Source organism: Streptomyces sp. CBMA152 (assembly GCF_014596475.1).
GTDB lineage: Bacteria > Actinomycetota > Actinomycetes > Streptomycetales > Streptomycetaceae > Streptomyces.
On record NZ_MECJ01000002.1, the window covers coordinates 631095 to 744460 of the forward strand.

General features: G+C 68.8%; 103 protein-coding genes and 7 pseudogenes (2 of these 110 cut by a window edge). 58 read left to right on the forward strand and 52 right to left on the reverse strand.

All coding sequences use genetic code 11. From position 1 onward, the window contains the following. Both BG418_RS03795 and BG418_RS03800 read right to left on the reverse strand, forming a co-directional pair. Positions 1-253 carry the 5' end (the start) of a Fic family protein gene (locus BG418_RS03795; RefSeq protein WP_317453484.1) on the reverse strand. It extends 971 nt beyond the left edge of the window, so 253 of the gene's 1224 nt are visible here — the first part of the coding sequence; the start codon lies at positions 251-253; the stop codon falls past the left edge of the window. 229 nt (positions 254-482) lie between these two features. Further along, on the reverse strand, positions 483-1925 hold the full coding sequence (locus BG418_RS03800) for a M48 family metallopeptidase (protein ID WP_188272189.1): 1443 nt from the start codon (positions 1923-1925) through the stop codon (positions 483-485). Positions 1926-2188: 263 nt separating this feature from the next. Here BG418_RS03800 and BG418_RS03805 point away from each other — a divergent pair, with 263 nt between their 5' ends. From BG418_RS03805 to BG418_RS03815, 3 genes are all read left to right on the forward strand, one after another. Then, entirely contained in the window at positions 2189-2593 is a 405-nt protein-coding gene (locus BG418_RS03805) for a hypothetical protein (protein ID WP_188272190.1), read from the forward strand. 24 nt (positions 2594-2617) lie between these two features. Then, entirely contained in the window at positions 2618-3448 is an 831-nt protein-coding gene (locus BG418_RS03810) for a hypothetical protein (protein WP_188272191.1), read from the forward strand. A gap of 170 nt (positions 3449-3618) precedes the next feature. Next, positions 3619-3990 (forward strand): peptidoglycan-binding protein, encoded by a 372-nt coding sequence (locus BG418_RS03815; RefSeq protein WP_223184241.1) that lies wholly within the window; start codon positions 3619-3621, stop codon positions 3988-3990. Between the two features lie 104 nt (positions 3991-4094). On the opposite strand, the gene BG418_RS03820 is transcribed toward BG418_RS03815, so the two are convergent. Continuing rightward, on the reverse strand, positions 4095-4751 hold the full coding sequence (locus BG418_RS03820) for a DUF6629 family protein (RefSeq protein ID WP_188272193.1): 657 nt from the start codon (positions 4749-4751) through the stop codon (positions 4095-4097). A gap of 319 nt (positions 4752-5070) precedes the next feature. Here BG418_RS03820 and BG418_RS03825 point away from each other — a divergent pair, with 319 nt between their 5' ends. Further along, positions 5071-5697 carry a hypothetical protein gene (locus BG418_RS03825; RefSeq protein WP_223184242.1) on the forward strand — a complete coding sequence of 209 codons (627 nt, stop codon included), beginning with the start codon at positions 5071-5073 and terminating at the stop codon, positions 5695-5697. Positions 5698-5761: 64 nt separating this feature from the next. Here BG418_RS03825 and BG418_RS03830 read toward each other — a convergent pair whose 3' ends face one another. Continuing rightward, on the reverse strand, positions 5762-6436 hold the full coding sequence (locus BG418_RS03830; RefSeq protein ID WP_188272194.1) for a DUF4232 domain-containing protein: 675 nt from the start codon (positions 6434-6436) through the stop codon (positions 5762-5764). Between the two features lie 300 nt (positions 6437-6736). Here BG418_RS03830 and BG418_RS03835 point away from each other — a divergent pair, with 300 nt between their 5' ends. The 4 genes from BG418_RS03835 to BG418_RS03850 all read left to right on the forward strand — a co-directional run bounded on the left by BG418_RS03835 (position 6737) and on the right by BG418_RS03850 (position 10821). Next, positions 6737-7384, forward strand: coding sequence for a hypothetical protein (locus tag BG418_RS03835; protein WP_188272195.1), 648 nt, complete (start codon positions 6737-6739; stop codon positions 7382-7384). A 213-nt stretch (positions 7385-7597) separates the two neighbouring features. Next, positions 7598-8590, forward strand: a complete 993-nt coding sequence (locus BG418_RS03840) for a phospholipase (protein WP_223184243.1) — start codon at positions 7598-7600, stop codon at positions 8588-8590. Positions 8591-8680: 90 nt separating this feature from the next. Continuing rightward, a complete protein-coding gene (locus BG418_RS03845) occupies positions 8681-10168 on the forward strand; it encodes a hypothetical protein (protein ID WP_188272196.1) in 1488 nt (495 codons plus the stop codon). Beyond that, positions 10165-10821, forward strand: a complete 657-nt coding sequence (locus BG418_RS03850) for a hypothetical protein (RefSeq protein ID WP_188272197.1) — start codon at positions 10165-10167, stop codon at positions 10819-10821. The genes BG418_RS03845 and BG418_RS03850 overlap by 4 nt, the downstream gene beginning before the upstream one ends. A gap of 29 nt (positions 10822-10850) precedes the next feature. Here BG418_RS03850 and BG418_RS03855 read toward each other — a convergent pair whose 3' ends face one another. Continuing rightward, complete coding sequence (locus BG418_RS03855) at positions 10851-11363, reverse strand: NUDIX domain-containing protein (RefSeq protein ID WP_188272198.1); 513 nt, start codon at positions 11361-11363, stop codon at positions 10851-10853. Positions 11364-11469: 106 nt separating this feature from the next. On the opposite strand from BG418_RS03855, the gene BG418_RS03860 reads away from it, so the two are divergent. The 4 genes from BG418_RS03860 to BG418_RS03875 all read left to right on the forward strand — a co-directional run bounded on the left by BG418_RS03860 (position 11470) and on the right by BG418_RS03875 (position 14920). Next, positions 11470-12297 carry a helix-turn-helix transcriptional regulator gene (locus tag BG418_RS03860; RefSeq protein WP_188272199.1) on the forward strand — a complete coding sequence of 276 codons (828 nt, stop codon included), beginning with the start codon at positions 11470-11472 and terminating at the stop codon, positions 12295-12297. Then, a complete protein-coding gene (locus BG418_RS03865) occupies positions 12294-12503 on the forward strand; it encodes a DUF397 domain-containing protein (protein ID WP_188272200.1) in 210 nt (69 codons plus the stop codon). The genes BG418_RS03860 and BG418_RS03865 overlap by 4 nt, the downstream gene beginning before the upstream one ends. 136 nt (positions 12504-12639) lie before the next feature. Then, positions 12640-14244 (forward strand): amidase, encoded by a 1605-nt coding sequence (locus BG418_RS03870; protein WP_188272201.1) that lies wholly within the window; start codon positions 12640-12642, stop codon positions 14242-14244. A gap of 106 nt (positions 14245-14350) precedes the next feature. Next, positions 14351-14920, forward strand: coding sequence for a HutD family protein (locus tag BG418_RS03875; protein WP_188272202.1), 570 nt, complete (start codon positions 14351-14353; stop codon positions 14918-14920). Between the two features lie 7 nt (positions 14921-14927). On the opposite strand, the gene BG418_RS03880 is transcribed toward BG418_RS03875, so the two are convergent. The 7 genes from BG418_RS03880 to BG418_RS03910 form a co-directional block, all read right to left on the reverse strand. Beyond that, positions 14928-16373, reverse strand: a complete 1446-nt coding sequence (locus BG418_RS03880; RefSeq protein WP_188272203.1) for a cytosine permease — start codon at positions 16371-16373, stop codon at positions 14928-14930. 202 nt (positions 16374-16575) lie between these two features. Beyond that, positions 16576-17487: a metallophosphoesterase gene (locus BG418_RS03885; protein WP_188272204.1), complete on the reverse strand. Its 912-nt coding sequence runs from the start codon at positions 17485-17487 to the stop codon at positions 16576-16578. A 20-nt stretch (positions 17488-17507) separates the two neighbouring features. Continuing rightward, positions 17508-17978 (reverse strand): cupredoxin family copper-binding protein, encoded by a 471-nt coding sequence (locus BG418_RS03890; protein ID WP_188272205.1) that lies wholly within the window; start codon positions 17976-17978, stop codon positions 17508-17510. A gap of 91 nt (positions 17979-18069) precedes the next feature. Next, a complete protein-coding gene (locus BG418_RS40715) occupies positions 18070-18768 on the reverse strand; it encodes a Rieske (2Fe-2S) protein (RefSeq protein ID WP_188272206.1) in 699 nt (232 codons plus the stop codon). Between the two features lie 2 nt (positions 18769-18770). Then, a complete protein-coding gene (locus BG418_RS03900; RefSeq protein ID WP_188272207.1) occupies positions 18771-19358 on the reverse strand; it encodes an RNA polymerase sigma factor in 588 nt (195 codons plus the stop codon). A 118-nt stretch (positions 19359-19476) separates the two neighbouring features. After that, positions 19477-19917 carry a DUF2752 domain-containing protein gene (locus tag BG418_RS03905; protein ID WP_317453485.1) on the reverse strand — a complete coding sequence of 147 codons (441 nt, stop codon included), beginning with the start codon at positions 19915-19917 and terminating at the stop codon, positions 19477-19479. Beyond that, a complete protein-coding gene (locus BG418_RS03910) occupies positions 19910-20215 on the reverse strand; it encodes a TM2 domain-containing protein (protein WP_398997456.1) in 306 nt (101 codons plus the stop codon). Before BG418_RS03910 ends, BG418_RS03905 begins: the two co-directional genes overlap by 8 nt. 634 nt (positions 20216-20849) lie before the next feature. Between BG418_RS03910 and BG418_RS03915 the strand changes: the two genes are divergently transcribed. Then, positions 20850-21272 carry a hypothetical protein gene (locus BG418_RS03915; RefSeq protein ID WP_188272209.1) on the forward strand — a complete coding sequence of 141 codons (423 nt, stop codon included), beginning with the start codon at positions 20850-20852 and terminating at the stop codon, positions 21270-21272. 4 nt (positions 21273-21276) lie between these two features. Further along, positions 21277-21750, forward strand: coding sequence for a hypothetical protein (locus tag BG418_RS03920; protein WP_188272210.1), 474 nt, complete (start codon positions 21277-21279; stop codon positions 21748-21750). Between the two features lie 105 nt (positions 21751-21855). Here the strand turns inward: BG418_RS03920 and BG418_RS03925 are convergent, their stop codons facing one another. Next, on the reverse strand, positions 21856-22662 hold the full coding sequence (locus BG418_RS03925; protein ID WP_188272211.1) for a 2-phosphosulfolactate phosphatase: 807 nt from the start codon (positions 22660-22662) through the stop codon (positions 21856-21858). 166 nt (positions 22663-22828) lie between these two features. Between BG418_RS03925 and BG418_RS03930 the strand changes: the two genes are divergently transcribed. Then, entirely contained in the window at positions 22829-23923 is a 1095-nt protein-coding gene (locus BG418_RS03930) for a serine hydrolase (RefSeq protein WP_188272212.1), read from the forward strand. After that, positions 23923-24690 carry a MerR family transcriptional regulator gene (locus BG418_RS03935; RefSeq protein WP_188272213.1) on the forward strand — a complete coding sequence of 256 codons (768 nt, stop codon included), beginning with the start codon at positions 23923-23925 and terminating at the stop codon, positions 24688-24690. The genes BG418_RS03930 and BG418_RS03935 overlap by 1 nt, the downstream gene beginning before the upstream one ends. A gap of 37 nt (positions 24691-24727) precedes the next feature. Here BG418_RS03935 and BG418_RS03940 read toward each other — a convergent pair whose 3' ends face one another. The 3 genes from BG418_RS03940 to BG418_RS03950 all read right to left on the reverse strand — a co-directional run bounded on the left by BG418_RS03940 (position 24728) and on the right by BG418_RS03950 (position 28068). After that, the gene (locus BG418_RS03940; RefSeq protein ID WP_223184244.1) at positions 24728-26797 is read right to left on the reverse strand and encodes a trehalose-6-phosphate synthase; all 2070 of its coding nucleotides are present in this window, start codon (positions 26795-26797) and stop codon (positions 24728-24730) included. A 95-nt stretch (positions 26798-26892) separates the two neighbouring features. Next, entirely contained in the window at positions 26893-27111 is a 219-nt protein-coding gene (locus tag BG418_RS03945) for a hypothetical protein (protein ID WP_188272215.1), read from the reverse strand. 156 nt (positions 27112-27267) lie between these two features. Next, positions 27268-28068 (reverse strand): helix-turn-helix transcriptional regulator, encoded by an 801-nt coding sequence (locus tag BG418_RS03950; protein WP_262928540.1) that lies wholly within the window; start codon positions 28066-28068, stop codon positions 27268-27270. A 151-nt stretch (positions 28069-28219) separates the two neighbouring features. Between BG418_RS03950 and BG418_RS03955 the strand changes: the two genes are divergently transcribed. Continuing rightward, positions 28220-29323, forward strand: coding sequence for an aldo/keto reductase (locus tag BG418_RS03955; RefSeq protein ID WP_188272217.1), 1104 nt, complete (start codon positions 28220-28222; stop codon positions 29321-29323). A gap of 60 nt (positions 29324-29383) precedes the next feature. On the opposite strand, the gene BG418_RS03960 is transcribed toward BG418_RS03955, so the two are convergent. Then, the gene (locus tag BG418_RS03960) at positions 29384-32401 is read right to left on the reverse strand and encodes a VCBS repeat-containing protein (protein ID WP_223184246.1); all 3018 of its coding nucleotides are present in this window, start codon (positions 32399-32401) and stop codon (positions 29384-29386) included. Between the two features lie 315 nt (positions 32402-32716). On the opposite strand from BG418_RS03960, the gene BG418_RS03965 reads away from it, so the two are divergent. The 3 genes from BG418_RS03965 (at position 32717) to BG418_RS03975 (ending at position 39807) form a co-directional block, all read left to right on the forward strand. After that, positions 32717-39055, forward strand: coding sequence for an RHS repeat-associated core domain-containing protein (locus BG418_RS03965; RefSeq protein ID WP_317453486.1), 6339 nt, complete (start codon positions 32717-32719; stop codon positions 39053-39055). A 108-nt stretch (positions 39056-39163) separates the two neighbouring features. Next, positions 39164-39619: a hypothetical protein gene (locus tag BG418_RS03970; protein WP_188272218.1), complete on the forward strand. Its 456-nt coding sequence runs from the start codon at positions 39164-39166 to the stop codon at positions 39617-39619. Further along, a complete protein-coding gene (locus BG418_RS03975) occupies positions 39616-39807 on the forward strand; it encodes a hypothetical protein (RefSeq protein WP_188272219.1) in 192 nt (63 codons plus the stop codon). Before BG418_RS03970 ends, BG418_RS03975 begins: the two co-directional genes overlap by 4 nt. Before the next feature lie 111 nt (positions 39808-39918). Here the strand turns inward: BG418_RS03975 and BG418_RS03980 are convergent, their stop codons facing one another. Beyond that, positions 39919-41103: an acyltransferase gene (locus BG418_RS03980; protein ID WP_188272220.1), complete on the reverse strand. Its 1185-nt coding sequence runs from the start codon at positions 41101-41103 to the stop codon at positions 39919-39921. A 479-nt stretch (positions 41104-41582) separates the two neighbouring features. On the opposite strand from BG418_RS03980, the gene BG418_RS03985 reads away from it, so the two are divergent. Beyond that, positions 41583-42587 (forward strand): helix-turn-helix domain-containing protein, encoded by a 1005-nt coding sequence (locus BG418_RS03985; protein WP_188272221.1) that lies wholly within the window; start codon positions 41583-41585, stop codon positions 42585-42587. A gap of 42 nt (positions 42588-42629) precedes the next feature. Here BG418_RS03985 and BG418_RS03990 read toward each other — a convergent pair whose 3' ends face one another. The 3 genes from BG418_RS03990 to BG418_RS04000 form a co-directional block, all read right to left on the reverse strand. Then, positions 42630-43490 (reverse strand): oxidoreductase, encoded by an 861-nt coding sequence (locus BG418_RS03990; RefSeq protein ID WP_188272222.1) that lies wholly within the window; start codon positions 43488-43490, stop codon positions 42630-42632. After that, positions 43477-44334 (reverse strand): helix-turn-helix domain-containing protein, encoded by an 858-nt coding sequence (locus BG418_RS03995; RefSeq protein ID WP_188272223.1) that lies wholly within the window; start codon positions 44332-44334, stop codon positions 43477-43479. Before BG418_RS03995 ends, BG418_RS03990 begins: the two co-directional genes overlap by 14 nt. A gap of 99 nt (positions 44335-44433) precedes the next feature. After that, positions 44434-44913 carry a MarR family winged helix-turn-helix transcriptional regulator gene (locus tag BG418_RS04000; protein ID WP_188272224.1) on the reverse strand — a complete coding sequence of 160 codons (480 nt, stop codon included), beginning with the start codon at positions 44911-44913 and terminating at the stop codon, positions 44434-44436. 114 nt (positions 44914-45027) lie between these two features. Here BG418_RS04000 and BG418_RS04005 point away from each other — a divergent pair, with 114 nt between their 5' ends. Beyond that, on the forward strand, positions 45028-45585 hold the full coding sequence (locus tag BG418_RS04005; RefSeq protein ID WP_188272225.1) for an NADPH-dependent FMN reductase: 558 nt from the start codon (positions 45028-45030) through the stop codon (positions 45583-45585). A 109-nt stretch (positions 45586-45694) separates the two neighbouring features. Here the strand turns inward: BG418_RS04005 and BG418_RS04010 are convergent, their stop codons facing one another. Further along, positions 45695-46264, reverse strand: a complete 570-nt coding sequence (locus BG418_RS04010) for a hypothetical protein (protein WP_188272226.1) — start codon at positions 46262-46264, stop codon at positions 45695-45697. A gap of 479 nt (positions 46265-46743) precedes the next feature. On the opposite strand from BG418_RS04010, the gene BG418_RS04015 reads away from it, so the two are divergent. The 4 genes from BG418_RS04015 (at position 46744) to BG418_RS04030 (ending at position 52440) form a co-directional block, all read left to right on the forward strand. Then, positions 46744-46980, forward strand: coding sequence for a hypothetical protein (locus BG418_RS04015; protein ID WP_223184247.1), 237 nt, complete (start codon positions 46744-46746; stop codon positions 46978-46980). A 325-nt stretch (positions 46981-47305) separates the two neighbouring features. Beyond that, positions 47306-47839 carry a hypothetical protein gene (locus BG418_RS04020; protein WP_188272228.1) on the forward strand — a complete coding sequence of 178 codons (534 nt, stop codon included), beginning with the start codon at positions 47306-47308 and terminating at the stop codon, positions 47837-47839. A 1057-nt stretch (positions 47840-48896) separates the two neighbouring features. Further along, complete coding sequence (locus BG418_RS04025) at positions 48897-49355, forward strand: hypothetical protein (RefSeq protein ID WP_188272229.1); 459 nt, start codon at positions 48897-48899, stop codon at positions 49353-49355. 163 nt (positions 49356-49518) lie between these two features. After that, the gene (locus BG418_RS04030) at positions 49519-52440 is read left to right on the forward strand and encodes a BTAD domain-containing putative transcriptional regulator (RefSeq protein WP_188272230.1); all 2922 of its coding nucleotides are present in this window, start codon (positions 49519-49521) and stop codon (positions 52438-52440) included. A gap of 911 nt (positions 52441-53351) precedes the next feature. Here the strand turns inward: BG418_RS04030 and BG418_RS39500 are convergent. Then, a pseudogene (locus BG418_RS39500) lies at positions 53352-53525 on the reverse strand (alpha/beta hydrolase); the annotation flags it as partial. Here BG418_RS39500 and BG418_RS39505 point away from each other — a divergent pair. Next, a pseudogene (locus BG418_RS39505) lies at positions 53523-53753 on the forward strand (hypothetical protein); the annotation flags it as partial. The pseudogenes BG418_RS39500 and BG418_RS39505 sit on opposite strands and share 3 nt — an antisense overlap. 11 nt (positions 53754-53764) lie before the next feature. On the opposite strand, the gene BG418_RS04040 reads toward BG418_RS39505, so the two are convergent. Continuing rightward, entirely contained in the window at positions 53765-54370 is a 606-nt protein-coding gene (locus BG418_RS04040) for an HD domain-containing protein (RefSeq protein WP_188272232.1), read from the reverse strand. Positions 54371-54488: 118 nt separating this feature from the next. Beyond that, positions 54489-54839: a hypothetical protein gene (locus BG418_RS41075; protein ID WP_188272233.1), complete on the reverse strand. Its 351-nt coding sequence runs from the start codon at positions 54837-54839 to the stop codon at positions 54489-54491. 135 nt (positions 54840-54974) lie between these two features. On the opposite strand from BG418_RS41075, the gene BG418_RS04050 reads away from it, so the two are divergent. After that, entirely contained in the window at positions 54975-56051 is a 1077-nt protein-coding gene (locus BG418_RS04050; RefSeq protein WP_188272336.1) for a protein kinase family protein, read from the forward strand. Positions 56052-56376: 325 nt separating this feature from the next. Here BG418_RS04050 and BG418_RS04055 read toward each other — a convergent pair whose 3' ends face one another. After that, positions 56377-57945: a PQQ-binding-like beta-propeller repeat protein gene (locus BG418_RS04055; RefSeq protein WP_188272234.1), complete on the reverse strand. Its 1569-nt coding sequence runs from the start codon at positions 57943-57945 to the stop codon at positions 56377-56379. 918 nt (positions 57946-58863) lie between these two features. Here BG418_RS04055 and BG418_RS04060 point away from each other — a divergent pair. Beyond that, positions 58864-60894, forward strand: coding sequence for a phosphocholine-specific phospholipase C (locus BG418_RS04060; RefSeq protein WP_188272235.1), 2031 nt, complete (start codon positions 58864-58866; stop codon positions 60892-60894). Between the two features lie 155 nt (positions 60895-61049). Here the strand turns inward: BG418_RS04060 and BG418_RS04065 are convergent, their stop codons facing one another. The 4 genes from BG418_RS04065 to BG418_RS40720 all read right to left on the reverse strand — a co-directional run bounded on the left by BG418_RS04065 (position 61050) and on the right by BG418_RS40720 (position 63521). Next, a complete protein-coding gene (locus BG418_RS04065; protein ID WP_188272236.1) occupies positions 61050-61217 on the reverse strand; it encodes a hypothetical protein in 168 nt (55 codons plus the stop codon). 106 nt (positions 61218-61323) lie between these two features. Then, positions 61324-61866 carry a hypothetical protein gene (locus BG418_RS04070; RefSeq protein WP_188272237.1) on the reverse strand — a complete coding sequence of 181 codons (543 nt, stop codon included), beginning with the start codon at positions 61864-61866 and terminating at the stop codon, positions 61324-61326. Positions 61867-62153: 287 nt separating this feature from the next. Next, entirely contained in the window at positions 62154-62495 is a 342-nt protein-coding gene (locus BG418_RS04075; RefSeq protein ID WP_188272238.1) for an iron chaperone, read from the reverse strand. A 417-nt stretch (positions 62496-62912) separates the two neighbouring features. Beyond that, entirely contained in the window at positions 62913-63521 is a 609-nt protein-coding gene (locus BG418_RS40720; RefSeq protein WP_317453487.1) for a TetR/AcrR family transcriptional regulator, read from the reverse strand. A gap of 73 nt (positions 63522-63594) precedes the next feature. On the opposite strand from BG418_RS40720, the gene BG418_RS04085 reads away from it, so the two are divergent. Beyond that, entirely contained in the window at positions 63595-64176 is a 582-nt protein-coding gene (locus BG418_RS04085) for an alpha/beta fold hydrolase (RefSeq protein ID WP_188272239.1), read from the forward strand. Positions 64177-64395: 219 nt separating this feature from the next. Here BG418_RS04085 and BG418_RS04090 read toward each other — a convergent pair whose 3' ends face one another. After that, on the reverse strand, positions 64396-64947 hold the full coding sequence (locus BG418_RS04090) for a YciI family protein (protein WP_188272240.1): 552 nt from the start codon (positions 64945-64947) through the stop codon (positions 64396-64398). A 143-nt stretch (positions 64948-65090) separates the two neighbouring features. Then, complete coding sequence (locus BG418_RS40405; protein ID WP_188272241.1) at positions 65091-67793, reverse strand: PKD domain-containing protein; 2703 nt, start codon at positions 67791-67793, stop codon at positions 65091-65093. Between the two features lie 366 nt (positions 67794-68159). On the opposite strand from BG418_RS40405, the pseudogene BG418_RS41080 reads away from it, so the two are divergent. The 6 genes and pseudogenes from BG418_RS41080 to BG418_RS04120 form a co-directional block, all read left to right on the forward strand. After that, positions 68160-68802: pseudogene (locus BG418_RS41080) on the forward strand (alcohol dehydrogenase catalytic domain-containing protein); the annotation flags it as partial. Positions 68803-68861: 59 nt separating this feature from the next. After that, on the forward strand, positions 68862-69377 hold the full coding sequence (locus BG418_RS04105; RefSeq protein ID WP_317453488.1) for a winged helix-turn-helix domain-containing protein: 516 nt from the start codon (positions 68862-68864) through the stop codon (positions 69375-69377). Next, a pseudogene (locus BG418_RS41085) lies at positions 69350-69936 on the forward strand (transposase). The gene BG418_RS04105 and the pseudogene BG418_RS41085 overlap by 28 nt, the downstream one beginning before the upstream one ends. 335 nt (positions 69937-70271) lie before the next feature. After that, positions 70272-70403, forward strand: a complete 132-nt coding sequence (locus BG418_RS40730; protein ID WP_317453501.1) for a hypothetical protein — start codon at positions 70272-70274, stop codon at positions 70401-70403. Between the two features lies 1 nt (position 70404). Then, positions 70405-70903: pseudogene (locus tag BG418_RS04115) on the forward strand (transposase); the annotation flags it as partial. A 309-nt stretch (positions 70904-71212) separates the two neighbouring features. After that, a complete protein-coding gene (locus BG418_RS04120; protein WP_188272243.1) occupies positions 71213-71518 on the forward strand; it encodes a hypothetical protein in 306 nt (101 codons plus the stop codon). Between the two features lie 901 nt (positions 71519-72419). Here the strand turns inward: BG418_RS04120 and BG418_RS39530 are convergent. Beyond that, a complete protein-coding gene (locus tag BG418_RS39530; RefSeq protein ID WP_223184357.1) occupies positions 72420-72677 on the reverse strand; it encodes a hypothetical protein in 258 nt (85 codons plus the stop codon). On the opposite strand from BG418_RS39530, the gene BG418_RS39535 reads away from it, so the two are divergent. The 6 genes from BG418_RS39535 to BG418_RS04140 all read left to right on the forward strand — a co-directional run bounded on the left by BG418_RS39535 (position 72666) and on the right by BG418_RS04140 (position 77731). Continuing rightward, entirely contained in the window at positions 72666-72863 is a 198-nt protein-coding gene (locus BG418_RS39535; RefSeq protein WP_262928542.1) for a glycosyltransferase family 4 protein, read from the forward strand. The genes BG418_RS39530 and BG418_RS39535 overlap by 12 nt on opposite strands. Then, complete coding sequence (locus BG418_RS39540) at positions 72863-73102, forward strand: hypothetical protein (RefSeq protein WP_223184249.1); 240 nt, start codon at positions 72863-72865, stop codon at positions 73100-73102. Before BG418_RS39535 ends, BG418_RS39540 begins: the two co-directional genes overlap by 1 nt. Positions 73103-73636: 534 nt before the next feature. After that, positions 73637-74215 (forward strand): GNAT family N-acetyltransferase, encoded by a 579-nt coding sequence (locus tag BG418_RS04130; RefSeq protein WP_188272244.1) that lies wholly within the window; start codon positions 73637-73639, stop codon positions 74213-74215. A gap of 238 nt (positions 74216-74453) precedes the next feature. Next, positions 74454-74783: a deoxyxylulose-5-phosphate synthase gene (locus BG418_RS39545; RefSeq protein ID WP_223184250.1), complete on the forward strand. Its 330-nt coding sequence runs from the start codon at positions 74454-74456 to the stop codon at positions 74781-74783. Between the two features lie 868 nt (positions 74784-75651). Continuing rightward, entirely contained in the window at positions 75652-77178 is a 1527-nt protein-coding gene (locus BG418_RS04135) for an MFS transporter (RefSeq protein ID WP_188272245.1), read from the forward strand. After that, on the forward strand, positions 77129-77731 hold the full coding sequence (locus BG418_RS04140) for a TetR family transcriptional regulator (protein ID WP_188272345.1): 603 nt from the start codon (positions 77129-77131) through the stop codon (positions 77729-77731). Before BG418_RS04135 ends, BG418_RS04140 begins: the two co-directional genes overlap by 50 nt. A gap of 408 nt (positions 77732-78139) precedes the next feature. Here the strand turns inward: BG418_RS04140 and BG418_RS04145 are convergent, their stop codons facing one another. The 4 genes from BG418_RS04145 to BG418_RS04160 form a co-directional block, all read right to left on the reverse strand. Next, positions 78140-79456: a cytochrome P450 gene (locus BG418_RS04145; protein ID WP_188272246.1), complete on the reverse strand. Its 1317-nt coding sequence runs from the start codon at positions 79454-79456 to the stop codon at positions 78140-78142. 965 nt (positions 79457-80421) lie between these two features. Further along, positions 80422-81336: a hypothetical protein gene (locus BG418_RS04150; protein ID WP_188272247.1), complete on the reverse strand. Its 915-nt coding sequence runs from the start codon at positions 81334-81336 to the stop codon at positions 80422-80424. Between the two features lie 92 nt (positions 81337-81428). Continuing rightward, positions 81429-82094, reverse strand: a complete 666-nt coding sequence (locus BG418_RS04155; RefSeq protein ID WP_188272248.1) for a DUF4328 domain-containing protein — start codon at positions 82092-82094, stop codon at positions 81429-81431. 130 nt (positions 82095-82224) lie between these two features. After that, positions 82225-82464 carry a hypothetical protein gene (locus tag BG418_RS04160; RefSeq protein ID WP_188272249.1) on the reverse strand — a complete coding sequence of 80 codons (240 nt, stop codon included), beginning with the start codon at positions 82462-82464 and terminating at the stop codon, positions 82225-82227. 252 nt (positions 82465-82716) lie between these two features. Here BG418_RS04160 and BG418_RS40420 point away from each other — a divergent pair, with 252 nt between their 5' ends. The 3 genes from BG418_RS40420 (at position 82717) to BG418_RS04170 (ending at position 84744) form a co-directional block, all read left to right on the forward strand. Next, the gene (locus tag BG418_RS40420) at positions 82717-82845 is read left to right on the forward strand and encodes a hypothetical protein (protein ID WP_262928543.1); all 129 of its coding nucleotides are present in this window, start codon (positions 82717-82719) and stop codon (positions 82843-82845) included. A 1113-nt stretch (positions 82846-83958) separates the two neighbouring features. Then, positions 83959-84297, forward strand: a complete 339-nt coding sequence (locus BG418_RS04165) for a MerR family transcriptional regulator (RefSeq protein WP_188272250.1) — start codon at positions 83959-83961, stop codon at positions 84295-84297. A 243-nt stretch (positions 84298-84540) separates the two neighbouring features. Continuing rightward, on the forward strand, positions 84541-84744 hold the full coding sequence (locus BG418_RS04170; protein WP_093471494.1) for a cold-shock protein: 204 nt from the start codon (positions 84541-84543) through the stop codon (positions 84742-84744). Between the two features lie 208 nt (positions 84745-84952). Here the strand turns inward: BG418_RS04170 and BG418_RS39550 are convergent. Both BG418_RS39550 and BG418_RS04175 read right to left on the reverse strand, forming a co-directional pair. Then, positions 84953-85441 (reverse strand): annotated as a pseudogene (locus BG418_RS39550) (hypothetical protein); the annotation flags it as partial. Next, a complete protein-coding gene (locus BG418_RS04175) occupies positions 85438-87111 on the reverse strand; it encodes a hypothetical protein (RefSeq protein WP_188272251.1) in 1674 nt (557 codons plus the stop codon). The pseudogene BG418_RS39550 and the gene BG418_RS04175, both read right to left, overlap by 4 nt. Positions 87112-87398: 287 nt before the next feature. Here BG418_RS04175 and BG418_RS04180 point away from each other — a divergent pair, with 287 nt between their 5' ends. Continuing rightward, entirely contained in the window at positions 87399-88100 is a 702-nt protein-coding gene (locus BG418_RS04180) for a DUF2993 domain-containing protein (protein WP_188272252.1), read from the forward strand. Between the two features lie 39 nt (positions 88101-88139). Here the strand turns inward: BG418_RS04180 and BG418_RS04185 are convergent, their stop codons facing one another. Next, positions 88140-88544, reverse strand: coding sequence for a hypothetical protein (locus tag BG418_RS04185; protein WP_317453491.1), 405 nt, complete (start codon positions 88542-88544; stop codon positions 88140-88142). Positions 88545-88704: 160 nt separating this feature from the next. Then, positions 88705-89073, reverse strand: coding sequence for a hypothetical protein (locus BG418_RS39555; protein WP_223184253.1), 369 nt, complete (start codon positions 89071-89073; stop codon positions 88705-88707). 1408 nt (positions 89074-90481) lie between these two features. On the opposite strand from BG418_RS39555, the gene BG418_RS04195 reads away from it, so the two are divergent. The 4 genes from BG418_RS04195 to BG418_RS04210 all read left to right on the forward strand — a co-directional run bounded on the left by BG418_RS04195 (position 90482) and on the right by BG418_RS04210 (position 95367). Continuing rightward, positions 90482-90865 carry a hypothetical protein gene (locus BG418_RS04195; RefSeq protein WP_188272253.1) on the forward strand — a complete coding sequence of 128 codons (384 nt, stop codon included), beginning with the start codon at positions 90482-90484 and terminating at the stop codon, positions 90863-90865. A 549-nt stretch (positions 90866-91414) separates the two neighbouring features. Then, positions 91415-93367, forward strand: coding sequence for a hemopexin repeat-containing protein (locus BG418_RS40735; protein ID WP_188272254.1), 1953 nt, complete (start codon positions 91415-91417; stop codon positions 93365-93367). Between the two features lie 430 nt (positions 93368-93797). Beyond that, complete coding sequence (locus tag BG418_RS04205) at positions 93798-95060, forward strand: hypothetical protein (protein ID WP_188272255.1); 1263 nt, start codon at positions 93798-93800, stop codon at positions 95058-95060. 154 nt (positions 95061-95214) lie between these two features. After that, the gene (locus BG418_RS04210; RefSeq protein WP_188272256.1) at positions 95215-95367 is read left to right on the forward strand and encodes a hypothetical protein; all 153 of its coding nucleotides are present in this window, start codon (positions 95215-95217) and stop codon (positions 95365-95367) included. Positions 95368-95430: 63 nt separating this feature from the next. Here the strand turns inward: BG418_RS04210 and BG418_RS04215 are convergent, their stop codons facing one another. After that, on the reverse strand, positions 95431-95988 hold the full coding sequence (locus BG418_RS04215; protein WP_188272257.1) for a dienelactone hydrolase family protein: 558 nt from the start codon (positions 95986-95988) through the stop codon (positions 95431-95433). Positions 95989-96034: 46 nt separating this feature from the next. On the opposite strand from BG418_RS04215, the gene BG418_RS41090 reads away from it, so the two are divergent. From BG418_RS41090 to BG418_RS04225, 3 genes and pseudogenes are all read left to right on the forward strand, one after another. Further along, positions 96035-96109 carry a putative leader peptide gene (locus tag BG418_RS41090; protein ID WP_398997527.1) on the forward strand — a complete coding sequence of 25 codons (75 nt, stop codon included), beginning with the start codon at positions 96035-96037 and terminating at the stop codon, positions 96107-96109. Positions 96110-96179: 70 nt separating this feature from the next. Then, a pseudogene (locus tag BG418_RS04220) lies at positions 96180-97609 on the forward strand (sulfatase). Between the two features lie 331 nt (positions 97610-97940). After that, the gene (locus BG418_RS04225; RefSeq protein WP_317453492.1) at positions 97941-98249 is read left to right on the forward strand and encodes a DUF6000 family protein; all 309 of its coding nucleotides are present in this window, start codon (positions 97941-97943) and stop codon (positions 98247-98249) included. A 114-nt stretch (positions 98250-98363) separates the two neighbouring features. Here BG418_RS04225 and BG418_RS04230 read toward each other — a convergent pair whose 3' ends face one another. Both BG418_RS04230 and BG418_RS04235 read right to left on the reverse strand, forming a co-directional pair. Then, a complete protein-coding gene (locus BG418_RS04230; RefSeq protein ID WP_188272258.1) occupies positions 98364-100031 on the reverse strand; it encodes a M4 family metallopeptidase in 1668 nt (555 codons plus the stop codon). 480 nt (positions 100032-100511) lie between these two features. Further along, on the reverse strand, positions 100512-101300 hold the full coding sequence (locus BG418_RS04235; protein ID WP_188272259.1) for a DUF4239 domain-containing protein: 789 nt from the start codon (positions 101298-101300) through the stop codon (positions 100512-100514). A 44-nt stretch (positions 101301-101344) separates the two neighbouring features. Between BG418_RS04235 and BG418_RS39565 the strand changes: the two genes are divergently transcribed. Together BG418_RS39565 and BG418_RS04245 are read left to right on the forward strand one after the other, a co-directional pair. Then, positions 101345-101959, forward strand: coding sequence for a hypothetical protein (locus tag BG418_RS39565; protein ID WP_223184254.1), 615 nt, complete (start codon positions 101345-101347; stop codon positions 101957-101959). A 202-nt stretch (positions 101960-102161) separates the two neighbouring features. Continuing rightward, positions 102162-103226 (forward strand): cobalamin-independent methionine synthase II family protein, encoded by a 1065-nt coding sequence (locus tag BG418_RS04245; RefSeq protein ID WP_188272260.1) that lies wholly within the window; start codon positions 102162-102164, stop codon positions 103224-103226. A gap of 55 nt (positions 103227-103281) precedes the next feature. Here the strand turns inward: BG418_RS04245 and BG418_RS04250 are convergent, their stop codons facing one another. From BG418_RS04250 to BG418_RS04270, 5 genes are all read right to left on the reverse strand, one after another. Continuing rightward, entirely contained in the window at positions 103282-104379 is a 1098-nt protein-coding gene (locus tag BG418_RS04250) for a MerR family DNA-binding transcriptional regulator (RefSeq protein ID WP_188272338.1), read from the reverse strand. Between the two features lie 433 nt (positions 104380-104812). Further along, positions 104813-105976 carry an oxygenase MpaB family protein gene (locus BG418_RS04255; protein WP_188272261.1) on the reverse strand — a complete coding sequence of 388 codons (1164 nt, stop codon included), beginning with the start codon at positions 105974-105976 and terminating at the stop codon, positions 104813-104815. Between the two features lie 87 nt (positions 105977-106063). Then, the gene (locus BG418_RS04260) at positions 106064-107119 is read right to left on the reverse strand and encodes a polyprenyl synthetase family protein (protein ID WP_188272262.1); all 1056 of its coding nucleotides are present in this window, start codon (positions 107117-107119) and stop codon (positions 106064-106066) included. Next, complete coding sequence (locus tag BG418_RS04265; RefSeq protein ID WP_188272263.1) at positions 107109-107387, reverse strand: polyprenyl synthetase; 279 nt, start codon at positions 107385-107387, stop codon at positions 107109-107111. Before BG418_RS04265 ends, BG418_RS04260 begins: the two co-directional genes overlap by 11 nt. Positions 107388-107924: 537 nt before the next feature. Then, the gene (locus tag BG418_RS04270; RefSeq protein ID WP_188272264.1) at positions 107925-109268 is read right to left on the reverse strand and encodes a lipase family protein; all 1344 of its coding nucleotides are present in this window, start codon (positions 109266-109268) and stop codon (positions 107925-107927) included. Between the two features lie 243 nt (positions 109269-109511). Between BG418_RS04270 and BG418_RS40740 the strand changes: the two genes are divergently transcribed. Then, positions 109512-110792, forward strand: coding sequence for a helix-turn-helix domain-containing protein (locus BG418_RS40740; RefSeq protein WP_317453493.1), 1281 nt, complete (start codon positions 109512-109514; stop codon positions 110790-110792). 772 nt (positions 110793-111564) lie between these two features. On the opposite strand, the gene BG418_RS04280 is transcribed toward BG418_RS40740, so the two are convergent. From BG418_RS04280 to BG418_RS04290, 3 genes are read right to left on the reverse strand one after another with little or no spacing between them, the layout of a single operon-like run. After that, positions 111565-111726 carry a DUF5670 family protein gene (locus BG418_RS04280; RefSeq protein WP_114037515.1) on the reverse strand — a complete coding sequence of 54 codons (162 nt, stop codon included), beginning with the start codon at positions 111724-111726 and terminating at the stop codon, positions 111565-111567. A 45-nt stretch (positions 111727-111771) separates the two neighbouring features. Beyond that, a complete protein-coding gene (locus tag BG418_RS04285; RefSeq protein ID WP_188272265.1) occupies positions 111772-112134 on the reverse strand; it encodes an ANTAR domain-containing protein in 363 nt (120 codons plus the stop codon). Beyond that, positions 112131-112547: an STAS domain-containing protein gene (locus BG418_RS04290; protein WP_188272266.1), complete on the reverse strand. Its 417-nt coding sequence runs from the start codon at positions 112545-112547 to the stop codon at positions 112131-112133. Before BG418_RS04290 ends, BG418_RS04285 begins: the two co-directional genes overlap by 4 nt. Before the next feature lie 133 nt (positions 112548-112680). On the opposite strand from BG418_RS04290, the gene BG418_RS04295 reads away from it, so the two are divergent. Further along, a complete protein-coding gene (locus BG418_RS04295; RefSeq protein ID WP_188272267.1) occupies positions 112681-112992 on the forward strand; it encodes a helix-turn-helix domain-containing protein in 312 nt (103 codons plus the stop codon). Between the two features lie 81 nt (positions 112993-113073). Beyond that, on the forward strand, positions 113074-113366 hold the 5' portion of the coding sequence (locus BG418_RS04300) for a nuclear transport factor 2 family protein (RefSeq protein WP_188272268.1). 85 nt of this gene lie beyond the right edge of the window; 293 of the gene's 378 nt are visible here — the first part of the coding sequence; the start codon lies at positions 113074-113076; its stop codon lies off the right edge, out of view.

Genomic DNA, 113366 nt, shown 5'->3' on the forward strand with positions numbered 1-113366 from the left:
CCTCGAACCACCCGGCAAGGCTCTCCAGCCACCCGCGCCACTCGCACAGCGCCGCCACGACACGGTCGAGCGTCTCCTTCGGCGTGGTGATCGAGTGCCGTGGGCAGCACCAGTTCCCGACCGGGCCGCCGTCGAAATCCCCCTCGTCGTGCGACCAGCGCCAGCCGACCACCCAGCGGCCGTAGTGCTGGACAAGGGCGTGTGACATGGCGTCGGCCCAGAGCGCGGCCTCACGGTGGCTCCAGGCACTCATCGCTGAGTCCCCGAAGGGGACGTGGGGGCGGTGGGGCACACGCAGGGCCGGCCCGAGCGAGTACACCACCTGCGCTGCCGACGCGCTGTCGAACGGATGGCGCGCGGGGTCCACCTCGTCCCAGCTCAGAGAGTGCGGAGCCAATTCAACGATCACCGCGCAAGCCTGCCATGCCCACCCGGCGCCCATTCAAGTGGATTTCCCCAGATCAGCAGCGTGAGGCAGTGGTTCAGACGTCGTTGGCGGGGCTTCCCTGGTGGAGCACTGCCTCCCGTACTTGTCGGGCCAGTTCTGCCGCAGCGCCCTGTCCCTGGCCCGCGTCGGGTGACAGGACAGTGCCGATGCTGCCCTTGTCGCCCCAGGTGCAGGCGATGAACTGCCCGCCAACCAGCGCCCGGTAGGCCGCGCACCGCATGGTGCCGCCGAGGCGGCCGGGGTCGGCTTTCCAGGTGTTGACCGTGGTCAGCCCGGTCGCGTCGAGGCTGCCTTGGATCGACTCAAGATCCTTGGACGTCATCTCGTGGAAGTCACCGACCGCCCCGAACAGGGCGGCCCCGAGCACCGGTTGCCTCTTCGGCCCACTGTTCCCGTAGACGAAAGTGAAGGTGGTGGCACCGCTCCCCGCCATGGTCTCGCGCAGGTTGTTCTCCAGCAGCCGCTGGATCGGTGTGTCCTCCAGCCGCTCATAGCCCCGCAGGCGGTCCGGTGCCGCGACGGTGTAGCGCGGATACGCGACGTACTGCCGATAGCTCCAGATACCTGAGCCCGCCGAAGCCGTCAGGACTGCCGCGAGCACCAGCCCGGCCGCCGTCACCTCGCGACGCGAGTACGCCGGGACCGGCGGCAGGACGGGAAAGCCGGGTACGTCGATGGACTCCGTAGCAACGGCGAGTGGCTGCGGATCAGTTCGGCGGCGGGCTCGGCGCAGCAGGATGTCGCGTAGACCGGTCGGAACGGCGGCGACGAACGCCAGTGCCCGTAGCCAGCCGTCCCAGTGGAATGCCGGGACCGCCAGGAGCAGCCCGATGCACCAAACGGCATGGATCAGGAGTGTGCGCAGAGGGAAGCGCACCATCCACCGAATTGGCGCCCGGCCGGGGCGGGCGAGCGCGTCCAGAGTCTCGGCGAGCGTCGCCAGGCGGTCGTCGTCGGGCCGGGTCTGCGCGTGCGCGCGGGCCTGCGCGGCCGCGGCGGCAGGATCGCCCACGGCGGCGAGCACCAGACGTACGTCGTGCGCCTGTGTACGACCTGGCGACGGCAGCCGGACACTGCTCCTCCCCTTACCCGCGGCGACCTGCTCGATCCGCAGCGCTTGCCGGGAACCTGGGGCCAACTCCCGCAGCTGTGCGGCGAGTTCGGGCCCGCGCCGATGCCTGGCCGGGCGCTCGATGTAGTCACTGCGCAGACACAGCTCCGCGTAGGCCGCGAGCAGGTCCAGGTCGTCCGGGAAGGCCTTCAAGCCCTCACGGTAGGCGGCTTCGGCACGATCGTCGTGATCATCGTCGTCCTCGGCCACGTGCGCTTGCCCCAGCACCAGAAACAGAGGAGCGGCGGGCCCGTCTGCCTCCAGCGCCTCCTCGGCCGTGCGCCGCGCCTGGGCGAGCCGCCCCGCCCGCAACTGGGTCTGCGCCGCCGCATACGCGGATACGGCTTCTTGGTTCTCGCCCTGCATGTCTTCCCACCCCTGGTGCACATGCCGAACCAACGTTTCAGTTCGGCACGCAACTATCACCCCCGCTCGGGGAGCCGTCAAACGGCATTTACGCACGTCAGCGGCGGCACGACGGACGTGGCCCGCGAGGCGGTCCGCTGAGTGGAACCGGAGTGGCGCGAGGCGGGAGCGGTCGGTCAGGGTGGGCGCACGCTCAACGGCTGCCGGTGAGGGAGTCCGGCAGATCCGTACATCCGACAACTCTGCGAAGTGGGAGACATCGCATGAGGAAGACATGGATCGCGCTGACGCTGGCAGGTCTGACAGCCGGCGCACTCGGCGCCCCGGGGACGACGGCGAGTGCTGCTCCTCAGGAGTGCGTCACCACAACCATCAGTCCGGGGGACGGCACGTACGGCACCATCGGCATCAAGTCGTCCTCCAGCACCTGCCACGGCCTCAGCCTCACCCATGCTTACAACCCCGGGCGCCTCCGCGACAACGAGTACGCCGGCATGTACCAGACCTCGTCGGGCTGGAAGTTCGGATCTGCGGGATATTTCCTTGTCCGTAACGGCAGCTACCCAGTAGGCCAGTACGTCCTCGTGCCCGAGCTGGAAGCCGGTACCCCTTTCAGCGTCGCCTCCGGGGACGACGACGGGGTGCCCACCGTGGAGATCACCCACTGACGCCCGTCCGCGCAGGAGAGGACCGTGTCGCCGCCCCGCAGTCTGTACGCCGTGATCGTGCTCCTGTGCGCGGTCACCCTGGCCGCCTGCTCCAGCGATCGAAGCGCCCCGGCGCCGATGAGCACACACCCGGTCCGCTTCACGTACGGCGTACCGCAGGACATCACCCCGCTCGTGCTGCCCGCGACCGGCGCCGAGACCCGCTGGTCGCAGGGCCTGGACGCGTTTGCCCAGAGTATCGGTGAGGCGACGAGTCGCGCTTGCGCCCGCTCCCACGGCACGGCGCTGCCGGACCACCCGCCGCCCGCCTACATCCGCCGCGCGGAACTGCCGGATCTTGAGTTCATCCGGCAGCACGGCTTCGGTGCTGTCCCCGTCGCCCTGCCCGGCCCGAGCCCTGCGGACGCATCAACCGGTGTCTCACCGGCGGGGCAACGTTGTCTCCGGCAGGGCGCGGAAGCCATGCGCGGCTTCCGGGATCTGTATGCCACGACGCAGTCGGCCTGGATGACGGAGGTGGCGGGCCTGCGCGCCGTCCCGGCCGTACGCGAGGCGTTCCGGGGCCTTGGCCCCTGCCTCGCCGCGAGGGGCATCGAGGCGGCGGACGAGGAAGGCCTCTTCGCCGTCGCCGACCGACGTCTCGCCGCCGACCGGACGGATGCGGACCTGGCCGTCGCGTACACGGCCTGTATGGCCCCCGTCGAAGCGATCCGGTCCCCGCTGCGGGAGCAACTGAGGAGGCGATTCCTCGCGACTCACAGCGCCCAACTACGGGAACTCAACCGCGCCCTCCCCGCCCGGATCGGCCAACTTCAGGCACACCACGGCATATGGCTCTCGTTCCCCGTCCCCTGACTTCCGGCCATGTGACTGCAGGGGAGTGGCCCCTTTCGTACGGGCCCCACCCCCGCCCACCGCGCTCCCTTCGACCGTCTCTCATGCGAGCTCGTGTTGGTGACCTGTTAGTGGGCCACGGCAGACTCCAGGGACTGACGATCAGTTCTCTCCCACCTTCTGGAGTTACCTTGAGCCGCAACATCAAGCGTCGTGGTGCTTTCCTCTTCGCGACCGCCGCCCTTGCCGCCGTCGGCGCCATGGGCACCGCTCAGGCCGTCCCCAACTCCGGGTCCCTGTGGGTCGGTTACGGCAAGGCAAACGCGTACCACAGCGTTCTGTGCGTCCAGGAGATCTCCAACTCGCTTCACTACCAGACCGGCTACCACGTCGTCGACGAGGACGGCTCCTTCGGTCCGGACACCAATGGGGCGATCCACGCCCTCCAGCACTGGGCGGGCCTGCAGGAGGATGGCGTTGTCGGTCCGAAGACCGGCGACACCCTTCTTGAGGCCACCAAGGACCTGGCCGGCTGCTACGCCTACCTGCCCAGCATTCACTGATCCCCCCGCGGGTAAGAGTGGGACAAGCCGTTCCGAGAGCGGACCGGACCGCATCCCACAAGCCAGGGCGGCACCCCCACGGGTGCCGCCCTGGCCGGCTGAATTCACGCTGCTCGAAAGCCTCGACCTGACGGCCGTGGAGGAAGTGGTGGACGACGCCGTTTGACCCAGAGTGTCAGGGCCACCGAACACACCGCGGCGAACGCGCACCACGTCGAGATGTACTCCTGTCGCCACAGCACGGCGGACACCGCGGCTCCGATGGCGACCAGGACACCGAACAGGACGAGGCCCCGGTCGCCGGACAGGAGCAGGGAGCCGATGGTGGCGAAGAGGTAGCCGACGACGATCAGTTGCGGGTGCGGCAGCCCCAGCAAGTACCCGACGGTGTGCCCACGGATCTCGGCCGTCACGGTGCGGGTCGCCAGTGCGTAGGCGAGCGCCGTCGCCGTCGCGACTCCTGCCGCCAGGGGGATGAGCAGACGGCGACGGGCGCGCGGCGGCGCGGCGCACAACACGGCCGCCGGTACCCACAACGCCAGCAGCGGGAGCGCGATGACGGCCCAGGCCACCGTGGCGGGCCCGGTGCCGCCGTCGTGGTGCCAGACCGCGGCCTCGATGATCTGATGGCTCCCGAGGAGCAGCGGCAGCGCGGCCAGCGGCAGGTCACGGGGGTGTCGGGCCGCCAGGGTCACCGAGGCGACTCCCACGGCCGCGATGCCCGTACCCGCAACGAGGTCGGCCGTCGCGCTCCAGCACATGGCAGCAACGCTACGGCCCCCTGGCGCGAGAGCGCACCCGCCGCGCAGACAGCCCCGTATTCCACCTGCCGTAGGCGTGCGCCGCACCGGTGCGGCTGGGATCCCTCACCCGTGCCCAGGTCGCCGCGAAGCTTGAGCAGGAGCACTTTCCCCACGACTTGATCCAGGACGGCGTCGACCTGTACCGGTTGCTGTACCGCACCATCGACCCGTCGGGACGGCCGACGACCGCCAGTGGCCTGCTCGTTCTGCCGCAGACGACGGCGCGGCATCGGTGCTGGTCACCGGGTTCTCCCAGGGGGCGTCGGCTGCTCTCGGCGTGGCCAGAGCACTGCAGGAGGGAGCGGATCCGCACTTCCGACTCGGTGCGCTCGCGCCGATCAGCGGCGGCTACGACTTCCAGCACGCCGAGATCCCCGCACTCCTGACGGGTAACCGCGTCCCACCGAAGCTCGCGGTCACGTACGCCACGTACCTGTTGGTCTCCTGGAACCGACTGCACCATCTGTACGACTCGCCCACCGACGTCTTCCAAACGCCGTACGCGGCCGAGGTGGACAGGTTGTTCAACGGTGACACCCCAGGGCAGCAGATGCTCGCGGCGCTGCCGGACACACTCGACCAGCTGCTCACACACCGCGGGTTCGACCTGCTCCGCCACCCCAACGCGCCCTTCGCCAAGGCCCTCGCCACCGCCGATTCCGTGTGTGCTGGCTGGCTCCCCGCCGCCCCGACGCGCCTCTACTACGCCACCGGCGACGAACAGGCGGTGACCGCCAACACCGACCATTGCCAGGCACAGTTCCGGGCCGGCGGGCTCGACCTCACCCCCATCGACCTCGGCCCCCACGACTACCAAGGTTCACGCCATCTCGGCACGGAGGTCACCGGCACCACCGCGGTCATCCAGTGGTTCACGACCCTCAACCGCCAACCGCGTAACTGACCGATCCACAACGAGGTCACCGTCTCGTGGACGGCGTTCTGAAACGATCAGCAATACGCGCGGGTCAGCCGCCCTGACCGGCGTTTCCGATCGCGCCGACCTTCACCGCGGAGCCGCCGCCTTCCGTAACGGGCAGCGAGCCGCCGCCCGGCCAGCGGAGGGAGACCGTCTTCGTCTCGTTCGGCGGGGTCACCAGCAGCCCTGTGATGCGGACGCCCGAGCCGCCCGAGTTGTTGATCGGGTAGTAGATACCGAAGTCCGTGGACTGCCCGCTCTTGAGGACGATCGAGTTGGTCTTCTCGCCGTTGCGCTTCGCGGACAGCGGCCCCGCGGTGGTCTTCAAGTCGACGCCCGCGTACCCGGATATCGCACAGCTGTGGCCGCCGGTGTTCTTCAGGTGCACCGTGACCGTACCGTCGGTGTCGCCGGTGATCGTGGTGTCCGACGCCGTGATCTTCAGTTCGTCGGTGCGGCACTTGCCGACCTTGCCGCCCGTGCCGGAGCCGGTCCCGGCGGCCGAGCCCTGCCCGCCGGAGCTCTTCCCGCCGGAGGCCTGCCCGCCGCCCTGATTGCCGCCCGTGGTCGACGAGCCGGGAGGGGTGGCCGTCTTGTCGGCCGGAGTGGCGGACGAAGAGCCCTGCGCGGAGCCCGAGTCCGAGTCCTGACACGCCGTCATCAGCAGGGCGCCGCCGACGAGGGCTGCGGAGACGAGTAAGGCGTTGCGGCGGTTGCCGGACATGAAGGACCCCTTGGTATGCGGTGGTTGAAGCTGAAGCGGTTACGGCTTCTCGGTACTTGCTTGATCACTATGAGGGGGCTGTGAACGGAACGGCTACCGGCGTCGTCGTTCCACGACACCGTTGTCACAGACCGGTGACATGGTCACGACGTACAAGGAAGAAGGGTTGGACATCTCCAGCAGAACCTCCCCGGCGGCCATGCAGTCGCTGAGTACCCGTGAGCACCCGTGAGTACCTGAGTACGGAACTGAGTACGACCGCTCAGGTCCGCGCCCGGTCGGGAACCGGAAGCTGGGGCCATGACAACACCGCTCTCGGTCAGCCCGCCGCCCCTTCCGCCGATGCCTCCGCTTCAGTCCGGGCGGCCGCGCACCCGGAGCGCCTGGATCGTCGGCGCCGTCGGCGCGCTGGTCCTGGTGCTTCTCGCCGGGGCGGCAGTGTGGTGGTCGACCCGGGACGAGGACAGCTCCCCGCTGGCCGGGCGGCCGCGCGTGACGGACAGCGCGGCCGGCCTCTCGTACGCTGTACCCGAGGGCTGGAAGCGCAACGACGGCAAGGGCCTGATCCAGGCCTTCACTTCCTCGATCACCACGAAGGGGCCCGACGGCCAGGGCGGAGCTGCCGTGCTCGCCGGGCGGGGCAGGCCGGTAGACGAGTCCGCCCTGCAGCGGAACACAGAGGCAGCGGCGCGGTCCAACGCGGAGTTCTTCTACCCGGACGGCAAGTCGACGCTGGAGGAGTCCCGGGCCACGACGGTGAGCGGCCGCCCCGCGTACACGGTGGCGCTGAGCGTGCACGACGAGAGCGGCAGGTCAGGCCGGATACGTCTCACCATCGTCGCGCAGAGCGGTGACCAGTCGGCCTTCCTCCTCGGCGTCACCGAGTCGCCCGAACCGACCGACAGCCGTGAGGTCGACGCGGTCCTGGCCAGCGCTGCGGTGCGGTAGCGGCCTGGCCGGTACGTTCCGGTGGGGTCTGGAAAAGGCTCAGTTTCCGTGTGCGTGCAGGCACGCGCAATGCCCATTTGTGCGCGTCAACTCGGCCTAAACCATGGCCATTTGATGACGCAGGCAGGCCGAGAACATGCCAGGAAAATTTCCCCGGGCACGCTAATTTTGCGAGAGATGGACGGCCTGTTGTCTTCATTTTAAGGAGTACGTATGTTGACCAGTTACCTGAAACATGGCACCAGACTGCGGATGTTATGGGCGCTGGTGGCGGCACTGTGCGGGATCGTCGGTGCCACCGCGCTCAGTACGGCCCCGGCGGCGGCAGCCGATCAGCGTCACGCGATCTACGCCATCGCGCACCGGGTCGACACCCTGGACGGTGTGGACGCCGCGCTCAACCACGGCGCCAACGGCATCGAGATCGACGTGTGCGCCTGGTACAACCCGAACGAATGGCGCGCCTATCACGACTGTTCCTCGGCCGGTGAGAACCGGTACGGCCCCAGTTTCGACAGCATGATCGACCGTATTGTCTCCAACGCCAAGGCCGGACGCCGGCTGGCGTTGGTCTGGTTGGACATCAAGGACCCGAACTACTGCGGAGAAGCGCCCAACCGCGCATGCAGCGTCGCCGGACTGCGGGACAAGGCGCAGCGGCTGACGGGTGCCGGAATTCAGGTGCTCTACGGTTTCTACGAGTACCACGGCGGCAGCACCCCGGACGTCGGGGGCAGGGGCTGGCAGAGCCTGGAGAACCGCCTCGGCCCCCTGGAGGGCATCACGACGACCGGCACCCGTGACCAGGCCGAAGGCGCCTTCAACCGGTCCGGTTCCGGATTCCCGACCGGTCACCGGGCGATGGACTACGGGGACTCCGACATCACCAAGGGGTTCGGCAACTGCACGGAACCCACCTACAACACATGCGCGGAACTGAAGAAGGGCGCCCAGGACCGCGCCGCCGGAAAGCTCGCGGCAACACTGTCCTGGACGACCACGTACAACGACCCGTGGTACGTCGACAAACTGCTCGGCGATGCGCGCGTGGACGGCATCATCGCGGGCTACGGCGCCTTCACCGGAGTGCGCGAGTACGACAACAGCTGGCAGTGCGCCAACGCCATCAATCTCGTACGTGACTGGGTGAACCACCACAGTTCCACCCACCGCATGGCCACCAGCGCCGACCGTCTGTTCAGGTAGCGGACGGCCCCGGGCACCGCCGGCCCGCCCTCCTCGGAGAGCGGGCCGGCGGAAGCCGGAGGAGAATTGGGGAACAGCTCACGGAGGGTTATGTTCCCCCTAGCCCGATTGGTCGGCCGCTCGCTGACCGCGGTGCTCCTGAGCACGGCGGTCGCGTGGGGTACGCCTGTTGCCACTGCCGGTGCTGTCGGCCCGGTTGCCGCTGTTGCCTCCACCTCGCCGGTCAAGGCCGTGGCCAGCACGTACATCACGCTCGATCCGACCCAAGGGGCGGCCGGCAGCCGGGTGGGCGTCCACGGCTATGGATTCGACAATTGTCATACGTATCCGTCGTATCCGTCGTATCCGTCGCCGAGTGTCGTCGGGCCGAGCTCCAGCGCCAGTCCCAGTCCCAGCGCCGAGCCGACCCCCGGCCCGATCGACGTGACCTGGGGCAACGGCGGCAACCCCAGCGTCGTCACGGCCGATGCCCAGGGCGCGTTCGAGACCGACGTCACCGCTCCGTCCGATGCGACTCCGGGCACGTATGACGAGACCGCCCGCTGTACGGTCGACTCGAAACTGAAGGCGACCGCACAGTTCACGGTGACGGCCAAGTCCGGACCGGCGACCCTGGCATTGGACCCGGGCGAGGGACCCGTGCAGACGTCGGTGACCGTCACCGGCTCCGGGTTCGAAAACTGTCCGGCGAACGGCGCCAGCGGCGGGGGCCAGCCCGGTACGGTCACGCTGACCTGGGACGGAAGCCCGCTCGCGGTCGATCCGCCCACAGAACTGACCGTGGCGGACGGCTCGTTCACAGCCAAAGCGAGCGTTCCGTCCGACGCGGACCCGACGGCGGATCACACGGTCAGGGCGGTCTGCGCCGGGTACCCGGAGCTCGCTGCCGAGGCGCATTTCAAAGTGACCAGCCCCAGCCCCCAGCCGTCCCCGCCCACGCCCCCGCCCACGCCCCTAGGCCCGTCCCCGACCTCGAACCCTCACCTGACGCTCGATCCCACGTCACTGTCGACCAGCGGCGGGTCTGTCGAGGCGTCCGGTTCAGGGTTCAACTGTCCGCAAGTGGAACTGTCGGGGGACGGGCAGGCGGTGGAGACGGTCGATACCGCGGCCGACGGGACCTTTGACGCTCAGCTCTCCGTACAAGCGGATTCCGCCGAAGGCCGGCACACGGTGAGAGCCCAGTGTGCGACCCAGACGGACGTGGCCGACGAGGCCGTGTTCACCGTGACGGGCGACGGTCCGGTACCGTCGCCGCCCACGCCGAACCCGACCACCATCGTCCCCAACCCGACCCCGAACCCCAGCCCCGGCCTCGACAACGCGGTCCCCGTCGGCATGGTCGTCGGGTCGAGCCTGTTCGGCGTGGCTCTGTTGGCCGCCGTCGGGTCCGCGTTCTTCATCCGGCACCACCGCAGTAGGGGCTGGGCTCAGGGCCACATCCGCTGCCGCCTGCGCCCGACCACCGCCCCCACCACTGAGGTGGCCGAGCCGCCGGACTCCGGTCCGCCGACCCACTCCGTACGGCTGGAACCCCATGCGGACCCGGGCGACCAGACCGTGGAGGAGGACCCATGACCACGGCTCCCGTTGTCGAGCCCCTCACCGTCCGGGCTCTGCTGCTCGGCCCCGAGGAGGAGGCCGCTGAAGTACTCGCCGAGGCCCTGCACGACCATCGCGCGGCGGCAGGCGTGCTCCCGGGCGGGCACGGCCTGACCTCACCGGCCTCACGGGCCGTCGAGGGGGAACTGGCCACTGTCCTGAACGGCTTCCTCGACCTCGATCTCGTCTCCCTGCTCGCTATGGGGTGGAACAGGTACCAGGCCCTCAGAGAGGCCGCTCGCCGGACGCGCCGGTACCCCGCCAGCGAGGAGGTCGTCGCGCTGGCCACCCACCGCATCACCTCCAGGCACCACCCCTCGGTGGACCTCCTCGTGGACGGCGCACCTGCCGCCACCGTGGGTGTGGACCTCATCGTGGTCTTCAAGATCTCGGGGCTGATCGCGGTCGTCCGTGACGGGCTGCTGGTCGCCGTACGCAGCGGGCAGTGCGCCGTCGAAGTGAAACTCGCCGTACGCGACATCGAGGTCGCGTCGCGGAAGGGGCAGCTGGACCTTCCCGCCACGCTGCGCCTGCGCGAACCGATCGACCTGCTACCGCCCCAGGCGACTCCACCGCCCCCGACCCCTCCGCCACCGCCGGTCCCACCGGGTGGCTGGGCGCCGAGGTAGACCCCAGTTGCAGAGCTTGAGGGTCGGGCCTACGCGTTGGCGATCTCGCCGAGCAGGAACATGGGCTGTCTCATGCCGTAGGCGAACGCGCGCGCGGCTGCGCGAATCCGGGCAGCCTGATGGGGGAGGGCGAGTTCGTCCAGTTGCCCGGGCGGGACCCACTCAACGGCGGACAGTTTGCCGTGCGCGCTCTCGGGGAGCGTCACCGCGGCTGCTTCGTCGTTGTCGAGTGTCCCGCCGTCGAGGACGAAGCTGATGCCGTCGGCGCTCGTTTCGCCCTCGCTCGCGGGCACTTGGTCGACCATGAGCAAGTACGAGAGCTTGCGCTTGAGGCCGGTCTCGGCCAGCAGCTCGCGGGCCGCAGCGACGGTGATGGGCTCGCCCTCGTGCGCTCGGCCGCCCGGAAGCTGCCACCCCTGCTTCTGGTCGGCGTGCCTGCACCTGGGCTTCACCATCAGGATGTCGCCGTAGCTGTTGCGGACAAGTACGACCGCACCGATACCACGACCGGGTGGGTTGGCGGGGGCATTCTCGCCGGACATGATGACTCCTCTCCGTAGTGCTATGACTACTCAGGAGGTTCAGCGTGGTCCCGTATCGGGAACGCTTCAACTTGTCAGACCGGCACGAAAGATTGGTGAACGCCCCTTGAACCGCAAGGAGTTAGATCCGGACAGCTCGCCTCAAGCGGCTTTCGGCGCACGTCTGCGCAGCTCACGGGAGGAACGGGGCTGGACCCAGGAAGAGTTGGCCGAGCGTATGGGCTATTCCAGTACGCATATCTCGGCGGTGGAAACTGGTCGCAAACTGCCGACTCTTCGCTTCGCGCGTAGTGCGGACAAGGTGTTCGGGACACGCGACGCGTTCGAGCGCGCGTTCCGAAAAGTGCGCAACACCGGTCTGCTGGAAGGTTTCCCGCAGTTCGTCGAGCATGAGGCACAGGCGGCAGAGATCCGGCTCTACGAAGTGGGCGTGATCCCTGGCCTGCTTCAGACTCCGGAGTACGCGGCTGTGCTCGCCCAGAGCGCGGTCAAGCGGGGGGCGATCTCCAACGAGCAGGCGGAGGAACGGGTAGCCCTCATCGTCGAACGGCAGGCCGCCCTCAAGCGCACGCCCCCGCCGTTGGTTCATGCGGTGCTCGATGAGAGCTGTCTCCGTCGCCCCATCGGCGGCTCATCCGTCATGGAGGGGCAGTTGGCGCGCTTGCTGGAGTTCGCCGACCTGCCGACCACGCTCCTACAGGTGGCCCCCTTCGACATGGGCGCTCGCCGTCCGTTCGATCTCCCGGTCACGATCTTGACCCTGCCGGACCGCTCGCTCATGTCGTACGCCGAGTCCGCCCAGCGGGGCCATCTCGAACGCGAATCCACGTTCGTACTGCCGATGCTGACGGCCTACCATCAACTGCAAGGTGAATCCCCCTCCCAGGCGGAGGCGGTGGCCATGATCGGCAAGTTAGGAAAGGGCACTCCGTGACGACCGAACACTTGCAATGGTTCACGTCCTCGTACAGCAACAATGGCGGCCAGTGCGTTCAGGTCGCCCACAACATCGTCGCCGCGCGCGGCGTGGTCCCCGTCCGTGACTCCAAGCGCCTGGACGGTCCCGTTCTGGACATCCAGGCCGATGCGTACTCTTCCTTCGTGTCAGGCGTCAAGGCAGGTTCGTTCGACAACACCTGAGCACCCGGCCAGGCGCGCACCGGAACCAAAGCCCTGCCACTCCAACCCCTATGGAGCGGCGGGGCTTCCTGCTGTTCGGCCGTCCGGCCGGGGGTGCCCTTGCGTCGGACGGTAGGCGTATAGTGCGCTGACTCCCATGAGAATGATGAGAGTTGGTGCACTGATCGCCGCTTTGGTCGCCGGGTCGATGCTGGCGGGCGCGCCGGGGTCGAACGCGCAAGGCGTCGGCCCCTTTGACACGCCGTCGCCGGGAACGTCGTCTCTTGGGGGAATCGACTTGGACACGGTGACGATCCCGGAGTTACAGGCGCGCAGGGACAGGGGGACTCTGACGTCGTCGGCGCTGACCCGTGCCTACCTGCGGCGGATCGAGGCCGTCGACCCGAAGATCAACGCGGTGCTGTACACCGATCCGTCGGCGCTGCGGCAGGCCGAGGCCAGCGACGCCCGGCAGCGCAGCGGCCAGCTGCGCGGGCCGCTCGACGGCATCCCCGTGCTGCTCAAGGACAACGTCGGCACCCGGGACCTGCCGACCACGGCCGGGTCGCTCGCGCTGGCCGGTAAACCACCGGCCCACGACGCCGTGGCGGTGACCCGGCTGCGGCAGGCGGGGGCGGTGATCCTGGGCAAGACCAATCTGTCGGAGTGGGCGAACTTCCGGGCGGCGAAGCCGACATCGGGGTGGTCGGCCGTGGGCGGGCAGACCCACAACCCGTACGTCCTCGACCGTAATCCATGTGGATCCTCCGCCGGTTCGGCCGCCGCGCTCGCCGCGTCGTTGTCGCAGGTGGCGATCGGCACCGAGACCGATGGATCCATCGTCTGTCCGGCGGGGATGAACGGCGTGGTCGGCCTCAAGCCGAGCCTCGGCCTGGTGAGCCAGCGGGGAGTGGTGCCGATCTCCGCCGAGCAGGACACCGCCGGGCCCATGGCGCGCAACGTCATCGACACCGCGCTCACGCTGTCCGTGCTCACCGGTGATCGCTCGATGGGCCTCACCGGCCGGTCGGCCCTCGGCGCGCTGGACGAACAGGAAGCACGCCAGGACGGTCTGCGGGGCAAGCGCATCGGGCTGTGGCGACTGCCCTCGCTCGGCGCCGACGTGGATGCCGTGATGACCCGTACGGCGGCGAAACTGCGCGACGCCGGTGCCGAGGTCGTCGAGGTGACGCTCCCGTACCAGGACCGGCTGGCCCAGCTCGAATTCCCGGCGCTGCTCAGCGAGTTCCACCGGGACATCGACGCCTACCTCGCCACGCGCAACGGGCCTCGCGACCTGGCCGCGCTGATCGCCTTCATCCGCGCTCACCCGCAGGAGCAGACCTGCTTCGCCGGGCAGGAACTGTTCGAGCAGGCCCTCGCCGCGCCGCCCACCACCGACCCGACGTACCGCGCCATGCGTGCGGAGCTGACGGACCTGTCCCGGCGCTCGATCGACGAGACGCTGGCGACCTACCGCCTGGACGCCATCGCCGCGCCGACGAACCCGCCTGCTTGGACGACCGACTGCGCCCGCGGGGACAACGACGTGATCCCGTCCTCCACCCCCGCAGCCGTCGCCGGATACCCCTCGCTGTCGGTGCCCGCCGGATCCGTTGGGGAACTCCCCGTGGGCCTGCTGCTGATGGCGGGCAATCGCGAGGACGTCGGCCTGTTGTCGCTGGGTGCCGCCGTGGAGCAGCGGCTGGGGGCCTGGCGCGCACCGCGTTATCTGCCGTCGGTGGGTCCCGTCGTGGGCTGAGCGGACCGGGGTCGGGCGTGGGCTTCACGGATCGCGATCTTGCTCCGTACGCTGGTGGCGACGGTGTGATCCGTACCCGAACTTCACGCAGCTCAGGAGCCCATCCATGCACCACTTCGATGTAGAGACGCTGTCTGCGGGCCGGTGGCGCAACGGCGGCGGTACGACCAGGGAGATCACCTCGCGGCCGGCGGGCGCCGACGAGTTCGGGTGGCGCGCGAGTGTCGCCGACATCAGTCGGGGTGGGCCGTTCTCGGCGTTCGAGGGCGTGGATCGTACGCTCACTCTGCTGACCGGAGACGGTGTGCGGCTGACGTGCCCGGGGGTGTTCGACCGGCTGCTGGTGCGTGCGGGGGAGCCGTTCGCATTCTCCGGCGACCTTGCGCTGGTCGCCGAACTGCCGGGCGGGCCGTGCCGGGTGCTCAACCTCATGGTGCGGCGCGGCAGTTGGACAGCTTGGTTGGACCGGGTCGACGGCCCGGTCGTACCGCGCCCGGGACACTCCGGGGTGCTCTATGTGCTGCGTGGCCGCTGGCAGACCGCCACACCCGGACTTGTCCTGACAACTGGTCAGGGCGTGTGGTGGGACGGCGACGACGAGGCGTCGGTCGGAGCGATCGCACCGCTCTCGGCCGACGCCGCCGCCCTGTGGGCGAATGTGACGCCTGCGACATGACGCAGGGTCAGTCGGTCGGCGCCGCCGCCCGGTCGCTGCTCTCGATCGCGGCCGGGTGGACGGTCTCGGAGGGCGGGTTGACGGTGCGCCGCGCCCAGAGCCAGTACAGCGCCGAGGTGAACGCCAGCCCGACGATCCACGAGATGTCCGCGCCGTCGAGCTTCTTGGTGAGCGCGCCGGTGTACAGCTTGGTGGCCAGGAACGGGATCTGCACGGCGACGCCGACGACGTAGCAGGTCAGCGCCGTGACGTTCCAGCGCCCGTAGCGGCCGTCCGGGTCGTACAGGGCGGGGATGTCGACGCGTTCGCGGGAGAGCAGGTAGTAGTCGACCAGGTTGATCGCGCTCCACGGGGTGAACACGGTCAGGAGCAGCAGGACGAAGTTCTTGAAGTTGGTCAGGAAGTCGTCGCTGGCGGCGAGCGCGATGACCATGGACACCGCGATGAAGCCGACGATGTAGGCGGCGCGTACGGCGGCCGAGATGCGTGAGCGGCGGTCGAAGGCGGTGACGGTGGTCAGGATCGACATGAACCCGCCGTACGCGTTGAGGCAGTTGACGGTCAGCTTGCCGACCACGATCACCAGGTAGATGAGGAAGGCGAGGAACGCCGGGCCCGCCAGATCGCCGAGGAAGCCGACCTGGTCGGGCAGGAACGCGTCGCCGGCGACGGCCGCGGTGAGTGCGCCCAGCGTCATGGACCACTGGGATCCGATGACGGAACCGGCGAAGGTGGACCAGAAGGTCGCGCGGGTGCTGGTGTCGCGGGGCAGATAGCGCGAGTAGTCGGCGACGTAGGGGCCGAAGGTCAGCTGCCAGCCGGCCCCGAGTCCCACGGCGAGCAGGAACGTCGACGCCTCGAATCCCTTGTTGCCGATGTGCGCGCCGACGTCGTACTGCGTGAACAGCCGTATCAGCAGATAGCCGAGGCCGAGCGCGCCGACGACGGTCGCGATGCGGCCCGCGATGTGGATGAGGCGGTAGCCGGTGACGGCGACCACGGTGGTCAGCGCCCCGAAGACAAGGATCCCGGCGTCCGTGCCGATGTGCAGCAGCTTGGACATGGCCTGCCCGGCCAGCACGCTGCCGGTCGCGGCGAATCCGAGATACATGAGGATCACCAACAGCAGTGGCAGGACCGCGCCGTAGACGCCGAACTGCGCGCGGCTGGAGATCATCTGCGGTACGCCGAGCCGTGGGCCCTGCGCGGAGTGCAGGGCCATCACGGCGCCGCCGAGCATGTTGCCGATCAGCAGCGCGGGTATCGCCCAGAGCGCGTCGGCGCCGAAGACGACCGACAGGGCGCCGTCGACGATGGCGGTGATCTGCATGTTGGCGCCGAACCACAGCGTGAACTGGCTGAGCGGCGTGCCGTGCCGCTCGGTCTCCGGGACGGCCTCGATGGTCCGCCGCTCCATCGCGAGGCGGTCCCCGGGGGTGTGTTGAACAGGCATGGTGGTGACCTCTCCCCGCAGCTGTTCCGGCGCGTCAGGACGGACTCCGCCGTTGACCCAGGTTGGGTTGCGCCGAATCTGGCATGGGGATGAACAAACATCAAGATCTTGAATGGCAAATTTCATAACGGGGAGCCGTGCGCAGCGATCGGGTCACCGAAATGCCCCGTTCGGCCTCGTGGTCGAGGCCGAACGGGGTTCGTCAGGCCAGGGAGTGGTCCGTCACGGCCAGCGTCTTGTCGCCCCGCTGGTGTCGCACCTCTCGGATGCCGAGCGCCTGGCGCAGTTTGCCCGCGGGCAGCGTCACCGGAGCCGGGGCCGGCCCGTCGCCGGGATGGGGGAGCGGGTAGGCGGTGGTGGTGGCGCTGTGGAAGGTCACATTGCCCTCGACCTTGCTGAAGAGCTGGTGCACATGGCCGTTGAGGCAGGTCACGGACGAGAAGCGACGCAGATACGCGAGCGCCTGCACGGCGTCGTCGGTGCCCCAGCCCCAGTTGGGGTACATCGCGAACAGCGGGATGTGGCTGAAGACCACGATCGGGGTGTCGGCGGACAGACCGGCCACGTCCTTGCGGACGAAGTCCAGCTGATCGGTGCCCAGATGGCCGAGCTTCTTGAGATTGAGAGCGTTGACCAGGGCGATGACGTGCACGCCTTTGATGTCGAAGCTGTACCAGCCGTCCCCGCGGCTGCCCGCGCCGAACGCGGCGCGGTACTTCTGGCCGGCGTCGTCGATGGCGTCGTGCTCACCGGGGACGGTGTGGGTGGAGCCGCCGTGCAGTCCCTTCATCATCTGCTTGACCTGATCGAACTGGCCGGGTGTGGCCAGATGGGTCAGATCACCGGTGTGCATCACGAAGTCGGGGCGTGCGGGCAGGGCGTTGACCTGGTCCACGGCGCGTGCGAACGAGTCGGTGACATCGGGGTTGGCCGTGCCGTGGAAACCGAGGTGGCTGTCGCTGAGCTGCGCGAACGTCAGGGTGTCCGGGCCGTTGGTCTTCTGCTCGTGTCCGCTGGATCCGGCCACGTGACTGTAGACCTCGCCCCCGGCCACGGTGAGGACGACGGCCGAGCCGAACCAGGCCGAGTGGCGCAGAAGTTGACGACGTGTCATACGGTGTGGAGAGTCGGCGTTCACGGTCGCACCACCACGCTGGCGTGCATGAAGGGGTGGATGGTGCAGAAATACGTATAGGTGCCGGCCTTGGTGAAGGTGTACCGGTAGACCCCGCCCGTGTCGAGCGGCGGGGAGTGGAGCGGGCCACCGTGGTCGGCGGTGACCGTGTGCGGCTCGTCGTCGGCGTTGGTCCAGGTGACCGTGGTACCCACCGAGACGGTGAGGGTCGCCGGGGCGAACGCGAAGCTCTTCACGGCGACGGCGGTGACCGTGGAGGACGGCGCGGAGGCGGCGGGCGTTCCACCGCCGCCTCCGGCCGTCGCGGAGCCCCGCTGGGTCGTCGACGCGGGCATGCCGGACATCTTCATTCCCCCGTTCCCGGCATTCGTCGACGTCCCGCAGGAGGCCAGCAGCCCCAGCGCTGCGGCTGTGGCAGCGAACACCGCGCCCCGCTGGGCGACTCGGCGCCGGATCACAGCTGTTCGCATTGGATTCCCCCGTCCGGCCCGTCCAGAAGACGGGGCCTTTGTTCCGGCCCCTCTGATACGGACCGTGTGCCGGCCCCGCCGCTCGCGGGGCTCACCCTTGGATAGGCGACGGGGTTACGCCGCCGCCCACGGGCACGTACACCTGCACCGCGCCCTGCGCCTCCCGTACGGCGATCCGGGGGAGCGCGGGCAACGGCCGGTCGAACTGGTGGTGGACCACCTCGCCGGTGAGCGCGAACACCGAGTTGTGGCACGGGCAGGCGAGCCGTTCGGCCGCCCGGTCGAGCACCAGGCGGCAGCCCTGGTGCGTACAGACCCCCGACACCGCGCGCAGCCGCCCGTCGAGGCGGGCGACGAACCCGGTGACGGCGCCGGTGTCGAAGGCGCGCACAGTGCCGTGCGGCAGCTCGTCACTGGTGGCCACGGTGTGCCAACTACCCACGTTTGGCTGGAGAGTTGACACCTCGGGAGCGCTCTCCTCGGGGTTCTGGAGCAGGGTGCGATCGACGAGGACCGCGGCGCCGGCGGCCGCTGCGGCGAGCGAGGCGCCCCGGACGAACCTTCTGCGGGTGCCTCCCTTCGGGACGTGGCCATCCTCGTCCAGCTGGGCCGCCAGGCGCTCGTGCAGAGCGGCCACGAACTCCTCGCTCGGGGCACCGGCACCGGGGCGCGCGGCGCGCAGGGTGATCGCCGTGGCGATTTCCGCGGCGTCCTCGGGACGCGCCCGGAACGGTTTGGGGCGGCGCGAGCGCAGCAGAGCCTCGATGTACTTCTCGGCCTCGTCGTCCACCGTCACCCCTCCGTCTCTTCCAGCCGGGTCGCCACCAGCGCGGCGTGCCGCAGCGCCCGGTACTGGAGCACCTTCGCGTTGCCGACGGTCACACCGAGCTCCGCGGCCGCCTCCTTCAGCGAACTGGCGTCCAGGAAACGCAGTTCGAGGATGCGACGGTAGCGGTCGGGCAGCGCGTCCAGGATGCTCCGGGCACGGCGCGGCACGTCGGAGGGGGCCTCCTCGGGATCCGGCTCCTGCTGGGGGTGCTCCTCGGGCAGGTGGGTGACCTCGATGCCGAGGACGCGCCGCCAGTGCGAGGCGAGCACGGTACGCGCGGTCGCCAGCAGATACGCGCGGACCTCGGGGACGGTGGCCGACGTCCGCAACGGGCGCAGCGCCGCGAGGAAGACCTCGGTGGTGAGGTCCTCGGCGTCGGCGCGGTTGCCGACCTTCGAGAACATCACCCGGTAGATCCGGTCCACGTTGTCCCGGTAGATCGCCTCCCAGTCGGCGTACGTCTCACCGCCGACAAGGCTGAGCCGGGACGCACCGGGCCTCCCGCGCGCCCCCGGCCCACGCCCGGGCTCCTTCGACCGGCGTACCGCCATGTCCCACCGCTTCGGCTCGCTCGCTCGGGGGCCAGCCCCGCTTCACCTACAAGTAGCGCCCCGGGTTACGGAGTTGAAAACCCGCCGGGCGTCCAAAGACGGCGTGAGGAGCGTGGTGTCAGCGGCCCTGGATGTTGCGGACGACCGTCCAGGCCAGCGCCGTGGTGAGGATGAGCGCGGCTCCACGGGGGCCGATCGGCAACCGGTAGCGCCGGCCTCGCAGACCGGCCGCTGCCCAGCGGCCGTACGCGACGACGGCGAAGGGGAGAGCGACGAAGACGACGGGATTGGCGCGGAATGCGGCGCCCCACTCGCCGTGGAGTATCTCGTACGTCATCCGAGTGCCGCCGCAGGCCGGGCAGTTGAGCCCCGTCAACCAGTGGAACGGGCACCGGGGCAGCGCCTGCCCCGGGTCGTAGGGGCTGTGGCCGTGGAGGTAGAGCAGGCCGGCCGCACCGGCGAGGGTGACGGCGGCGGGCAGCACGGCCGGGTGCACACGGAAGCGGTGCCGGGGGAGGGAGTCCCCCGGCACCGCTTCCGGAACGGCGTGGTCAGCCACGCAGCACGAGCCCCTGCGCGTCGGTCTTGTTGTTGCTGACCAGGAACACGATCCCGTCGATCAGCGCCCAGATGCCGAGCCCACCGCAGGTGAACAGCTGGGCGAGGGCCATGCCGACGTGGCCGGTGTAGAAACGGCCGATGCCGAAGGTGCCGAGGAAGAGCTGGAGCACGCCCGCGACGATCTTCGACTTCTCCGAGTACGGGCGGCCGTAGGGGTCGTAGCCGTACGGAGTCGGGGCGGGCGGCAGCGAGCCGGGCTGCGGGGGGCCGTACGGGTGGGGGTACTGGTCGCTCATGAAGTGTTCGCTCTCGGGGACGGGGTGACGGGCCGGGTCCCGGGCAGGGCCAGTGGGCCGGACCGTCTTGATCAAACACCCCATCATCTGTTCGCCCCGCTTGGCCCTTTGTGCGGCGAAGGTCCCGAAAGGCCGGGACTTTGGTCCCCAATGGGCAGCGGGCCGGGGAAGAGGTCGTTCGGCCGAGGGTGGTGGGGACAGCTGGTCCGGTCTGGTGTGCCTGACTGGTTGTCAGTGTCGGTGGCTCTCGCGGGCGTACCCCTCAGCGCGGCCTCGCCCCCACCCGCGCAGCCGCGTGACCACCGGCGCGGCTTGTCATGAGCCCATCCCTCACCAGCGGGTAGGCTGCTCAGCGCACGTGCACCACACTGGGGATTCCGTATGAGCGACGACAAAGCCCCGAACCGTCCCAGCTACCGCTGTCGCCGGACGAGCTGAAGCGGCACCACTCCGAATGGCTCGCCGGTATCACCAAGGCCCCACCCGCCGACAGTTACGTGGACCCCCTCACCCCGGTCCCTCTGCGTCCGAGCCCGCCGCTCACCGGCTCGCCCTTCCTCAAGCCGCCGCTCCAGGGCCCGTCCCTCCAGGGCTCGCCACTCGCGGCGAACGCGAATACCACGACGGCGACCGGATGACCGAGCTGATCAAGTCCAGCGTGAGCATGAAGCAGCTGCGGGCGGACACCCTCGCCAACTGGCGTGCGGACGGGAACGACGAGGGCACCGTCAGCTACTCCATCTCCAAGGGCGGAAAGGTCGGCGCCCTCGAAAAGCTCGTCCTCACCGACATACCGGCGATCGCCACCGGCGACCCGGACCACCTGGGCGAGGCGTTCGTCGGCTCGTACTCCCTCGACTACTCGGTGAAGGGCCAGGACCCCGACGGCTCCCTCGTCGTCGAGTACACGCTCAACAACAAGACCAGCAACGAATCCTTCCTCCACTTCGTCGGCTACTACGACTGGCTGAAGAAGACGAACCGGGAGCACGGCGTCTTCTCCACCATCGGACAGCAGATGACCTGGACCGAACGCATCCCGGCAGCAGGGAAGTAGCACCGTGCACCACCATTCCCGACGCGCTCTCGGGGCCGTCGCCGCCCTCGTGGTCCTCGCCGCCACGCTCACCGCCTGCGGTTCCGACGCCCTGAAGCGCTGCGTCCCGGTCCCCGTGAAGTCCGCTGCGCCCGGCGACCTGGTCGGACGTTACGAGGGTGCGCACGAGGCCGACGGAGTGCGCCTCACGCTGTCCTCGGGCGGCGCCATGCGGGCGGAGAAGTGGCCCACCGGCGACTACCACCGTGCCGAGCTGGGCAACACGTTCAACGGCTCCGGCACCTGGGAGATCGAGCCGGCCACGGCGTCGAACGACCGCGCGCTGCTGCGTCTGCACTTCACCAAGCCCGCCCTGTTCCTCAAGGGCGACACCCTCGACAAACTCACCATCGGCATCGACAGCACCCGCACGGACCTCTACCAGGACTTCGACCCCGACGTCTGCCCCGACTTCCGCCTCCAGCTCCAAAAGCCCTGACCGATGGCTGTGTGCAACCTTCGGGGCGGATCACCGGTCCGGACCGGCGTGAGAAGAGGCTTGGGCAGCCGGCTACGGTCCGGCCGGGTCCAGCAGGCCAGGTGATCAGCCGACGCCGACGAAGGCGCCGTCGGTGAGCACCGGCACCACATGACTGACGTTCAACTCCGTGGCAACAGCGACGTCATCGGCGAACCCACCCTCACCGAGCTCGCGCCCGGACGAACTGGAGGTGACAGCGGCGGCGGGATCCGGGGTCCCGGTGAAGGCCACCGCGGCCATGGCCGCCTCTGGCGAAGGCAACTCACCGCCGAGCGCAAGCAACTCGGCGATCACCGCTCCGGCGCCGAGCAGGTCCTCAAGCGCCGGCCGGAGACTGCCGTCGGGCCAGCGTTCACCCGCGGCAATCACTCCGACAGGATGTTCTACGGTCCCGTAACCGTGAGCGCTCAGCCACTGTCCGACAGCGGTCGCGTTCCGCAACGAGGCGGCGACCACGGTGACGTCGTCACCGGCCGCGGCGGCGATCGCCGACCCGTTGGGCGACGGCAGCACCAGCCGCGGAGTGAACGGGGCACGTCGCAGCGCGGCCGGAGACAGCGACCACGGTGAAACCTCGCTCACCGCACGCCGTCCCACCGCCAAAGCGGCGCCCACCTGCTCGGCGAATACCGCAGCGGACTCGTCCCGCCAGCGATAGGGGAACACCCGGGTCCCCGCCTCGACCGCGACGGTCACCGACGTGGTGAACGACAGCACGTCGACAACCACCAGACAGGCGACCTCACCCGCCAGCCGCTCCGCCCCCACCGGGCCCCACTCGACGCGTACACCATGACCAGCCTGCGCAAAGACGCGTGCTGGTCCCGTTTCGGACGGAACAGCGGGCGGGACGGGCGACGGTTGATCCATCCGCCCATCCTGCCGTGACACGACACCGGCCGCACACGGATATTCGTGCCCGTGCCGCGAGCCCCTTCCCTTGTGGGTCAGATCACAGTTGAGGTTGACCTCGGGTCAGGGTGGAGGCTCATCGCATCGGCACGGCGCCGACAACGATGCGAAGGAGTCAACCATCATGTCCACCACTGTTTCCGGCCAGGGGCAGGATCGTCCGGAGCTGCAGAAGGCGATCGAGGAGTTGGTCGCGTCCGGTTTCGTCGGGGTCCAGTTGCGGGTGAACGACGAGCGGGGCGAGTGGGTTGGCAGCGCCGGGGCGCGTGAGCTGGGCCGGAGCGACGAGCCGGTGACCGACGGGCACTTCCGTATCGGCAGCACCACCAAGAACTTCGTGGCGACCTCGGTGCTCATGCTGGTGGCCGAGGGCAGGATCGGCCTGGACGTTCCGGCCGATGACTACCTGCCCGGGTTCGGGCTCGATCGGCGGATCACCGTGCGGATGCTGTTGCAGCACACCAGTGGGATCTTCAACCACACCGGTGAGCTCTACGAGGACGGGAGGATCGAGTGGGGGATCCCCTGGCGCGGCAAGGAGTGGGTGGACAACCGGTTCAAGACCTACCTGCCCGAAGAGCTGGTCCGACTGTCGCTGTCCAAGCCGGGGCGGTTTGCGCCGGGTACCGGTTGGAGCTACGCCAATACCAATTACGTGCTGGCCCGGCTGGTGGTCGAGGAGGTCACCGGCCGTTCGTTCGCCGAGGAGTTGCAGCGGCTGATCCTGGGGCCGCTGGGAATGACCGGCACCGTGGCGCCGGGCACCTCGCCGGAGATCCCCGAGCCGTACAACCACGGCTACTACCGTTACGATGACGCCGGGCAGGAGCGGACGGTCGATGTCACCCGGCAGAACCCGTCCTGGGTCGGCGCCGGCGGTGACATGATCTCGACCACCAAGGATCTGCATACGTATTTCTCCGCGCTGATGGGCGGCAGGCTCGTGCCGGCCGAGCTGCTGGCCGAGATGCGTACGCCGGAGGCGACGGTCGGCTACGGCCTGGGGGTGTTCGCGCAGGAGACGGACAGCGGCACCGTCTTCCACCACAACGGCGCCACCATGGGCTCGGCGGCGCTGATGTACGCCACACCCGACGGCGCCAGGACTTTGACCGCAGGGCTGACCTGGGTGGACGACGCCGACCTGGCGATAGCGCCGGCATTCCTGGCCGCCCAACAGCGTTTTGTCGACGCGGTGTTCTGCGGCAAGCTGGGCTGATGAGGAACGGAGTCACGATCGGGCAGGCGGCGGCGTTCGTCGGCGTCACGGTGAAGACGGTGCGGCACTACCACAAGCTCGGCCTGGTCGAGGAGCCGGAACGCGACAGCTCCGGCTATCGGCGGTACGGATCCGGCGAGTTGCTGCAGCTGGTGCAGGTACGGACGCTGGCCGCCGCAGGCGTGCCGCTGGCCGAGATCGGGCCCATGCTCGACGCCGACGCCGCACAGTTCGGCGCCGCGCTCGCCGATGTCGAGCATCAACTCACCGAACGTATCGATGAGTTGGTATCCCGCCGCGACACGCTGCACCGACTCGCCGACGGCGATCGGGCCCTGCTGCCCGACCGCGCCTGCGCGACTCTGGACCGGATGTCGGGCCTCGGCTTCGGCCCCGACTATGTGGCCGCGCAACGCGAGGCCCTGGTGTTGGCCCGGGCGCTGGTGCCGCAGGGCTTCGACGGCTTCCTGGCCCAGCTGGAGCAGGGGCTCGACGACCCCGAGTACGTCGACCTCACCCGGCGCGGCCTGGAGGCGGAGAGCTGGGAGCTCGACGACCCGAGGATCGAGGAACTCGCGACCGCCATGGCCGACCGCTACCTCGCGTCGCAGGTGGATCACGCCAACCTGCAGACCTGGGCCAGGTCTTCGGCCCAGTACAAGCTGATCAACAACCACCGCGAGGACCAGGCTCCGGTCGCGGCCCGGCTGACTGCGCTCACCGAGGCCAAGCTCCGTGCCGCGGGCGTACGTATGCCCCACCGTTGAGGGGCTCTCCGCCCGACGCTTGGGTGCTATGCGCGCACTACACCGCACTCGCTCGGATCGCGGCGATCACCTGGCGTGCCCATGCGGCAGGGGCCGGGAAGCGCATCAGGGCCGACAGGTGGGTGATGTGTCTGCGGCGTTGTTCGGTGGTCATGGTCAGGGCCGTGCGCAGGGCGCGCACGAGGTCGGCCGGGCTGTGGGGGTCGGTGAGGACCGCTGCTCCTGCCAGGTGTTGGGCGATTCCCGCGTGGCGGGAGAGGACAAGAACGCCGGGGCGTGCGGTGGCGGCGCGTGCGGTGACGTACTCCTGGGCGGTGAGGTTCATGCCGTCGGCGAGCGAGGCCACCCAGAAGATGTCCGCGGCGAGGTAGTGGTCGATGATCTCGGTGAAGTCCAGGTTGTGGGGGATGTAGTCGACGGGTTGCCAGGCGGTCGTGCTCCAGCGGTCGTTGACCGCGGTGATGGCCTGCTCCAGTTCCGCGCGGGTCGCGTCGTACGCGCGGATGCCGGTCGCCGGTGGTGGGCAGATCAGCCGGAACCGCAGGCGCTCGCGCAGGCCGGGGTTCTGCTGGAGCAGGGTGGCCAGCGCGTGAATCTTGTGAACGGGCGCTTTGGCGTAGTCGAGCCGTTCCACGGACAGGACCAACTGGGCGTCTGCGTCCTCGCGCTGTGGTCTACGGGTGCGGGCGAGGGCGGCGACGGCCTGGTGGTCGATGCCGAGCGGGTGGACCCCGGTGCGCGGTGGGGAAGCTGTGGTGTCTGCCAGGAGCCGGCGGAAGTGGTCCGCGCAGTCCTGGGTGTGAAACCCGGCCCAGTCCAACATCGCGAGTGACTCGCGCAGCCGCTCGGCCGCGGGGATACGACGGAAGACGTCGGGAGGGGGGAAAGGGGTGTGGTGGAACAGCCCGATGGTCACATCCGGGCGTTGCATTTTCAGGATGCCCGGTACCAGCCACAGGTTGTAGTCATGCAGCCATACCGTGGCTCCGTGACGGGCGAGGGAGCTGATGTGGTCGGCGAACGCGGCGTTGACCTTCTCGTATTCCGGCCAGTCTCCGGTCCTGTCCTGGATGAGATGCGGCTGGGCCACCAGCGCCGGCCAGAGCGTCTCCTTGCAGACGCGGTGGAAGTAACCGGCCCACCGGTCCTCGCTCACCGGTAGGAGCGACAGTCTCAGGCCACCGGTGGCCGAGGAAGGGGGACGCGGTGCCCGCGTCTCGCCGACGTGGGCCGCTGCCCACACGGCGTCCAGGGCCTCATCGGCGAGCGACGCCCGAAGCGTGGGCAGGACCCCGTTGGGGCTGGAGGGTGCCAGCCACCGGCCGTCCCGCCAGTGCACCGGCGGCCGGTGATAGCCGACCACCACCGACCGCCGATCGAGCCAGCCCCGGCGCTCCATCGCCTGCGTGATGGCGGCCGCGCCGGGCAGATCGGACGCGTCGACCAACGCGCTTGCGGGCACGCGCGCGGCCAGTGCCGGCTCCGCGTTCGCCACCACCACGCCATGCGTGCCCAGGCGGAACAGCGAAAGGTCGTTGAGGGAATCCCCGGCGACGAGCATCGCCTCCCGGGGCCACCCCAACATGCTGGCCAGCAACCGCACTGCCTGCCCCTTGCCCGCCCGGCAGGGAAGCACGTCGAAGTAGCGCCCCGAGGCGTACGACCAGGAGCACCCCAGCTCCTTCACCGCCGTCTTCACCTCGTCGGTGAGGCCGTCGGGAGCCAGATAGAAGGAGCACCGGCCGTCCTGGGGCACATCCTGGTACACCAACTGCGGGAACCGTCGCAGAGCCCCGCGGACGATTTCGGCACCCGGCCAGCCCGCCCGTAGCCGCTCCTCCAGGCCTTCGAGCCGCGTCATGCGCGTGGCGTCGACGACGCTCGCCCCGACATCACCGATGATCCAGCGAGGAAACGGCACGAGGGCGTCATCACGTAACAGAGCCTGGACCGATTCCAGGCTCCGCCCGGTCGCGAAGACGACGACGATCTCGGGATGCCGCTCCAGAGTCTCGCGGAGACGACGCCGGTCGTGCGGCCGGCCGCCCAGCAAGGTTCCGTCCAGGTCGGTGACGAGTACCCTCGCCCCGGCTGCCTCCGCGTTCAAGGACTCTCCGTTCAGCTTCTGATCACCTGCTTTAGGCGGCAGCATGGTGCCAGGCCCCGCACGCGTCGACAGAGCGCCGGTCGGGCGCCGAGGGTCTACCAGGCCGGATCGTGGGTCACCGGGTCGATGACACTCGCCCCGTCCAACATCGTGTTGTCCGCACGCGGCAGGTTGTCGCGCCGCAGATCCCTGATCGCCCGACCCAGCCTGGCCACGCGAGGATCACCGCTCTCGACCAGTGAGGTGACGGCCTCCTCGGCAAGGTCATGTGCGGCGACAACGAGCCTCTCGACAGCAGGGTCGACGGGCGACATGGCACCTCCCAATCAGCGGTCGTGGCGACCTGAAGCCCCGAATCGACATGGTCGATGTTCGGCCGCACAGAAGTCCACTGGTACAGCGCGGGGACGTCAAGTACATCTATCCGGCCGCGACCGCTCACCGCGCGCGTTCGAAGGGACAGTTCGAGATCAGCGTGCGCGCAACCGGTCCAGTGCCGACCAGCTCTCGTCGTCCGCGGCGCGGTAGATCACCAACTGCTGGTCCGGATCCTGAAGCGGCATGAGCACTTCGAATTGCACGGCGATCACACCGATGTCAGGATGCCGCATCACCTTGCGTCCACGGCCGTTGACCTTGATATCCCGCTCGGACCACAACCGGGCGAAGTCCTCGTCATGCGTGGTGAATTCAGTGATGAGGTCCGTCAGCGCCCGATCCTCCGGATGTGCGGCCCACGCGGTGCGCAAGTGGGCGATCCCCTCCCGCACGACGCGTTCGCGGTCGACGTATACCTCACGCATCTCGGGACGCATCAGGCACAGCCACATCGCATTGCGCTGTGCGGGCGGCAGGGTGTCGAAATCCAGGAGCAGCCGCGCCATTTCGCCGTTCCAGGCCAGGATGTCGTAGCGGTGGTTCATCAGCATGGCGGGCAGCGGTGACAGGTCGGCGACCAGCCGGGCCAGCGGCGGCGCCGCGACGGTGGCGGGTTCGTCGGCGTCGCGGGGGCGCTGCCGGGCCAGGTTGAAGAGGTAGGCGCGTTCGTCGGGGGTCAGGCGAAGCGCCCGGGCCAGTGCTTCCACCACGTTCGCCGAGGGTCGCAGTCCGCGGCCCTGTTCCAGCCGTACGACGTAGTCGACGCTGACCCCGGCCAGTTCGGCGACCTCTTCGCGGCGCAGTCCCGAAGTGCGCCGGGCCTGTCGACGCGACGGCAGCCCGAAATCACGCGGGTCCAGACGTTCGCGCCGGGCCCGCAGGAACGCGGCCAACTCCTGTGTCGTGTCCACGGTGCGGATCGTCATGCCCGGTCCAACAGCCATGGGTAGGACTGCTGTTCCCAGGAAGTTCCTTCCCTTATCCCCGGCTCGCAGCGGTCACAGACTCGATTTCGGCAACGGACCACAAGCACAGGAGGACGCGATGTCCCTCACCCTCGACACCTACCGGCTGCTGGGTCGCTCCGGGCTGCGGGTCTCACCACTGGCCCTGGGCGCGGCTACCTTCGGCACCGACTGGGGCTGGGGCGCCGAACGGGACGAGGCACGCAAGCTGTTCGACCTCTACGTCGAGCGCGGCGGCAACTTCATCGACACCGCCGTCACCTACACCAACGGCAGTTCCGAGCGCCTGCTGGGCGAATTCGCCCGCGACAACCGGGAGAGCCTGGTGCTGGCGACGAAATACACGACGCTGCGCCGGCCCGGCGATCCCAATTCCGGGGGCAGTCACCGCAAGAACCTGTTCGCGTCGGTGGAAGCCAGTCTGCGACAGCTGAATACGGACTACATCGATCTGCTCTATCTGCACGTGTGGGATTTCACGACGCCGGTCGAGGAGATCCTGCGCGGCATGGACGATCTGGTCCGGCAGGGCAAGGTCTTGTACGTGGCGATCTCCAACGCCCCGGCCTGGCAGGTGTCGCGCATGCAGGCGATCGCCGACCTGCGCGGCTGGTCGCCGCTGGTCGCGCTGCAGATCGAATACAGCCTGATCGAGCGCGGTGCGGAACGTGACCTGATCCCCATGGCACGCGAGATGGGGCTGGGGGTGATGCCGTACTCGCCGTTGGCCGGCGGGGTGCTCACCGGCAAGTACAGCCGTGACGACCTGACCGCGACGAACATCGCATCGAAGGACGGCACGCGCAGAAGCGTGACCATCGCCAACGGCGCGCTGACCGATCGCAACTTCGCCATCGTGGACGTCGTGAAGGAGGTCGCCACGGAGCTGGGCCGCACACCCGCCCAGGTCGCGCTGGCCTGGACCCTGCAGAACCCGGGCGTGACGGCACCGCTCATCGGTGCCCGCACCCCCGCGCAACTGGAGGACAACCTGGGCGCCCTGGAGGTCGACTTCACCGCCGCCCAACTGGCCCGCCTCGACGAGGCCGGCGCGATCGGACTCGGCGTCCCGCACGACCTGCTCGCGGGCGACTTCGGCCGCACACTGACCCGCGGCGACCTGAAGATCGACAGGGGGCCCGACCAGCGGAGGGTCCAGGGCGCAGCGGCTCAGGCGCAGTGAATCGGTGTGGCCCCAACTGCTCCACAGTTGGGGCCACACTCGCTGCTTTCGCCAGGTGCCTCAGCCCAGTGCCAAGTACCCCTTCAAGCCCGGGCCCGCCGGGATGCCCGCGCCCTGGGCGCCGGGGTGGAAGTGCAGTTCGCCGTCCGCGTTGGTGGCCCAGACGCCCGACTTGCCGTTGCCCGTGACGTCCGGGACGGACGTGATCAGCGGGCGGTTCGCGGGGGTCCAGCCGTTGCCGATCACCTGGTGGGCGGTGCCCAGGCCCTGGCCATCGGGGCCCGTGCCCTCGTACAGGTGCAGGTCGCCGTTGGAATTGGCGCGGGCCAGCAGGTCGACCCGGCCGTTGCCGGTGTGGTCGCCCGGCGCCATCAGGTCGTAGTTCGACCAGCCGCCGTCGCCGAGCAGGACCGGCGGCTGCTCCAGATACTCGTCCAGGTAGCCGGAGGACGATCCGAAGTACAGCCAGAGGTGGTCGCCCTTCTTGACGATCAGGTCTGGGTACGCCTGGCGGTCATCGGGGCCGATGACCCCGTCGCCGTCCAGGTCCAGCGGGCCGTCCACGTCACCGATCGCCAGGATCTGCTCCGCGCCCCGGAAGTGGGCGTTCTCCTCGTCCCAGACGTTCAGTTCGCGCCGCTCGGAGACGTCGGGCGCGCCCGTCCCGTCGTTCGGGTGGATCCAGAGGCGGTCGCGCTTCTCGGTGGCGTCCGGGATCAGGGCCAGCAGGTCCTCGAAGTGGTCGTCCGTCCAGTCGCCGCGCGCCGTGATCCGCGCGTTCTTGTAGGCGCCGGGCGCGGAGGCCGGGTCCGCGGTTTTCGTGGCCTTGCCGGTGCCGTCGCCGAAGAAGCGCTGGAGGGTGCCCGCGCCGTCGACCGCCCACAGGTCGGGGTGGCCGTCTCCGTTGATGTCGCCCGCCTTGTCGGGGGTGGCGGGGCCGTTGGCGTAGAAGAGGTAGCCGCGCGCGTCGGAGCGGTTGCCCGCCCGGTCCAGGCTGCGCACGTTCAGGGTGTGCGGGCCGGCCTTGGCCGGGGTCAGTCTGATCGTGACGTCACCGCCGATCGCGGCGGCCTGCACGGTCCGTATGTTGGCGTCGATCGTCGACCAGTACTCGTACGAAGCGATGTCCTTGCCGCCGCCGTTGGTGACGGTGAAGACGCCCTCCGTGCGGACCGGCGAGGTGTTCGCGGGCCAGCCCTCGGCGCCGTCGGGGAACTGCGGCGAGCTCACACCGGGCTGGTGGCTCGGGCGGTCCTTGTAGACGGTGAAGCGGCAGACGTCCGTCCAGCCGGACGCCGTGCGGTCGTCGGCGGCGCGCACCTGCCAGGAGTAGGAGGTGCGGTCGGCGAACTTGGCCTTGGGCACGGTCACCCGGGCGACCGTGCCGCTGGTCACGGAGACGGTCTGCTCGAAGATGTTGCCGGTGGTCGCGCCGGTCGGCCAGACCCGGAAGTGGCCCTTGACGGTGCCACCGTCGGCGTCCACGACCTTCGCGTACAGTTGTACGTCGGTGTTGCCGACCGCCGCGTACGGGCTGGCGTTGCACTGGGTGGCCGGGCTGGTGCCGATGCCCGTGGGGACGGTCGGCGGGGTGCTGTACTCGGTGGAGACGACGGCGGTCTTGGCGTCGAACTTCTTCCAGCCGAGGGTGTCGGACTCACTGGCCCGCAGGCCCAGCGTCATCGTCGGCCACTTGTTGTTCTGCGCCTTCTTGGCGTTGGCGGTGTTGTCGAACTCCAGGTTGCCCGCCGGGCAGCCGGTGCCCCAGCCCCTGGCGTCCGTGACCGTGGCGAGCTTGTTCGACCAACCGGGCTGCTTGTTCCAGGTGGTGGCGGAGCTGATGGTGCCGGTGTCCCACAGCTCGACCGGCTTCTTGGTGCAGGACCAGGAGTGGGTGTTCTTGATGCGGAACGTCGACTTGACGATCTGCTTGTCGGCGTCGTGCAGGTTGCGCGCGTCCATCGTGAAGAACGAGCGCCAGGTGCCGCGGGTCTCGCTCTCGTAGCCGACGCGGGCGACGTTGTCGCTCTTGTTCCAGTACGACGTCGTGGGGTAACTCTTCGAGACGGCCGTCCAGTTGTTGCGGGCGCCCGAGACGTACGGGTCGATGTGGACGGGGAAGACCGTGTCGGGCGCGGTCAGCAGCTTCTGGTCGGGGGCTATCTCCAGGGAGCCGCCCGCCAGCTTCGCGGGCATCGTGGTCTCCTTGGCGCCCACCGCCGGAGTGAAGCCCTGCGCCTCTTCGGCGGGCTTGGTCTGCGGCGCGGCGAGCGCGGCGTCCAGCGAGCGCGCCTTGCGTGGCGGGGCCTGGCCCTCGGCGACGCCTGAGCTGTCCCACATGGACGGGGTGGGCGCGGTGAAGACCTCCTGGCCCGCCGGGTTGACGGCGGTGAGATTGCCGGCCGCGTCGGTCTTGGCGGTGACGCCGTGCGTGTCCAGCGCGAAGCGCAGCTTCTTCAGCTCCGGACTTGCCGCCGCCTCCCGGCTTTTGACGACCAGCAGCTGCTGGTAGCCGGTGACGGACGCCCGCAGCTTCAGGTCCGTGCCGGGCAGTACCTCGGCGTACGTGGCGGTGTCCCCGGAGAGTTTCGGTTCGGGCAGCTCACCCGCCCAGTCGAGGGTCATGGAGCGGCCGTCGCGGGTGATGGTCGCCATCGGGGCGTCGCCGCCGCCGGAGAACTCCATGGCGACCGTCGTCGCCTTGGGGCGTACGGTCCCGTCCGCCGTCTTCACCAGCGTCGGATCGGCGTCCACCAGCTTGCCCGCCTGACGGACCCGGATCGGCACGGCGTGCGTCTCGCGGGTGAAAGTGCCCGACGGGTTGGCGTACGTGGTGGAGAGCTCGGTGCGCTCCGCGATCACCTCGACCGGCTTGCCCGTGTCGGCGGCCCGCTCCGAGGCGCGCTGAGCCCCGGGGGACGGCACGGTGTCGGCGGCCGGGGAAGCGGCGGCGGGCGCGGGCACGGCGAACACGGGGCCCGCCGAGGCTGCGACGGTGAGACCGGCGGCGACGGCACAGGCGACCAGGGAGCGCCAGGGGAGGAGCGCTCTACCGCTAGGCGATGGGGGAGTGGGCAAGGCTGGCCCTTTCCGACGGTCCACGAGGGGTGTCAATTGGCGCGATGCTGCGTCGATATGGGAAATGAATGAGTCAAGGGAAGGTAATGGATGCGTTTTCGCAGCGCGTGACCGGGGGTGTCGGTTTCCCGATTCGGGACCTATGGGCCCGGGGAATTGCAGCACTCCAGGACTTTGGTCCTGATCGTTTCGGGACCTTCGGTGGGCAGACTGAAGGTAAAGGGTGCGTAATGTCGCTGCGGTTACATTCCTCAACATGGGGGCGGCGTGCGCGCTTTCACTCAACGGTCCGGCAGTTCGGGAAGACGGGGATACGTGGGGCGGTGGTCGGGCCGGAAGGCCCGGGTCACGGCGGCGTCGTCCATCCTGTTCGTGATCGGCGGCTTCCTGACCGCCGAGACGGCCGCGGCCACCAGCCGCCTGGCCCTTCCCGCGCTGGAGAAGGACAAGCCCGTACCGGTCTCCAAGGTGAAGTCCGTCTTCGCCGGTGACGGCCGGGTGGACGAGGCGGGGCGCGACGCCCGGCGCCATGCGTCAAACACCGAGTGGCCCGAGGCGGACACGGCCGAGGTCAACATCCCCCGTGCCAAGGGCGCTTTGGCCGAGGCCAAGGGGCTGCCGGTCGAGATCGGTCCGGCGGGCGACGCCAAGGCCGCGCCCGAGCGCGCGCAGGTGCAGGTGCTGGACCGCGCGGCGGGCGACAAGCTCGGCGTGGACGGCGTTCTGATCGCCGTACGCGGCATCGAGGGCACCAAGGACGCTTCCGGCAAGGTCAGACTGACCCTGGACTACTCCGAGTTCGCGGACGTCTTCGGCGCGGGCTGGGCCTCCCGGCTCTCCCTCGCCCAGCTCCCCGGCTGCGCCCTTCAGGACCCGGGTAAGGCGGGCTGCGGCAGCGGTACGGCGCTGAAGACGGCGAACGACACCGACGAGCAGACGGTGACCGCCGAGGTCGCGCTCCCCGCGTCCGGCACCGGCGGCGGCGAGCCCGTCTCCCGCGCCAAGCGTTCCCTCACCGGGCTCGCCGCGGCCCCCGGCGTCACCCTCCTCGCCGCGACCGCCGCACCCCAGGGCGGCGGGGGCGACTTCAAGGCCACGCCTCTGACCCCCTCGGGCAACTGGGCCGCCGGCACCTCGTCGGGCGGATTCACCTGGGCCTACGAGCTCCAGACCCCCCAGGTCCCCGGCGGCCTGGAGCCCGAGCTGGCGCTCGGCTACAGCTCGCAGTCGCTGGACGGCCGCACCGCCGCCACCAACAACCAGGCCAACTGGGTGGGCGACGGCTGGTCCCTGACCGAGAACTTCGTCGAGCGCCGCAACGCCTCGTGCAACGACGACATGAAGTTCGACGGCAAGACCGGCAACAACAAGGCCAAGAACGGCGAGCAGTGCTGGCGCAGCGACAATGCCACCATGTCGCTGGGCGGCCAGTCCCACGAGCTGGTGAAGGACGACACGTCCGGCACCTGGAAGCTCAAGGACGACGACGGGACCCGTATCGAGCGGCTGAACGACACCGCTCGCGGCAACGGTGACGCCGACGGCGAATACTGGCGCGTCACCACCACCGACGGCACCCAGTACCACTTCGGCTACAACCGCCTCCCGGGCTGGGAGAAGGGCAGGACCGAGACCAACTCCACCTGGAACGTGCCGGTCTACGGCAACCACGCGGGCGAGCCGGGACACAAGACGGCCTTCGCGGACTCCTGGCAGAACCAGGCGTGGCGGTGGAACCTCGACTACGTCGTCGACCCCAACGCCAACGCCACGGCCTACTACTACGCGGCCGAGACCAACCGCTACGCCCGCGACGTCAACACGACGACCGGCAAGGGCACGCCCACCGAGTACGCGCGCGGCGGCCACCTGGTCCGCATCGACTACGGCCTGCGCGCCGACAACGTCTTCGGGGCCAATGCGGCAGCCGCCAAGGTCGAGTTCGACGTGTCCGAACGCTGCCTGGCGGACTCCTCCTTCGACTGCGCGCCCGCCAAGATGACGGCCGCCAACGCCAAGCACTGGCCCGACGTCCCCGTGGACCAGCACTGCACCACGGGCGACTGCAAGAACAACGTGGCGCCCACGTTCTGGACGACCAAACGCCTGACGAAGATCACGACGAAGTCCCTGGTCGGCTCCGGCTACCAGAGTGTCGACATCTGGGACCTGCGCCATCAGTTCCCCGATCCCGGCGACGGCTCGACCCCGGCGCTGTGGCTGGCCGGCATCACCCGCACCGGCCACACCGGCGACAAGCCCGAGAAGCTGCCCGAGATCACCTTCAAGGGACAACAGCTCGCCAACCGCGTCGACACCACCGGCGACGGCATCCCGCCGCTCGTCCGCTACCGCGTGTACCAGGTCGACACCGAGACCGGCGGCTCTATCGGCGTCACCTATTCCGGCGCCGACTGCAAGCCCGGCGATCTGCCGGACGAGGCGACGAACACCCGCCGCTGCTATCCGGTCTACTGGTCCTCCACCGACTCACCGGCCGCCGATTACAAGCCCAAAAAGGACTGGTTCCACAAGTACGTGGTGACCGAGATCCTGGAGAACGACCACGTCGCCGGGGCCCCGGCCCAGCGGACCGCCTACTCCTACCTCGGGGGCGCGGCCTGGGCCAGGAGCGAGGACGAGTTCACCCAGCCCGAATACCGCACCCGCAGCGACTACCGGGGTTACGGCGAGGTCCGCACCCTGGTCGGCAGCGGCTCCGACGGCCGCCAGATCGACACCCGAACCCGCTACTTCCGCGGCATCGAAGGCGCCGAAGTCGCCGACTACGAAGGCGTCAAGAGCACCGATCACCCGGCCTTCGCGGGCATGGAGCGCGCCGAGGTCGCCTACAACGGCGCCGAGACCGTCTCCGAGGAGGCGTCCATCCCGTGGCGCCGGGGTCCGACCGCGACCCGGGCCCGGCCCGGACTTCCCGCGCTGGCCGCCGAGCAGACCGGCGTCCAGAGCGAGAGCGGCCGCACCCCGGCCGCCGGCGGCACCTGGCAGCGCACCAAGGCCGAGCGCACCTTCGACGCGTACGGCATGGTGGCCACCGTCACCGACCACGGCGACCTCGACAAGAGCGGCGACGAGTCGTGCACCACGACGAGTTACGCGCGTTCCGCCGCCAACATCGCGGCCAACATGGTGGACCTGGAGTCCGCCGAGAAGACGGTCACCGGGACCTGTGCCGCTCCCGGCAGCGAACTGATCGCCGAGAAGCGCAGCACGTACGACGCCAAGGGCAACACGGTCACGGAAGAGGAGAACGACGGCAAGGGCACCGGTTTCCTCACTGTCGCCCGCACCACCTACGACGTGCACGGCCGTCCGCTGACGGTCACCGACGCGGCGAACGCCGAGATGACCACGGCGTACACCCCGGCGATGGGGGCGGCGCCCACCAGGACGGTCGTCACCAACCCGCTGGGCCATGCGCTCGCCACCGAACTGGACCCGCGCCGCGGACACCCGCTCGCGGAGAGCGACGCCAACGGCAAGCGCACCGACGTCGCCTACGACGGCCTCGGCCGACTGACCTCGGTCTGGGAGCCGGGCCGCCCCAAGGCGGACTACCTGACCTCGCCGAGCGCCGCGTACACGTACACCGTCTCGCGCTCCGCGCCGCCGGTCGTCACACAGACCACGCTCAGGAGCGACGGCGACACCGAGACCACGTACACGATCTACGACGGTCTGCTGCGCGAGCGCCAGACCCAGCAGCCCGCGGCGTCCGGTGAGGGGCGGGTCGTGGAGGAGAAGCAGTACGACTCGCGCGGCCTGGAGTGGAAGACCTTCGACTCGTACTACGCCACCGGCAGTGCCGACGGGAAGCTGGTCGCGGCCGACGACACCAAGGCGCCGGCCGTGCTGCGCACCGTCTTCGACGGCGCGGGCCGTCCCACCGACGTGATCGCGATGAAGTACGGCGACGAGACGCGCCGCACGGTCACCCAGTACGACGGCAACCGCACCACCGTGTTCCCGCCGAAGGGCGGCACGGCGCGCACCACCGTCACTGACGCGGTCGGCCGCACCACCGAGGTCGTGGAGTACACCAGCCAGGACCGCACCACCTCGCAGTCGATCAAGTACGCCTACGACAAGCGGGGTTCGCTCACCCGCGTTACCGACCCGGCGGGCAACGTCCGCACCTACGGCTTCGACGCGCGCGGCCGCGAGGTCCGCACGGAGGATCCCGACCAGGGGGTCAGCACCACGACGTACGACGACATGGACCGACCGGTCGCCACGACGGACGGCCGGGGCGTGACGCTCACCTCGGCCTACGACGTGCTGGGCCGCAAGACGGCGCTGAAGGAGGGCGCCAGGACGCTCGCCGAGTGGACGTACGACAGCGCCGCCAAGGGCGAGATGAGCGAGGCCCGCAGGCTGATCGGCGATCAGGTCTACACCCAGCGGATCACCGGCTACACGGACGACTACCAGCCCAAGGGCATGGACGTGGTCATCCCCGCGTCCGAGGGCGGCCTGGCCGGAACGTACAAGTGGGGCTTCGCCTACAACCAGTACACCGGACTGCTCACCCAGATCGCGCAGCCCGCGATCGGTGACCTGCCCGCCGAGCGGGTGGTGACCCGCTACGACGCCAGGGACGAGGCCCAGGGCCTCACCGCCGGCGGCCGGATCCTGGTCAACTCCTCGACGTACGACGCCTTCGGGCGGGTGATGCGCACCGAGTACAACGACAGTGCGCGCCGCCTCTACCGCAGTTGGGCCTACGACGAGCACACCGGCGAACTGCTGCGGGCCACCACGGACCGCACCATGGCGCCGCAGCGTGTCGACGACACCCACTACAGCTACGACCCGGCGGGCAACGTCACCCGGATCACCACCGAGACGGGGCAGGACCAGGCCAAGGTCAGCGACACCCAGTGCTTCGCCACCGACGCCCTGCAACGCCTCACCCAGGCCTGGACGTCCAAGAGCGACTGCGCTGGGGCCCCGGCCAAGGACAAGGTCGGAGGTCCGCAGCCGTACTGGCTCTCCTACAGCTACGACGCGCTCGGCAACCGCACCCAGGAGACCCGGCACGACACGGGCGGCGACACCGCGCGCGACACGGTCCGCTCCTACGGTTACGCCAAGCCGGGCGGCGCCAAGCCGACCGCGCTGACGTCGGTCGAGTCGAAGACGGGCACGACGGCGGGGCCGACGGAGTCCTTCGGCTACGACGCCGCGGGCAACACCGTCACGCGCAAGACCGACGGCCGTGACCAAAAACTGAGTTGGGACGCGGAGAACCAGCTCGCCTCGGTCGAGGAGAAGGGCGGGGCCACCACCTCGTACACCTACGACGCCGACGGAAATCGCCTGATCCGCAAGGACGGCCAGGGCTCCACGCTCTACCTTCCCGGCGGGAACGAGCTGACGCTCGGTGCCGACGGCAAGAAGGCCGGTACCCGCTACTACGAGATCGACGGCGAGCCGGTCGCGGCCCGCACGGGCGGCGAGGTGCAGTTCCTGTTCGCCGATCACCACGGCACTGCCACCACCGCCGTGGACGCCACCACCCAGGACATCACGCACCGCGCTCTCGCCCCGTTCGGCGAGGACCGGGCGGCGGTGTCGGCGGGTGCGGGTGCGGCGGCCGCGGGAGCGCTGACGGCGGCGGCCCGGGGTTGGCCGGGCGACCGGGGCTTCGTCAACGGCACCAAGGACAGCACGGGCCTGACCCAGTTGGGCGCGCGTGCCTACGACCCGAGGCTGGGCCGTTTCCTCAGCGTCGACCCGATGGTCGACCGGGGCGAGTCGCAGCGCATGAACGCGTACGCCTACGCCAACAACAACCCGGTCACCTTCTCCGACCCCGACGGTCTCTTCTTCGGAAAGATCAAGAACTGGGTGAAGAAGACGACCAAAAAGGCCGTCAAGACGGTGACGAAGGCCGCCAAGAAGGTGGTCAAGGCCACCAAGAAGGTGGTGGCCACGGTCAAGAAGGTCGTCAAAAGGGTGGTGAAGAAGGTGAAGCGGGTCGTCAAGAAGGTGGCCCGGGTCGCCAAGAAGGTGATCAAGCGGACCATCAAGGTGGTCAAGAAATACGCGAAGAAAAAGGTCCAGTACTTCAGCAAGAAGGTGAAGAAGACCTCCAACTACATCAAGCAGAAGTCCTCGCGGGGCTGGTCCAAGGCCAAATCGGCCGGGGCGGTCATAGGCGGTGGCATGAAGAGGGGCTGGAACGCGGCGATATCGACCGGAATGGCCGATGTGCTGGGCAAGGTGAGTACCGTGACGGGTGCGGCCGCCGGAATCCTGGCCGCCACCGGGTTCCTGTTGCCAGTGGCTGGAGCGCTGGGAGCGGTATCCCTGGGAACCGGAGTGGCCAGCGCGGGAATCTATGCGGGCCGTGAAGGGTTCGGCAGCCAGAACTTCAAGAATGCGGCTGTCGGGGTCGGGCTCGGAGTCGCGGGCGGCGGGTTGGGTAAACTTGCCGGACGTGGCGCCCAGGCCATCGGAATACGCGGATCCCGATTTATCGGCGGCGGCCTCAAGCAGATCCTTCCCACCGGTGCCAGGGGCAACGTCATCGGCTATGGCAGGTATATGTCGGCGAAGTACGACGCGATGCCTGCTGCAGTAGGGGCGACCACGACGGACTGGAACGACTGGTCAATCGGTAACCGGTAGCGACGTATCCATGTTCCGACCAGACGGGTGGGTGCGATCCCACATGGTCGCACCCACCCGACGTATGACGCGAAAGGCTATGACATGGAACCCAGGGTGTTCCGTCCGATGGAATCCAGGAGCGGGTTCGTCTTCGGCGGCCTGTTCACCATCGGCGGCATCGTCGCCGCAGTGCGCCTCGGGCTCGGCCACTTCTCCGGTTTCTGGGATGCACTGGGCGTGGCCTGGCTCGTCATTCTCCCGTTCGCCCTGAACGTGGCGCTGGGCAAGATCATCGTGGATGAGCACGGCATCCTGTCCTGGCGGCCCCTGTGGCGCAAGGCATACCGCTGGCAGGACATCTCCGAGGTCACCGTGGAGAAGAAGACGGGCAGGGGCAACGGCGCGTTCCGGATCCGGGTCTACCGTCACGGAGGCAGGCCGATCTGGCTGCCCGCGCCCTATGTCGACATCCGGGCCTCGGACAAGTGGCAGAAGGAGTTCACCGACCAGGCGGAGGACATCAAGGCGCGATGGCGCGAGGCGACGGGCGACGGCCCCGGGAAAGAGGGGACCGCGCGATGACCGGACGCACTCGTATGACGCCCCGTCGCCAGCCGTTGTGGGCGGGCCTGGTGCTCGCCCTGTGGGGCACCGCGTTCCTGGCGCGCTGGCTCATCGGCGACTGGCCCTGGCCGCTGGGCGCGCTCGGCGCGGCGTCGCTCGTGACGGCCCCGTTCCTGCTGCGCGCGGCGCTGCGGCCGGGCACATGAGTCGACGCGTCGGGTGTCGGCCGGGTCCGCAGGTTCGACCTTCGACGGACCCGGCCACCCCGGTGATCGTTTCCGGTCGCAGCATCAGAGGAGCGGAGCTGGCTCTCCCGCTCAGGACGTCGCGGCCTTGGCCCGCCGCGGTGTCGACCAGCGGCGGGTGAGCGGTCGCTCGACGAGTGCGTAGAGGGCCCAGGACGTCAGGATGCACACCGCGAGCAGCGCGGCTACCAGGCCGATGGCCACGGGTGTCGAGTAGAGGTCGTGTCCGAGGACCTTGCGGCCGTAGACGAGCACGATGGAGTGCAACAGGTAGAAGGCGAACGATATTTCGCCGAGCCAGACCATCGCGCGGTTGCGGAAGAGGGTGAACTCGCCCTTCGCGTCGGCCATGGCGGCCGCCGCGATGAGGAGGGTGATCGGGATGATCGAGGTGGCGCGCTGGGCGTAGAGCATGTCCGACTTCAGGGCGAGCCAGTAGCTGCCCGCCAGGAGCACGCTGGACCACATGATGCCGATGTTGCGCCAGCGCCCGTTGAGTACCGCGTGCGCCACGAGCATGCCGAGCGCGAAATCGAGCAGGCGCACCGGCGGGAAGTCGTACGCGAACCACAACTGCTTCACCGAGGCGTCCGCCGATGTCGAGGTGCTGAGTTGGATCGCCGGCGAGTCGGGCAGCACGTGGTAGGCGAACCAGGGTGTGAGGATGATCCCCGCGAGGACCCCGCCGATCCAGTACTTCAGGCGTGCCGGGTCGATGCGTAAGAACAGGCGGTGCAGCAGCGGGAACGCGGCGTAGAAGACGAGTTCGCAGCCCAGCGACCAGCTCGCCATGTCCACGCTCAGGAGGTACTGGAGGTCCGGTACCCACACGTGGACCATGAAGAGGTTGGCGAGTGCCACCCGGGTCGGGGTGTAGGCGGAGGCGAAGAGGACCATGGCCAGGCCCCAGGTGATCGCGTAGTTCGGGTAGATCTTGGCGAACCGGCGGCGCCAGAAGGCCCGCGCCGTGTCCTTCGGGCGGGCGGACCACGTCAGGACGAAGCCGCTGAGCACGAAGAAGAAGGCAACGCCCAGCCCACCGGCCTTCTCCGTGGCCTTGTTGAGGTCCATGGCCACCCTGTCGTCCCCGAACAGGCGTACCTGGGGCACCGGCAGTGCGGCATGGCTGATGAAGACCATGAACGCGGCGGGAAACCGCAGTCCGGTCAGCGAGGGCAGCCGGGAGGAACGGCCAGCGGGCAGCCGGTCGCGCTCGGGCGGCGCCTCACTGGACGCCCGCAGCATGCTGCTTGTCATGGACAACCTTCCTGAACGCGTGGGGGAGTCGGCCCTTGGGGACTGAGGGCCGACGGGGCTGGACAGCGCCCCGCCGCAGTGGGGCCGGGCGCCGCGCCCGGGTTGCGGTGGCGGGCCCGCTGCGCGCCGGGCTGTGGGTTTCCGTGTCGTTGTGGGCAGGCATGGCGCCGGGTATTTCCCAGGCCTTCGCGGTCGATCGCCTCACCGCCGAGCAGGCCAACCCGGCCAGGCTCGCGGAACCAGTCCGCAGGTACTGACGGGTGAAAGCCCTGCTCCCGGTGCGACAAGATCTTTTCGAGGACGCCTCAGTCTGTCCGAGGGGGGTGGAATGCGTCGTTGGCGCCTAGCGCATGGTTGTTGGCGTGGAACGCACTGCCCGGGCGCGCGACCGTGCAGGGAACGCACTGCCGTTTCTCAAGGTCACTGCACTTTGCTGGCTGTTTTGGATCACTGTTGCCAGGATGTGTGTGGGAGTGGGGATGCGTTCAACAGTCGTCGACACCGCCGAGTTTCCCATCAGTGAGCGGCCGGAGGCGTGGGCCGAGGCCATGGCTGTGGCGCAAGTGCCCCAGCGCGTCACGGCCCTTGAGACGGGAACTTTCGGAGCGCGGATCGAGATGATGCCCCTGGGCGCCGGGCAGGTCTCCGTCCTCTCCTCGTACGCCTCTGTTGCCACCCAGCGCACACCCCGGCACGTCCGGCAGTCCGATCCGGAGATGTACCGGGTCGTCCTCGTCGCGGACGGAGCGGTAGGCATCGAGCAGTGTCGGCAGCGGTTCCTGCTCAGGCGCGGAGAGATGGGCTTCGGCGACAGCTCTCAGCCCATCGACATCTCCGCCGGTGACACCCCGGGCAGGCATCTCGTCTTCCAGTTCCCGAAGAAGCTCCTGCGGCTTCCGCACGAGCAGTTCACCCGGCTGTGCGGTCTGTCCCTGCCGTGGACACAGGGCGTCGGCCGGCTGTTCGGCCAGTTCCTGGCGGGACTTGCCGACGAGTACGCCCAGTGCACACCGCAGGACGCCACCCGCCTCGAAGACACCGCGCTCGACCTGCTGTCGGCCGTACTGGCGCACCATCTCGACGACGACGCTTCGCGCGGTGGCTCCGCTGTGTCCGATGCGTCCGGCCAGAAGGCGCTGTTCCTGCGGATCAGCGCCTTCATCACCGAGCATCTGGCGGACCCCGCCCTCGTGCCGGAAGCCATCGCCTCGGCCCACCACATCTCCCTGCGGTACCTGCACCGCGTCTTCCAGCACAACGGCACCACACCCCGGGCCTTCATCCGCCAGCACCGGCTCGACCGCTGCCGCCGGGACCTGGCCGACCCGGCCCTGCAACACCTCACCATCCACACCATCGCCGCCCGCTGGGGCTACCCCCAGCCCGACAGTTTCTCCCGCGCCTTCCGCACGGCCACCGGAATGTCCCCCAGCGAATACCGCGCCGCCAAGCGCTACGCCATGCTTCCCAGCCTCGCCTCATGACGGGCGCGACGCGCCGGCCCCTGTGGTGGGTGGTGTCCGTGGTCAGCTTGCCGTCTGCTTTTGGGGGAAGTCGGCGCTGAGAGTTACTTCCCGCCAATCGTTGAAGGTGGTTTTGAGGGAGTCGAGCTTGCCGGTGGCGATGTCGTACGCCGCTTTGCCCAGGAGCAGGCGCAGCGGGGGATTCTCGGCCGTGACGGCGTCGATGACGGCCTGGGCGGCGCGTGCCGGATCCCCGGGCTGGTGGCCGTAGGTGGCCAGGGTGCTGGCGCGTCGTGTGCCCGCGGTGGGGGCGTAGTCGTCGATGGTCGCGGCGGACTGGCGCATGGAGGGTCCGGACCAGTTGGTGCGGAACGCGGCGGGTTCGACGATCGTCACGTTGATGCCGAGTGGGGCGATCTCGGCGGCGAGGGACTCGGAGAGGCCTTCCACGGCGAACTTGGTGGCGTGGTAGTAACCGGTGGCGCCGAAGCCGACGAGGCCGCCGAGGGAGGACATGTTCACGATGTGGCCGCGGCGACGGGCTCGCATGCCGGGCAGGACGGCCTTGGTGGTGTTGACCAGGCCGAAGACGTTGGTGTCGAACAAGTCCCGAACCTCGTCGTCCTCGCCCTCCTCGACGGCGGCGAGGTAGCCGTAGCCGGCGTTGTTGACCAGTACGTCGATCCGTCCGAACGCTGCCTGTGCCTGGGCGACCGCCTTGGCGATCTGCTCGGCGTCGGTGACGTCCAACGTGAGGGGGAGGGCGCGTTCCTCGTGCCCGGCGACTATGTCGGCGACCTTGCCGCCGTCCCGGGCGGTGACCACGGCACGCCACCCCTGTGCCAGCACGGCTTGGGCCAGTGCCCGGCCCAGCCCGGAGGAGCAGCCGGTGATGAACCATACGGGGGAGTCAGGGGAGTTCATGCGGGAAGTGTCCTTCGTCTTGCATGTCGTGGAAATCGGTGAGGGCGAGGCTGCCCAGCAGGGCCAGAGACTGTTCGGCCGCGCTGCCGGGTTCGGCTCGGTAGACCACCAGGTGCTGGCCGGGGGCGCTGTGGACGGAGAAGGTCTCGAAGGCCAGAGTGAGGTCGCCGACCAGCGGGTGCCGGAAACGTTTGGCTGAGGCCGTCTTGGCCCGCACGTCGTGGCGCGCCCACATACGTGCGAAGTCGGGGCTGCGCACCGACAGTTCGCCGACGAGTTCCTGCAGCCGCTGATCGTCCGGGGCGGGATTGGCGGCCCGTAGCGCGGCCACGCATCCCTGCGCCACGACGGCCCAGTCGCGGTAGAAGCCCTGGGCGGCCGGGTTGAGGAACATGGCGGTGATCAGGCTGGTCTCGTTGCCGAGCCAGGAGAACAGCGCCTCGCCCAGGGAGTTGACGGCCAACAGGTCGAGGTAGCGTCCGTAGACCAGAGCCGGGGTGTCCGCCCACGCGTCCAGCAAGGACACCAGTTGTGGGCCGGCGTACTCCCGAGCGGGCCGGGCCCGCGGGCGCTGGGGCGGATCGACCATGGCGCGCAGGTAGGCGGCTTCCTCGTCCTGAAGCAGGAGCGCGGCCGCCAGGGCCCGCAGGACCTGGGACGAGGGATTGCGTTCGCGTCCCTGTTCCAACCGTACGTAGTAGTCGGTACTCACCCCGGCGAGGACGGCAACCTCCTCCCGGCGCAGACCAGGTGTACGGCGCGCCCCCGCGGGCATCCCGTGGTCCTCGGGGCGCACCAGTGCGCGGCGGGCCCGCAGGAACTCACTCAGCCGGTTGTTGTCCATGCCGACCAACGTACGGGCCGGCACCGCGAAGAGGGTGGCCCTGCCGCACCCACCCGGAGAAGCGGATCGCAGGGACCACGGCCAACCTGCGCGAGGTCGTCAGGCGTCGTTCTTGCGCGCGATGCCCATCCGCTCGCGGAGCAGCTCGCCGACCTCGGCGAGAGTGTGCAGTTGCTCCGGGGTGAGGATGTCGATGAGGTGGCGGCGTACGGACTCCACGTGGAGCGGGGCCGCCGTCGTGATCGTGGTGACGCCGAGGTCGGTGAGGACCACTTCGGCACCGCGGCCGTCGGTGGCCACCTCCTCGCGGCGGACGATACCGCGCTGTTCCATACGGGTGAGTTGGTGGGACAGCCGGCTGCGGGACCACTGCATCAGGACGGCCAGGGCGCTGATCCGCATGCGGTGGCCCTCGGTCGAGCCGAGTACCGACAGGACGTCGTAGTCGGCCTCGGAGAGCCCGCTGTCGTGGGTCAGGTCGCGTGCGATGCCCGCGTTGACCAGCGGGAACATCCGCCTCCACGCGTACCAGGCGTCCTGCTCGGAGTCGGTGAGCCAGCGCGGCTGGGGTTCGGTCATGCGTTCACTCTAGCCAGGTTGATGATGCGTCACCTACCTAGTTGACACATCACTCACGCGAGGGTTTCTATAGGTGACACATCAACAACCGGCTGTCTGTCAGGAGTGCCCCTCATGTCCCGTCTCCACGTCATCTCCGCCTCCGTGCGCCCCACCTCCGCGGCCCGGCCCCTCGCCCGCTGGGTCGCCGAACAGGCCCGCGAGCGGGGCGGCTTCGACGTCACGCCGGTCGACCTCGGCGAGATCGCGCTGCCGTTCCTGGACGAGCCCGAGTGCGCGTCCAGCGGGATCTACACCCACCAGCACACCCGCGACTGGAGCGCCCTCATCGACTCCGCCGACGCTTTCCTGTTCGTACTGCCGATGTACAACAGTGGCTTCACCGCCCCGTTCAAGAACGCCATCGACTTCCTCTACCGCGAGTGGCAGGGCAAGCCGGTCGGCCTGGTCAGCTACAGCGCGGGCCCGACCGGGGGAGCGCCGGCCGCGGAAATGCTCCAGCCGGTGCTCAAGAGGGTCGGCATGGTGCCCGCCGAACGGTCCGTGGCGATCGCGGGGATCAACGACTTGGTGGACGGGTCCGACACCTTCCGGGCGCCGGAGGGCCTGGCGGGCGAGCTCGCCGGGGTGCTGGACGAAGTCGCCGCGCTGGCGGGACTGGTCACCGCCTGAAGACGGCCATGGCTGAGCCAGGACGAGTCGGCCGGCCAGCCCATGGCCGCGCCCGAACGTACGGGGATCTCTTTTCCCCGTACATTCGGCGCTGTTGTGTCCGCGTGGCCTATTCCTCGAAGTAGGCGTTGAGCACTTCTTCGAGCTGCTCGGACCACTGGGCCAGGCTCGGCCGGTCCGGGGCCTGGACATCGGTACGGAACCAACGGGTCCGCGGCCCGGTCAGGTGCAACGTGATCGTGAACCGGCGGGTCCAACGCGCGGTCGCGTACTCGACGGCGCTGAGTTCGTCCCAACCGAACTCGGCCTCTTCGCCGTCCAGTTGCAGCCGGATCCCCGAGCGGTCGGCGGTGATGGACCCTCGCCGGTCGGACAGGAGGAGAGTGGGCCCCTCCTCGCCTTCGCCGGGATCGGCGGCGTCGGATTCGGCTTCGGTCTGCGACTCCGCCTCCGACTCCGCATCGACTTTCGCTTCGGTTTCGGCGTCGGCCGCCGGCGCGGCGGTGCCGGGTTCGTCGGCCGCCGCGTCCCCCGCATCGGGTTCCGGCCCGGCCGCACCCTGCCGAGACTTCGCCGCTTCGGGCGCGGCGGCAAGGGAGGGCATGAGCCCGGGGACGTACGCCGGGTTCAGTGCGGCGGTGTTCAAGGGCGTGTGCTGATCGTCTGCTCGCTGGTCCACGGCGCGAAGTATGTCGAACGGAGCTGTGTGAGAGCCATAAGGGGACCCGCCATCTCTGACATCGGAGCGGAACCGGAAAGCCCGGCGGCCGCCGGGGAGGCTGCGACTAAGGGTCCCTTCGTGGCGTGGAGTCCGTGATGTCAGGGGAAGTTGAGTGCCTTGGGGTCCAAGAAACAGTAGTGCAACACCGAGTCTTGTGAGGATCCTGTGAGCATCGTGATCGAGACGAGCAAGCCGATCCCGGAGGTCGCCCAGTGCTTTGACCGGGATGGTTCGCCGGGTTGCTGGTCGCGGTGGTGGGTGCCGGACCGGTTGGATGTGAGCCGACAGGCCGTGCGACAGGTGGAGGCGCATGGTGGCAGAGCCCGTTCGAGTCCGCAGGCTGACCGATCAGGAGGGGCGGCGGCTTCTCCCCCGACAACCTCGCCGGAGCCCGTGAGTCCGACCTCCTCGCGGTCGACAAGTCCGGGGTGCTGTGGATGTACCTCGGCTACGCCGACGGCCGCGTCACCGCCCGCACCAAGGTCGGCGGCGGCTGGGGCCAGTACACCGAGATCGCCGGCCAAAGCGACCTCAACGGCGACGGACGCACCGACATCGTCGCCCGCGACAAGGTCGGTGTGCTGTGGCTCTACTCCGGCAACGGCAACGCCACCGACCCCTTCGACAACCGCGTCAAGATCGGCTGGGGCTACAACTCGCTCAACCTGATCTGATCACCGGGTGCGCCGGGCCGTGGGAACGGGACCCGGCGCACCTGGCCCCACCTAAAGGGCGGCCTCGCCGGGGAGGGCCGCCCTTCGTCGTGGTGCGCCAACGGCAAAGGGTGAGCGCGGGACCGGACGAAGGACTCGAACTCTCTGCTACGGCACCCAGGGCGGTGATCTGGGCATGTAGCGGCCCCGGCACCCCGAACCTCATGTACCCCCCCCGGCTGACCGCGCATTAGGACGAATCTAGGACAGTCGACGGACCCGTTTCCATAGCGTCACCGTGCGGCATCCAGCCGTTCCCGCCCAACGAAAAGGAAACGGGGATCAGATGACGAGCAAGTTCAAGTCGAAGAACTGGGCGTTGACCGCGGTGACGGCGATGACGGCCGCCATGGCCCTGGTGGGGACGGTCGGTGCGACCGGAGCCACGGCTGCCGACGCGGCGAGCGCCAGCAGCATGACGCCGAGTCACTCCGCGGCTGCTCCTGCGGGTTCGGTGCTGGTCAAGAAGGTCAAGACGGCGCAGGGCACGATCGACATCTACCGGAACTCCGCTGCGGGGGTCCGGCCCTTCTCCGCGTCCGGCTGCGCGGGTGGCAGCTTCGAGGTCTGCATCGACATCAACGGGGGCGGGACGTTCGTCTACTACATCCAGAACTCGACGCACTTCCCCAGCGCCGGCACGGTGAACATGCAGATCAACGGCCCCTCGGGGGTGATCGCTCAGACGGGTAACTTCTACGAGAGCGGCGGCTGGTACAGCTTCCTCGTGAACTTCGACTACAACGTGACGCCCGGGTACTACTGCGCCACGTCCTTCACCTACACCTCCCGCCAGGGCGCCTGCGAGACCGTAAGCTGACGCTTCGGCACTTCGGCGACGGGGCAGCCGTGCTCTCCGGCGGCTGCCCTCTCCGGGGCGGGGGCTATGCGGACTCAAGTTCGTGCAGTCGACACGGTTCTTTCCGCCTCCTGAGCTATGCGGCGGCCTCGTGTCCGCCCTACTCAGACGAGTTGACACAAGCCGCCCAGCTGCTGACACGAGAGCGGACCACAGCCGCACAGCGACTCCGCCGGGTCGCCCAGCGGGACCACCCGTGCCCCTGGCGCCGCGGGAGGCGAAGACCCGGTGGACGGCTTTGCCCGAGTACGACAGGCGGAGCGAGAACACGTAGCCGGTCACCAGTCGCGGTCACGTCACCGAAGTCGACCTCCGGGTGATCGTACGGCGCTGCTTGCGCGGCGCGTCGAGGTCTCTCCGCAGCATCTCGTCGATCACCGGCTTGTACGGATCCAGCGCAAGTCCGGCGCCGCGGCGGCTTCTTCCGGGACGCTGGCCAGACCGAGTCCACGGCCTTCCTGACCGTTCGCCACGACACGTTGTCCTTGCGCTCAAGCCCGCGCATCTTCATGTCGGCACGGCGAACACGCCGGATCGCCTCGTACGGCTCGACCTTGGACATCTGCGGTGAGCGTGCCGAGGACGTCTCCGGGCGCCTGATCTCTCGGCGCTACCCAAATCCATCGACAAACCGTGAAGCGTCCGGTTCGTTTCGACGGGTGTAGGTGACGGTGTCCCTGCTGGAGGAACTGGAGCGCCGCGAGATCGCGATCCGTGAACGGGTTTCCGACCTTCGGTTATAGGTGGCCGAGTTGAGTGATCGGCTGGAAGCATTCGAGGAGATGCTGTCGGCGGATGGAGGCTGCCCGGGCGGTAGTGCGGGAGATCCAGGTGGAGTCGGTGAGGGTGAAGCTGAAGCGCCTGGCGAGTCGGGGCCGGCTCACCGGGACAGCCCGGGTCTGTTCGCCCTGGCCGAGCACATAGCGGGCACCGTCTCGCCCGGTCCGCTCTCTGACGGGTGAGAACCCTTCTTCCTACGGTCGGAAGTGACGAGCAACCCCCGTACGAAGAAGAGCCGGTGGAACCGTACGAGACGCCGCCGAGTGCCGACCTCTTTGAGGCAGCGACGAAATCGTTCGCCGCGTTCGTGACCGGTCTTGGGTCCGAGACCGCGGCCCGCCAGACCCACGATGAACTGGAGGACCTCCTCGATACACGCGGGCGTGAGGTGCTGCGGAAGCTCTTCCAGGACCATCTGGACCTGCGCACGCCGCGCGAGCAACAAACGCGTCTGGAAGCACCGAATGCGCACCCGGCCGACGCGATGTGCCGCCCTCGATCTCTCGACGGCGCACGTGTGGTGGGAATGGCGCGCGCATGTGCTCTTCCCACAGTCGTGAGAGCAGGTTCAGTCCCGGTTCGCTCATGTTCGCGATCACGCCCGACATCCAGGCTCTGCGGAAAGGAGCGCCCGCAGAGCCGTCGAATGACCGCTCGACCTGTTGCCTCGGCCGTGAACGCCTGCCTGCTGGTCTGAGGACCACCTCACTCAGAACGAGCCGCGCCCAAACCGGAATGACCGGGCACCCACGGTGACGCTATGGACACGAGTCCGTCGTCCGCCCTAGATTCGTACTAATGCACGACCAACCGGGGAACGGCGTCACTTTTCACGTGCCGGGGGGTACATGAGATTCGGGGTGCTGGGGCCGTTACACGTCCAGATCACCGGGCGCGAGGTCCGGCTCGACGGGCCGCGGCAGGCCAAGATGCTGGCAGCACTTCTGATCGACGCCAACACCAGCGTCGCCATGGAACGGCTCGTCGCCGTGATGTGGGACGGGAACGCGCCCGCCACCGCGGTCCGTCAGGTCCAGGACGCTCTCTCAGGGCTGCGCCGCAACCTCGCCGCCTGCGGAGCACCCGGCTCCCTGATCAGCACCCGGCGCGGCGGCTACGAGATCCACCTGGCCCCGGATCAGCTCGACCTGCTGGAGTTCGGCCATGAGCGGTACCTTGCCGAACGGCACACGGCCCCGTTCGAGACGGCTGCCGCGCTGCGCCGGGCGCTGACCTGCTGGCGCGGGAACGCCCTGACCGACATCTCCAGCCGGGTCCTGGAGATCGATGCGGCACGGCTGAACATGAAACGCGCGGCCACGCACAAGCAGTGCCTGGCCATCGAACTCGACCTGGGGCGGCATCGTGAGGTCATCGAGGAGCTGACCGCTCTGCTGCGCGAGCACCCCTATGACGAGCAGGTCGCCGAACACTTGATAGTCGCTCTATACCGATGTCGGCGACAGGGCGAGGCGCTGCAGGTGTACGAACGGCTGCGCCGGACACTGGCCGACGAACTCGGCGTCGACCCCAGCCGGCCGCTCCAGGCACTGCACCAGCGCATCCTCACCGCGGATCCCGCCCTGACGGCTCCGGTCCCGGCAAGCAGGCCCTTGGACATACCACCGGTGAGCCCTGACGAGGCAGCCGCCAGGCCGGCCATGGCGATGCCTGTACGTCAACTGCCTCTCGACGTATCCGACTTCGTGGGCCGGGCCGAGGAGCTGGCCGAGATCGCCCGATTACTCGACAGGTCGGCGTCGAACCGGGCCCCGGTGGCCGTCATCGTGGGCGGTCCCGGTGTCGGCAAGTCCTCCCTGGTGACGCACGCCGCGCGGCTGGCGAGCGCCGACTTCCCCGACGGGCAGCTCTACCTCAACCTCGCCGGGACATCAAACGAGCCGCGGGACGCGGGACTGATGCTGGCCGAGGCGCTGCGTGCGCTCTCGATCGCCGGCAGCGCGATCCCGAACGGCCTGTCCGAGCGGGCCGCGCTCTACCGGTCGTTGCTGGCCGACCGTCGCATGCTGGTGGTGCTGGACGATGCCGGCCACGCCGATCAGGTACTGCCCTTGCTGCCCGCGGCCGACGGCTGTGCCGTGTTGATCACCAGCCGCACTCTGCTGACGCAACTTCCCGGCGCTCGGCACATCAACCTGGAGGTGCTGAGCCCGGCAGAGGCCAGGGAGTTGTTCACCGAAATCGTGGGGCGGCGGCGGGTCGAGCGGGAGCCGGCGGAGGCCGACGCGATCCTCGACTGCTGCGGCAACCTGCCGCTGGCGATCCGGATCGCCAGCGGCAAGCTGACGGGCCGCCCGGCCTGGTCGCTGCGGGTTCTGCGGGAACGCATCGAGGACGAGTCACGGCGGCTGGCCGAGCTGAGGATCGGGGATCTGAGCGTGCGAGCCAGCGTCGAGCTGAGCCTGCGGCTGCTGCCGGCCGACGTGGTGCGCGCGCTGAGTCTGCTGGGTCTGCTCGGCGCCTACACCCTGCCCGGCTGGGTGGTCGGCCCTCTGCTGGACCGCTCGGACGGCGAGGAGGTGCTGGACACCCTCGTCGACGCCAGCCTGGTTCGGCTGACCGCCACCGACGCCCTCGGCGAGCCTCGCTACCGGCTGCACGACCTGATCAGGACCTGTGCCGTGGAGATCGCCGCCCCGCTGCCGACGGCGGACAAGCGGGACGCGATCTCCCGCGTGCTGTCCGTCTGGCTTGAGCTGATCGGGCGCGGCACAGACCGGCTGCCGGGCGGGCTGCTGGCCCCCACTCCCGGTTCAGCACCCCGCCGGTCACTGCCCGATACGGTCATGGACCGGCTGCTCGCCGACCCGGTCGGCTGGTTCGACGCGGAACGCGACAACCTGCTCGGCACGGTGAAACTGGCCGTGCACTGGGGCCTGGACGAGCTGGCCTGGGAGCTGGCGGCCGGCACGACGACCTACTACGACCACCGGTGTCTCTACCAGGACTGGCAGCACGGGCACCGGCTCGCGCTGGACGCCGCCGAGGCCGCCGGCAACATGCGCGGCGTATCAGTACTGCTGCGCGGTCTTGGGCAACTGCACATCTACCAAGACGAGTTCGACCGGGCCACCCGCGCCCTGGAGTCCTCCCTCAGGTTGTGCCAGGAAAGTGGGGACAAACACGGCGAGGCCCTTTCGGTGGCCATGCTGGGTACGGTCAGCCGGGTACAGGGCCGTGACGACGAAGCACTCGAACGTATCGAGCACGCGCTGGCCATCGCGGCCGGGGAAGGCGACCGGCACATCGAAGCGCAGCTGTCCTGCTCCATGGCCGTGATGAAGCTCATGCAGGGCAAACTCGACGAGGCGGAGTTCTGGTTCGACGGAGCCCTGAGCCAGGCCAGGGCGCTGGGCGACGGGCATCGCATGGCCGTGGTGCTGCGGCGGTTCAGCCGGCTGCACGATCGGCGCGGTGATCCGGATGAGGCGCTGCGCTGTCTGAGGCAGGCGTTGGCCACCTTCGAGGAACTGGCCGACGAGCGGTGCGCCGCGTACACGCTGCTGGAAGTCGGCCGCGTGCACGCCGGTCAACACGACCGGGACCGGGCGAGCCCGGCGCTGCAGCGCGCGGCGGGTATCTTCCACCGGCACGGCGACCACCAGGACGAGGCCACATGCTGGCAACTGATCGGCGACCTGGACGCCGCCGCCGGCCTCCACCACCTGGCGCGCCAACACCGAGAACGGGCGCTGCGGCTGTGGCAGACGATCGGCGACATGAACCAGACGAGCGCTCCAGCGCGACCATCGTCACCATGAGGCGGTTATGCCCTTATGCCCTTGATCGGTCCTGGACTTGCTCGCCTTCGTTCCCACCAGTGCCCAGGCCCACCGCGCCGAGAGGGCGCAGAGGCGATACCGTCACCTCATCAGGGCCGAGCCTCGTCGGGGGAGGGAAACCCCCCGGGGAAGACAGGGCTGAGCAGGCAGGGTGCGCGGCCTGGTGTCGCCCGGTTGGCCAGCCGGGTACTCAGCGCCGCGCAACTGAACTGTCACCTCGGTGAGTTCGTGCGAGCTGAACCAGAGCGTGCCCTGGCGGTGGGTGACCGCATCGCCCGCCGGGCCGGCGTCGTCGCGGTGGAGGTAGACGTTGGCCTCCGCGATGAGTTACGGCCATGGCGGCGGCGAAGCCCCGGCGGTGGTCATCCAGTGTCATCGCGGCGGCGGCGTCGGCATCGACGACCGGGCGGTCCTGGCGTAGCCGGTAGTGCCGCTCGACGGTGCCGCGCACCCGCTGCTGGGCCACCTCCAAGAAGCCCGCCCCTGCCAGCAGGGCGAGGCGCCGGTACATGCTGCTGTCCGCTCAGCAATAGCTTCTGGAGAACATCCTCGGCCTGGAGGCGGCCAGCCCCGACGAACAACCCGTCAGAACACCTACACGCGACGACAAATGGGGCGCCAATCCCTCCGCCGCGCGCCAGTTCCACACCCGGAAGGGACATCTGAACGCACCCTGCACGCACGTCGAACGACTCGACCGACCGACTGGCGCCCTCGACGTGCCGGAATTCCACGGTGTGAAGCCAGGCGCGGGACCTCCTCGTGCCGGAGCCCTGCCTGGTGCACGGCAGGCTCGACACCGACAACCCCCTGTGGGATGGGCGGGGGCGGCTGGTCAGTGTGCTGGGCGGGGACCCGGCCCAGCTCTTCGACCCCGCGCTCGACATCGAATTCAGCCACGCAGGCCCCGAGCCGGAGGGGAACCGGCCGCGGAGCGTCCCGCCGGAGCCGACGAAGTGCGGGTCGGGCGCGCCTGATGTCGGCATGGTGTCCCCCGAGAAGGCGGCGTAGAACCCTGCGAGCCAGCCGCGCACGTCGGGCTCGATCTCGGCCTCGGCCCGCCCATCGAGGCCCACTTCGGGCCACTGCGGCAGTTCACCCTTGCCAACTCCCACCATCCGAACCACACCGTCCAGACCCGCGAGCTGCATGCCTACCTGCGCTGGCGCAACGCCAACGCCCGCCACCCCGACATCCCGGCCGCCCAGCGCAAAGAGCGCGCCCGCATCCGCAGCGAGAAAGGCATCCGCTGGGGCGGACCCCCTCACCGAAGCCGCATGACAACCCGTTGAACCCGCCGGCCTCAGCCCTGATCGAGCGGATTGGACACGGTCCGCTCCGCCCACTCTCCCGCTACCAACTCCGCCGCTGCGCACCCTGGCTTACGCTCCGCCTGGTCCTGAAACAGGCGCACAAAGGACTTGGCAAAGCCCAGCCGGGGGTACGCCACAACGAGCGCATCCGTGAAAGACGGGTCGAAGGCTTCCAGACCCGCCCCGGATACATCCGCGCTGGTCCCCACCTGCAACAGTCGACTCTCCACATCTCTTTCCGGCGCAACGTCGTCCCGCATATGGAGCACGATCAGCTCCGCCGCCCGGTCGCGTCGCTCAGTCGGCCAGCCGAGACCGGCCGTGAAGACCCGGGCCAGATGGCCACCAGCCTCTTCAAACGAGAGCGTGTGACTGTCGAAGGGCGCAACGAGACCCAAGTCGTGCAGCAACGCCGAGACGAACAACAGCTCACGGTCGAAGCCGAGGCCACGCGCCTCCGCCCAGGCCGCGCCGAAGAAGTACGACCGCACGGAGTGGTGGTACAGCGCCTCGTCGGCGTATTCCTCACAGACCAGCCGCGCCGCCTCTGCCGCCCGCCCCGCAGGCACGCGCACCCCTGCAACCTCGATCAGCATCCGCCCGCCCCCCTCACAACCGAACATCATTCCGCTACGCGCAGCTTAGCCAGGACTGGACTCCCCACCCCCCGTGAACGTTCCCGGCCACAGCACCAGACGAGTAGTTCCGATGTGATCAGTGGTCATAGGCAATCAGCGAGGGGGTGACTGCCGCGTCGGTCAGATGTTGTGCCATCGGCTCTCCGTGGTGCTGCTTCTCCCGCTTGAGCAGCGGCAGTGCAGCCTTCAACCGCCAGTGGTAGTCGGGGTGTTGGGGCAGGTACGAGAACATGCCGGTCAGGTGCGTGTTCGCGTAGCGCAGCCACCGGGCCTCCGAGTGGTCCCCGAGCAGAGTTTGAGCCACAGCAAGACAGACGAGTTCGGAGTCCCTGCGTAGCGGCGCTCTGCCGAGGCACCGGGTTCCTCTGATTTCGTCGTCGGTCTTCACGTAGAGTGCGGTCAGAAGGGTGTTCAGGTCTGTCGTCACGCACGGATCTTGGACGCCTCTGCCCGCTCCGGAGGCCAAACCGGAGAGCCACGCGCCGTTGCGCTCGGCGGGACTGCGTAGCCATTGCGGAATCGGGGTCGGCAGCCAGATGGAGGCGCAGTGAAGTGCCCTGACATGTCGCGCGGCGCGCGTCTGACCACCCATGGTGCCGTCTCCACCTCCCTGGCCCTGTGCAGTGATCGCGCCCTGCGCGAGCTCGTGGACACGGCCGTGCCGATCGGATCCGGCATCGGTGGGAAGTCGGCCCTGCTGGAGGTCGCCGGAACCCCGGTCTTCGTGAAGCGGGTGCCCCTGACCGACTTGGAGATGCAACCCGAGCACGTCCGGTCCACGGCGAATCTGTTCGAGCTGCCCGTCTTCTGCCAGTACGGCATCGGCACCATCGGCGGTCCGGGCTTTGGGGCCTGGAGGGAACTCGCCGTGCACACCATGACGACGAACTGGGTGCTCGCGGCGGAACACGAGGGCTTTCCCCTGATGTACCACTGGCGGGTGCTACCGGACTCAACGCCCCTGCCCGAAGAACTGGCCGACATCGACGGGGCCGTCGCCTACTGGGGCGGTGGATCGCAGGTGCGCCGCCGGATCGAGGCTCTCCAACAGTCCTCGGCGAGCGTCGCGCTGTTCCTGGAGTACATCCCGCAGAACCTGCACCAGTGGCTCGGCACCCAGGTCGAAGCAGGCGACGAGACCGCCAACCGAGCCTGCGCCATGGTGGAGAAGAACCTGGAAGCTGGAACCTCGTTCATGAACGCGCGGGGGCTCCTGCACTTCGACGCGCACTTCGAGAACATCCTGACCGACGGCCAGCGCCTCTACTTCACGGATTACGGCCTCGCGCTCTCCTCCGGGTTCGAGCTGTCACAGGGCGAAGCCGATTTCTTCGACCGGCATCAGACCTACGACCGTTGTTACACCGCCACGTATCTGGTGAACTGGCTGGTCACCGCTCTGTACGGATACCACAGGGGTGACCGGGAGGGCCGCTATGCGTTGGTGCGCGCCTACGCAGAGGGCAAGCGCCCCACAGGAATCCCCGAGGGGGCCGCGGCGATCCTTGCCCGGCACGCGCCGATCGCCGCAGTGATGTCCGACTTCAACCGCAACTTCCAGCGCCAGAGCAGGCAGAGCCCATACCCCCTGGAGGAGATCCGCCGGCTTGGCGGGATGTACAGCTCCTCCCTTTGCTGACGGACGCCTGGAGCCCAGCACGCGAAATGGATCAGTCACCCTCCGTCGGCCTCCAGCAGCACCCCAGGAACTGGGCTGGCCCGACCACAAGCGCATTGCAAGGCCGAGCAGAAACTCCGCACACCGTGTCCTGCCGCGTGCTTGACGTGGCTGAAGATCGCGACCTGGATCACTGGGTTCTGCAACACCCATCGGCTGCACAGCGTGTGCGGGTTCCGCAGCCCGATCGACTACGAACACGGCCACCGGGCCAACTTCCGTCACGGCCTGGCCGTGCGCGGGAGGCGGACCCATGGACCCGGTCTCCCGCGCACGGCGTGTGGTGTCACAGGAGCGGTCGGTACGCGATGATGCGGCTCCCGGCGGCGACGTACACGGTGTGGTGGGCGACGGACACACCGTTGCTCGCCAGCGCGGCCACGGCGTCGGGCGCACCGTCGATCGCCAGTGACCGGTGCAGGACCGGGATCCCGGTCGCCGCGTCGTAGGCGTCGAGGAAACCGGCCGAGTCCGCCGTGTACGCGACCCCGTCCGCGACGGCGACCGGCTGGTAGTGGATGCCGTCCCCGACGGGCGAGACCCAGCTCGCGAGGCTCGCGTCCGGTTTGAAGGCGACCATCAGCGTGCCCGGGAAGACGTCGGCGTACACCTGGCCGGTCGAGGGGTCACGGGCGGTGGAGGCGGCGTTGCAGACCAGACAGCCGACGCCGAGCAGGATCCGGCGCTCGACCTGCATCGAATCCGCCCGTACGACGTGGTAGAAGCCCGATTTCTGCAGTTCGCCGACGAGCAGTTGGCCGGTCGGGCCGCGGAACAGGTTCGGTGCCGCGCCGAAGTCCAGATCCTGCTGCAGACAGGCGATGCTGTCGCGCGCTTCCTGGAGCGGGGGCAGGAACGGCGGGAACGGCGGGAAGGTCGGGTTCTCCGGCAGCAGCATGCACGTCGGCCGCGACAGACCACGCACGATCGGGTCGTACTGGTCGATGAGCCCCTTGTAGGAGGCGACGATGGTGCCGAACGTCGGGCTGCCCGGGGTCAGATCGATCTTCAGGATCGCGTTGGTCCGCGGGTGTTCCTTCTGCTTGCTGAACGGATTGCCGGTCCCCACGTAGGCGTATCCGGTCGCCGTGTCCACGGCGGGCGTACTCCATACCCCGCCACCCGCGAAACCGGTCGCCTGGTCGGGTTCCGGAACCGTGTAGGTGTGTTTGAGGATTTGGCCGTCGGACTCCCGCAGGACCGTGAACCCTCCCTGGCCGGTGGGCACTCCCTCCGGGCCGGAGAAGCCCACGATGACGGCCCCGCGGTACACGATCGGGCTGGCGTTGGTGTAGCCGCCGGGTTGCGAGTCCAGCGGCGGGCTCTGCCACAACCGGGCCCCGGTCGCCGCGTTCAGCGCCAGCACATACGGCCCGCCCTTCTTGTTCACCGCCACGAACACCTGCTGCCCGTCGACGGCGACCGTCGAGACGACCACTCCCGACCGGGTGCCCGTCTGGTCGACGGTCAGATCGATGTGCGTCTTCCACACCCGGCGGCCGGTGTCCGCGTCCAGAGCGGCCACGTCGCCGCCCGCGTCGCCGAAGAAGACGCATCCCCGCGCGACGACCGGCGTGCTCGCGATGTCCTCGTAACCCACCACCTGCTCCCGGTTGCCGGTGTCGTAGACCCAGTGTGGCGTGAGCGTGGCGGCCCGCGCCGACGGTAGGTCTCTCTCGTCCTGCTGTGTACGTGTGTTGGTGTAGTCCCTCCCGTACATCGGCCAGTCGCCGCCGGGTGCCGTCGAGCTCGAACACCCCTGGGAGTGCGGCGCGTTCGGCACCGAGGAGGCCGGCACGCCGCTGAAGACCACGGCTGCGGCCACTGTGATGACCATCGTGACGAAATGTCGCATGGAGGCGCCCTCCTGATCAGGCGGAGTGGTGGGTGGTGGTGTGACGAAGTGGCGTGCCCTGTCCGGGCCTTGCCCCGCGATGTCGGCGGTTGTGTCGCCCGCAGCCGGGCCACTTCTGCGGCCCGTCCGAGCCGGTGCCGTCGCGACCGGTGCGATTACCTCGCGACAGTCAGGGCCACGGTGATCGGCGTTGTCGTGGAGCCCAACGGTGCACAGGGCTTCACTGGTGACTCCTCTCCCGTAGCGCCCTTGCCGCCGCCGGATGCCGCGTGCACGGCATGTACCGCGTGGCCGGCGGCTGATTAGACGGGTCGGATGGATCTGCTGAGGTGCCGTCGAATTCCCGGTAGTGTCCTCTGCTGTTGCGGCAGTTGCAGATTCGGGCGCGGATTCGGGCCTGTTCTGAGCGCGCCGCGTGGTGGGAGTGTCCGCCGAGTGGCCGGATTTGGCCATACGATCGACGTAGCGCATTGTGGCGCGAGGCGGAGCGCATCTTCGGCGGAGCGCCGAACGACGGGGCGTACGCCTGGCGGAAAAGGTCGGTCCGAGCCGTACGGCGGCTTCGTCGACCGTGCGCTCACCATCGCCCTCACACATCTCTGACCGGGGTCGGGCTCGGGCAACCCGGAGCTGACGACCTCTCAGGTACTTGGATCGACGTCCGCTGCCGATGGGTACCGGCACCCCGACATGTCCGCAACATATCATTTCGATAACGGGACTAGCCCAATTGTCGAAGCCTGTTCGGGCAATGGACAGGCAACTCGCGCCCCACGGCCACCGGTCGGCAGCAGGCTCATGCCCGGACGGACGGCCTGCGGCCGCGCGCTCTCGCCGCCCCGCCGCCCGCCAAGGTCCCCTTCCCGCACGCCGGTTCCGCCGGGCGGCGCTCCGCCGCCCCCACCTCAAGGAGTGCCCATGAGTCCCGTATCGCGACGCAGATTCATCAGCATGGCGGCCGGTGCCACCGGCACCGCCGCGGCACTGTCCGCCCTGCCGGACTCCCTCCAGCAGGCGCTGGCCGCGCCCGCCACCGGCGGCAGCCTCCAGGACATCCGGCACGTGGTCGTCTTCATGCAGGAGAACCGGGCGTTCGACCACTACTACGGGACGATGCAGGGCGTGAGGGGCTTCGGCGACCGCAACGCCATCAAGTTGCCGAGCGGCAGATCCGCGTACTACCAGCCGTACTCCAACACCGACGGCTACATCCTGCCCTTCCACATGGACACCGCCACGACCAGCGCGATCTGTGCCGACGCGCCCGCGATGAGCTACCCGGTGGACACGGCCATCTGGCACGGCGGCAAGTACGACGCCTGGAACACCGCCCGCACCCCCGGCCTCGGCATGGGCTACTTCCAGCGCGCGGACCTGCCCTTCTACTACGCGCTCGCCGACGCGTTCACCGTCTGCGACCAGTACTTCTGCTCGACACTGACCCAGACCAACCCGAACCGGCTGCATCTGTTCACCGGCTCCAACGGCCTGTCGGTGGGACGCGGCGCCGTCCTCGACAACACCGAGCTGGCGGGCGGATTCGCCTGGACCACGTACGCGGAGCGTCTGGAAGCGGCCGGGGTCAGCTGGAAGGTCTACCAGCAGAGCGACAACTTCGACGACAACGCACTCGCCTGGTTCGCGAACTTCAAGAAGGCCAAGCCCGGTTCGGCCCTGTACGACAAGGGCATGGCGACCGTCCCGGACCTGGTGACCGCCTTCAAGAACGACATCGACGCGGGCATCCTGCCCCAGGTGTCGTGGATCATCGCGCCGGCCGCGCAGTCCGAGCACGCCAACTACAAGCCCGCCTGGGGCGAGGACCTGACGGCCCGGCTCCTCTCGGTCCTGGCCGCCGACCAGAGCACCTGGTCGCAGACCGCCTTCTTCCTCAACTACGACGAGAACGGCGGTTTCTTCGACCACGTCCCGCCGCCCGTCCCGCCCGCCTCTTCAAGCCAGGGCATCAGCTCCGTCGGCACGGCGGGCGAGATATCCGCCGGCAAGGCGATCGGCATGGGACCACGCGTCCCCATGATCGTCATCTCCCCCTGGACCAGGGGCGGTTACGTCTGCTCCCAGGTTTTCGACCACACCTCGGTGATCCGCTTCCTGGAGCAGCGGTTCGGTGTGCACGAACCCAACATCAGCGCCTGGCGCCGCGCCGTGAGCGGCGACCTCACCTCCGCGTTCGGCTTCGACACATCGGATACGTCCTGGCCGTCGCTCCCGGACACGAGCGGCTATGTCTCCGGTGCCGACACGCAGTGTTCCACCCTGCCCGCACCCAAGGTCCCCGCCCGGCAGTCCGTACCCGGCCAGGAGGCCGGGACCAAGCCGGCGCGGGCGCTGCCCTGGCAGCCGAACGCGAGCGGCAGGACCGACTGCGCGGGTGGCAGGTTCTGGATCGACATGACCAACACGGCCACCGCGGGCGTGAGTTCCTCCGTCTACCCCAATGCCCACCGCACCGACGGGCCCTGGCTGTACACGGTCGACGGCGGGGCCACCGTGTCGGACTACTGGGTGGCCGGCACTCCCACCGGAGCGTACGACTTGTCGTTGTACGGGCCCAACGGCTTCCACCGCCGCTTCGCCGGCAACCGCGTCACGGCGTGCGCCGGATCGGCCGCGTCGGTCGAGGTCGCCTCCACCTATGACACTGCCCGCGGTGAACTGCGGCTGGCCTTCACCAACACCGGCGCGAGCGCGGCCACGGTGACGGTCACCGACACCGCGTACGCCACCGGCGGCCCCTGGACGTACACCGTCGCGCCTGGCACCACCGCCACCGCCCCGGTCACCGCGGCCTTCGCGACCACCAGCGGCTGGTACGACCTGACGGTCACCGCCGACACCTCCGACGGCTTCCTGCGCCGCCTCGCCGGCCACATCGAGACGGGCGCACCGAGCATCAGCGACCCGGCCATGACCACGTCGGCCCGGTAACGAAAGCCGCCGCGACTCTGGGGACCGCCTCGCTTGCAAGGAGTCGGCCGCTGTGCCGACTCCGAGCATCCGAGGCGGTTCCGGGACGCGCCTCTGGTGCCCACCGGGACGCGGCCCACCCGCCCGCCGCCTGAGCTGCATTGCGGCGGCTGCGCTCATGAACGCTTCAGGAACCTCCAATAGAACGCCGTGAACACGAGGACGATTCCGACGTTCACCATCAGCCGCTCCCAGAGCTGATGCCTGAAGAACAGGACGTCCACCCCGACCACGACGGCTACCAGCGCGAGCACGTAGAGCACGACGACTGTCTGTCTTCCCATTCTTTCTTTCTGCTCGACGTACACCCGCTCATACACATCGGCGAAATCAGATCACCCAGATGCCCGCTTGTCACCGAGTCCAGCCGCTCACCGCGAGACCGGCCCCTCAGTCGGACGAGGCCTGGCGCTGTGCGTCGCGATGACGGCGGAAGTAGGAGATGGTGACGGCTGCGGTCAGCGGTCCCCAGAGAATCAACGGCTGGTAGAGGACGCCGACGACAAGGTGACCGGTGTGGGTCATGTCCTCGTGTGGATACGTCCACCACCAGGGGACGTTGGCCCAGATCAGTGTCAGTGCCGCTGCGCCGAGAGCGGCGGTGACGACGACGGCCTTGGGGCGGACAGGCCGCCCTCCGATCAGGGGTATCCAGCGCGGCACGACCTCACCCCACGGCCGTACCAGGCCGATCGTCAGGAAGGCGGCCAACTCGCTGAGCACACTCAGTGTCAGCATCCACACCTTGGCGCCGACCGTGTCGAAGGGCACGAAGCCCGCCGTGGTGTATCCGGCGGGGTACCCGAGCACCATCAGGATGCGCCACAGCCCGCTCGGAAGCACCACCAGCGTGGCCGCGTGCGCGGCCCACACCGCCCAACGAGGCGGAGCCGCTGCGGATATGACAGGCGAGTGGGTTGAACGAAATCTCATGTGACTCATCATCAACGGCCTCGCCGCGCGTTCCGTCAGCCTGCACGGCTGACTTGGAAGGCCGCCGGTAGGAGATGTGCGCGTGGAGTGATCAGCCGCGCGACGGAACCGTCGTCATCCTCCGAGACGATGTCCCTTGATACGCATAGAGCCGGGCGGGGGCAGGGGTGGTGCCAGCCCTGGCCTGCGTCCCTGGTCCCCTGCACCGGGGCCTGGAGAATGACCGGAGCCGAGCGCCTGCTCAAATCCGTAGCCTGAGCGTCCCGGGCGTACGGCTTGGCGTGGGGTCAGGCTGTCAGTGAGGCGCGGATGAGTTCGTTCAACTCGTCGTCGGTGATGTGTGTCGCGTCTTGAGGGCGTAGCTGGATGGTGCCTTTTCCGCTGATGAGGTCCGGATGGCGGGAAGTGAAGCCTGCGGCTCGGTCCTTGTCCCATCCGTAGATCGAGATTCCGTGCTGCCAGACTCCGACGTGGAGTTTGCGGTTGCCCGTCCGGTGGGTCGGCATCCCGTAGGACAGTGCCAGGCTGGCGTCGGGGAATGCCTCCAGGATCAGCCTGTGCATGCGGTCGAACAGTGGCCGGTGCTCGGGTGTGATGTCGTCAAGGTAGGTCTGCATTTCGGTGTCCATGCGTCACCTTCTTATCGAGTCACCTGGTGAATCTACTCGGTACACCACGGGGTATCACGAAAGCTTGTAGGGCGGGCCCGGGCGGAACAGTGCTCCGGCGAGGCGGTCCACGGTGAACGTTGATACGCATAGCGCGGCCCCTCCCACCGGGCTTGCCCCACGTGGCCTGGACGCAATGGCATCCTCGAAGTCGAAGTCGAACGAGAACTACCGTTACTCGACAGACCTCCAGGTCGTCGTCGCCTGGCGGCAGGGTCTCCTGGAGCCCTCGTCATCGGGCGGCTGCGGCTACCCGGCGCCAGCACTCGCCCGGGGCGTCGTCGGTGGCGGCGAGGCTGCGGATGTCGTTCTTGCCGTCGACCTCGATGTGGCAGTTCTGCCCGAGTGTGCAGTCGCTGGCGAGCGGTCGCTGACGAGCTATTCCACGTCTGGCGTGCGGAGTCCGTGCAGCAGTTGGTCGATGTGGTCTGCGGCCTGGGTGGGTTCGAGGGGCTTGTGGCCGACGAGGAGGCGGTACCAGAACAGGCCGAAGAGCTGGTCGGTGGCGGCGTCCAGGTCGGCGGAGGTGGGGAGTTCGCCGCGCTGTACGCCCCTGGTGAGCAGGGTGAGCACGACGGCCCGCCGACTTTGCACCCACTCGCGGAAGGGTTCGGCGAAGGCGGGGTCGAGCTGTGCCTCCGCCATCAGCCCGCGCAGTGTTCGGACTCGAAGCGGGTGTGCGGAGACGCCGTACAGGGCGGTGACGAAGGCGGTCAGGTCGCCGGTGAGCGAGCCGGTGTCGGGTTCGGGCATGCGCTGCTCGACGGCCGTGCGGTAGGCGTCCATGACGAGGGCCGGCTTCGACTTCCACCAGCGGTAGATGGTGCTCTTGGCGACGTCGGAGCGGGCCGCGACACGTTCGATGGTGACGGCCTGGTAGCCGAGTTCCTCGATGAGTTCGATCGCGGCGGTGAGGACGGCGTCGTGGGCGTCCTGGCTGCGGATCCTGCCGCCGGTTCGGCGGCTTGGTGTCTGTCCACTGGGCACGCTGTCACCGTAGCAGCGTGCTACGGTGAATCAAAACGCGACGGATCGTTTTGATTAGGGGAGTGGATCGATCATGAGCGAAATCGTGGTGTCGCACGGCTACGGCGCGAGCGACGACAGTGTCTGGTTCCCGTACCTGGCCGAGCAGTTGGCGGCCGACGGGCACCGGGTCACCGTGCCCCGGCTGCCGCAGAGCGCTGCCCCGCGGCTGGAGCCCTGGCGCAAGGCCTACGGTGAGGCTGTCCTGGCCGTCGGCCCCGCCGAGTCGACCGTGCTGGTCGGGCACAGCATCGGCGGCGTGAACGTCCTGCGCTTCCTGGAGCAGCACGACCCGCAGACCGCCGGGGTGTTCGCGGGGGTGCTGCTGGTGGCGACCTCGGCGCACGAGGTCGGGTACGACGAGCTCGCCGGGTTCTTCGAGGGTGGCTTCGACTGGGAGCGGATCCGCCGCTCGGCACGGCACTTCCGCGTACTCCAGGCCATGGACGACCCGGTCAACCAGCCGGACCCGACGGAGCACGTCAAGCTGCTGGTCGACGGCCTCCACGCGACCGCGGTGGTGACGCCCACCGGTGCGCACTTCGGGGCCGCTCCCGACGACCACGTCGAGGTACCGGAGGCCGTCCGGCTGGTCACCGAGCTGTTGGCGCTCTGACCAACCCAGGCACATCCTCTGCTCCAGGGCGACGAGCCCTCGCCTTCCTCCCGGACGACGGCCCGTTGGGGCCTATCGTCCGGGAGGTCCGCATTTCGGTGGCCATCGGATGCCGCCCTCCGTCGTGGAGTGCTGCTTTCAGCGCAGCCCAGCCCCGAACGCTACGCAGGGCCACACGCCATCTGACCCCTCGGTGGCGGAGTCGGTGGACGTCGTCGGTTATGACGGGCGTCCGCCGAACTGCCAGTTGTGCACCTCGATGTCGGCGTACCGGTCCGGGGTCAGGATGGCGCGTGCCGTGTCCGGGTCCGGTGCTTGGAGCAGTGCTGCTGTGCCGAGCCAGGTGTTGCCGTTGTCGGAGAGCAGCGGTCCGTAGGCGATCAGCTCGTCCCGCTCGGGCGGTACCGCGAGGTCGGCGGCCTGTCCCGTGCCGAGGCCGAGCACCAGGTACCGGTTGCCGCCGGTCGGGCCGCCGGGGAAGTCCCACATGGTGCGCCCCAGCGTGTTGCGCCACCGTCGCAGCAGTACGTCCCGGTAGGCCCCGGCCTGGTAGTTCGGCTCGTCAAAGGCGAACGCGCGGGCAGTAGCGGGATCGGGCAGGTCGACGATGTGCACGCTTCCGGTGGGTGTGTCACCGTCGTCGGCGAGAGTCGGGCCCCGGGCGATCATCTCCTTCGCGTACTGGTCCATGTAGGACCAATGTTCTTCTTGCAGCTCGTCGCGCAGTGGCAGCGAGGCGGGCCGGTCACGGTGGTAGCAGAGGAACTCCATGCCTAAAGATCTCCTCAAGGAGGCCACCAGGTCGAGTGGGTTTCCCTGCGACGTCTTCGACTTGGGCGATTGCAACGACCAGTAGCCTTCGCCGCCGCTGACGGCCGACCGGGGTTGTCACCCGGCCGACCGTCGCTGCGGGGTCAGTTGGTGTTGATGGCGGTGTCGTCGATCACGAACGAGGTCTGCTTGGTGTAGTCCTCGTGCCCGGTGAACTTCAGCGTCACCGTCTGGCCTGCGTAGGCCGACAGGTCGAAGGTGTGCTGGGCGTAGCCGGTGAGGCGGTCGAGGTTGGAGTACGTGTGGAGGGTCGACAGTACGGTGCCGGAGCTGTTGAGGATCTGCACCTTGAGGGTGTCGTAGGCGCTGGTCGTGGAGGTCTCCGCCGTGTCGACGTGCAGCCAGAAGCTCAACTGCTCTGAGGAGCAGCCGGTCGGCAGGGTCACCGTCTGCGCCAGGGTGTCGGTGTGGGTGGTGCCGTAGCCGTCCAGCCAGGCGTCCCAGCTGCCGGAGTGCGGTGGCTCGGTGGAGGAGTTGTCGACCACGCCGGTGGTCGTGGACCAGGGCGAGGCGGTGCCGGTTTCGAAGCCCGGATTGCCGAGGACCTGCTGCGCGGTGCAGCCGCCGGGCGTGGCGCTCGCCTCGTTGCTCCGGGCGCTCTCGCCGATCGGGTTCACGGCGGTGACCTTGTAGTAGTAGGCCTGTCCGTTGGTGAGTCCGGTGTCCGTGCAGGAGAGCACAACGGCCAGGTTGCTGCAGCCGCCCGAGGTGAGGAGGGTCTCCGAGCCGCTGGCAGTGCCGCGGTAGACCTTGTAGGAGGTGATGTTGACGCCGCCGTTGCTCGAGGGGGCCTGCCAGTTCAGCGTGACCTGCCCGCTGGCGGGCGCGGCGGTGAGACCTGTCGGGGCGCCCGGGGGCGCGCCGGCGATGGGCGAGGCCGTGATGGTCACGGTCGACGTGGCACTCTTGGCGGGAGTGGAGCTGTCGGTGACCGTGAGCGTTGCCGTGTAGGTGCCGGCGGTGCTGTAGGTGTGGGTCGGGTTCTGCGCGGTGTTGGCCGCGGAGCCGTCGCCGAAGTCCCAGCTGTACGAGTACGACGGTGTCCCGCCCGTGGCCGTACCGGTGAAGGACACGTTCAGCGGCACCTGCCCGGAGGTCGGCGCGGCCGAGGCGCTGGCCGCCAGCGGATTGCCGACCGCGCTCACGTTCAGCGCGACCGTCGAGGTGGCCGTATGAGCCGGGGAGGCGCTGTCGGTGACCGTGAGCGTTGCCGTGTAGGTGCCGGCGGTGCTGTAGGTGTGGGTCGGGTTCTGCGCGGTGTTGGCCGCGGAGCCGTCGCCGAAGTCCCAGCTGTAGTGGTAGGGCGCGGTCCCGCCCGAGGCCGAGCCGGTGAAGTTGACCGCCAGCGGCGCGTTGCCCGTGGTCGGCGAGGCGCCTGCGGAGGCGGACAAGGGAGTGGCGCCCTGGATCCACAGGTCTTCCAGCGGGTCGCCCAGGCCTGCCTGATCGTTGGTGGTCATCGGGAAGGTACTCAGCCCGAGGTTGCCGTTCGGGTCGATGACGCCCGAGTGGACGTTCTCCATGACGCGTTCCATCGCCGCCAGCACGTTGTTCGTGGAGTAGGCGATATGGCTGAGGTAGGCCTGCTTCATGTACTTGGGCGAGGCGATGACGACGGTCGGCACCCGGTAGGTGTTGCTGACGTGGTCCGGGCCGTTGCTGCCGTTCTGGGTGTCGTCCTCGGTCACCACGATGACCGTGTTGTCTTTGTAGGACGCGTTGTTCATGACGGAGTCGACGATCTGCTTGGTGACCGAGTCGTTCTTTTGGATGTCCTGGTAGGTGCCGGGGTGGTCGTTGAACAGCTCGACGTAGGAGTACGCGGGCAGGCCGTTGGCCGCCACGAAGTTCATGTAGTTGTTCCCGATGACCTGGTCGTCATCGTTCTGCGCCTTGCAGGTGTAGTTGTTGTAGTCGAGCTCCTCCGGGATCGTCGTGCCCGGCCGGTTGACCGGCAGTATCTCAAGGGCGTTGGTGGCGGGGTTGCGCCAGTAGCCGCTGCCGGTGCTGAGCATCCAGTAGAAGTCGCCCTCGGTCACCATCGACAGCTGGGCGGTTCCGGACCCGATGCCCGTCTGCGCCACGCAGGGGTTGGTTCCCTCGCCCGACGGGCCCGAAGCACCCTTGAGGAAGCGGTCGAACTGGGTGCCGGTGGCGGCGGGGTAGGACTGCTGCTGCGAGCTGGAGGACGACTGCCCGGAGAACAGCCACCAGTGGTTGGGTCCGCTCGGGGGCTGCGTGCCGGTGCTGTAGGAGTCCAGCAGCGAGTAGGTCTTGGCGAGCGTGTGCAGGTTCGGCACCGAGCTGATGTGGTTCGTGCCCTGCACGGCGCCGTTGCACCCGGACTGCACCGTGGTGGCGCAGTCGCCGAGGTAGTCGTCGAAGGTGTGGTTCTCCCGGGTCAGCATCACGAAGTGCGTGAACGGCGGGAAGTAGGGAGCGAGCGGGTTCGTCGCCGCGGTGGTCTTCCCGCCCCCGGTGGTCGCCTTGGCCGAGTAGCTGTGCGGCTGCGGGAACTTGGCGAACTCAACGCCCGGCGCGGCGAAGTGGGCGCCTGTGCAGTTGTAGTCGTCGGGCTTGTAGGACTGGGGACGCTGCCCCTCGGGGAGGTTCTTGGCGTCCTCCGGGTCCTGGTCGGCGTCCCAGTTCTTCAGCGTGCACGAGCCCACGCCGGTGGCGGGGTGTGTGGCACTGCCCGTTGCCGCCACTTGCGCCGAGCTCTGGATCCCACTGAGCAGAAGGGCCAGGCCGGCCACGCCCGCCAGCCATAATCTGGACTTCTTCATCGGCACTCCCGTATCGAGTCGCGATCTACGCGCGATGAATCTCAGCCACTACGGGATTGTGACGATGGGTCATGGACCCGACAAGGGGGCTCGTTTGATCCACTCTGCTCTTGTCGAGGCAGTCGTCCCGCGTTCGTCCACCGTTGTCGCCGCCGCCACCGGTGCCGCGTGCCAGGGGCAGCGCGTTGCACGGTGCGAGGCAGCAACAAGTGAGTCCTGGGCGCGGACGGCATCGCCGTCGGTGGTGCTCCTGGGAATACGGATCCGCGCTTGATTCTTGAACGCGAGGGAACGGTCGCGGTGTTGGCGCCTCTGGCGCGCGGCCGTCCGAGCCTTGTCCGAACGACAAAGTGCGGTGATCACGCGATGCGGTTCCACGAGTACGGCGGGGTCGATGTGCTGCGGGTGGAGGAGGTGGAGCGGCCAGTGCCCGGGTCTGGTCAGGTGCTGGTCGAGGTCCGCGCTGCCGGGATACAGCCCGGCGAGGCGCACATCCGCACGGGCGCGCTGCATGAACGCTGGCCGGCGGCATTTCCCTCCGGGCAGGGCAGTGATCTGGCCGGCGTCGTGGTGGAGGCCGGCCCGCACGTCCGGGGCTTCGCGGTGGGCGATGAGGTTCTGGGCTTCACTCACCGGCGGGCCAGCCATGCGCAGTTCGTCGTGGTCGATGACGTGAATCTGGTCTCCCGTCCGGCAGGCGTCCGGCGGCAGGATCGACGCGTTCATCGACACCTTCGGCGACGGCTACGTGGCACTGGCGGTGCAGCTGGGCGTGCGACCCGAGAGAATCAACACGATCAGCGACTGGCAGGCCGCGGCCGAGGTCGGCGCGCGGACCCACGGAGAAGGTGCGGCGGCGTGTGCAGTCGTGCTCGGCGAGCTGGCCCGGCTTGCTGCGCGGGGGCAGTTGGAAGTGCCGATCGCCCGCACCTACCCGCTGGAACACGCACAAGACGCCCTCCACGAGCTGGAACAGCAGCACACCCACGGCAAGATCGCGCTCCGGCCCTATGAGTCTTTCGTTAGTCCGGTGGGTGCAGGGGGCGTCGGTGGTGTGAGGATGTCAGCGTGCCTTCCGATCCTGCATCTGTTGTGTCCGAATCCTCTGTTCTGCCGCTGGCGCGGCCGCAGTTGGCCGAGGCCCGGCGTATGCGTGCGGTCGAGTTGTTCGAGCAGAGACGTCCTGATGCCGAGGTCACGCGGATGGTGGGGATCCACCCTGGGAGCGTGCGCCGGTGGAAACGCCTGTGGGAGCAAGGCGGGGCCCAAGCGCTGCGGCGACGGCCGGCCACCGGTCGACCACCCAAGCTCGATGACACCCAAGTCGAAGCGGTGCGGGCCGCGTTGGAACAGGGCGCCCAGACCCACGGGTTCGAAGCCGACCTGTGGACCCTGGAGCGGGCCGGCATCGTGATTGAACGCCTGACCGGGGTGAAGCTCGCGCGGGCATCGGTGTGGCGACTGCTCACCGGGCGGCTGGGGTGGAGTCTGCAGCGGCCCAGACGCCAGGCAGTGGAGCGGGACGAGGCGGAGATCGCCCGGTGGGTGGCTCAGGAATGGCCGCGCATCAAGAAGGGCCGGTGACGAAACGTGCGTGGATCGTGTTCTTCGACGAATCCGGTGTCTCGCTGCTGCCCGAGGTCCGCCGCACCTACGCGCCCCGCGGCCGCACGCCCACGCTGCACCACCGGCTGAACTGGAAGCGCGCCGGAATGGCCGCCGCGCTGGGCTACCACGCCACCGATCCCGGGCGTGGTCCGCGGCTGTGCTTCCACCTCAAGCCGGGCAGCTACGACACCACGACCCTGATCGAGGTTTTGGAACAGGTCAAAACGTTCTATACCGGTGAGTCGGTGGTGCTGGTGTGGGACGGGCTGTCCGCGCACTGGAGCCGGGGCATGCGGACCAGGACTGGCTGACCCTGGAGCGGCTGCCCGCCTACGCACCCGAACTCAACCCCGTGGAATTACTGTGGTCGGCCATCAAGACCCGCGAGCTAGCCAACCTCGCCGGCGACCACCTGGCCGATGTCGCCGACGCTGCTGAACGCGGCATCCACCGCGTCTGCTCCAACGACCAACTCCCGTGGTCCTTCCTCACCCACACCGGACTCACCATCCACCCCAAACGCCCACCGAACTAACGAAAAACTCAGTAGAGGTCTTCTCGTAACCGTGCCGCACGGCCTCCGCTGGCCTAGCCATCACCTCCAACGGCCGGTGGCGCCCCACCGGGGGGCTTCCCGAACGCACGGGGGAATCGATACTGCCAGTCCCATACGAGGGACGTGACGAGTGGCGTCCCGCCAGCCAGGGAAGCACGAGACCGTCAAGTGTGGTCTATGAAAGGTGAGTTCATGATTCTCCCGATCGCCGGTCCACTCCTCGGCGCGCTGGTTTCTTCCTTGGCAGGTCTCGTCGGTCTCGTCGTCTGAGTTTTTCTCGTGTCCGCGCTGGGCGGCCTGGAGCTGGTCTGGTCGTGCAGGTGGTATCCGCTCAGCGTCGTGAGTTCGTCGAGGTGTTCACCGGGCTGCGCCCGCGCCAGTTTCAGCTCTTGGTGCGGGCCGTCCACCGCGAGGGCGGGAGGGCGCTCGATCCCGGACGGCTGTGACGTACTCGTCGTGGATGGCATGCTGGTGCCCACCCGGGACCGGTCGGTCGCCGCCTCGTCGAAGAACTACAGGTACTCGGCGAACATGCAGGTCCTCATCAAGGCCGAGACCCGGCTGGTCCTCGCAGTGGGCCGCCCACTGCCCGGCAACCACACCGACTGCACCGCGTTCGGTGACTCCGGCATCGATGCGGCCTGCGGGGACGCGACCGTCACCGCCGATGGTGGCTACCAAGGCACCGGGCTGCTCATCCCGCACTGACGCCAGGCCGGGCAGGAACGGCTGCCGCAGTGGAAGGAGGAACACAATGCCTCGCCTCGCCGGGTGCGGGCCCGCGTCGAGCACGTCTTCGCTCCGCATGAAGAACTGGAGAATCCTCCGGGACTGCCGGCTCAAGGGCGACGGCGTCTACTGGGCCACCAGCGGCGTCGCCCACATGCACAACCTCGCCTCACCGGCTGACCAGAACATGCAACCGGCGACACCAGCGCCCCCATAGCGCAGTTTCGGAGTTACGAGAAGATCTCTAGCCGCGGTTGCTGGGGCGACCATCGGGCCGCATCCCCGAGGTTCACGGAAGGCGCGACCACCGTGTTTCCGGGCCAGATTGACCGTCGGTGCCTCAGTCTCGCGTCCGAAGGCCGGTATTGCGCGCGATGGATGACCCATCACTGCATACCGCCATGGTTTACCCGCTAACGCGCTGGGTGGAACGGAAGGTCAACCGGCCGCGGGATGTGGTTCGCCTTACTCTGCCCCTAGCTTCTTGTGTTGACCGCACCACTCGCAATGACACAGGGGGAACACCATGGCAAGGTTCAAGATCGCATCGTTGGCGGCATCTGCCGTGCTGATCGGAACAGGCGTGGCCACCATCGCACCTGCCGCCCAGGCGGAAGCGTCGCCCAAGTGCCACGTGTGGGAGAAGAACACCACCCGGTTTTCCGGCTGGTGTGACGGCCGGGGGCCGGCGAGCTACCGCGCGACCATCACCTGCAGGCACGGCGGCGAGCACCAGGGACAGTGGCACTGGCTGGGGGACCGCCGGGGCTCGACCGCATGGTGTGAGAAGAACGACCGTGTTGCCAGCAAGTGGCAGTTCATCAGTGGTTGATCGTTCTGTGACGGTCCCGTCGGCTGTGGACCGTTCCAGGTGACCGCAAGTACGCCTTGGGGCATGGTCATTGCTGAGAGCGGACTGACCACCGCAGATCGGGCGGACCGTCGGACATCGCGGGGCGGACGTCGCCGCGGTTGGCGGTGATGGGTTCACGATGTGCTGGGCGCCGACGACGCAGTCCAGCTGCAGTCGTGTCTTGCCTGGTCCTGCCACTCCTTGGTGGCAGGACCAGGCCGGGCATCCCCTACGTCCAGCCGCACCGCCGGGCAGTGCGCGCACCCGGCGGCGCTGACCAGGACGAGTTTGTTTCTGCTGGTCAGTAGCCAGATGTCGGATGTTTCGGGTACCGGCTGGCGACGCTGCTGGCCCTGGGGGCGTGCGCGATGAGCGCGGCCGGGCACGACTGGGTCGCGGCGATCGCGCAGTGGGGCCGCGGCTGCGGCGAGGTCCTGGCGCGGCTCGGGGCGCCGTTCGACAGATCTACCGGACGGTTCGTTCCCCGCGAGCCCTGATCCCGCATCGAGCAAGGCCACATCGGCCGCAGCCATGACCGTCTACTGCGGCGTGCTTGCACGCCTGGCCGACCTGAGAGTCGACGATGCGGCCGTCGACGGTTCAGCAGACCGCGGCGGAGACATCGCGCCGAGCGTAGCCGTGTCCGAAACGCAGGCGGAAGTCTTCATTTCCAGATCCGTCAATCGCGCCGATGATGGTCCGCAGCGCCATGCCTCTGTGGTTCGTTCCGGCATGGTCGAGGCAAGGCCGCGCATGCTGCCGGCCGAGTCGTGGTCCACCTGGTTCTCTCGTCTCAGCAGGCCATTGGCGCTGGCAATCGTGGATATGTCTCCTCGGCGCCGACCAGGGCGACGGGGCCGCCGTCCTTCCGGCGAGCCGGTCATCGGCTCGACCGGCTCTGACTCGGCACGTCGGCCGTGGCCGCGGTGGAGTTGATCTCGGGTGGGCGTTGGCGGACGAGAGCGGTGGCGGTCAGGGCGGTGACCGCCATCGCGGCGATGCCGACCAGCGCTGCGGTGGTGTAGGCGTGGTCGTTCGGGATGAGATGACCGGTGCCGGTGCCGGTGCCGGTGGCCAGAACCAGGCCGCCTACTGCGAAGTCCTCGACGGCGTACCCGGAAAGGAAATGCGCGAACACGTCTACAGCCGCTCGCGCGTCATCCTGATGCCCAGCCTGTACGAATCCTGGGGGCGGGTGGCGGTGGAGGCGTTCGCGTCCGGTATCCCGGTCATCGCCCACACCACCCCCGGGCTCGTCGAATCCATGGGAGAAGCCGGGTCTTCGCCTACCGTGACGACGCGAACGCCTGGATCCACGCCCTGATGTCGCTCAAGGACCCCAGGAACTGGGCCCGCGCCTCCCACCGTGCCAAGGCCCGCTCCAGAGAGCTGAGCGCCGTCCCGGACCTCGACATCTGCTGCGAAGCGGTGGAATCGCTGTGGGAGATAAGCCGACGCACCTCCTTCCGCGTGCGCGGCCTCGGCACCCTCGCCGACGCCCGTGAGAGAGGACGCGCCCTCAGAGACGACGACACGGACCTGGGTATCGAACGCCATGCGTGACTGCGGCACCGGGCAGCCACCACCTCCAGCAGGGTGTATGGGCACTCGGCTCTGCACGCCGCGTCAAGGAGGGCCGCCGTAACAACCGATGCCCCAGAACCCGTCGAGAGGCCGAGCATCCACCGAAGACGAAGAGGCTGCCCAGGCCGACCCAGCAGGCGAGACCCACCTACGTGTTGCGCTCACGTCGATGTGCCCGTCTTTGACCGTCCCGCCGAACCCTCGCAAGACACTTTGGAGCCGCCCGAACAAAGTCTGTTTGAAGCTCAAGTGGCTCGCCGAGCGGGGGATTCCGGCCGAGACCGGGCAGGGGCTGTTCACTCAGCCACCGCAGCCCTACCAGCGGGCCGCAACAACCACCTGCTCGGTCCAGCCGAAAGGCCAAACCGGATATCACCTCAGGTGCCGTCTTCTGGGGGCGCTCGGTGGCGCCGATGAACGCACACGTCGTTCTGCCCGCCCGCTGCGAAAACCCGTTGCGAGTGACCCGTATCGGATGTCTGATTGATCGGCCACCGATCCGGGGGAGGGAACATGACGACGTCGCTGCCTACGCCCTCGTTGCACACCGCTCGCCTTCGACTGCGTGCCTTCGAAGACGCGGATGCGAACGACCTCTTCGCACTGCACAGCAGCGCCCACGTGCTGCGCTACTGGGACTCGCCACCGTGGAGCGAACCCGTGCGTGCCGAGAAGTTCATCATGGCTTGTCGGCAGATGGCACAGGAGGGCACCGGGGCGCGGTTGGCCGTAGATCGTGTCTCCGACGGGGCGTTCATCGGCTGGTGCAGCCTGAGCAGGTGGAATCCGGACTACCGCAGCGCATCGCTCGGCTACTGCTTCGGCGAGGCAGCGTGGGGCCACGGCTATGCGACCGAGGCCGCGCGCGCTCTGCTGCGGTGGGCATTCGACACGCTGGACCTCAACCGCGTCCAAGCTGAGGCCGATACGCGCAACGTGGGTTCCGCCCGCGTGCTGGAGAAGCTCGGCTTCGTGCGTGAAGGGACGTTGCGGGAAGACTGCGTCGTCAACGGCGACGTCTCTGACTCGTGGGTCTACGGGCTGCTCAGGCGGGAGTGGCAGCCGTCGTCCGAGCCGGTTCCCGCCCACTGAGTCCGTCGCTCGGCACCCGGTATCGGCTAATCCTGAGCAACTGATCACTGGGCCTCATCCACACACAACGGCGAACCGGAAGAAGAGTTATATACCGCCCTCTCGGGGTTGGCCGTGCTGCGCCGACGACTCACGCGCATTCAGCCACGCGTCCGTTACGACGCTGACCCGCGACGACCGTAGTCACGGACCTGTAATCGTGTCGATCTCAGCGCAGGGTGGTGGCTACGCTGCTGGCATGGCTCATGCGAAGACTTCATACGTTTGCCTTCCTTGCCGGGCCTCGTACAAACAGTCCTACGGCGGGGATCGGCGACGAATCTGCCCGCGGTGTGCGGAACCTCTGATCCATGTGGGTTCGGCTTTCGCCGCGCCCCGGAGGCGGGATGCTGAGGCGTGGCGCACGCTGTCCGTGCTGCTGAACGCGGGCGTGCGTTTTCACAAGAGTTGCTGCGGCGGGCCCGGCTATCGGCCACGCACCCTGCGCGAGATACGTGAGCGGATGGCGTACGCGCGGCGATCCGGCAGGCCCTTCGCCGAGGCGCTTGTCCTGCATGATCTGCCGTGACCGGCCACGACAGGCCGGCGGGGGCACGCCTTGCGGGGTGTGCTCGCAGAGGGCAGGCACCCAGGCGCGGTACGCGTGGTTGTGGACAGGGTTTCTGACTGACCGCTGACCGAAGTGTTCAATCCCGGGCCTGGCCCCCGACCGGCCGCTCGGCGTCCTGGTGGGAGAGACCGCCCAGAGAGAAGCCGAGTAGGGATCTGAGGTAGATGGGGTCGAGCTCTGAGGGAGAGCCGCTCACGCGATATCTCACGGTGGGGATGTGCCCTCACGTCCACGTTCTCCTTCCGTAGCTTCTGCTCGGTACTTCGCGGATCGCTTGGCCAGCGGTCTACCTTCGATTTCGCGTCGTGACTTGTCGCAGTGCACAGTCATCCGCCGGGCCGAGCCGAGTGGCGGGGTGCCTGGGGGAAAGAGCTCCTGCGCGTCTCGATGGGCCGCCACTCAGGCGACCTGGTGCACAGCCGGGGAGTCTCTGCGACCGGCGGCCGTGGCGCGCGGACATGAACCCGGCGGCCTCCGGCGGCGACGTGCCCGACGGCACCGCCGCCGACGACAACGACTACCGCTCATCAGCTCCCTCCCCGCCTCCGACTGCGGCGACGGACGCGCCGTCAGCCGCCACGACACACGAACGAACTGGTCAGCGGGCCACAGCACCCTGGGAGAAACGGCCACAGCCGTGTCGGCCGACGGTCAACGCGGCGCCTTCACGTCCTCGTTACAGGCGGCGTCCACGAAACTTCATTGCGAGGTGAATGGCGTTCACCTACAGTGGTGAACGCCATTCACCTTCAAGGGGGGTTTCGCAGTGCCCACCGATTCGCCGTCACCATCCCCGTCACCAACCCCATCCGCCGATCGCCGCGTCATGGCGGTTCTGGCGGCAGGGGGCATCGTCACCACGCTGGTGCAGACCGCGGTCGTGCCGCTGCTGCCGCAGTTGCCTCGGCTGACCGGCGCGGCGCCGGTCGATGTCGGGTGGGTGGTCACGCTCACGTTGCTGACCGGGGCGGTCGCGACGCCGTTGCTGGGGCGGGCCGGGGACATGTACGGCAAGCGGCGGATGCTGTTGGTCGCGCTCGGTGCGCTCGCCGTCGGGTCGCTGGTGTGCTCGTTCGCCTCCACGCTCCCATGGCTTCTCGTGGGGCGTGGGCTGCAGGGGGTGGGGGCGGCGGTGGTGCCGTTGTCGATCAGTTTCCTGCGGGGGGTGCTGCCGGCGCATCGGACGGGTTCGTCGGTGGCGCTGATGAGTTCGACGGTGGGGATCGGTGCTGCTCTCGGTCTGCCGCTGGCCGCGCTGCTGGTGCAGTTCGCGGACTGGCATGCGATGTTCTGGGCGATGACCGCGCTCTCGACGGCGGTGCTCGCGCTGGCGTGGCGGGTGCTGCGGGAGGAGCCGGTTCGGTCGCCGGGGCGGTTCGACCTGGTCGGGGCGTGCGGGCTGAGTGCCGGGCTGGTGCTTCTGCTGCTGGCGTTGTCCAAGGCGGGTGAGTGGGGGTGGGGCAGTCGGCGGGTTCTGGGTCTGTCGGGGGCGGCGCTGCTGATCCTGGCGGGCTGGACCGTCCACCAGCGCCGGGTGTCGCGGCCGCTGGTGGACGTGCGGCTCGCGATGCGTCCGGCGGTTCTACTGCCGCATGTGGCCGCGTTGTTGGCCGGGTTCGCCTTCTATGCCAACTCCCTTGTCACCGCGCAGCTGATCCAGACGCCCCGGGTCACCGGGTACGGTCTGGGTCTCTCGGTGGTGGCGGCGGGTGCGTGCCTGCTGCCCAGTGGTGTGATCATGGTGCTGTGCGCTTCCTTGTCCGCCCGACTGTCCGCCGCCCGTGGGGCCAAGGCCACGCTGACCCTGGGCACGATGGTCATCGCGGCCGGGTATGGGCTGCGCGTCGCCGACAGCCGGCAGTTGTGGGCGGTCATCGCGGGTGCGGCCGTGGTGTCGGTCGGTACGGCGCTCGCCTACTCCGCGCTGCCCATGCTGATCATGCGGGCGGTGCCGCTGGAGCAGACCGCTGCGGCGAACGGCCTCAACGTCCTCATGCGCACCATCGGGCAGGCCCTGTGCAGTGCGGTGGTCGCCACCGTGCTGGCGCAGCACACCCGTGTGTTCGCCGGTGTGTCGGGCGTGGCCGTGGCGGCGCCTACTCTGGACGGGTACCGCGTGGCGTTCGCCGCGGCGGGGGCGGTCGCGCTGCTGGCCTGTGCGGCCGCCCGCCTCATCCCGCGCCAGCCGCGACCCGCGCCGTCCCCCCTTCAGGAGGCTGAACACGATGCCCGGCCCGAGCTCCGCCTCCCCCCGCAGCGGCCGCCCGCGAACGACGTCCACGAGCCAGCCGGCACCGGCACCGGTGTCGCCGACACCCGATCCGGCACCGGACCGGGCGGCACGACCGCGTGACGCCGACGCCCGGCGCGCGGAGATCCTCGCCGCCGCCCGGCGCGCGTTCGCGCGCCATGCCTACGCTGACACGACCATCGCCGCCATCGCCGATGACGCGGGCGTCAGTCCGGCGCTCGTGATGAAGTACTACGGCACCAAGGAACGCCTCTTCAACCAGGTGTTCACCTTCGACGCCGACGCCACCGCCCTGTTCGACGCCCCCTTGGACGGCCTCGCCCGGCACATGGTCCTGCACCTGCTCGCCACCCAGCGCGGCCAGATCCGCGACCCGATCCTGCGCATCGCCTTCTCCCGTCACCACCTGGAACTCGGCGGACAGGCCCGGGCCAACTTCCGCACGCAGGTCATCGACGCCCTCGCCGCCCGCCTCCCCGGGCCGGACGCCGCGCTGCGTGCGGAGCTGGCCATCGGCGTACTGCTCGGCCTCGGGGCCCTGTACGCAACCGTCCAAGCCGACCAGCTCACCAGACTGGCCCCCGACGAAGTCGCCGACCTGTACATCCCGCTTCTGCAACCCCTGCTCAGCGGCGAGGCTCCGACGGGTCGCTGACCAGTACGTTCTCTGAATCATCCCGGCGATCAGCCCACGCCAGTGAGGCTTGTCAGCAGGCGCTGCTCGTCCTGTCCGACGGCGTCGAGCGCGACTTCCGCATCATCGAAGGCATCCTTTGAGGGTGTCGAAGACCGTCTCGATCCATTGGCGCATCCGCCTGACTGTCGGTCACCGCCGTGGCGCCCAGGGACCGAGACTCCGGATCGATGGCATCGCTGCTGTCGGCTGCTTCGAGCGCAGCCTGGACGTGCAGCGCGGGTCCGCGCCCGGCACTGCGGGCGCTCACGGTCAGGGCCCAGCCGCTTCCATCGCCACGGTATGTGTCGTATCCGCGGTCGCCGAGGACGGTGGTCCGGACGGTGCCGCAGGCGGCGATCCGCTTGCTACGGCGGGAAGTTCAGCGGCCTAGCCCCGTGGCCGCACCGTCATCCGGATCCCGTCCCGTGCCCACAGCACGAATCGTTCCACCGGTATCACTTGGTGCCCCGGCGTGGGCTGGAAGCGCAGGCGTTTGAGGAGAACGGCCAGGACGAGCTGGGCCTCGATGGTGGCCAGGGCGGCGCCCTCGCAGCTGCGCGGTCCGATCCCGAAGGGGATGTACGCGTACCGCGGCCGCTTGGCCACCTCCTGCGCGGTGAACCGCTCGGGGTCGAACCGCTGAGGCTCGGGCCAGTACTCGGGGTTCAGGTGCACCGCCCAGAACGGATAGAACACCGTTGTCCCGGCGGGGATCTCGTACGGGCCCAGGATCAGGTCCTCGGTCGTCTCGCGCGCACCGTACGGGCCGGGCGGGAACAGTCGCATCGACTCCTTGAGCACCATGTCCAGATACGTGAGCCGCCGCAGATCACCGTAGTCGGGCGCGGCGCGCTCGCCGAGCACCTGGTCCAGTTCGGCGGCGACGCGGTCGGCCGCGTCGGGGTGGCGGCCCAGCAGGTGCAGCGTCCACGAGACGGCGACGCCGGTGGTGTGGTGGGCGGCGAGCAGCGTCATCATCACGGTGTCCCGGATCCGCGCCGGACTCTCCCCGGCCTCGACGAGCGCCCCGATCAGGTCGCTGCGGTCGGTGCGGTGGTCCGAGCGGTGTGCCGCCACCACGCGGTCGACCGTCGCCCGCAGATACGCGAGGGCCTCGTCGGCCCGGTCGGCTGAGCGCGGGTCGGCCCGCGGCACCTGGTAGAGCCGCCCGAGGTGCTCGGTGAGCACCTCCTCGAACGCGGCGACGACACGGTCCATGTCCGTCTCGGCGTCCGCGCCGCTGAGCGCGAACCCGCAGATCATGCGGAGCGACAGCGTGGTCAACTCCCGTTGCAGCTCGACAGGTCCGACGTCCGCCTGCCCGCTCCAGCGGTCCGCGAGCTCCCGCGCCAGCTCCGTGAAGCGTGCGAAGTGCCGCTCGTGGGCCGGGCGTCCGGCGAGCACGGAGAGCAGCAGCCGGCGCCAGGGCGTGTGCTCGTCGGCGGGGAGCACTTGCAGGTTGCCCGCCTCGCACAGTGGGTCCAGGAAGGCGAAGAGCTCCTCGGGCCGCTTGTCGAGGTGCGCCGTGGCCTCCAGGAGCACGGGATCGGCGACCGACACAGCCGTGTCCGTGCCCGGCAGTTGGAAGCGCACGACGGGCCCGTACGTGTCGTGGAGGCGCAACTGGTACTGGTGCAGCCCGCCCGCGGCCGCCACGGCGCTCAGCCCGCCGTCCTCCTGGTGCGGGGGCCCGGGGATGCGCATGACGGTGCCTCCTGTCCGGGGAAGTACCCGCGGGTCCGTCCGAGGTCCCCCAACTCGTCATCACCACCGGCAGTTTCCCTGCCCGTGTGTCCCGTGCCGTGGCCATACGTTACGACACACGCCGCGCCCCACACGACCCCGCGTGGCACCTACGCCTGCGACTGCGCCGTGGGCCCGGCAGGCAACTTGGCGAAAACCCAACTCGCCCAGCGATCAGTGGATGTGGCTGGATCAGCCCGACTCGCGCGCAAGCATCGGATGAGACAGTCGCACCAACTGCAACGGCGACGGGTGCCCCGAAAACTGTGATGCGCTCGGCCGGGTTTGGCTGGGCGCGCTCCAGCGGCGTGCGGCAACAGCGTGTGTCCAGGGCGGGTGGTGAGACGGGCGGTGGATCTGGCCGAGGGGCCGGGCCTCTCGTGGTCGACTACACCTCGTTGAAGCCGCGCGAGGCGTCGTAGATGTCAGCCTCGATGGACGACCACGAAGAAGCCCGTCACGACGTAGTGGATCATTACGCGGTCTTCTCAATGCCGCCGCCACCGAGCTTCCTGGCGGCCGCTTACCAACGCCGTCGTGGCTCTCGACGGCCTACTGCCGTCAGTCGGCCCTGAGTTCGTGGCACAGCCCGTGACCGTTACAGCTGATGCCGCGGGAGACTCAGTCGTCTTCTTATGGCCAAGTTACGAAGGGAGGAGGCCGGGCCGCGGCCGAGCGCGTTGTTCAGGGTGCCGTCGGCGTCGGTGATGTCCAGCACCAGCAGGTCGTTGCGTTAGACGGGGCGATGGTTCCTTGGCCCAAGCTGCCACAGATAGTCGGCGCACGGGAGACGGTCCGAGTCCTTCTTCCGGTGCCGCGCGCCACCCCACAGCACGCCGTAGGGGGCGGCCCTCCTGGCAGGGCCGCCCCCTACGTATCGCGCCAGGAGTGCCCGTGGAGTCCCCACCGGTCTCATGCGCCCGCGATCAGATCGGCGTGCGCGGCCCTGCGGTACCGATCAGCTGTCCTGGGTCTGTTTGAGGGTTTTGGCGAGTTCGTCGGCGGTGAGATCGGTGAGGTCGGTGACCTGCTCGGTGGGCGGGATGCTGGAGAGGGGCCGGCTCGTTGTGGCGGGTGATGAGCGTAGTCATGTCCAGGGGGCGGTCGGCGTCGGCGCGGGTGCGGAATCGGCGGACACGATCCTGGTCGTCGACCCACAGGTCCATTCGCAGCGAGCGGGCTCCCCAGGCCGTGTAGCGGTTGAGGAGCCTGAGGCCGCGCAGCTGGGCGTCGCGGGGCTTGCCTAGCAGAGCACGGCGGAGCTGGTCGAGGGTCGCCGATCCGCTGTAGTGAACGGTCGCGACTCCGTCGACCGTCTGCGCGCCCGCCCGGGTGATGTCCGCTGCGGCGGCGAGCTGACCGGCCTCCTCAGCCGGATTGCGCTCGATCTCGTTCTCCAGCCCGAACAGGGCCTGGTGACGGAGCTGTTCGTCGGCGAGCATCGAGGTCTTGTACTTGAGCCAGTGCTCGCCTCCGCCCCACAGAAATGTGGCGTCGGTGTCCTTACGGAACTCCATCGCCTGCACGTCACCGCCCGCAGCAACCTTCATCCGCATCCGCAGTGTGCGCGGGTTCACGCTCACGGACCCGTCGGTGGCGACGCTCTCCGCGATCCCGTCGCCGGGCTCGCGGCCGCGCATCGCGTACGCGAACGAGTTCAGCTTGCCGGCCTTGGCCACCGCGCGGGCGACCGCCGCCGCGGCCGGGTCGGCGGACTGCCCGGTGCCTTGCTGCGCCATGTCGCCCGCGCGCGGGGCGTGTCCGGCGGTGCAGGCCGCGGCAGTGGTGAGAGCGGCGGCTGCCACGGCGAGCGCGACGGTGGTGCGGGGGTGGCGGGGCATCGGAGAACTCCGTGCGGTACGAGAGAAACCAGCGGGGGTGGGGAACCGGCCCAGCAGATCGCCGGGCCAACACCCTGAAGGTGTGGCGGCATTCAGACGGTCGCCAGGGGCCCCTGAACGGCCTTGGTGTGCTGCATCGCGGTGAGCTTGCGTACGAAGACGATGGCGAGGACCGCGGCGGTGAGCATGAGCAGATCGCAGACGAACATCACGTCGGTCGCGCGCTGGAGAGCGGCCGGGCTGTGGGCATGGTTCTGCATCGTGGAACCGACGCGGAGCAGCACGAGCGCCGTCACCCACATCACCCACCACCGTTTGACGGGCGCGGCGGACACCTCACGCCACGACCCGTCCGGGGCCCGCTGCGCGCTCGCCGTCCAGATCTCACGGGCGATCGTGTACGGAATCCAGCAGTTGCCAAGGGGGACGAACCAGCCGCCGACCGCCCAGCCCCGGCTGCGGGTGCACACGTCCTGCGCGAACACATCGGCGTTCGAGCGGACTCGGTGGAACCAGATGATGAACACCACCGCCGGGGCCGCCACGGCGACCATCTGGGCAGTGCCCGCCACGTCGTAGAGGTCATCGGCCCGGTTGATCTCGTCGCTGCTGCGGGCGAGCAGGTCACCCGTCACACGATGCCGGACCACCCCCGCGTACAGAGCAAAGGCGTCGGTCGCGGCCGCGACACCGAGCAGCACGCTCGTTGCCATGGCCAGTCCGACCGGCGAGCGAAGGACGACGTTCGGCGGTGGCATGACGCCACCACGAGGCAACACGATCAGAACCCCCCAAGGGCATAGAAAAACCCGCAAACCGTTCGGCGGGTGTCGCAGGACCGTACGTCATGAGACATGTCCCGGCCAAACCGTTTCCCGCGCCCGGGGGTCAGCTTCCGGACGGGGTGGCGGGCTTCTCGTGGCGGCGCCAGTACGTGGGCCGCCACCAGTACAGTTCCGTCAGGTCATCGGGGTAGGGCGCACCGCCGCCCCCCAACTCGACGGGATCTCGCGCCGGGTCGATGGGTCGCCAACCCGGGTCCAGCGGTTCGTCGTCGGCCGACGGCCGCACGTAGCGGACCACGTCTTCGCGTACCGCCCCGCTTTTTGGCGCTTCGGACGCGACCATCGCCAAGACCTCCTGGACGCGATCGGTAATCCGCGCTGCGACGCCGTCGTCGCTCGCAACCGCGCCGCTGGCAAGCTCCGCCAGGGGGCCTGTCGGGCCGAACGACAGCGCCTGGCCGAGCAGAAGGCCGCCGAATATGAGGACGCCTGCCCCGCTGGCGCTGCGTGCGGGCGGAAGTTCACCAGCGACCTGTGGAAGGCCACCGAGGCGTACCCGAAGCAAGTAGGCAAGTGGTGCCCGACGCTGTGCGACGTGTGCGAGGGCCATGCCGTCGAGGACGCGCGCCAGGCGGTCGACCGTGAGCGTCAGGACCGCGAGGCGGGGCAGGACCACGCCCTGGAGCTGGGCATGTTCCGCAGCTTGTTCCGCCGCCGAGCCTGACCCCTTGCAAGCTCCCTCTCTCGGGCCTTGTACGAGTCACTGTGCCCGTGTGCCGTCCGTATCCCGGCCACGAGAGGTTCGGGGGTCCCGTGCGGACCGTCTGGCCGCGAGGAACCGGCTCCTCGTCAGGGCATGACAGTGCAAGTGCTGCCCCGGCGCGAGTCCTTCCCAGATTGGCCAGCCACACGTACGGATTACGGATCGCCGAACAGGCTCCTGCCTCCTCCTTCCGCCCGCCCCCATACCCGCCGGTCGTCAACGGCACGCCCTGCGGGCGGCATCCGCCTCAGTTCCTCGCTCTCCCCGGCGCCGTTCCGTGGCGCTGTTCGAGGCCGACTACCTCATCGCCGAACGCCGGAAAATCTATGTTGGCCGGAGTAGACATTGGGCGGTGGCGTGGTTATGGTTTCTCTCGTAACCAAGAAGGACCGCAGGGCCCGGCAGAGATGAACTGCCGGGCAGTAGTACCCGCAGTTGCAGTTCGCAGGACGGTGCGGTGACGGAGTTTCGAAGCCAGGTTGGTTGCAGGACGGCGACGGGACTGGTGACCGGACCGGGTGGCCCGCAGTGATCAGGGGCCGCCGTGAGCAGTACCGCAGTGGCAGTACCCGTAGTAAGTGCAGTTGGCAGTACCCAGCAGTGAAGTTAGTGAGCAGTACCTCGGTGAAGGCGTCGGCTGCGGGCGCGCGCACCGGGAGGTTCGGCAGTGGGGTTCTAAGCCAGAGCAGATGCAGGACGGGCGACGGGGCTGGCTGCCGACACGTGGCGCTAGGCGAGGCCACCAGTAGGAGAGCAACACCAGTAGTTCGCAGTATCAGCAGTACGCAGTTCGCGTTTTGTAAGTGATTGATCCAGAGGGAAGAACGGAGGAGCCGAGCGCCATCAGGATCGCCCGGGCGAGTAGTACGGTGCCCGGGTACCGCAGGACATCGATAGTGAGGTGGTCTCCGGTCACGCAACCGCGATCCCCGCACCCCCGACAGCAGCCAGGTCGGGTCCGCGGATACAGAAGGCCGGCGCAGTATCAGGGTCGGCAGATGGTGTAGTAGTTCCTTCGGGGCCCGGGAGCCACATGCTCCCGGGCCCCTCCACGCGTTCCACAAAGAGGTGCAAATGACAGCAGATGACTCGTTCGGCCGTCTCGATGACGACGACTACCCCGCCTACACGATGGGCCGGGCCGCCGAGATGCTCGGCACCACCCAGGGCTTCCTCCGTGCCATAGGCGAAGCCCGCCTCATCACCCCGCTGCGCTCGGCCGGCGGACACCGCCGCTACTCCCGCTACCAGCTGCGTATCGCCGCCCGCGCCCGCGAGCTCGTCGACCAGGGCACCCCCATCGAGGCCGCCTGCCGCATCATCATCCTTGAGGACCAGCTCGAAGAGGCCCAGCGCATCAACGCCGAATACCGCCGCGCCGCCCCATCAGCGAATCCAACGGCCGAGGCTTGACCTGGGGCATGCTTGCCGCCTCACGGCGGGCCTGCCCGCACACGGTCCACGACGTGTACTCGTTTCCTGTGGTGACAGCACGTGCGGGCGTGTACCGTCTGCGTCAGCTGTCGTGGTTCGGAAGTTCCCTTTGCCCACGCCTCCGGCGTGGGTGTTTTGCTGTGCTGTGCCGCAGGAACCAGGGCGATCACCTCCGCCTTCCGCACGTGGTGGAAGGCGTTCATCGACTGGAAGGCATGAGACATGGCTACGGGAACTGTGAAGTGGTTCAACGCGGAGAAGGGCTTCGGCTTCATCGCTCAGGACGGCGGCGGTCCGGACGTCTTCGCCCACTACTCGGCGATCAACTCCTCGGGCTTCCGTGAGCTCCAGGAGGGCCAGAGCGTGACGTTCGATGTCACCCAGGGCCAGAAGGGCCCCCAGGCCGAGAACATCAACCTGGCCTGACCTTCCCTGCTCCGTCCGCACAACGCAGGGGACGGCGCTCGACACCGACCGGAACGGCGGATGCCGGTGCTATCCGGTGACGTCGGCGGAATGTGAGCCGCACCAAGCCAGGGCTGCGCAGCTGTTGCTGTGCAGCCCTGGTCTGTGTCGAGAACCTGTGCCTGATGTCGGGTTGCCGGTGTCGAACTATTGGGTGCGGTAGTCGGTGGGTCTTGGGGTGTGTCGGGTGGTCGAAGGGGCACCACAGCACCTGGAGCAGATCCGCCTCGGCCTGTCCGGGCGGGCGCAGTTGGGGGATGTCGCGTACGTACAGCTGGGCCACGGGCAGCATGGCGATGGAGCTCTCCGGCCGTGGGCGGCCCGCCTGGAGCCGCTTGTCGGTCGCCAGTTCCTCTGGCGTGGCCCAGGGCCCCTGAGGATCGCGGCGCCGCCGACTTGCCGATTCCGCCCGGTTACGACGCCACAGCCGTACGTCCTCAGGCGAAAGGGTCACGTTCACCCGGTCCCACACGTGCGGTTCTTCGCAGTGTGGCCACGGCTCGTCGGCGGGCCACAGCAGCGGTCCGCCGACGGAACTGTCATGCACGGACGGAGACCCGGGGCGGGGATGCAGCCGGGTCGCCGTGCGTGCCAGCGGGGCCAGTTGGGGGAAGAGCGCGGTGACGTCGAGCGGCCGCGGCGGGGTGGTGTAACTCATTCTGGCTCCCGATGGCACGGACTGGTTGAGATTGGGTCGACCACCGCGCAGTCGAGGATCCGCCCGTCCACCGTGCCGATCAGCAGTCGTCCGGGCCAGATGAGCGTGAGTGACAGCGGCACCACGGGCAGGCCGCCGACATCCAGTTGCTGCCGCCACAGCACCGTCCCGTCAGAGGTGCGCAGCGCCACCAGCTCACCGGAGTTGAAGGCGACGTAGAGCGTTTCCTCGTCCCCGTCGAGGGCGGTGGCCGGGAAGTCGGCGGTGAACACCCAACGGGCGGTTCCGTCCTCAAGACTGCGCCGTACGACGAAGGCGTTTCCGGGGAGCTGACCCGGGCCGTCGTGCACGGATCCGGCGTGCACCAGGTCCCGCCCTGGCCCGGTGCCGACCTCGATACCCGGCCCGCCGAAGAGATGCCGGGCGTGGGCGGTTTCCCAGTCGAGAGGGAACAGTCGGCGTGCCACGGGCTCACCGTCCGGGCCCTCCGGTTCGACGGTGACCACCCACTTGTCCCGCCACGGCTTCTCCTCGTCGCCCTGGAGGGCGAGCAATCGTCGGCTGTGCCGGATCGGAAAGGAGTGGTTGATGAGGTCGTAACCCTTTAGCGGTACGCGCGTCGGCAAGGCTTCTCCGGCGGGGCTGACCAGTACGGCCGGTTCTGCCTCGCTCTGGTCCCGCCTCGTGCCGCGGAGCATGAGCCAGCCGTCGTCACGAGTGGTGAGCGCGGTGGAGAAGGGAACGGGGAGGGAGCCGAGGACCTTCCCGTCCGCGAGGGACACCCGCGCTACGAGCGGTGGTTCGGTCACGCGTTCTCTGCCCACCCAGCGTGCACGCCACCGCTCCACGTTGACCCAGGCGTCGAGCTCGCCGGCCCTGACCACGAGCTGCCGCCCGCCCTCCTCGTCTGGAACGCACCACTCCAGACTCCCATCAGGTCCCCATGCTTCAGCGAGTACACCGTCCAGACAGGCCAGCACCCGCCCGTCCTGCAACCCGTGGACATCCCACACCTGTCGGCGCGGCTCCCACCACGGCTCACCGGCCAACACACCAAGCGACTCGACGCCTTGGCCGACTGTCTCCCCCTTGCTGAGCCGCTCGTACTCGATCCACCGCCCGGTCAGCTCCTCCTGCCGGACCGACCCCTGAGCGATGTCACTCCAGTCGAACCGCTCGATGACCACGTCGAACCCGTGCGTATGTGCCTCGTCGAAGTCCTCGTCATCGGGTGGAGCGACGACGAGCCGCAGCGCCCGTTGGCTCTGCCATTCCACATGCAGCACCTCACGCGCGCCACGTATCACCGAGGTCAACCGCCCCGACCTCAGATCGAGCAGCAACAGCTCGCCCTCGAAGGAGTAGCCCCCGTCATACGACCCGGTCCCGATCGCGACGACCGGCAGCGTCGGGTGAAACGCAAGGCAGTGCACGGGCCAGCGTGACTCCACGATCCATCGGCACCGCAGATCGTCCATGCCATAGACACCCACCCGGTGCGACCGCCACCGGTCCATTGCCGTCCCGCACCCGGACCACTGCAGATACCCCAGATCGCCCCCCACAACGACGAGTCCCCGCTCCTCGCTGACGGTCACGGCCGAGGGCACGCCGATCTCGGCGAAGGGCTGGTTGCCGAGTATGCGAAGGATGGTCAGCGAACCGGACATGGTGAGGGAACTCCCTGGTGGCGGAGCATCATTTTCGCATCAACCGCGCCCGCCAAGCCTGGAGTTACCGCCCATCGCAGCGCATGTGTACAGCTCCCCGCATCCCCTGGTCAGCGACCGGGCACACATACAACCCCCAGCTGGGTGCCCGGCGCCGTGGTGAGCAGTACCCGTTCGGCCGGGGCTGCGATGTGCCACGTGCAACCTGCGGGTGAGCAGCCAAACCCCTTGACTGGGTGTGGTTGGATCAGTCAGGTATAGACCATTCGTGCCTGGAAGGGCTCCACGTGAACCGCCGTACCCGCAGAACCGTGATCACCTTTGCCGTGCTGGCCGCCGTCGGTGCCGGCGCGGACTGGGGGGTGAGGTGGTTCGCGGAGGACCTGGCCGCCGACAAGATCGCCTCGCGCGTCAGCGGGTCCGGCGCGGTTACGGGCATCGCCCAGGCGCAGGTGTCCATCCACGGTTTCCCGTTCCTGACCCAGGCCGTCACCAAGACCCTCGACGAGGTGGACATCACCCTCACTGGCATACCCAGCCCCGACGGCGTCGGCTCCTCCTACCTCACCCTGCACCGCGCGGACCTGACCGCTCACGGGGTGCGGATCGAGGGCACCAGCTCCGCCGTCGCCGACACCATTGACGGCAGGACCACCATCGATTACGCCACCCTCGGCACCGTCCTGGGCTCGCAGACCCGCACCGACCCGGAAAGCGGACGCATCCTGACCGACAGCGTCACGATCGCCCCCGTGGTCGCCGACGGACCCACCGGCAGCCGCGTCCGTATCTCCTCGGGCGGCCACGACGTCATCGCCGCCCTCTCCGGCAAGGACACCAACCTGGTCTTCACCCCGGAGACCGAAGGCGCCCGTCCACTCGCCGTGGCCGTGCCCACCGGAAGGATCCCGCTGCGGGTCATCGACGCCACTGCTGGCGCTGACGGCATCACGGTCCGCTTCACCGGCCACCAGGTCAGCCTGGGCTGACTGATCGTTGCAGAACGAGACGGGGAGGCCGGGCGACGGTCAGTCGTCGAGGCGCTGGAGGATCCGCGTGAACTCGCCGTTCTCGATCAGGCCGGTGAGGACCTGGGTCATGTTGCCGATGCCCGCGTCGCGGACGATGAGCCCGTCCGAGCACCAGAAGTAGCGGCCTTCGAGGGCTTCCCCGCTGGCGGCCCATCGCTTCATGAGGATCTCGACCTGGGCGATGGTGATGACGGTCGCGCTCCACCGGGAGCCGTCCTTGAGATTCACGAAGACATCGACGTTGTCCACGGACTCCACGTCCTCCGCGGCAGCACCGGTTTTCCCGGACGGAAGCGGGTCGACGACCGTACCGCGTTGGCCGGGATCGTGGATGCCCTGCGCAAGCGTGTCCTGGGCGGACGTCCCGGCCGAACGGATCGGCTGCTCCGGGGTCACCTTCACTTCCGAAGCACTCGTTCTCCCGCCCCTTCTCGACGACCCCGACCTCACCCTGCGCCCCCTCGTCGTGCTGTGGTCGCTGTTCCGACACAGTCGACGGGCAGCACGGGGCGGGTGCGCCCTCCGCTTCCTCCGCTTTATGAGCCGTTGCCGGTGGTCTGCTTCAGTCGGTTTTCGCCGACTTGTCGAAGAACCTGATGATCTGGGGCACGGCTTGCCGCACCGATGCGTTGTGGTCGCAATTGCCGAGGTCGGTCAGTCGGTGTGCGGCGCCGTTCCTTGTCAGCTGGTCGGCACAGTAGGTGGCGTGACTGAAGTCGACGTCCTTGTCGCCCCGGCTGTAGAAGATCTCCACCGGTACGTTCGGCCGCCAGTTGCACGTGTTGTCCATCGGGCGCAGCTTGTTCTTGAGGACACCGTCGGGCTTGCGGATTTTGTTCAGGAAGTCCTCGGTGAACAGGTCCTTGGAGGCCGCCGGGAGTTCGCTGACGATCTGCTTGGCAGGGTGATATCCGTCGAAGAGAGCCTCCACTTTGCTGTCGTAGGGAGGGCGGAAGACGTCGCTGGGTGACGTGTAGATGCCGTACATCTTGTTCCAGGCGCTAGCGAAGTAGGCGAGGTGGATGCCGGATTTGGCGATCTTGTCGTTGGCCGCGGCGGCCTCGAAGGCCGAGAGGTTGTAGGGGCCGCTGACCGGGGCGAGCGCCCCAGCTGGAAGTAGCGGTCGATGTCCTTTTGTTGAAGCGCCCGGCCTACCAGCATGGTCGCGGGGCCGCCCTGCGAGAACCCGCTGACCTGAACTTCTCGCTTCAGCTCCCGGCCCTCGCGGTGGGCGAGGGTCCGGGCCGCGCGCAGGCCGTCCACCGAGGCCGCGACGGTGGCCTGAGGGTCACCGTAGGGGTGGAAGCCTTTGCCCGAGCCGAGGCCGATGTAGTCGGGTGCCGAAACGGCCCGCCCGGTCGAGGCGAACAGCAGGGCGACGAGCCGGTCGTTCGACTTCGGATTCTCCGAGGCGACGTCCTTGCGGTAGACGGTGGTGCCGTGCAGCCAGGAGACGGTGGACAGGTGGCGCGCCCCGTTCTTGGGCAGGACGACGAGCTGGCTCGCGGTCGTGGAGGCACCCGCGCTGTCAGTGGTGCGGTAGGTGACCCGGTAGGCGGTCACGCCATAGCGCACCTGGGACGAGTCGATCTCTCCCCGGAGTTCCCCGGCCACTTCCTGCGCTGTGAGGTCGGCCGCTTGCTCCACGGAGACGACGGCCCCGCTTTGGGTCCGTCCGTTGTGGGAGCCGGCCGCCGCCGAGACCGGCGCCAGCAGGGCGGACACACTGCCGAGGACCGCCGCACCAGCCAGAATCCGGATGTTTGTTCGCGGTGAAGTCATCTATGGATCATGCCCGTTGGCCGCTCCGCGGGGACATGGAGCGACCCCCCGGCCGCGCAGGGGGACAACCCCCTCGGCGCCTGTAGGGGATGCCGGATGCCCCGTCCCTTACGGAACACGTGGACTGCCGAACGGTGCGGGGGAGTGGAGCATTCCGCTCGGCGCCGGGTCGGTCGGGCCGAGGGCAAGGGTCACCAGTGCCTCGTCCGGAACGCCGATGATCGGTGCTGTGTCATGCGACCCGTCGGACATAGCGCTGGTGGCCGTGGTACTCCAGGAAGCTGCGCAGCAGCAGTGACGCCGAGGCGTGCGGGTGGTTCTGAGCCAGGAGCACGCGGACGCCGAGATCGTCGTCGGCGGACAGGTGTTCCAGGAGATCGGGCGGCAGGCAGTGGTCCTTGGCCGCGTGCCGACGCAGCAGCGGGTGGTGGGAGTTTGCGTCCCGGCGTACGGCTTGGGGGTCCCGGGGGCAGGTAGGGCCCGGGCAGTGGGAGGAAGCAGTGGTCGATGGGGATCTCGTAGTCGATTGAGGCCCGTTCCTCCTCGGCCAGCTCCGGATGCACGGACAGGGCCAGCCGCACCTTCGGGTCCGGGTCTACGGCGAGGATGCGCCGCTCGGCAGGCCCGAGGCCTGGGCGGTGGGCGATGCGCTCGCGTACCTCTGGGTCCGGGTCGCAGGCCAGCAGTGCCACCATGTCGGCGAACAGGCTGGGGTTTTCCGCGATCGCCGCTCGCTCGCCCTCGGCTGCGGGAGCGGTGAGGACGTTGTTCACGACGGTTCTGCGCACCACTGGACCCGCGTCCAGGACGAGTTGGGTCTCTTTGGGTATGGACGCGGACCAGTCGTCGCCGCGCCGCCCGGTGACCAACTGCTCGGCTTCGCCGGCGTGCAGCATCTCGGCCGCCTTCTCGATGGGCTTGGACATCGTGGCCTGCGGTAGCGGTTGGTGGGCGTCCACCCGTCCATGCCTCCGCCATCTCCCTTCCGGTAGAGCCGACTTGGCCAACCTCGCCCCCACCCCGCAGCCCTCGCCTCACCCCACCCTGCGAAACCGAGAAACTCGGGCTACGGATGCGGCACTCGGTGCCGAGGCTTCTCTGACACGCGCCCTCAACCTCGCAATGAAAGGTGCAAGTTGAATATTACATTGGTTTACATGGTTTTGACCTGGCAATACCTTCATGATCATATTGGGGTGTGCGCCGGGGAAGGCCAGGGGGACTGTCCCGGCGCGTGCCGCCCTGCCCCGCTGACCACGGAACGGGGCGGCATCTCCGGCATCTTCCGGGCTGTGCGTCATGAGCCCGGAGGATGCGGCCCTGGCCCCTTCGCACCTGCGTCTATGGGGTCTTCCCTGTACGGCAGCACCCTGGGGCGATGTTCGTGTGCGGGCCAAGGGTCCGCCTGCCGCGTCCCGCAGCTGCGTTGCGGTGTGGCCTGCATCTGTAGAGAGAATCGAGGAGAGTTGAAGACAAGAGCAGCCAGATGGGTGACCGTCGTGGTCGCCGCCGGCTTGATGGCCGCCATGGCGCCCGCGGATGCCTTCGCCGACGGTCCGGCCCCGCTGGAGCGGGAGTGGGCCGGCGGCAAGACCGTGGAGGATCCCAAGGACACCCCGGCCAGCGGACTGGCCTATCAGTACGTGCTCCCCTTCTACCAGAAGCACGGGTTCTACCTGCAGGATGCCGCGCCTTCGCAGCGCATCGCTCCCGGCATCCAGCAGACCCTGAGCCTGGGCCGGGAAGACGAGGTGGTCGAGGCCACGCAGACCGGTGTCGACGACGGTGGGACGGGCGAGTGGAAGGCCCGGGTCTTCGGCGGTCTGAAGGCGGTGGCGAAGGCGGTGGCGAAGTCCCAGGGCGGGGAGTCCGCGGAGAGCATCGTCGACGCGCTCATCCCGGACTTCAGTACGTCCAGCGTCGTCGCGGACAAGACGGTCAAGTTCAACGTCACCAACACCATCAACGTGACCGCCAAGCGTGACATCGAGGCGCGCGCCGTCTACTACAAGCTCAAGACGGTCTCCGACGTGTGGAAGCGGGAGCGGGACCAGGACAAGCCGTCCCTCGTACGCAGCGGGCAGGTCACTGACGCCGTGGTCGGCATGGGCTGGATTCTGACCTGCAAGGACAGCGACGGCCGGGACTACATCTGCCAGCCGGGCAAGGACTTCGTCTCCAAGAGCCGGATCCCCGCCCAGGAGAAGAAGTACTTGCCTCCCACCGGCGCCCCGGACCGCCTCAAGCACGAGGAGACCGGGGTCGGGTTCTTCCTGTCCGGTGCCCGGGTGAGCATGGAGTACCCCGAGGAGTGCTCCGTGAGCGCGGACAGCGGCGGCAGCCTCACCAGGACCCAGGTCCAGGTCCGGTGCGCCGGGCCGAAGTACCAGGACGGCCCGAAGTTCAGCCACTACCGTGTCCAGTACGGCATCGGCAGGGCCGGGCCCGCGTTCTCCTGGGACAACAACTGGGGCTCGGGCGCACTGACCTCTGCCACGGAAGTACAGCAGAACTACCCCAACGAGGCGGCGCTGCGCAACGTCCGGGCCTTTGCGGCGGACGGCCAGAAGCACGGCCTGTCCTTCACCGCACTCAAAGACAGCTCGTTCGTGAGCCCGAAGCTCACCCTCAGGATCGTCCCGGTCACCGCGGACTGCGCCGATCCGGACCAGGCGGGAATCCTCGGCTGCCGCAACCCCCTCCAGGGCACGGTGTTCGAGAACGGCTTCGACGGCGCGACCGCCGTCCCCGGCTCACCGAGTGACCTGTACTTCTTCAAGGGCAACGGCTACGTGCGGTACAACGCCCAGACGGACACGGTCAACGGCTGGGGCAAGGATGGCAAGCTGCTGTCCCTCGCCGACCAGTGGCCGGGACTGAGGGGCACCGGCTTCGAAAACGGCATCGACGCCGCCGTGGAAGTCCCCAACATCCCGGACGCGATCTACTTCTTCAAGGGCGACAGTTACTTGCGCTACAACGTGAAGGAGGACAAGGCAGAGACGTGGGGCGGTGACAGTCCCGTGCTGCCGCTCGCCCGTCTGTGGCCGGGTCTGAAGGGCACAGGGTTTGAGAACGGGTTCACGGCTGCCGCTCCGGTCCCGGGTGATGCCGATGCTCTCTACCTCTTCAAGGGTGACAGTTACCTGCGTTACGACCTGAAGGAGGACAAGGCCGAGAGCTGGGGCAGCGACAGTCCCGTGCTGAAGATTGCCGACCACTGGCCGGGACTGAAGGGCACCGGCTTCGAAGACGGCATCACCGCAGCCGCCGCCGTCCCCGGCACCACGGATGCGATCTACTTCTTCAAGGGCGACAGTTACCTGCGCTACAACCTGACGACGGACAAGGCCGAGACCTGGGGCGGTGACACCCCTGTCCTGAAGATTGCCGACCACTGGCCGGGACTGGCCGACGCGCCCTGGCGCGCCCGGACATCCTGACCCACCAAGGCTGACAGGGGCCCGGCGGCGCACGCCGACAGGCGCGCCCCCGGGCCCTCGTGAGCCCCGGGCCTTCCAGCTGACAGCAGCAGGGGCCCTGCCCGGCTTCCCCTCTTGCGTTGGCCTTCTCCGAGGGCCCTGTGACCGCCAGGTTCAAATGACCGATCGCGACTGTGGTCACCTTGACCGGCAGGCCTTGCCCACGCCCAGTTCTCGCAGCGCGCCCAGCGCTTTTGGGCGGGGTTGTCGCTCCTCGATTTCGTGGTCGGGTGGCTTGCGGCGAGCCACCCGACCGCACACTCCGACTCTGACCTGCACAGGCACGCGAACTACGCCTGTCGTGCCAGTGGGCGATCGCGGGGCGGATGAGTTTCCCTCACGTCGAGCCCATGGCACAGTCCCGGTACGGACTCATCGAGAGGGGACGCTCATGAGCCACCGGTTACGGATGGCCACCGAGGCCCGGGCAAGCCTGAACCGCATACGGACGCGAGACCCGTCCGTTGCCCTGCTCGTCGGCGAAGCCGTGGTCGCGCTCCTGGACGAAGGGCCGCGTCTGGGCCCGCCGATGGTGGTAGAGGTGGAGTCGGTGCTGCGTGAGCAGAACATCGGCATGCTCCTCGACGACTCCTACCAGCGCCTGCTTCACCTTCTGCAACAGGCCCGCCGCGCCATCGCCGACATCGCGACCTCGCGTCGTCGCGTAGAACTCCAGACGACCCAGCTGGAGCAGCAAGCCGCGAAGCTCGATGAACAGGTGACGAAGGCGCTTGCCATGGGCCGGGCGGACCTGGCAGCGGAAGGCCGGATCCGAGCGGCCGCCGTGCGCGATCAACTCGAGGAAATCTCCGGCACCATCGACGCATTGCGGAACCTGGAAGACCGTTCGAGCACTCTCGCTCAGCGCCTTCAAGGGCGAGTGGACGTCTTCCGGATGCGTAAGGAGACCGGCAAGGCCGTTGTGCTCGCCGCCCGCGCCCACGCCACGGTAGATGAGGTTCTCGCCGATGCCGGCGAACCGGCCCTCGCTCCCGAAGTGCCGGGGAAGGCCGCAGAGGAGGCACTCGCCGAGGCCGAGTCGGCCCAGGCCGCACTCCTGGCGAGCGGCAGCGCCCTCGAACAGGAAGCACGCGGCTGGCTCGGGATCACCGGGCTTCAGGACATTGCGCCACCCCGGCTCCTGGAACTGCGGCTCGGCGCGGTGACGGGTCACGACACTCGCCTTGTGTACGTCGTCGACCCGCCCGGCGCGGTGATCGTGCTGGCGATCGGCGATGAGCAGGGAGACTGGTGGGGCTGGTACCACGGCGTCCTGCCAGATGCCCGATACCTCGCGTCAGCCCGGCCGGCAACCGGGCACGGGCAACCTGGACCGGGTCTTGTCGACCATGACAGGGAGTCCTTCCTGCAGACCTACTTCCCCGACACAGCTGACGAAGTCGTCCTCGGCGCGGCCCAGTTGGCGCACCGCAACCGGACACGCCCTCTACAGGACGTGCGTCGGCTCGCCGGAGTCACTCGGGTGCAGCTGGCCGCGCGGATGGGCATCGAGCCGGAACAGGTAGCCGCGTTCGAGAGTGCAGAACCCGGCACGACGGACATGCGCATGCTTGTCGCCTACGTCCAGGCCCTTGGTGGACGGCTTGAGGTCATCGCCGACCTCGGAGCCGAGAGGATCGTCCTCGACTGCTGAACCCGCCGTGGCTCGTCAGGCTCGTATGTTTCGGCAGATCCCGCACGCGTGCGACGCAGAGCTCCTTGCGGGTGCGGTGGATGAACTCGCGGGCGGCAGGTTCGCGCCGCCACGGAGCCTGGGCTTTGTTGAACTCGGCAACGTAGTTCTTGGCATGGGAGGACCGGGCGCGGGCGAGGACGTCGATGCCGTGGTGGCCGAGTGCGAGGCCGTGGTCGAGGTCGCGGACCTGGAGGTGGGCGGTCCCGACGATGACGAGGCGCATGCCGAACAGCTGTCGTCCTTCGCCTGGCCGAGCAGGAGGTAGGACAAACGCGCGGTCCGCTACGAGACCACCGGCCTCGTGGCGGTCATCAACGAGTGGCTGTGATCAGTCCTGGTGAGACAGCTGGGTCAGGGCCTTGAGGATGTGCTTCCAGGCGTCTTCAGCTGCGTCCGCGTCGTAGCTCTCGGGGCGGTCCTCACACAGAAAGCCGTGCTGGGCGGCGGGGTAGGCGATCAGTTCATGACGCACACCGGCCTGCTCAAGGCGTTGCCCCAGGCGCTGCCACTCGTCCATGGAGATGAGGAAGTCCTGTCCACCGACGAGGCCAAGCAGCGTGGTGCCGTGTGCGGCCATCGCTGCCGCGCCGTGGGGGGTCAGTGGCGGTTCCGGCTCGGCCAGCGGGATCCCGCCGTCCAGGGTCCAGCCGCCGTAGCATTCAACGACCATGTCCAGCGGCATACAGGTGGACACGAGAACACCGAGGTGACCGCCAAGGGAGAAACCGACGAACGCGCGGCCAGCCCCGCCGGCTGGCGATGACGGTATCCGCGAGGTGTCGTTGAGAGCGAGTGCGCGGGCCTGGTGGAATTGCGGGACGGGCCGCGGTGGATGCGGTGTACGAAGCCCTTGTGAACAGGTTGGTTGTGTCGTTGACAGGTACACAGACGCTCAGCCAGGCTCCTGGCTCATGCAGTTGCCCCGTGACCTGATGGTCACGCTTGTGGAGCGCCGCCACGTCGACCTGGTCCGTGTCGCGAGCGCCATCTGTCGTCGCGCTGTCTGAACCGACTCCCTCTCGACTCTCTTCTGGTACGTGACGCCGTGGTGCGCCGTGCCCTGTTCAGGAGCGCACCGTGACCTCGTACGTATCCAAGCTGTCCCGACGCGCCTTCGGCGGTGCCGTCGCAGCAGGCACCACCGCCGCGGCGATCGGCCTGCCCGCCGCTGATGCCCAGGCCCAAGCCCCGCTTCAGGAACGGCCGTTCAAGGCCGCACCGCACCGGCGGGCCAAGAGGCCCAACATTCTCTTCATCCTCGGCGATGATCTCGGCTGGGCCGATCTCTCCTCCTACGGCGCCCCGCACATCAAGACACCGAACCTGGATCGGCTCGCGCGGCAGGGGGTGCGGTTCACGGATGCCTACGCCGGGTCCGCGACCTGCTCGCCGACGCGGTTCAGCCTGTACACGGGGCGTTTTCCCGGGCGTACGAAGGGCGGTCTGGCGGAGCCGATCGCGGACAGGTCCGTCGGGCTCGAACCGACGCACCCCACACTGGCTTCGCTGCTGCGCGAGGCGGGCTATGCGACCGCGCTCATCGCAAGTGGCACTGCGGGTATCTGCCGGACTACTCGCCCACGAAGTCGGGCTGGGACGAGTTCTTCGGGAACTTCGGCGGGGCTCTGGAGTACTACTCGAAGCTGGGGCTGGGCGGGGAGTATGACCTGTACGAAGGTGACGTACGCGAGGGAGATGCCGCGTACAAGGACCTGCGGTACTACACGCGCATCCTGACCGAGCGCGCGAGCGAGTACGTCCAGCGAGACCACGGTGATCGGCCCTGGCTGCTCAATCTCAACTTCACCACACCGCACTGGCCTTGGATCGCCGACGGGGACGAGGAGGAGAGCGCCGAGATCGTCCGCAGGATCAAGGCGGGCGACAAGGGTGCGCTGTGGCACCAGGACGGTGGCTCCGTCGAGAAGTACACGCAGATGGTGCAGGACCTGGACCGGTCGATCGGTGTAGTGCTGCGCGCCTTGAAGGAGTCGGGGCAGGAGCGGGACACCCTGGTGTTCTTCGCTTCGGACAACGGTGGTGAGCGCTACTCGTACAACTGGCCGCTTTCGGGCAACAAGTCGTCGCTCCAGGAGGGCGGGATCCGCGTGCCGACCATCGTGCGATGGCCCGCGCGTCTCGATGGCGGCCAGGTCAGCCAGGAGCCGGTCTTCACCCCCGACTGGACGGCGACGCTCCTGGAGATCGGCGGGGCGCGGCCGCATCCGGCGTACAAGCTGGACGGGACGAGTCTTGCCCCCTATCTGCTGAAGGGCGAGCAGCTCGCTGAGCGTGAGCTGTTCTGGCGTGTGCGCGGGGAGCGTGCGCTGCGCCGCGGGGACTGGAAGTACTACCGGGGAAAGGGCGGTCAGGACCAGTTGTTCAACCTGGCCGAGGACCGGCGCGAGCAGGCCGACCGGGCTGTGGACGAGCCGAGGCTGCTGGGTGAGTTGAAGGCGGCATGGGAGGCGACGGACAAGGAACTGCTGGCGTATCCGGCCGGGTGAGGCGGGTTCCTCCGGGTCGGGGTGTGGCTGCCGCAGCACTCTGCGGACCGCGGTGACATGAAGGGCGAGTGTGTCTGCCTCCGCAGCCTGACGGCTGAGAGGAGAGGGCAGTTCGGTGACCGGGGCGGTAGCCCGGCATGGCCTTCCACCGGCCGGTGGAAGGCCATGCTTTCGTGCGGCAGGATGCGTGTATGCATCATCCGGGTGGGGATCGGGAGTTACGGGAGCTGGTCGGCCGGTTCGTCGTACCGGAGCGGCGATACCTCAAGCTGGGCGGGAGCCTTCTGTCGATCTGGCCAGCGAAGGGCCGTACGCGGGGCAGGCCTACTGCGTGGCCCTGAGCGGATTCGGGACTTCCGCCGATGCGGCCTTGCTGGCCGCGTACCTGGACCGTTACCTGCCACGCGCGGATCTGTTCTACGACCAGCCGCGGGCGCTCGGCGCGCTGTTGCACCTCGATGCCCGGCTCGGCACCGGGCACGCGGCACGGTTTCTCACCCCGGGCGGACTGTGGCAGCAGTGGACCCAAGGCCCGCCGGCAAAAGCGGACCGCGACCCGCAAGGCGCTTGCAAATTCATCGGGCAGCTCTGCTCCTTCGTCCAGGAAAGCGCCAGGCACTGCACCCCACCCCGTCGGTGACCGGCTGCGACAGTCCCTCGCCGTCGTCATCGTGGGGAGGCGGCAGGTCCATCAGGGGTCATACGGCAGTGCCGCACCGGTTGTGTACCGGTGCGGCACTGCGTGGTTCAGGGGTCAGGGCTTGACGTTCACGGCGGCCCAAGTGGCGTCCACGGCCTTGACCTCGGCGCTGTTCGCGCCGTAGAGGTCGGTGGCGGCCTTCAGGGTGCCCTGGCGGGCGCCGTGGTAGTCGGTGGTGGAGGTGAAGTACGTGGTGAGTGCCTTGTACCAGATCTGTACGGCCTTGTCGCGGCCGATGCCGGTGACCTTGGAACCGTCCACGGTGGGGCTGTCGTAGTGCACGCCGTTGATGTCCTTCGCGCCGCTGCCCTCGGACAGCAGGTAGAAGAAGTGGTTGGCGACGCCGGAGGAGTAGTGCACGTCGAGGTTGCCGACGCCGGCGCTCCAGTAGTCGGCCGAACCGCGGCCGTCCCTGCTCGGCTTGTCCTGGTAGCGCAGCGGCTTGCCGTCGCCGAAGAGGTCGATCTTCTCGCCGAGCAGGTAGTCGCCCTTGTCCTGAGGGTTGTTCGCGTTCCACTCCACCGCGGTGCCGAAGATGTCCGAGGTGGCCTCGTTCAGGCCGCCGGACTCGCCGGAGTACTCCAGGCCGGCGGTGGCGGAGGTGACGCCGTGGCTGAACTCGTGGCCGGCCACGTCGAGCTGGGTCAGCGGGTGCTGGTTGTTAGCGCCGTCGCCGTAGGTGATGGTGAAGGACTGGTCGTCCCAGTAGGCGTTCTGGTAGGCGTTGCCGTAGTGGACGCGCGAGACCGGGGCCCGGCCGTCGTTCTTGATGCCGTTGCGGTGCAGGACGTTCTTGTAGAAGTCCCAGGTCTGGGCGGCGCCGTAGGCGGCGTCCACGGCGGCGGTCTGGTTGTCGGCGGGGCTGCCGGTGCCCCACTTGTTGTCCGCGTCGGTGAAGACGGTGCCGTTGCCGCTCGTCTTGTGCTTGAGGTCGACGGTGCTGGAGCCGCCGCGCACACTGTCGACGAGGCTGTAACCCGTCGAGGACTTGGTGGTGTTCAGGCTGACGGTGCCGCTGTACTGGCTGGCGCCGGTGCCGACCGCGCCGAGTCGGGAGCCGGCCGGTGCGACGGCCTTGGAGCCGCCCTGAGCGGTGATGCCGTCGGCTATGTCGTCGATCAGCTGGATCTCGTACAGCTTCTTGCCTGTGTTGGCGTCGGTGATGACGCGCAGTCGGCTCGGGGTGACGCCGTCGCGCTTGGTGCCGGTGACGACGCTCTCGTAGGCGAGGACGGGATTGCCGTCGGCGGCCCAGATGACCTTGCGGGGGGTGTCGCCGGTGGCGGCGCCCGTGGTCTTCGCGGCCTTGGCGGCCTTCACCGCGGCGGAGGTGGCAGCGGTCGGCGTCAGCTTCGGAGTGAGCGAGGCGACCTTGATGGTGGTGTTGACGGCCTTGGTGACGTCCTTGACGGCGCCGTTGGGAGCCCGGTGGACGATGAGGTCGCCGCCCACGACCGGAAGGCCGGCGTAGGTGCGTTCGTAGCGTGTGTGGACGGTGCCGTCGGCGTCCTTGATGACGTCCTTGACGACCAGCTCCTCCTTGACACCCAGGCCGAGCGCCTGGGCGGTGGCTGCGACGCCGGTGCCTTCGTGGTGCGCCGGCGCGGCACCCGCTGATGCGGTGACAGCACCGACGGCGAGCAGGGCGCCGGTGAGCACGGCGGCGCCGGACGTGAGGGCCAGACGGCGCGCAGTGCCACTGGTGGGGGAGAGCGAGGACATGTGGTGTCTCCAGACAGGCGTGGGGAGTTGGGCGGGATCGCCGCCGAACCTTTCAAGGAGGGACTGATGCCTTGATGAGCACGGACACTCTCAATCCGTCGCGCACATGTCACGTGGCATAAAAGGGTGTCTGCCCGCTCATGCCGGACTTGCGGCCTGCCTCTTCATGGGAAGGACACGACCCCGATACGTGCCGACACAGGGGACAGAAGATTCCGCAACGCGCGTGAAAGAAGTCCTGCGGCGCAAGACGACTGGCAATGCTCTGGGGTGCCTGGCTGGTGGGGCTCACGCTGGGGGTGTGATGTCAGCGGGGGGTGGGTTGTATCGCGCCCGCCCCGCTCCTGCCCGCGTTACCAGATCCGCCTGCCGAAGTACCGGCGACGTGGTTCAGTCCTCCGAACACAGGGCGCTGACCCGCGCCGCGTCGTGTGAAGCCGCGTCGGCCGGTACGAGGGGATCTTCATACCGGGTATGGCTTTACAGCGGGTAGCGGTCGATCCGGTACAGGACGGCGTTGAGTGCATCGGGGCCCAGCCGTAGCACCCCGCTGAACGGGCTGTCGAGCGCCCAGATCAGCCATAGGAGAAACGCCAGCAGCGCCGTGGTGGCAACCACCATGCCGGTGTGCAGCGGGGTGCCCGAGTGTTCCAAAGCCAAGGAGAAGCCGACGGTGAGCACTGCTCCGAGGAAGAGGCAGGCCCACAGTATCGACGGCACGATGCCCGGCATGGCGTCCAGGCGGAGCCTTCGACTGTCGGCAAGTTGCTCCACGTCGCCGAGGATGAGATTGGCGGCGTTCTGCTGGCCGCCGGTGGCTGTGTCGTAGGCCTGGGCTTGCTCACGCAGCTTGACGAGGGCATCCCAGGCCTTGGCGCTGTCATGGCCACTCTCCATACCCGGCCATTCATCGTCGACGAGTGTGCGGGCGTAATCCCGTACGCCGTAGGCGAGTTTGGTGCGTTGTGGTCCGGTGGTGTTGCGGCTGGTGAAGTAGAGTCGGGCCACCGTATTGGCCTCGGTGTAAGTGTTGTTGCGAGCCTGGGTCTGGTTGTCCCACACCGCAACGACAACGAAGGCAAGAAACACCCCATAGAGTGCGGCGACCATGCCGAGCAGCGTGCCGACGGACTCTCCCCGGCCTCGCTGATCGCGTCTCCCGGCCGGTGCGGCCGCCTGCCCCTTGCGGCGGTGCAGCACCCGCGCGAGAAGGGCGGTGCCGACCATAGGCACCATCATGCTGAGGAACGCGACCAGATAAGGCGGCATGGGCTGAGTCTGGAACACTCGAAACACCCGTACAAGACGGGGCATTGGCCGTAGCCTCGCTCTTTCGTTTCGAACGAGATGACGGTGTTTATCGTCAATCTATCGACTATGAGGGCGACCCGGAGGCGAAGCCGTTCGCCCGGGAAGCGTTGCAGCTCTTCCTCGCCTACGCCGACGAACAGGTCGAACGAGCGGTGCGGGCGAAACGCAAGGGCGCCCTGGCGGCCTACCGCGACGCCACCCTCCTCAAGATCATCTACGGGTGGGTCCTGCACCGGACCGAGACCTCTCAACTCGACCTCGTCGACTTCGGACGCAACCCGCAGGCTCGTCAGTTCGGCTCGTCGCGGTCACGCTCAAACCCGGACTTTGCCAACGACACGGAGTGGTACCGAAGTTACGGCCTGACCTTGACCATGTCCGGGCCGCGACGCGAGGGCATCCGTGGCCACCTGCACGCGAGCGTCGCCGACCATCACCCTCGCGAAAGCGCCGCCACGCCAGCCAAGCCCATCATCCCGCTCCGAGCAGGCCCGTTGGCAGTCACGTGCGAATTCGCCGGCGGTGTCAGTTCTCGCCGAGAAAACAACGGGGTGGGCCCTGACCTGGCGAGGCGCCCTGGTCAACTCCCTGTCAGCAAACGCCCACCGATGCAGTGAACTTTCAGAAGCGCTCCCACTCATCGAACGTGTCCCTACAGCCCCGGCGCACCGTCTCGAAAGGCGCCCCTCAGCGGGGCGGTGGCCTGCGGTGATATGCCTGCGGTGCTCGGGCGCGGCCACGCCCTCGGCGGGGTCGGTGGCGGCGTGGCAGGTCCGGGCCCTCTTGCCCGGGCCGAAGGCGCTTCCTATGGTCCGGCCCATGAGCATCCCCACCGAGCCGATCGGCAGCATCCCTCGCCCGCGCGCCCTCCAGGAAGCCCTTGCCGAGCACGCCCAAGGGCACCTGGACGATGCCGAACTGGCCAAGCTCCAGGAGCAGGCCACCGTCGACACCCTGGCTCGCCTGGAGGAGCTGGGCTGTCCGGTCCTGGTCGACGGCGAGCAGGCCAAGCCCAGCTTCGCCACCTACCCGATCACGGGTCTGGCCACCCTCGACCCAGCGGGCGCCGTCATCCCGTTCGCCGACGGCCACACCCGGCAGCTGCCCCGTCTGACCGCAGGACCGTTCCGCTACCAGGTCCACGCGGACACCTACCTGCACGATGCCCGGCGGCACACCGACCGCCCGCTCAAGCAGGCGGTCATCGCGCCCTCGGCACTCAGCTTGCTCTACCCGGCCGAACCCCTCGACAACTACCCCCGCGAGGCGTTCCTGCGCGACTTGGCCGACGAGGCGGAGGCCGACATCCGCCGCTGCCTGGAGGCGGGCGCACACGTGGTGCAGCTCGACTTCACCGAGGGCCGCCTCTCCCTCAAGCTCGACCCGAGCGGCACACTCCTCGACGACTTCATCGCGCTCAACAACGAGGTCCTCGGCCGGTTCACCGAGGCCGAACGGGCCCGGCTCGGCGTGCATACCTGCCCGGGCGGCGATCACGACTCCACCCACAGCCTGGACGTCGACTACGCCGGGCTGCTGCCCAAGCTCTTCCAGCTCAAGGTCGGCAACTTCTACGTCCAGCTCGCCAGCGAGGCCGACCCCGAGCCCGTACTGCGGATCATCGCCGACCAACTGCGCCCGGGCATCCGGGTCTTCGTCGGGGTGACCGACCCGATCACCACGATCGTCGAAACGCCCGAGGAGGTACGCGACCGGGTGCTGCTCGCCGCCCGCCACATCCCGGTCGACCAGCTGGGCACCTGCGACGACTGCGGCTTCTCACCGTTCGCAGACGACACCTCCACCTCCCGCGAGACCGCCTTCGCCAAGATCGAAGCCCGGGTGAAGGGAACAGCCCTGGCCGCCCAGACCCTGGGCCTGTGATACGGAGCCGCGCACGCCGCACATGTAACCCGGGTCAGTCCGGACCAGTGCCCATTCAAGCTATGAGCAGGCGGAGGCCGAGGTCTGCCGTGTCGAGGCGGGCGAGGTCGCTGTTGCGCTCAGCCCATCGGCCGGAGTCGAGGTCGTCGCGGAGGCTTCGCACCGCCCGCTGCTCGGCGTCCGGCCCGACCCTCGTCCACACCGACATCGCCCGGCGGACGTGCTCCTCCAGATACGCCCCTGGTCTGCGCCAGTACGCCTCGAACAGGCCGTCAGCGCAGTCCCACGGGATGGGCACCGGCTCAGCGCGGGCGCCGATCGCGTCGGCCATCCCCGCAAGTGAGGGAAATTCTGCGAGGACGGTGGCGAACTCGGGCAGGTAGTCGCGGGTAAGCCAGAACCGGTCCTGCCATCCGGGCTCGTCGGTGTCGAACGTCAGCACCACCACGCGGCGGGCAACGCGCCGCATCTCGCGCAGCCCCGCTATCGGGTCCCCCCAGTGGTGAACAGTGGAGACGGCCATCGCGACGTCGAAGGAGTGATCCGCGAACGGCAGGCTCTCCGCGGCGGCGGCCACGCACGGCGCCGAGCCGGCAGGCCGCTGACGCCGCATGACCTCCGACGGCTCCACCGCGGTCACCTCGCGATCAGCCGGCTCGTAGGAGCCGGTGCCGGCCCCGACATTCAGCACCGTCCGCGCGTCCCCGAGCGCGTCCAGGATCTGCGCTGCGATCCGCGGCTCGGTACGCCGCGTCGCCGTGTAAGCGCCGCCGATCGCGTCGTACAACCGTGCACCGAGCATCCCCAGTTGCTCCTCCGGTGTCACCTTCAGTCCCCTCGCCCGTGCCTCAAGTTCCCTGTCAATGGCCGCCACCATGGCGTCAGCACGATCACGCCGCTCCAGCAGCAGGCCACGCAGTCGGCGCAGGTGCGCGACCGCGTCGGTGGACGAGTCGCCGACCAGTTCCGCAACCTCCCGCAACCCGAAGCCCAGCCGCCTATAGGCCAGCACTTCCCTCAGCCGCTCGACGTCACCCGCCGAGTAGGCCCGGTACCCACCCGAGGTCCGCGCCGACGGACGCACGAGCCCGATCGCGTCATAGTGATGCAGCGTGCGGACGCTCACGTCGGCCAGCTCGGCCACGCGCCCCACGGTCCAGTGATCTTCCACGGCACCGACTATGCAGCCTGACGTCACGTGAGGGTCAAGAGCCGCACTCATGACCCGCAAGAGACAACGCGGAACCGTAGGCGCACGCCGCGTTACCGTCAGAAGCGGTCCTTTGCGCGAGCATATCGCCGCCCGAGGGCGTGATCGCGGCAGCCAAGCGCGCCATGGTTCCCGAGGACCTGGCCGAGGTTCTCCTGCGGGAACATGCTGCCGGGGTGGGCCAGTTCGCCCGCCCCGGCAGCCGAGCGGTTGATCCGCGGTGCACTGGCCCACGGTGCTCAGAGGTGCTCAGACTCCCGACGGCGAGCGTGATCTGGAGGGCACGCTGCGAGGACTGGCCGGATGGAACCGGACCGGGCCCCGGTGCTCACCGGCGTCCTGCAGCGTGGAGAACCTGGTCGTGTGAATGCGGGCGTCAGGGGGAGACCGTGGCGGCCGGTGGTGTCCACCGGTGGGTGCGGGACACCGTCCCTTCGACGCCGAAGTCCTTCTTGAGCTGTTCCGGAATGGCGTAGTGCATGACGCGTCCACGGGTGAGGGAGGACAGTTCCAGGACGGCGGTCAGATGGCCGAGGCGGTCGAGCGCCCAGGCTCCGAGGGGGGAGCGGTCCTCGATCGTCTCCAGTACGCCGAGGAGGTGCGGCACCGCCTTGACGACGGTGTCCCAGCGGCTGCGCGGCACCTGGAGCCAGTCGGCACAGGTGTCGCCGACGAGGTGGCGGATGAGCGCCGAGACGATCGGGTCGAAGAAGGTGCCGGGCACGATCTCCTCGTAGAGGTCGATGAGCTGTCGGGTCAGATGAGCGCCTTCGTCGGACGGGGCCATGTGCCGGAGCATGTACAGGTCGAGGAACTGCCGTGCTTCATCAAGGGTGGTGGGGACGGCGTTCTGGTCGATGCCGAGCATGGCACCGACCACGCGCCAGGCGTAGTAGTACGCCTCGGCGCCTTCGGTGGACATGTGGATGCCGAGGCGGTGCAGGCTGTCCAGGACGAGCAGGGAGAAGAACATCTGCCCGCCGATCATGTCCTCCTGACAGATCGGCGTGCCGAGCGTTGCGATGTCCCAGCGGTTCTCGCGCTTGAGGTGGTGGCGGATGGAGGCGTGCAGGAGGCGGACCTTCTGGGCCGCGGGAATGAACCGGCTGTCTGCCTCGAAGGCGTCGGGTTGCATCAGATAGACGGTGAACTGCCCCGTCTCCGCCATCCGTTTGGAGGGGTACTTCAGGCCGTGGGTGGCCGAGAGGAGCTGCGCCACGTGCGGGACGACGTAGCAGGCCGGCATGGAGGCGAAGGACAGGGCGGTGGAGATGTGCACGTTGTTGTCGATGAAGAAGAGCCGGGCCCGCTCCATCTCGCCCCAGTCCACCCAGGTCGGCGGCGTACTGGTGACCTGGAGGTACTCCCGCGCCACATCGGGCAGCCCGTCCGGCAAGGGGGCGCCGACGGTGGAGACGTACCGCATCAGGGTGTTGAACTTGCCCACCTCCCCCCGTTCGAACAGCGTGGCCACGGTGGCATCGGCGAGTTCGTCACCCGCTCGCCGCAGGGCGTCCATGGATGCCTCGGTGTAGGTCATGACAGGGCTCCTCGTCCTTGACGGGTGGTCGGCGACAGACAGCGGCATGTCCCCGGAGACGGCACACACGCTCCTGTGGGGTGCGGATCAGGACAGACGGATCGCAGCGGAGCGCGCCAGTGTGATCAGGGCAGCTGCGGCGGGCGCCGGTGCGTTCAGGGTGTGCAGCGCGGCCAGGGCCTCCTCGACCCGATCGGCGATCATGGCCTCGATGCGGTCGGGGGCCTTCACCCGGCACATCACCGCGCGGACCTCAGCCAGGCCCTGCTCGTCCAGATCGCGGCGGCCGAGCAGCGAGCCGAGCCGCTGCCGCTCGCTCTCGTCGGCCAGGCGCCACGTCTCGGCCAGCAGGGCGGTGGGTCGGTGGCCGCGTACATCGTCCGCGTTGGCCTTGCCCGTGCGCTGCGGGTCGCCGAACAGTCCGAGCAGATCGTCCCGGAGCTGGAAGGCCTCTCCCAGCGGCAGCCCGTACGCGGAGCAGCCCTGCCGCAGTCGCTCACCGGCCCCGGCGAGGGCGGAACCGATCAACAGGGGCTGCTCCACGGTGTACTTGGCGGTCTTGTACCGGATCACCTTCAGCGACGCCGAGGTGTCCGGCAGGCTCCCGGTGCGCAGGATCTCCAGGCACTCGCCCGCGATCAGCTCCCGGGCGAGCAGCGACCACAGCGGGCGGGCCCGCGCCAGGTAGGCGGCGGGCAGGCCGCTGGTGGCGAACAGCTGGCCGGCGAGCGACATCAGCAGGTCCCCCACCAGCATCGCGAGCGACCTCGCGGCGGCTACGGCACGCGGCCGACGGCGTACCGCACCGCGTAGCGCGATGTGCGCCGTGGGCCGGCCGCGCCGCAACGGGCTGTCGTCGATGAGGTCGTCATGCACGACCGCGGCGGCGTGCACCAGCTCCATCGAGGCCGCCGCTCGCACCATGGCGTCGCTGTCCGGCTGCCCCGCCGCGCGCCAGCCCCAGTAGCAGAACGCCGACCGCATCCGCTTGCCGTCGGCGACCGCGGACTCTAACTCGCGTGCCACCGGGTCGAGAAGAGGATCGATGGCTGCCAGCTGCACGGCCTCCGCGGCCACGAACTGGTGCAGTACGTCATCGACCCGCGTCTTGAACGCGGCAGCCTCCCATCGGTCAGGCATCATCGCCGGCCCGCCGAGCCAGCGCGTGCTGGGCGAGAATCTCCAGGTGGGCGGGCGGGGCGGCCGCGTACCGGTCCATCACCAGGCGGCCGCGCGCCAGCAGATCGTGCTCAGCGTCCGCCGCCAGCTCGGCGGCGTCCGAGCGGTGCAACGCTGCCGACACGGTCCTCAGTGCCGAGGCCAGTGTGCTCACCGCCAGGTCGGCGAGGCCCGCCGCCAAGAGGACCGTTGTCTCGTCCAAGCCTCTGCGTCGTCCCGTATCCCCTGTCACGGCATCCCCTCACTTACGGCACGGCCGAGCGGGCGCCCGTCATATGCCACCCCTTCCAGAGTCGCGGTGCACCCTGCCTGCGGCCGCAGGAACTCACGATCAGGTGATGAGATCGTGCGTCTGTGCGGACCGGCCGCCCCCAGCCGCCGGTGCCGGGCGGTCGTGAAAGCGGTCGGCGGACCGGACGTGGTTCGGGTCCTGTGGTTTGACGGGCCGCCTGATCGGGAGACCGTGGCAGGTGATGCCCTTTCACATCGATGCGACGGGGCACTCCTGGTCTCGGGAGGCGGGGGAGCCGCCGGAGGCTCTCATCCAGTTCGGCGCCTGCGCCCAGGGGCGCAGGCGCCGAACGAGAGGGCCAGGACGTGCCGTTGCGGTGCCGCCGCCTCTGTCCCAGGGGCCGGAGTCACCACCCCGCGCGAGCCGTCGGCGCTGGGGATGCCGCGGTTCGACAGGAGCTCCGCGCGCTCGGCGGCCGGGAACGTGGCGATGCCGAGATCTGTGAGGGTGGCCTTCTGTGCCGCGGAGGCACCGCGATCACGACAGCGGAGCGGGTTCCTCCGGGGTGAGCGCGTTGCCGCTGGCGATACGGCCGCAGTCGGACGGGGCCGTGCGGCCGGCGAAGCGGTCGTTGAGCCAGCCCAGCGCGACGGGTGCCCAGGCGAGGGTCGCGCCCGTGTGGCTGAGCAGGTCGTACTGGCTGTACTTGACCGCGGAGCTGCCGGTGGCGCAGTACTTCCGGGCGAGCGAGCGCACGTCTCCGGCGACCATCACGCCGTCGCCCGTGCCGATGCCCGGGCGGTTGCTGAAGGTCCCCTCGAAGACGCCTCCGTTTCCCTGGCCGATGAACCCGGGGACGGCCGGGGTGGCGGCGGAGCCGAGGTTGAGCTTGTTCATCGCCGTCACGAAGGCGGGGATCGAGTTGGGGTTGGCGTACTCCGCCTTCGCCATCTTCTTCCAGGTCAGCCCCGGGTAGTGGCCGAGGGCGTTGACGATCGAGCCGCGTTCGAGGTCCTTGTAGACGCTCAGGCCGTAGCTGTTGAGGTAGCTCTTGAGGTCGATGCCGTACGAGCGGGAGACGCCGATGACGGCCATGGGGATCACGCCGGTCCAGGCCAGCGAGCCGTCGACGTACTTCAGGTTGTGCGCCGGGTCCACGAGCAGGCCGCCCTCGGCGTAGCCGACCAGTCGGCGGTTCACGTCCGGTGCGTAGCTGGGCGCGAGCGTGGCGGCCCAGTTGGTCGCGATGGCGCCGCCCGAGTAGCCGATGAGGCCGAACGACGTGGAGGAGTCGAGTCCCGTCTCGGCCGCTTTGGTCGCGGCGCGGATGGAGTCCAGGGTGTTGGTCCCGTACTCCGGTCCGGCGGCGAAGTTCGCCTGCTGTCCCTCGGTGTCCGGGATGACAACGTTGTAGCCCTGCAGCAGCAGCGGCGCTATGAAGAGGGACTCCGCGTTGGGGATCACGCCGCCCAGGGTGACGCCGCCGGCGATCGCCCGGGAGGGGCTGTCCTCCGGGTTGAGCGAATCGTAGAACGACTGGTAGGAGACGGCCTTGCTGTGGTCTCCCGTCGGACTGCGCACCACCGTGGTCACGTTGGCGGCCGGGCGGCCCTGGGCGTCGGTGGTGCGGTACAGCAGCTGGACCGCCTTGAGCGGCGTGGGGATGCCGAGGACGTGGTACGGCAGGGTCCGCGTCTTCAGTACGGTGCCCGGCGCGAACGCGGACAGCGGCTCGCTGCCGGTGTAGGCGTAGAACGGGTCGCTGGCCGAGGCCGTCGCGGCGGCCGGTGTGGCGGCGACGGCGGTGGCGGCCGGGACGGCGGACATGGCCGCGGTTGTGGCGACGGCGATGGAGAGGAGGCGGATGGCTGCCTTGGACATGCGTTCCTCGATTCCTGTGTGGGGGTCCCACGTGCCGGCGGAGGGTTTGGCGCGCGGCGCGTCGGGCCGGGGCGGGCGGCCCCCGGCAGGGGATTTCGTGAACGATGCGGCCGCGGTCCTGCCACATCTGGCCATCCACTAGTCGGTCGTGTTACCAACCAGTAAGTGATGTCCCGGAAACATCATGGTGCCGGTGAGCGGCCGAGTCTCCGGGGTGGGGAACAGAGATGTGCGAGGTGGATTGTGACCGGCTCCAACGCCGTGGAACGGGACCAGGTGCCGCGATTCGGTGGTGTGCCGGTGCACAAGCGGCTCCAGGACGCAGCCGGTGCGCTGGAGCGCGCCGTGATGGTCCGGCTGGTCGAGCGGCTCCCCGTATACGGAACGCTGCCGGCGGAGCACCTCGGCGGAGACATCGCCAAGCAGGTGACCCTCGGAATACGGAGCTTCGCTGCGGTCCTGTGCACCGGGGAGATGCCCGGGCAGACCGAGGCGGCGGCCATCCGCGAGTCGTCGGCCCGGCGCGCCGACGAGGGCGTACCGCTGGAGGCCGTGGTCGGTGCCTACCACCTCGGTGCGGAGGAGTGCGCTGCCCAGGTCTTCTCGGCGGCCGAACCGGGCGACTTGGCCGACGTACTGCTGGTGCAGCGCCAACTGCTCGCGTATCTGCGGCTGGTGAGCTGCGAGGTGGCCGCCGGGTACGTGCAGGAGCGGCAGACGGCGCTCAGCGACGAGCAGGTCGCGCTGCAGGCGCTGCTGTCGCGGCTGCTGGAGGGCGGCAGCCCCCAGGGCGCCGCGGACCGGGCCGGCGTTCAGCTGCCGGCCTGCTACCTGGTGCTGAGTATCGCGATGGGGCCGCACCCGGACGAGCTGGTGCCCGGGGTGAACCACGCGGTCGCCGCCCGCCGCAAGCTCCGACGGCTGCGCAACGAAATCCAGCGCCAGACGACTGGCGTTCCGCTCTCCGTCCTGTCGGGCGAGGGCGGGCTGGTGCTCATCCCGTACGCGACTGCGCCGGCCGACTGCGGCCGGGCGGACCGGGCGCGGCCGTCAGATCTGGTCGAGCAGCTCGGCCGGATGTGCGGCGCCGAGCTGCTGGCCGCAGCGACGTTCGCGGCGCCCGAAGGGGTCGCGGAGGCCGCCCGGCTGGCCGGGGAGGTGCGCGCGGTGGCGCAGGCGTCCGGGCGGGGACCCGGGCTGTACCTGCTCGACGACGTGCTGCTGGAGTACCAGTTGAGCCGCCCGAGCCCGGCCAGGGCGGGGCTGGCCGCACTGCTCGACCCGCTGGACGACCGCCCGGAGCTGCTCGACACGCTGCGCGCCTTCCTGGCACGGGGATTCGACCGGCGCCAGGCCGCCGCCCGACTCCAGGTGCACCCGAACACGGTCGACTACCGGCTGCGCAAGGCCACCGAACTCACCGGTCTGGACGCCTCCCGGGGCGCCGACACCCTGACCCTGCGCGCCGCCCTGGCCGCCCACGACGCTGTACGCCAGGCCGAGCCGGCAGCCAACGGTTCGTGACGCCCAAGCCGCGGAACTGGTGGTCGACCCGGACGTGGACCTCCGACAGCGGCCCGCAGGCGTGTCGCGTGGCATCACGTGCCGGGCAGAAACGAATCGCCTGGGCTGGCTCTCTTGGCGAGGGACTATGTCTGATGATCTGGAGTGGGGGCGGTCGGGTTCATCCGCTGCTGGCCGATCGGTTCAGTCCGTACGCCTTCGATCTGGCGGGCGTCGTTGGTCTGATGGCCCGTTCAGCGCGGCCTTATGGCGCGGACGGTCCGCGCGGGCCCTTCGAGCAACAGACGCGGGTGATCAGGGACAGCTCAGGGCTACCGCGATCGCGCTGAGCACCGTGGTAGCAGCGGTGTCCGGCGTCCGTACCGCACGGTCAGTGCTTCCACCTGCTCGGTGAGCGTCACCCCGCGCATCCGGGATCGTGGGCCTCTGTGAGGCCTGCACTCTTGTACGAGGCTGCGAAGGCGAATTCGTCGCAGCTCAGGTGTCAGCGTAGGTATTGCCACCCTAGTCGAGCTCGGGGGAGAGGGTCGCGTTCTGGTTGCGCCTGCAGGCGTCGGGTAGATGACCTCTTACGGACGGCGAGCCCCGGAGTGCGTGTCCGGTGGGGCAGGCTGACGCACGGATCGCAGCGCACCGCCTGCCCCAGCCACCTGGTGCGAGGGGTTGAGCGTCCGGCCAAGCGGGACTCAGCCCCCCGCTGGAGGGCACAATGACCAGGTGTTCGGGGCCATGCGGCTCGCGCGCAGGCCTGGCAGGAGAACCGGGGTCGCTGCTACCAGCGGTACCAGCGGGCGCTTCCGCCGCGGGGGCGGGCGACGAACCCGATGAGCCAGAGCACCAGGACCACAATGGCGATCCACCACAGGGCCTTGAGTGCGAACCCGGCACCGAACAGGATCAGAGCGAGCAGCAGAACGAGGAGCAGGGGAACCATCGTTATCAACCTCCAGTACGCCGTGTGCTCCGGCCGGGGGGCGGCTTACTCTGCTATGGCCTCCGCGGTGTCCGGTGCAGTGGCGGGCGCGTTCAGTGTGCCGGTTGGGATGTCCGGTTTGGTCCGGAACGGGACGAGGGCTGCTGCGAGTTGCTGCTGGAGCGGCTCGGGCAGGGACTCGCCGTTGATGGAGCCGAGGACGTACTCGGCGACTTGGCGCAGTTTGCTGTTGGAGTGCTGGGACACGGTGACCAGTACGTCCCACGCGTCCTGGCGGCTCAGGCTGAAGGTGGCCATCAGTGCGCCGCGGGCCAGGTCGATGACCGGGCGGGTCTGAATGGCCCGGCGCAACTGCTCGACTTCGCGGTGCAGGGCCTCGGTGTTCTCGGCAGGGACGCTCTCGTTCACGCCGAGAACACCGAGGCCCGGTCAGGGCGATGGCCGGGGCGAGTGGGGCCGGCCGTGGCGAACAGAGGCTGCGTGCGGGTTGCTGTGAGCAGTCTTGCCACCTGCGGGCCCGCGCCCCGGATGCCGATGGTCTTGCTCTGGGCCAGGGCGCGGTGGCGGATACGCAGCAGCGCGTTGAGCCCGGAGCAGTCGCAGAAGCCAACGCCCCGCAGATCGACGGTCAGGCCGTCCGTCGAGCGGTCGAGTGCTTCGCGCATAGCGCAGTAGAGGGCCTGCGCACTGTCGAGGTCGAGGTCGCCCGCGACCAGGACCACGCCGGATCCGCCGACAGGATGCACCAGCAGGTCCACGGGCGCGCCCGTCAGGGCGTCCGTGGCCTGCGGAAACTGCGGGAACGACTCTGGATCTTTCATGGCAGGCTCCCCATGAGGACTCCACCCGACTCCGTCCCTCCGAATCTCCCCTCCCCACCCTCACCTGTCAAGAGTTACCGGAAACTTATTTCGCCCTTTTGATTGCGTGAATCCATCGTCCTATGATGGAGGGATGGGTGGAGTACCTGAGGCGCACAGCAGCTGGACCTTCCTCACCAACCACGCCCGCGTACTCGCGGCGATCGCCAAGGACCGCACCGTGCGCATACGCGACATCGCCGCGCACTGCAGACTGACCGAGCGATCCGTCCAGAACATCATTTCCGACCTGGAACGCGGCGGCTACCTCACCCACACCCGCGAAGGCCGCTCCAACATCTACCGCGTCGCGCCCGACACACCGCTGCGCCACCCGGCCGACCAACAGGCCACCGTCGCCGACCTCCTCTCCCTGCTCGCCCAGCACGACACCAGGCACTCCTAGTGTTGTGACCGGGTTGGTTCACCGTGATCGGTAGGCGGCTTGTGGGTCGAGTGCACGCGGTACGGCTGGTATTACTGGGGTATGCAGGAAGAGACCGCACGTTCCGCGATCGACATGTTCATCTCCGCGTTCAACGCCTCGGACGACAGTTATGTGACTGCCCTGCTCTCCCAGGCCCTGACCTCCGACGTGGTCTTCTGGGGGCCGTTGGGTCGCAGCGAAGGAATCGGGGCGGTCGAGCGGTTCGTGCTGGACATCCGGCGCCACCCGGCGGGGACCGGCACGATGGTGCGCTGCTCGGCGGTGGACATGCCTGACGAATGGGCCCGGTACCAGTGGGTCTTCACCACGCCTGATGGAGGTCCCCGCCTGGC

Bases quoted from the DNA above. Each gene is read 5' to 3' on its own strand.
- BG418_RS03955 (WP_188272217.1), top strand. From the start codon at position 28,220: ATGTCCCTCACCCTCGACACCTACCGGCTGCTGGGTCGCTCCGGGCTG.
- BG418_RS04050 (WP_188272336.1), top strand. From the start codon at position 54,975: ATGTCGCGCGGCGCGCGTCTGACCACCCATGGTGCCGTCTCCACCTCC.
- BG418_RS03970 (WP_188272218.1), top strand. From the start codon at position 39,164: ATGGAATCCAGGAGCGGGTTCGTCTTCGGCGGCCTGTTCACCATCGGC.
- BG418_RS40405 (WP_188272241.1), bottom strand. From the start codon at position 67,793: ATGAAGAAGTCCAGATTATGGCTGGCGGGCGTGGCCGGCCTGGCCCTT.
- BG418_RS03805 (WP_188272190.1), top strand. From the start codon at position 2,189: ATGAGGAAGACATGGATCGCGCTGACGCTGGCAGGTCTGACAGCCGGC.
- BG418_RS03875 (WP_188272202.1), top strand. From the start codon at position 14,351: ATGCACCACTTCGATGTAGAGACGCTGTCTGCGGGCCGGTGGCGCAAC.
- BG418_RS03995 (WP_188272223.1), bottom strand. From the start codon at position 44,334: ATGGACAACAACCGGCTGAGTGAGTTCCTGCGGGCCCGCCGCGCACTG.
- BG418_RS04175 (WP_188272251.1), bottom strand. From the start codon at position 87,111: ATGTCCGGTTCGCTGACCATCCTTCGCATACTCGGCAACCAGCCCTTC.
- BG418_RS04055 (WP_188272234.1), bottom strand. From the start codon at position 57,945: ATGCGACATTTCGTCACGATGGTCATCACAGTGGCCGCAGCCGTGGTC.
- BG418_RS39535 (WP_262928542.1), top strand. From the start codon at position 72,666: ATGCGCGAACACGTCTACAGCCGCTCGCGCGTCATCCTGATGCCCAGC.
- BG418_RS04090 (WP_188272240.1), bottom strand. From the start codon at position 64,947: ATGGAGTTCCTCTGCTACCACCGTGACCGGCCCGCCTCGCTGCCACTG.
- BG418_RS04165 (WP_188272250.1), top strand. From the start codon at position 83,959: ATGACAGCAGATGACTCGTTCGGCCGTCTCGATGACGACGACTACCCC.
- BG418_RS04150 (WP_188272247.1), bottom strand. From the start codon at position 81,336: ATGCCCCGCCACCCCCGCACCACCGTCGCGCTCGCCGTGGCAGCCGCC.
- BG418_RS04000 (WP_188272224.1), bottom strand. From the start codon at position 44,913: ATGACCGAACCCCAGCCGCGCTGGCTCACCGACTCCGAGCAGGACGCC.
- BG418_RS03985 (WP_188272221.1), top strand. From the start codon at position 41,583: ATGCGTTCAACAGTCGTCGACACCGCCGAGTTTCCCATCAGTGAGCGG.
- BG418_RS04245 (WP_188272260.1), top strand. From the start codon at position 102,162: ATGAGCATCCCCACCGAGCCGATCGGCAGCATCCCTCGCCCGCGCGCC.
- BG418_RS03855 (WP_188272198.1), bottom strand. From the start codon at position 11,363: ATGTCCGGCGAGAATGCCCCCGCCAACCCACCCGGTCGTGGTATCGGT.
- BG418_RS03990 (WP_188272222.1), bottom strand. From the start codon at position 43,490: ATGAACTCCCCTGACTCCCCCGTATGGTTCATCACCGGCTGCTCCTCC.
- BG418_RS04255 (WP_188272261.1), bottom strand. From the start codon at position 105,976: ATGACCTACACCGAGGCATCCATGGACGCCCTGCGGCGAGCGGGTGAC.
- BG418_RS04235 (WP_188272259.1), bottom strand. From the start codon at position 101,300: ATGCCGCCTTATCTGGTCGCGTTCCTCAGCATGATGGTGCCTATGGTC.
- BG418_RS03885 (WP_188272204.1), bottom strand. From the start codon at position 17,487: ATGACACGTCGTCAACTTCTGCGCCACTCGGCCTGGTTCGGCTCGGCC.
- BG418_RS03850 (WP_188272197.1), top strand. From the start codon at position 10,165: ATGACCACGGCTCCCGTTGTCGAGCCCCTCACCGTCCGGGCTCTGCTG.
- BG418_RS04295 (WP_188272267.1), top strand. From the start codon at position 112,681: ATGGGTGGAGTACCTGAGGCGCACAGCAGCTGGACCTTCCTCACCAAC.
- BG418_RS03925 (WP_188272211.1), bottom strand. From the start codon at position 22,662: ATGGATCAACCGTCGCCCGTCCCGCCCGCTGTTCCGTCCGAAACGGGA.
- BG418_RS04065 (WP_188272236.1), bottom strand. From the start codon at position 61,217: ATGGGAAGACAGACAGTCGTCGTGCTCTACGTGCTCGCGCTGGTAGCC.
- BG418_RS04070 (WP_188272237.1), bottom strand. From the start codon at position 61,866: ATGAGATTTCGTTCAACCCACTCGCCTGTCATATCCGCAGCGGCTCCG.
- BG418_RS04075 (WP_188272238.1), bottom strand. From the start codon at position 62,495: ATGGACACCGAAATGCAGACCTACCTTGACGACATCACACCCGAGCAC.
- BG418_RS04005 (WP_188272225.1), top strand. From the start codon at position 45,028: ATGTCCCGTCTCCACGTCATCTCCGCCTCCGTGCGCCCCACCTCCGCG.
- BG418_RS04210 (WP_188272256.1), top strand. From the start codon at position 95,215: ATGGGAGGACCGGGCGCGGGCGAGGACGTCGATGCCGTGGTGGCCGAG.
- BG418_RS04135 (WP_188272245.1), top strand. From the start codon at position 75,652: ATGGCGGTTCTGGCGGCAGGGGGCATCGTCACCACGCTGGTGCAGACC.
- BG418_RS03930 (WP_188272212.1), top strand. From the start codon at position 22,829: ATGTCCACCACTGTTTCCGGCCAGGGGCAGGATCGTCCGGAGCTGCAG.
- BG418_RS04040 (WP_188272232.1), bottom strand. From the start codon at position 54,370: ATGCTGATCGAGGTTGCAGGGGTGCGCGTGCCTGCGGGGCGGGCGGCA.
- BG418_RS03980 (WP_188272220.1), bottom strand. From the start codon at position 41,103: ATGACAAGCAGCATGCTGCGGGCGTCCAGTGAGGCGCCGCCCGAGCGC.
- BG418_RS03845 (WP_188272196.1), top strand. From the start codon at position 8,681: ATGTTCCCCCTAGCCCGATTGGTCGGCCGCTCGCTGACCGCGGTGCTC.
- BG418_RS03910 (WP_398997456.1), bottom strand. From the start codon at position 20,215: ATGAGCGACCAGTACCCCCACCCGTACGGCCCCCCGCAGCCCGGCTCG.
- BG418_RS04195 (WP_188272253.1), top strand. From the start codon at position 90,482: ATGCACGGACAGGGCCAGCCGCACCTTCGGGTCCGGGTCTACGGCGAG.
- BG418_RS39540 (WP_223184249.1), top strand. From the start codon at position 72,863: ATGTCGCTCAAGGACCCCAGGAACTGGGCCCGCGCCTCCCACCGTGCC.
- BG418_RS04260 (WP_188272262.1), bottom strand. From the start codon at position 107,119: ATGATGCCTGACCGATGGGAGGCTGCCGCGTTCAAGACGCGGGTCGAT.
- BG418_RS04290 (WP_188272266.1), bottom strand. From the start codon at position 112,547: ATGAAAGATCCAGAGTCGTTCCCGCAGTTTCCGCAGGCCACGGACGCC.
- BG418_RS03800 (WP_188272189.1), bottom strand. From the start codon at position 1,925: ATGCAGGGCGAGAACCAAGAAGCCGTATCCGCGTATGCGGCGGCGCAG.
- BG418_RS03880 (WP_188272203.1), bottom strand. From the start codon at position 16,373: ATGCCTGTTCAACACACCCCCGGGGACCGCCTCGCGATGGAGCGGCGG.
- BG418_RS04120 (WP_188272243.1), top strand. From the start codon at position 71,213: ATGGCAAGGTTCAAGATCGCATCGTTGGCGGCATCTGCCGTGCTGATC.
- BG418_RS03890 (WP_188272205.1), bottom strand. From the start codon at position 17,978: ATGCGAACAGCTGTGATCCGGCGCCGAGTCGCCCAGCGGGGCGCGGTG.
- BG418_RS04155 (WP_188272248.1), bottom strand. From the start codon at position 82,094: ATGCCACCGCCGAACGTCGTCCTTCGCTCGCCGGTCGGACTGGCCATG.
- BG418_RS04130 (WP_188272244.1), top strand. From the start codon at position 73,637: ATGACGACGTCGCTGCCTACGCCCTCGTTGCACACCGCTCGCCTTCGA.
- BG418_RS04270 (WP_188272264.1), bottom strand. From the start codon at position 109,268: ATGTCCAAGGCAGCCATCCGCCTCCTCTCCATCGCCGTCGCCACAACC.
- BG418_RS03945 (WP_188272215.1), bottom strand. From the start codon at position 27,111: ATGTCGCCCGTCGACCCTGCTGTCGAGAGGCTCGTTGTCGCCGCACAT.
- BG418_RS03820 (WP_188272193.1), bottom strand. From the start codon at position 4,751: ATGTGCTGGAGCGCGACGGCCGACCTCGTTGCGGGTACGGGCATCGCG.
- BG418_RS04015 (WP_223184247.1), top strand. From the start codon at position 46,744: ATGTACCTCGGCTACGCCGACGGCCGCGTCACCGCCCGCACCAAGGTC.
- BG418_RS04060 (WP_188272235.1), top strand. From the start codon at position 58,864: ATGAGTCCCGTATCGCGACGCAGATTCATCAGCATGGCGGCCGGTGCC.
- BG418_RS04170 (WP_093471494.1), top strand. From the start codon at position 84,541: ATGGCTACGGGAACTGTGAAGTGGTTCAACGCGGAGAAGGGCTTCGGC.
- BG418_RS03830 (WP_188272194.1), bottom strand. From the start codon at position 6,436: ATGTCCGGCAACCGCCGCAACGCCTTACTCGTCTCCGCAGCCCTCGTC.
- BG418_RS04020 (WP_188272228.1), top strand. From the start codon at position 47,306: ATGACGAGCAAGTTCAAGTCGAAGAACTGGGCGTTGACCGCGGTGACG.
- BG418_RS03915 (WP_188272209.1), top strand. From the start codon at position 20,850: ATGACCGAGCTGATCAAGTCCAGCGTGAGCATGAAGCAGCTGCGGGCG.
- BG418_RS03975 (WP_188272219.1), top strand. From the start codon at position 39,616: ATGACCGGACGCACTCGTATGACGCCCCGTCGCCAGCCGTTGTGGGCG.
- BG418_RS04280 (WP_114037515.1), bottom strand. From the start codon at position 111,726: ATGGTTCCCCTGCTCCTCGTTCTGCTGCTCGCTCTGATCCTGTTCGGT.
- BG418_RS03835 (WP_188272195.1), top strand. From the start codon at position 6,737: ATGACAACACCGCTCTCGGTCAGCCCGCCGCCCCTTCCGCCGATGCCT.
- BG418_RS39545 (WP_223184250.1), top strand. From the start codon at position 74,454: ATGGCTCATGCGAAGACTTCATACGTTTGCCTTCCTTGCCGGGCCTCG.
- BG418_RS03935 (WP_188272213.1), top strand. From the start codon at position 23,923: ATGAGGAACGGAGTCACGATCGGGCAGGCGGCGGCGTTCGTCGGCGTC.
- BG418_RS03870 (WP_188272201.1), top strand. From the start codon at position 12,640: ATGAGAATGATGAGAGTTGGTGCACTGATCGCCGCTTTGGTCGCCGGG.
- BG418_RS04205 (WP_188272255.1), top strand. From the start codon at position 93,798: ATGAGCCACCGGTTACGGATGGCCACCGAGGCCCGGGCAAGCCTGAAC.
- BG418_RS03900 (WP_188272207.1), bottom strand. From the start codon at position 19,358: ATGGCGGTACGCCGGTCGAAGGAGCCCGGGCGTGGGCCGGGGGCGCGC.
- BG418_RS03840 (WP_223184243.1), top strand. From the start codon at position 7,598: ATGTTGACCAGTTACCTGAAACATGGCACCAGACTGCGGATGTTATGG.
- BG418_RS04230 (WP_188272258.1), bottom strand. From the start codon at position 100,031: ATGTCCTCGCTCTCCCCCACCAGTGGCACTGCGCGCCGTCTGGCCCTC.
- BG418_RS04160 (WP_188272249.1), bottom strand. From the start codon at position 82,464: ATGGTCGCGTCCGAAGCGCCAAAAAGCGGGGCGGTACGCGAAGACGTG.
- BG418_RS04085 (WP_188272239.1), top strand. From the start codon at position 63,595: ATGAGCGAAATCGTGGTGTCGCACGGCTACGGCGCGAGCGACGACAGT.
- BG418_RS04145 (WP_188272246.1), bottom strand. From the start codon at position 79,456: ATGCGCATCCCCGGGCCCCCGCACCAGGAGGACGGCGGGCTGAGCGCC.